General features: G+C 56.1%; 88 protein-coding genes (2 of these 88 cut by a window edge). 49 read left to right on the top strand and 39 right to left on the bottom strand.

The features are described from left to right. Window positions 1-1,071 carry the 3' portion of a methyl-accepting chemotaxis protein gene (locus tag FAZ14_RS00980; protein WP_153507905.1) on the top strand. It extends 945 nt beyond the left edge of the window, so only the last 1,071 of its 2,016 coding nucleotides appear in the window; the start codon falls outside the window, past its left edge; the stop codon is at window positions 1,069-1,071. 222 nt (window positions 1,072-1,293) lie between these two features. Here the strand turns inward: FAZ14_RS00980 and FAZ14_RS00975 are convergent, their stop codons facing one another. From FAZ14_RS00975 to yebS, 4 genes are all read right to left on the bottom strand, one after another. Further along, window positions 1,294-1,485: a YdfD/YebW family protein gene (locus tag FAZ14_RS00975; protein WP_012769560.1), complete on the bottom strand. Its 192-nt coding sequence runs from the start codon at window positions 1,483-1,485 to the stop codon at window positions 1,294-1,296. A gap of 109 nt (window positions 1,486-1,594) precedes the next feature. Next, window positions 1,595-3,043 (bottom strand): 16S rRNA (cytosine(1407)-C(5))-methyltransferase RsmF, encoded by a 1,449-nt coding sequence (rsmF, locus tag FAZ14_RS00970; RefSeq protein WP_153507904.1) that lies wholly within the window; start codon window positions 3,041-3,043, stop codon window positions 1,595-1,597. Between the two features lie 108 nt (window positions 3,044-3,151). After that, window positions 3,152-5,782 (bottom strand): PqiB family protein, encoded by a 2,631-nt coding sequence (locus FAZ14_RS00965; RefSeq protein WP_153507903.1) that lies wholly within the window; start codon window positions 5,780-5,782, stop codon window positions 3,152-3,154. Between the two features lie 15 nt (window positions 5,783-5,797). After that, window positions 5,798-7,078 (bottom strand): membrane integrity lipid transport subunit YebS, encoded by a 1,281-nt coding sequence (gene yebS, locus FAZ14_RS00960; protein ID WP_029456456.1) that lies wholly within the window; start codon window positions 7,076-7,078, stop codon window positions 5,798-5,800. 302 nt (window positions 7,079-7,380) lie between these two features. On the opposite strand from yebS, the gene FAZ14_RS00955 reads away from it, so the two are divergent. The 3 genes from FAZ14_RS00955 (at window position 7,381) to prc (ending at window position 10,744) form a co-directional block, all read left to right on the top strand. Then, window positions 7,381-7,887 (top strand): GAF domain-containing protein, encoded by a 507-nt coding sequence (locus tag FAZ14_RS00955; protein WP_038926296.1) that lies wholly within the window; start codon window positions 7,381-7,383, stop codon window positions 7,885-7,887. 84 nt (window positions 7,888-7,971) lie between these two features. Further along, window positions 7,972-8,703 (top strand): RNA chaperone ProQ, encoded by a 732-nt coding sequence (gene proQ, locus FAZ14_RS00950; protein WP_016942379.1) that lies wholly within the window; start codon window positions 7,972-7,974, stop codon window positions 8,701-8,703. 19 nt (window positions 8,704-8,722) lie between these two features. Beyond that, entirely contained in the window at window positions 8,723-10,744 is a 2,022-nt protein-coding gene (gene prc, locus FAZ14_RS00945) for a carboxy terminal-processing peptidase (protein WP_016942378.1), read from the top strand. Window positions 10,745-10,890: 146 nt separating this feature from the next. On the opposite strand, the gene FAZ14_RS00940 is transcribed toward prc, so the two are convergent. From FAZ14_RS00940 to narX, 4 genes are all read right to left on the bottom strand, one after another. Next, on the bottom strand, window positions 10,891-11,946 hold the full coding sequence (locus FAZ14_RS00940) for a DUF481 domain-containing protein (protein ID WP_016942377.1): 1,056 nt from the start codon (window positions 11,944-11,946) through the stop codon (window positions 10,891-10,893). A gap of 228 nt (window positions 11,947-12,174) precedes the next feature. Beyond that, window positions 12,175-13,455 carry an acyltransferase family protein gene (locus tag FAZ14_RS00935; RefSeq protein WP_153507902.1) on the bottom strand — a complete coding sequence of 427 codons (1,281 nt, stop codon included), beginning with the start codon at window positions 13,453-13,455 and terminating at the stop codon, window positions 12,175-12,177. A 273-nt stretch (window positions 13,456-13,728) separates the two neighbouring features. Then, a complete protein-coding gene (narL, locus tag FAZ14_RS00930) occupies window positions 13,729-14,376 on the bottom strand; it encodes a two-component system response regulator NarL (protein WP_012884498.1) in 648 nt (215 codons plus the stop codon). Next, window positions 14,369-16,177, bottom strand: a complete 1,809-nt coding sequence (gene narX / locus FAZ14_RS00925; RefSeq protein ID WP_016942375.1) for a nitrate/nitrite two-component system sensor histidine kinase NarX — start codon at window positions 16,175-16,177, stop codon at window positions 14,369-14,371. Before narX ends, narL begins: the two co-directional genes overlap by 8 nt. Window positions 16,178-16,596: 419 nt before the next feature. Here narX and FAZ14_RS00920 point away from each other — a divergent pair, with 419 nt between their 5' ends. Together FAZ14_RS00920 and FAZ14_RS00915 are read left to right on the top strand one after the other, a co-directional pair. Beyond that, a complete protein-coding gene (locus tag FAZ14_RS00920; protein WP_016942374.1) occupies window positions 16,597-17,988 on the top strand; it encodes a NarK family nitrate/nitrite MFS transporter in 1,392 nt (463 codons plus the stop codon). Window positions 17,989-18,235: 247 nt separating this feature from the next. Then, window positions 18,236-18,841 carry a TetR/AcrR family transcriptional regulator gene (locus FAZ14_RS00915; protein WP_029456454.1) on the top strand — a complete coding sequence of 202 codons (606 nt, stop codon included), beginning with the start codon at window positions 18,236-18,238 and terminating at the stop codon, window positions 18,839-18,841. Between the two features lie 114 nt (window positions 18,842-18,955). On the opposite strand, the gene FAZ14_RS00910 is transcribed toward FAZ14_RS00915, so the two are convergent. Continuing rightward, window positions 18,956-20,956 (bottom strand): oxidoreductase, encoded by a 2,001-nt coding sequence (locus FAZ14_RS00910; protein ID WP_016942372.1) that lies wholly within the window; start codon window positions 20,954-20,956, stop codon window positions 18,956-18,958. Window positions 20,957-21,514: 558 nt separating this feature from the next. Between FAZ14_RS00910 and FAZ14_RS00905 the strand changes: the two genes are divergently transcribed. The 5 genes from FAZ14_RS00905 (at window position 21,515) to yiaY (ending at window position 29,814) form a co-directional block, all read left to right on the top strand. After that, window positions 21,515-25,285 carry a nitrate reductase subunit alpha gene (locus tag FAZ14_RS00905; RefSeq protein ID WP_016942371.1) on the top strand — a complete coding sequence of 1,257 codons (3,771 nt, stop codon included), beginning with the start codon at window positions 21,515-21,517 and terminating at the stop codon, window positions 25,283-25,285. Next, window positions 25,285-26,844, top strand: coding sequence for a nitrate reductase subunit beta (narH, locus tag FAZ14_RS00900; protein WP_153507901.1), 1,560 nt, complete (start codon window positions 25,285-25,287; stop codon window positions 26,842-26,844). The genes FAZ14_RS00905 and narH overlap by 1 nt, the downstream gene beginning before the upstream one ends. Further along, window positions 26,841-27,560, top strand: a complete 720-nt coding sequence (gene narJ, locus FAZ14_RS00895) for a nitrate reductase molybdenum cofactor assembly chaperone (protein ID WP_153507900.1) — start codon at window positions 26,841-26,843, stop codon at window positions 27,558-27,560. Before narH ends, narJ begins: the two co-directional genes overlap by 4 nt. Further along, window positions 27,560-28,237: a respiratory nitrate reductase subunit gamma gene (narI, locus tag FAZ14_RS00890; RefSeq protein ID WP_016942368.1), complete on the top strand. Its 678-nt coding sequence runs from the start codon at window positions 27,560-27,562 to the stop codon at window positions 28,235-28,237. Before narJ ends, narI begins: the two co-directional genes overlap by 1 nt. A 428-nt stretch (window positions 28,238-28,665) precedes the next feature. Further along, the gene (yiaY, locus tag FAZ14_RS00885; RefSeq protein WP_016942367.1) at window positions 28,666-29,814 is read left to right on the top strand and encodes an L-threonine dehydrogenase; all 1,149 of its coding nucleotides are present in this window, start codon (window positions 28,666-28,668) and stop codon (window positions 29,812-29,814) included. A 425-nt stretch (window positions 29,815-30,239) separates the two neighbouring features. Here the strand turns inward: yiaY and FAZ14_RS00880 are convergent, their stop codons facing one another. Continuing rightward, window positions 30,240-30,698 carry a winged helix-turn-helix transcriptional regulator gene (locus tag FAZ14_RS00880; RefSeq protein WP_153507899.1) on the bottom strand — a complete coding sequence of 153 codons (459 nt, stop codon included), beginning with the start codon at window positions 30,696-30,698 and terminating at the stop codon, window positions 30,240-30,242. Between the two features lie 61 nt (window positions 30,699-30,759). Between FAZ14_RS00880 and FAZ14_RS00875 the strand changes: the two genes are divergently transcribed. The 3 genes from FAZ14_RS00875 (at window position 30,760) to FAZ14_RS00865 (ending at window position 32,925) form a co-directional block, all read left to right on the top strand. Beyond that, the gene (locus tag FAZ14_RS00875) at window positions 30,760-30,996 is read left to right on the top strand and encodes a tautomerase family protein (RefSeq protein WP_016942365.1); all 237 of its coding nucleotides are present in this window, start codon (window positions 30,760-30,762) and stop codon (window positions 30,994-30,996) included. Between the two features lie 329 nt (window positions 30,997-31,325). Further along, complete coding sequence (locus tag FAZ14_RS00870) at window positions 31,326-31,808, top strand: glutathione peroxidase (RefSeq protein WP_016942364.1); 483 nt, start codon at window positions 31,326-31,328, stop codon at window positions 31,806-31,808. Between the two features lie 76 nt (window positions 31,809-31,884). Further along, on the top strand, window positions 31,885-32,925 hold the full coding sequence (locus FAZ14_RS00865) for a LacI family DNA-binding transcriptional regulator (RefSeq protein WP_153507898.1): 1,041 nt from the start codon (window positions 31,885-31,887) through the stop codon (window positions 32,923-32,925). Between the two features lie 24 nt (window positions 32,926-32,949). On the opposite strand, the gene FAZ14_RS00860 is transcribed toward FAZ14_RS00865, so the two are convergent. Genes FAZ14_RS00860 through bglB form a run of 3 tightly spaced genes read right to left on the bottom strand, consistent with a single transcriptional unit; the run spans window position 32,950 to window position 37,928 of the window. After that, complete coding sequence (locus FAZ14_RS00860) at window positions 32,950-34,296, bottom strand: MFS transporter (RefSeq protein ID WP_153507897.1); 1,347 nt, start codon at window positions 34,294-34,296, stop codon at window positions 32,950-32,952. A 36-nt stretch (window positions 34,297-34,332) separates the two neighbouring features. Next, window positions 34,333-36,816 carry a PA14 domain-containing protein gene (locus FAZ14_RS00855; RefSeq protein ID WP_153507896.1) on the bottom strand — a complete coding sequence of 828 codons (2,484 nt, stop codon included), beginning with the start codon at window positions 36,814-36,816 and terminating at the stop codon, window positions 34,333-34,335. Between the two features lie 35 nt (window positions 36,817-36,851). Next, window positions 36,852-37,928 carry a beta-galactosidase BglB gene (gene bglB, locus FAZ14_RS00850; protein ID WP_153507895.1) on the bottom strand — a complete coding sequence of 359 codons (1,077 nt, stop codon included), beginning with the start codon at window positions 37,926-37,928 and terminating at the stop codon, window positions 36,852-36,854. A gap of 369 nt (window positions 37,929-38,297) precedes the next feature. Here bglB and FAZ14_RS00845 point away from each other — a divergent pair, with 369 nt between their 5' ends. Beyond that, a complete protein-coding gene (locus tag FAZ14_RS00845) occupies window positions 38,298-38,921 on the top strand; it encodes a glutathione S-transferase family protein (RefSeq protein ID WP_016942359.1) in 624 nt (207 codons plus the stop codon). A 142-nt stretch (window positions 38,922-39,063) separates the two neighbouring features. On the opposite strand, the gene FAZ14_RS00840 is transcribed toward FAZ14_RS00845, so the two are convergent. The 5 genes from FAZ14_RS00840 to pdxR form a co-directional block, all read right to left on the bottom strand. After that, the gene (locus FAZ14_RS00840; RefSeq protein WP_038926253.1) at window positions 39,064-40,095 is read right to left on the bottom strand and encodes a methionine synthase; all 1,032 of its coding nucleotides are present in this window, start codon (window positions 40,093-40,095) and stop codon (window positions 39,064-39,066) included. A gap of 27 nt (window positions 40,096-40,122) precedes the next feature. Next, a complete protein-coding gene (locus FAZ14_RS00835) occupies window positions 40,123-41,100 on the bottom strand; it encodes a DUF1852 domain-containing protein (RefSeq protein WP_153507894.1) in 978 nt (325 codons plus the stop codon). 443 nt (window positions 41,101-41,543) lie between these two features. Beyond that, complete coding sequence (gene pptA, locus FAZ14_RS00830; protein WP_012884527.1) at window positions 41,544-41,774, bottom strand: tautomerase PptA; 231 nt, start codon at window positions 41,772-41,774, stop codon at window positions 41,544-41,546. A 295-nt stretch (window positions 41,775-42,069) separates the two neighbouring features. Next, window positions 42,070-43,164, bottom strand: a complete 1,095-nt coding sequence (locus tag FAZ14_RS00825; protein ID WP_016942357.1) for an ABC transporter ATP-binding protein — start codon at window positions 43,162-43,164, stop codon at window positions 42,070-42,072. Window positions 43,165-43,552: 388 nt separating this feature from the next. Then, complete coding sequence (pdxR, locus tag FAZ14_RS00820; RefSeq protein WP_016942356.1) at window positions 43,553-45,040, bottom strand: MocR-like pyridoxine biosynthesis transcription factor PdxR; 1,488 nt, start codon at window positions 45,038-45,040, stop codon at window positions 43,553-43,555. A gap of 125 nt (window positions 45,041-45,165) precedes the next feature. Between pdxR and FAZ14_RS00815 the strand changes: the two genes are divergently transcribed. From FAZ14_RS00815 to FAZ14_RS00795, 5 genes are all read left to right on the top strand, one after another. Beyond that, entirely contained in the window at window positions 45,166-46,431 is a 1,266-nt protein-coding gene (locus FAZ14_RS00815) for a 4-aminobutyrate--2-oxoglutarate transaminase (protein ID WP_153507893.1), read from the top strand. A 21-nt stretch (window positions 46,432-46,452) separates the two neighbouring features. Continuing rightward, a complete protein-coding gene (locus FAZ14_RS00810) occupies window positions 46,453-47,913 on the top strand; it encodes an NAD-dependent succinate-semialdehyde dehydrogenase (protein ID WP_038926257.1) in 1,461 nt (486 codons plus the stop codon). Between the two features lie 322 nt (window positions 47,914-48,235). Further along, window positions 48,236-49,267: an ABC transporter substrate-binding protein gene (locus tag FAZ14_RS00805; protein WP_153507892.1), complete on the top strand. Its 1,032-nt coding sequence runs from the start codon at window positions 48,236-48,238 to the stop codon at window positions 49,265-49,267. A 34-nt stretch (window positions 49,268-49,301) separates the two neighbouring features. Further along, window positions 49,302-50,573, top strand: a complete 1,272-nt coding sequence (locus FAZ14_RS00800; protein ID WP_038926258.1) for an ABC transporter permease — start codon at window positions 49,302-49,304, stop codon at window positions 50,571-50,573. A gap of 33 nt (window positions 50,574-50,606) precedes the next feature. Further along, complete coding sequence (locus FAZ14_RS00795) at window positions 50,607-51,425, top strand: ABC transporter permease (RefSeq protein WP_029456449.1); 819 nt, start codon at window positions 50,607-50,609, stop codon at window positions 51,423-51,425. A gap of 115 nt (window positions 51,426-51,540) precedes the next feature. On the opposite strand, the gene FAZ14_RS00790 is transcribed toward FAZ14_RS00795, so the two are convergent. Continuing rightward, entirely contained in the window at window positions 51,541-52,320 is a 780-nt protein-coding gene (locus FAZ14_RS00790) for a DeoR/GlpR family DNA-binding transcription regulator (protein WP_153507891.1), read from the bottom strand. A gap of 313 nt (window positions 52,321-52,633) precedes the next feature. Between FAZ14_RS00790 and FAZ14_RS00785 the strand changes: the two genes are divergently transcribed. Next, window positions 52,634-53,812: an MFS transporter gene (locus FAZ14_RS00785; RefSeq protein ID WP_153507890.1), complete on the top strand. Its 1,179-nt coding sequence runs from the start codon at window positions 52,634-52,636 to the stop codon at window positions 53,810-53,812. Window positions 53,813-53,910: 98 nt separating this feature from the next. Here the strand turns inward: FAZ14_RS00785 and FAZ14_RS00780 are convergent, their stop codons facing one another. From FAZ14_RS00780 to sctW, 14 genes are all read right to left on the bottom strand, one after another. Then, on the bottom strand, window positions 53,911-55,866 hold the full coding sequence (locus tag FAZ14_RS00780) for a methyl-accepting chemotaxis protein (RefSeq protein WP_038926260.1): 1,956 nt from the start codon (window positions 55,864-55,866) through the stop codon (window positions 53,911-53,913). Window positions 55,867-56,439: 573 nt separating this feature from the next. Further along, the gene (locus FAZ14_RS00775; RefSeq protein WP_038926261.1) at window positions 56,440-58,413 is read right to left on the bottom strand and encodes a methyl-accepting chemotaxis protein; all 1,974 of its coding nucleotides are present in this window, start codon (window positions 58,411-58,413) and stop codon (window positions 56,440-56,442) included. A gap of 657 nt (window positions 58,414-59,070) precedes the next feature. Further along, a complete protein-coding gene (gene sbmA / locus FAZ14_RS00770) occupies window positions 59,071-60,300 on the bottom strand; it encodes a peptide antibiotic transporter SbmA (protein ID WP_016942345.1) in 1,230 nt (409 codons plus the stop codon). 171 nt (window positions 60,301-60,471) lie between these two features. Beyond that, the gene (gene sctU / locus FAZ14_RS00765) at window positions 60,472-61,551 is read right to left on the bottom strand and encodes a type III secretion system export apparatus subunit SctU (protein ID WP_153507889.1); all 1,080 of its coding nucleotides are present in this window, start codon (window positions 61,549-61,551) and stop codon (window positions 60,472-60,474) included. Window positions 61,552-61,587: 36 nt separating this feature from the next. Further along, entirely contained in the window at window positions 61,588-62,391 is an 804-nt protein-coding gene (sctT, locus tag FAZ14_RS00760) for a type III secretion system export apparatus subunit SctT (protein WP_038926263.1), read from the bottom strand. A 7-nt stretch (window positions 62,392-62,398) separates the two neighbouring features. Continuing rightward, entirely contained in the window at window positions 62,399-62,659 is a 261-nt protein-coding gene (sctS, locus tag FAZ14_RS00755) for a type III secretion system export apparatus subunit SctS (RefSeq protein ID WP_016942342.1), read from the bottom strand. A gap of 7 nt (window positions 62,660-62,666) precedes the next feature. Beyond that, entirely contained in the window at window positions 62,667-63,320 is a 654-nt protein-coding gene (gene sctR / locus FAZ14_RS00750) for a type III secretion system export apparatus subunit SctR (RefSeq protein ID WP_016942341.1), read from the bottom strand. After that, window positions 63,317-64,501, bottom strand: coding sequence for a type III secretion system cytoplasmic ring protein SctQ (gene sctQ / locus FAZ14_RS00745; RefSeq protein WP_153507888.1), 1,185 nt, complete (start codon window positions 64,499-64,501; stop codon window positions 63,317-63,319). Before sctQ ends, sctR begins: the two co-directional genes overlap by 4 nt. Then, window positions 64,498-65,049 (bottom strand): type III secretion system HrpP C-terminal domain-containing protein, encoded by a 552-nt coding sequence (locus tag FAZ14_RS00740; protein WP_153507887.1) that lies wholly within the window; start codon window positions 65,047-65,049, stop codon window positions 64,498-64,500. The genes sctQ and FAZ14_RS00740 overlap by 4 nt, the downstream gene beginning before the upstream one ends. Next, complete coding sequence (locus tag FAZ14_RS00735) at window positions 65,046-65,525, bottom strand: type III secretion protein (protein WP_080646409.1); 480 nt, start codon at window positions 65,523-65,525, stop codon at window positions 65,046-65,048. Before FAZ14_RS00735 ends, FAZ14_RS00740 begins: the two co-directional genes overlap by 4 nt. Next, the gene (gene sctN, locus FAZ14_RS00730; RefSeq protein ID WP_153507886.1) at window positions 65,512-66,894 is read right to left on the bottom strand and encodes a type III secretion system ATPase SctN; all 1,383 of its coding nucleotides are present in this window, start codon (window positions 66,892-66,894) and stop codon (window positions 65,512-65,514) included. The genes FAZ14_RS00735 and sctN overlap by 14 nt, the downstream gene beginning before the upstream one ends. Beyond that, a complete protein-coding gene (gene sctD, locus FAZ14_RS00725; RefSeq protein WP_153507885.1) occupies window positions 66,894-67,886 on the bottom strand; it encodes a type III secretion system inner membrane ring subunit SctD in 993 nt (330 codons plus the stop codon). Before sctD ends, sctN begins: the two co-directional genes overlap by 1 nt. Window positions 67,887-67,896: 10 nt before the next feature. Then, window positions 67,897-69,999, bottom strand: coding sequence for a type III secretion system export apparatus subunit SctV (gene sctV, locus FAZ14_RS00720; protein ID WP_153507884.1), 2,103 nt, complete (start codon window positions 69,997-69,999; stop codon window positions 67,897-67,899). A 3-nt stretch (window positions 70,000-70,002) separates the two neighbouring features. Further along, complete coding sequence (gene sctW, locus FAZ14_RS00715) at window positions 70,003-71,157, bottom strand: type III secretion system gatekeeper subunit SctW (protein ID WP_153507883.1); 1,155 nt, start codon at window positions 71,155-71,157, stop codon at window positions 70,003-70,005. A 323-nt stretch (window positions 71,158-71,480) separates the two neighbouring features. On the opposite strand from sctW, the gene FAZ14_RS00710 reads away from it, so the two are divergent. The 19 genes from FAZ14_RS00710 (at window position 71,481) to FAZ14_RS00615 (ending at window position 100,720) form a co-directional block, all read left to right on the top strand. After that, window positions 71,481-72,035 carry an RNA polymerase sigma factor gene (locus FAZ14_RS00710; protein ID WP_016942333.1) on the top strand — a complete coding sequence of 185 codons (555 nt, stop codon included), beginning with the start codon at window positions 71,481-71,483 and terminating at the stop codon, window positions 72,033-72,035. 250 nt (window positions 72,036-72,285) lie between these two features. Beyond that, window positions 72,286-73,752, top strand: coding sequence for a PAS domain-containing sensor histidine kinase (locus FAZ14_RS00705; RefSeq protein WP_153507882.1), 1,467 nt, complete (start codon window positions 72,286-72,288; stop codon window positions 73,750-73,752). Between the two features lie 32 nt (window positions 73,753-73,784). After that, window positions 73,785-74,426, top strand: coding sequence for a response regulator (locus tag FAZ14_RS00700; protein WP_153507881.1), 642 nt, complete (start codon window positions 73,785-73,787; stop codon window positions 74,424-74,426). Window positions 74,427-74,803: 377 nt separating this feature from the next. After that, on the top strand, window positions 74,804-75,781 hold the full coding sequence (locus FAZ14_RS00695) for a sigma 54-interacting transcriptional regulator (RefSeq protein WP_153507880.1): 978 nt from the start codon (window positions 74,804-74,806) through the stop codon (window positions 75,779-75,781). A gap of 215 nt (window positions 75,782-75,996) precedes the next feature. Beyond that, on the top strand, window positions 75,997-76,200 hold the full coding sequence (locus FAZ14_RS00690; RefSeq protein ID WP_016942330.1) for a type III secretion system major pilin HrpA: 204 nt from the start codon (window positions 75,997-75,999) through the stop codon (window positions 76,198-76,200). A gap of 374 nt (window positions 76,201-76,574) precedes the next feature. After that, complete coding sequence (locus FAZ14_RS00685) at window positions 76,575-76,940, top strand: EscI/YscI/HrpB family type III secretion system inner rod protein (protein ID WP_153507879.1); 366 nt, start codon at window positions 76,575-76,577, stop codon at window positions 76,938-76,940. A gap of 53 nt (window positions 76,941-76,993) precedes the next feature. Next, the gene (sctJ, locus tag FAZ14_RS00680; protein ID WP_153507878.1) at window positions 76,994-77,797 is read left to right on the top strand and encodes a type III secretion system inner membrane ring lipoprotein SctJ; all 804 of its coding nucleotides are present in this window, start codon (window positions 76,994-76,996) and stop codon (window positions 77,795-77,797) included. Beyond that, the gene (locus FAZ14_RS00675; RefSeq protein ID WP_235914424.1) at window positions 77,778-78,374 is read left to right on the top strand and encodes a serine kinase; all 597 of its coding nucleotides are present in this window, start codon (window positions 77,778-77,780) and stop codon (window positions 78,372-78,374) included. Before sctJ ends, FAZ14_RS00675 begins: the two co-directional genes overlap by 20 nt. A 68-nt stretch (window positions 78,375-78,442) precedes the next feature. Further along, window positions 78,443-79,051 (top strand): type III secretion system stator protein SctL, encoded by a 609-nt coding sequence (gene sctL / locus FAZ14_RS00670; RefSeq protein WP_038926276.1) that lies wholly within the window; start codon window positions 78,443-78,445, stop codon window positions 79,049-79,051. A 441-nt stretch (window positions 79,052-79,492) separates the two neighbouring features. Then, window positions 79,493-80,542, top strand: a complete 1,050-nt coding sequence (locus tag FAZ14_RS00665) for a hypothetical protein (protein WP_016942325.1) — start codon at window positions 79,493-79,495, stop codon at window positions 80,540-80,542. A 249-nt stretch (window positions 80,543-80,791) separates the two neighbouring features. Further along, window positions 80,792-81,019, top strand: a complete 228-nt coding sequence (locus tag FAZ14_RS00660; RefSeq protein WP_016942324.1) for a type III secretion protein HrpF — start codon at window positions 80,792-80,794, stop codon at window positions 81,017-81,019. Then, window positions 81,006-81,440 (top strand): type III secretion system chaperone, encoded by a 435-nt coding sequence (locus FAZ14_RS00655; RefSeq protein ID WP_153507877.1) that lies wholly within the window; start codon window positions 81,006-81,008, stop codon window positions 81,438-81,440. Before FAZ14_RS00660 ends, FAZ14_RS00655 begins: the two co-directional genes overlap by 14 nt. Then, complete coding sequence (sctC, locus tag FAZ14_RS00650; RefSeq protein WP_153507876.1) at window positions 81,433-83,505, top strand: type III secretion system outer membrane ring subunit SctC; 2,073 nt, start codon at window positions 81,433-81,435, stop codon at window positions 83,503-83,505. The genes FAZ14_RS00655 and sctC overlap by 8 nt, the downstream gene beginning before the upstream one ends. 33 nt (window positions 83,506-83,538) lie before the next feature. Further along, entirely contained in the window at window positions 83,539-83,730 is a 192-nt protein-coding gene (gene hrpT / locus FAZ14_RS00645; RefSeq protein WP_080646411.1) for an HrpT family type III secretion system protein, read from the top strand. Next, window positions 83,727-84,128 (top strand): HrpV family type III secretion system protein, encoded by a 402-nt coding sequence (gene hrpV / locus FAZ14_RS00640; protein WP_038926279.1) that lies wholly within the window; start codon window positions 83,727-83,729, stop codon window positions 84,126-84,128. Before hrpT ends, hrpV begins: the two co-directional genes overlap by 4 nt. Before the next feature lie 159 nt (window positions 84,129-84,287). Beyond that, on the top strand, window positions 84,288-85,262 hold the full coding sequence (gene hrpN / locus FAZ14_RS00635) for a harpin HrpN (RefSeq protein WP_016942319.1): 975 nt from the start codon (window positions 84,288-84,290) through the stop codon (window positions 85,260-85,262). A gap of 362 nt (window positions 85,263-85,624) precedes the next feature. Next, complete coding sequence (locus FAZ14_RS00630) at window positions 85,625-87,301, top strand: ShlB/FhaC/HecB family hemolysin secretion/activation protein (RefSeq protein ID WP_153507875.1); 1,677 nt, start codon at window positions 85,625-85,627, stop codon at window positions 87,299-87,301. 118 nt (window positions 87,302-87,419) lie between these two features. Continuing rightward, window positions 87,420-100,082, top strand: a complete 12,663-nt coding sequence (locus tag FAZ14_RS00625) for a hemagglutinin repeat-containing protein (protein ID WP_206670621.1) — start codon at window positions 87,420-87,422, stop codon at window positions 100,080-100,082. Window positions 100,083-100,084: 2 nt separating this feature from the next. Next, complete coding sequence (locus FAZ14_RS00615; RefSeq protein ID WP_206670619.1) at window positions 100,085-100,720, top strand: SMI1/KNR4 family protein; 636 nt, start codon at window positions 100,085-100,087, stop codon at window positions 100,718-100,720. A 71-nt stretch (window positions 100,721-100,791) separates the two neighbouring features. Here FAZ14_RS00615 and FAZ14_RS00610 read toward each other — a convergent pair whose 3' ends face one another. Further along, window positions 100,792-101,016 carry a SymE family type I addiction module toxin gene (locus FAZ14_RS00610; protein ID WP_153507874.1) on the bottom strand — a complete coding sequence of 75 codons (225 nt, stop codon included), beginning with the start codon at window positions 101,014-101,016 and terminating at the stop codon, window positions 100,792-100,794. 83 nt (window positions 101,017-101,099) lie between these two features. Next, window positions 101,100-101,534, bottom strand: coding sequence for a helix-turn-helix domain-containing protein (locus FAZ14_RS00605; RefSeq protein WP_235914423.1), 435 nt, complete (start codon window positions 101,532-101,534; stop codon window positions 101,100-101,102). Window positions 101,535-101,648: 114 nt separating this feature from the next. Here FAZ14_RS00605 and FAZ14_RS00600 point away from each other — a divergent pair, with 114 nt between their 5' ends. Together FAZ14_RS00600 and xerC (FAZ14_RS00595) are read left to right on the top strand one after the other, a co-directional pair. After that, window positions 101,649-104,900, top strand: a complete 3,252-nt coding sequence (locus FAZ14_RS00600) for a CHC2 zinc finger domain-containing protein (protein WP_153507873.1) — start codon at window positions 101,649-101,651, stop codon at window positions 104,898-104,900. Beyond that, window positions 104,893-106,002, top strand: a complete 1,110-nt coding sequence (gene xerC, locus FAZ14_RS00595; RefSeq protein WP_153507872.1) for a site-specific tyrosine recombinase XerC — start codon at window positions 104,893-104,895, stop codon at window positions 106,000-106,002. The genes FAZ14_RS00600 and xerC (FAZ14_RS00595) overlap by 8 nt, the downstream gene beginning before the upstream one ends. 61 nt (window positions 106,003-106,063) lie before the next feature. Here the strand turns inward: xerC (FAZ14_RS00595) and FAZ14_RS00590 are convergent, their stop codons facing one another. Beyond that, window positions 106,064-106,246, bottom strand: coding sequence for a hypothetical protein (locus tag FAZ14_RS00590; protein WP_153507871.1), 183 nt, complete (start codon window positions 106,244-106,246; stop codon window positions 106,064-106,066). 397 nt (window positions 106,247-106,643) lie between these two features. Here FAZ14_RS00590 and FAZ14_RS00585 point away from each other — a divergent pair, with 397 nt between their 5' ends. From FAZ14_RS00585 to FAZ14_RS00575, 3 genes are read left to right on the top strand one after another with little or no spacing between them, the layout of a single operon-like run. Continuing rightward, window positions 106,644-106,856 (top strand): hypothetical protein, encoded by a 213-nt coding sequence (locus FAZ14_RS00585; RefSeq protein ID WP_153507870.1) that lies wholly within the window; start codon window positions 106,644-106,646, stop codon window positions 106,854-106,856. A gap of 22 nt (window positions 106,857-106,878) precedes the next feature. Then, the gene (locus FAZ14_RS20230) at window positions 106,879-107,652 is read left to right on the top strand and encodes a NucA/NucB deoxyribonuclease domain-containing protein (protein ID WP_206670620.1); all 774 of its coding nucleotides are present in this window, start codon (window positions 106,879-106,881) and stop codon (window positions 107,650-107,652) included. 2 nt (window positions 107,653-107,654) lie between these two features. Continuing rightward, complete coding sequence (locus FAZ14_RS00575; protein ID WP_206670619.1) at window positions 107,655-108,290, top strand: SMI1/KNR4 family protein; 636 nt, start codon at window positions 107,655-107,657, stop codon at window positions 108,288-108,290. Window positions 108,291-108,361: 71 nt separating this feature from the next. On the opposite strand, the gene FAZ14_RS00570 is transcribed toward FAZ14_RS00575, so the two are convergent. Continuing rightward, window positions 108,362-108,586 carry a SymE family type I addiction module toxin gene (locus FAZ14_RS00570; RefSeq protein WP_153507874.1) on the bottom strand — a complete coding sequence of 75 codons (225 nt, stop codon included), beginning with the start codon at window positions 108,584-108,586 and terminating at the stop codon, window positions 108,362-108,364. 83 nt (window positions 108,587-108,669) lie between these two features. Beyond that, window positions 108,670-109,104 (bottom strand): helix-turn-helix domain-containing protein, encoded by a 435-nt coding sequence (locus FAZ14_RS00565; RefSeq protein ID WP_235914423.1) that lies wholly within the window; start codon window positions 109,102-109,104, stop codon window positions 108,670-108,672. Between the two features lie 114 nt (window positions 109,105-109,218). On the opposite strand from FAZ14_RS00565, the gene FAZ14_RS00560 reads away from it, so the two are divergent. Further along, on the top strand, window positions 109,219-112,470 hold the full coding sequence (locus FAZ14_RS00560) for a CHC2 zinc finger domain-containing protein (protein WP_153507873.1): 3,252 nt from the start codon (window positions 109,219-109,221) through the stop codon (window positions 112,468-112,470). After that, window positions 112,463-113,572 (top strand): site-specific tyrosine recombinase XerC, encoded by a 1,110-nt coding sequence (xerC, locus tag FAZ14_RS00555; RefSeq protein WP_153507872.1) that lies wholly within the window; start codon window positions 112,463-112,465, stop codon window positions 113,570-113,572. The genes FAZ14_RS00560 and xerC (FAZ14_RS00555) overlap by 8 nt, the downstream gene beginning before the upstream one ends. Window positions 113,573-113,633: 61 nt before the next feature. Here the strand turns inward: xerC (FAZ14_RS00555) and FAZ14_RS00550 are convergent, their stop codons facing one another. Next, window positions 113,634-113,816, bottom strand: a complete 183-nt coding sequence (locus tag FAZ14_RS00550; protein ID WP_153507871.1) for a hypothetical protein — start codon at window positions 113,814-113,816, stop codon at window positions 113,634-113,636. A gap of 397 nt (window positions 113,817-114,213) precedes the next feature. Here FAZ14_RS00550 and FAZ14_RS00545 point away from each other — a divergent pair, with 397 nt between their 5' ends. After that, the gene (locus FAZ14_RS00545) at window positions 114,214-114,426 is read left to right on the top strand and encodes a hypothetical protein (RefSeq protein ID WP_153507870.1); all 213 of its coding nucleotides are present in this window, start codon (window positions 114,214-114,216) and stop codon (window positions 114,424-114,426) included. Between the two features lie 22 nt (window positions 114,427-114,448). Beyond that, a protein-coding gene (locus FAZ14_RS00540; RefSeq protein WP_153507869.1) for a DUF6862 domain-containing protein crosses the window boundary here: on the top strand, window positions 114,449-115,343 show its 5' portion. It continues 107 nt past the right edge of the window; only the first 895 of its 1,002 coding nucleotides appear in the window; it begins with the start codon at window positions 114,449-114,451; its stop codon lies off the right edge, out of view.

Raw genomic sequence — 115,343 nt, 5'->3', positions numbered from 1 at the left:
CAGGGGTTGTCGGTGGCTGAACGCATCGCTGAGGGTGATCTCTCGTCATCAGTCAGTTCTTCACGCCGTGATGAGCTAGGCATGCTGATTACCGCCATGGCGAACATGAATGACAAATTACGCACCATGATTCGGGATATTCGCGAAGGGGTCGGAAATGTAGCGTCAGCCTCGGCGGAGATCGCGGCCGGTAATTCAGACTTGTCGTCCCGCACGGAGCAGCAGTCGGCTGCCGTCGTGGAAACTGCCGCCAGTATGGAACAGCTGACCTCAACGGTAAAACAGAACTCTGAAAATGCGCATCACGCCTCACAACTGGCCTCAGAAGCCTCACAAAATGCCATCAAAGGCGGTGAGATAGTCAGTAACGTGGTAAAAACCATGAACGATATTTCAAGTAGTTCTAAGCGCATTTCCGAAATTACTTCGGTTATCAATAGTATTGCGTTCCAGACCAATATTCTGGCGCTGAATGCGGCGGTTGAGGCGGCAAGAGCGGGCGAACAAGGGCGTGGTTTTGCTGTCGTCGCCAGCGAAGTGCGTAATCTGGCTCAGCGTAGTTCACAGGCAGCAAAAGAAATTGAAGGGCTGATTCAGGAGTCGGTATCGCGGGTGAATACTGGCTCAGAGCTGGTGGATGATGCAGGAAAAACCATGCAGGATATCGTTCGCTCTATCACCCATGTGTTTGACATCATGGGCGAAATTGCCTCAGCATCCGATGAGCAAAGTCGCGGGATTAGCCAAATCGCTCAGGCAGTGACTGAGCTGGATAGCACCACGCAGCAAAATGCCGCGCTGGTGGAAGAGTCGTCCTCGGCGGCTAATGCGCTGGAAGAACAGTCACAGTTGCTGATGCAGGCGGTATCGGCGTTTCATTTAGGTGACGATTCCCATACGCACCACCATACCCATACTTCCGGTGCTGCAGCCAGTCATCAGGCGCTATTGCTGGGTAAACCGTCGTCCGGCAAATCGAGTCAGTCAGGGCGTAAACACACTGCGAAGACGGATCAGTCGTCTGGTAGTGCTAAACACCATTCTGACAAAGATGAGTGGGTGAAGTTTTGATAAGTGAGTGAAAGTCTGTCCATAACAGTCGGTCTTTATTACACCAGTTTGGGCAATGTCGTTACCGTTATGACATTGCCCTTTTTTATGTGTTGCCGTTTATTGGGGACGTATTTTGAACATGTGCTTATTGAATTGTGTGTCGAGTGAGTCAATAACAGTTATGGCGCGTGCTGCCTGAGTTGCCGTTTATAACTGCAAAACACAGGACGACGTGGGGGATTAACGGTCACGGTATTCGTGGGCCGGTTTCCAGTACCCGCTGCGAAAATCGTCAATCGGAAAGCAGCCGCCATTACGGATTTGTTGCTCCTCCATGGCGCTCAGACACTGTGGTTCATTGATATAGGTTCCCGCGACCAGACTCTCGCAGTTACCCCCCAGGTAACAGACAAAGATCACCAGTGCGAACATAGATTCCTCAACAGGTTACTACGCCTTGATTGTGAGTGTAGATGAAAAATGCCGATCGGGAACGCCGCAAGCGGCGACCCGGTCAAAGATTAATCGATGAAATTGAAGATTAATCGATAGCAAGCACAAGATTGGCACCATCGCGAACCAGATCGCGAGGCAGGGTGTTTTTCAGCCGCTGGCCAACACGTTTGCTGAGCCCTAGCGGGGTCTGCTGCCAGGTCAATAATATGTCGTCATGGTCGATGAAAGCGGGAGGGTAAATGTCTTTTCCCCGGAACCAGTCCACGGCCTGCTCGGCAGTAAGCACGAAGGCGTTCGGGCTCTGCGGGTCGCCCAGCGCCACAATGGCTTCATGCTGCCAGCGATACCCTTTGGCAAAACGCTCCGCCAATTTGATGCCGATACGGGAGAAGCGCATTTTACCCAGCATGGGTTGCAGTGCGGTTGGAAACAACCAGATCTCATCGTCTCGCTGCCACAGTTGTAACTGTTGATCTGACCATCGCAAACCCAAACGTCGGGCGCTTTGGCAAATCAGTTGTGCGTCTTTGTTGCTGAGCGGCGTAAATGGCAGCTTGCCCGCTTTGTAATCCGGCGGTGCCAGCGGCGGTACGCTCGCAGTTTTACGCAAGCGTGCCACAAAAAAACCTTCGCTGTCATAAATCTGTGGGAAGACGTGCAGAAACCCCTCGTCCGTCAGAGCCTGATGCGCTTGTGGGAATAGGTCTTTTAGCGACTCGATTTCACACGCGCCGGGGAATTGTTGCATTAACCAATGGCACACCTGCTGGTTTTCCTGATGATTCAGGGTACAGGTGGAGTAAATCAGCACGCCGCCCGGCTTCAATGCATGGAAGGCGCTGAGTATCAGGTCGCGTTGAGTGGCGGCGATATCAGCGATGCTTTCCAGCGACCAGTGACTCATGGCAGCAGGATCTTTCCTGACCACGCCTTCGCCAGAGCAAGGGGCATCCAGCAGGATAGCGTCAAAGGTTTCCGGCAAGGCGCTGCCGAAGACCCGGCCATCAAAGTGTGTCAGCGTGGTATTGCTCACGCCACAACGATGCAGGTTGGCGTGCAAAACCTTCACCCGGCTGGCGGAGTATTCGTTGGCGACAATCAGTCCCTGATTGTTGAGATGGGCGGCAATCTGCGTGGTTTTAGAACCGGGGGCGGCGGCCATATCCAACACCCGCTCTGGGGTATCATGCTCCATGAACAGCGCACTGACTGGCAGCATCGAACTGGCTTCCTGGATGTAAAACAGGCCGCTCAGGTGTTCGAGCGCATTACCCAGCCGCATGGCTTCTTCATCCGCGTTGAGCAGCCAAAACCCGTCGTGACACCAGGGTACTGCTTCCATTTCCCAACCGTAGGGGGCAACCAGTGTAAGAAAATCAGGCACGCTGATTTTCAATGTGTTGACGCGGATACTACGGCGTAATGGCCGCTGGCAGGCATCGATGAAGTCATCCATGCTCAGGTGCGCAGGCATGATGGCTTGCATGGCGGTCAGAAAATCGGGGGTGAGGGAAGCAGGAATAGGTTTAGCCACAGCAGCGTTTCCGTTACAACAACAATCAAAGTGTGAATCTTACCATATCCCAGTGATGGGAAGTGATGGCGGCTCACTGCTTCAGATGCGGTGAGCCGCCGCCTGTGCTTATCGTTCCGGCAGGGCGGTTCCCCAGTCGCGCCAGCCACTGGGTTCTTCGCTATGCAACAGGAAGTGTTTACCGGCCTGTGCTGTCGGTGCCAGTGGTGTGGTGGGTGGTGTGGCAAAGGCGATACCACCGCGAATGAATTGCTGGAACGTACCGCTTTTGATAACACCGCCGGTCAGGCCAAATTGCAGGTTATAGCCGGAAGCCAGCCAGAATACCGAGTTATCGCGTACCAGATGGGCATGGCGTTTACTGATACGCAGCGCGACAGAGACCCGATCGGACAAGGTGCCGAGTGACAGGCCGGTCACCGTGCCGACCTCAATACCGCGAAACAGCACCGGGGTACCAATCTGTAGCGATCCAGCCTCGGCGGTATCAACGCTGATATTTAGCCCGTCCTGATAGCGTGAGTCGGAAATCGTGGCTTTTTGCAGTTCAAAACTGCGGGTAACGGCACCATTGCCTGGCTCGACGTTGATATAGGGCTGGATCAGCGTTTCCAGGTGATTAACCCCAGCGGCGGAGATTTCGGGTGTCACCACCGAAAAACGGGTACCCGCACGGGCAAAATGGCGAACGTATTCCGGGTATAGCACCGCCTGTACTCGCACTTCGTCGCGCTGCTCTGACAGCTTGAGTGACTCCAGTTGGCCGATGTCGATGCCAAGATAGCGGATTGGCATACCGGCGGAGAGCTTGCTGGCATCGTAGGTGCGCAATGTGATTCGGCTGCCAATAGCTCTGGCGGCGGTTTCATTGCTGTACAACGGCCGCTTGCCGCCTTGCACATCGGCAGCGCCGTCCACATTGTCAAAACTGATCGCCCCTTTCAGCGCCCGGCTGAGTGGGGAAGCCTGCACCGTCAGCCCTGCGCCGTTTAGTTGTACGCGCGCGCCGCCCTCGGCCCAGAATACGCTGTTATCGGTGAGCAGTTTGCGGTATTCCGGCCGAATATAAACATCGATTTCGAAGGTGTCGGCTTTGGGGCGAATACGGGTAATTTCACCGACCTGAAATTTGCGATACAGCACGACGGAGCCGTCCTGAATATCCGGCAGGCTGTCGGCCAATAACGTCAGCGTGGTGGGGGGCGTTGTCCCCTGAATACCGGCAGCGGCTTTTTCCCGATCGCTGTAGAGCGGGTAACGTGATTGTGGCTCACCGGTCGAGCCAGGCAACACGGTGACACCGCCATTCAGCCACTCTTGCGCGCTGGCACCCAGCATCTGTACGCCATCCAGCCCGAGTTTGACATTGACCCGGCTACTGGCGACAAATTGACTGTCTTTATGCAGCAGGTGACGGTATTGGTGGTCGATAACGGCGGTAAAACTCACACCGTTATCGGTCAGCGTGCGTTGAACAATGCGACCAATTTGCACACCGTGCAACATGATCGGCTGGCCGCTGTCGATACCATAACTCTGGTTGGCCGTTAATTCGACGTTAAGCGCACCGGGCTGTTGTAACTGCTGTTGTGTCACGTCAGCCACGGTAAAGTGTTGCTTCGGTTCGCCCTCGCCGGGGATGAGCGTCAGTGTTGTCCCCCCTAACAGGCTGGGCAGGTTGAGATCACTGAGCGATAAACGCGGTGCGGCCAGCTCAATGCGGGTGTTGTCTCGCATCAGCGGCACCACGGACGGGTCGACAATTAATTCACCGGTGACGCGCTGGTTAGCTTCCAGGGTGAGCCGTTGCAGTGTCCCCACCTCCAGCCCTTGATACAGCAGGGGAGTGTGACCGGCTTGCAGTTTATCGCCAGAAGGCAAATCCAACGTTATCGACACGCCACGCTGGCTGTGTGCCAGATCCGGATACAAATCATAAATTTGGTCCGCAGAGGCAGGCTCGCTCTGTTCGGGCGAGTCAAAGGCGATAGCACCGTTAACCAATGCCGATAGATTTTGCATTTCAACGGTCGCCCCGCTGAAACTGACATCGGCTTTTAGCCCGGAAACGTTCCAAAAGCGGCTGTTCTTTTTCACCAACCCGGTGAAACGGCGGTCGATCAATACGTCAATCGTTACACCACGGTGATCGGCATTAACGCTGTAGTCGTAGACTTTCCCAACCGGAATCTTACGGAAATAGACTAGCGAACCGGCATTGAGTGACCCCAGGTCGTCAGCATGCAGGTGCACCAGCAATTCGCCACTGTTAGCGCGATATTTCGGCTGATTATCTTGTGCGGTGAAGTGTGTCGTCGGGTCACCACGGCCCGGTAACATGCCGATATAGTTACCGCCAACCAGTGCATCCAGCCCCGATACTCCGGCCAGTGAGGCTTTGGGCGTCACCAGCCAGAACTGGGTACCGCTGCGTAGCGCATCCTTCATGTCGTTACGGATGCTGGCGACGACCTGAATCGTGCGCAAATCATCGCTGAGTTTTATGTTGCGCACAGTACCCACTGCCACCCCTTGATAGCGCACCGGGGTGCGGCCGGGAACGATGCCGTCCGCCGAGACGAAATCAATCGTTACCGTCGCACCACGCTCCTGCTGGTTGGTGTAAAGCAACCAGCCGGCAATCAGCAAGGCGACAACGGGCAGCAGCCAGAAAGGCGACAAGCGATGTCGGGATTTGATGCGGGCTTCAGCGGCGGGCATCGGCGTTGAGTTCGACATTGTTATCCTATTAATTTAGTCGTTATCCCATATCAGTCGACTATCCAGCCACTCGACAGACAATATGGTCAAGATAACGGCAGCGCCAAAATAAAGCGCCGCAGGTCCCATGGTAAAAGCAAGCAATGGGTCGCGGTTAACCAGCGACATGGTCAGGGCGATGACGAACAGGTCGAGCATCGACCAACGCCCAATCCAGGACATCAGGCGCAGCAGACGCATACGGAGCATGCGGCCGGTTTTCATCCGAAAATGGATGCTGACCAGCAGAAATGTGGTGATGATAACCTTACTGAACGGCACCAGAATACTGGCGATAAAAACTACCAGCGCCACCGGGACATTCCCGGTTGCCAGCGACATAATGCCGGAAAAAATGGTGTCCTCGCGGCGAACGCCGTTGACATAAATGATTGAGATCGGCATCAAATTGGCAGGCAACAGCAGAATAACGGCGGAAATCAACGCCGACCAGGATTTTTGCAGGCTATAGGGACGGCGCGGCGTGAGCGGCACATGGCAACGACGGCAACGGCCTTGATGGTCAGGCTGTGCAGTAAAATGACAGGACAGGCAGACCAGCGCCTCTGCTGGGGCTGGGTTGGCACGCTGTTGATCACGTTGTGGGTCTCGTTGTGGATGTAGGTCTCGTTGTGGATAGTAGCGCTGCCAGAGTTGCTCAGCATTAAGGTGAATCAGCGTCAACAGGCTCAGCGCCATCAGCACCAGAAACGCCAGCAACCCATTGCCGGGCAGGACCTCGGAAAATTCACGCACTTTAATCGACGCGACCGCCAGACCAACCAGATACACGTCCAGCATGACCCACTCTTTGAGGCGTTTGAACAGCAACAAGACCGGGCGCAGGTTCATACCGACGCGTGGAGCGAAAAACAGATACAACAGGGCGAAGACCAGGGTGAGTGGTGCACCGATAGTACAAAATGCCACGATACTGGCGGTGACCGGGTGGCCCTGGCGTGTCATCTGCCAGATACCTTCCAGCAAGCTGGCATTGATGGACACACCCAGCAGGCGAATGTTGAGCAGCGGCTCGGTATAGGCAAACGGCATCAGGACCAGCATGGCGATGGCCATTGACACCAGCCGTGAGATAGACCAATCGCGGCCGCTGGCAAGGTGTGCCGCACAGCGCGGGCAGTGGCCGTGTTGATGGCGTTTGAGCCGGGGCAACATGAAGGGCTGGTCGCATTGTGGGCAACGCTGAAAGCGACGCGGCGCGGCAGGCGGCGAATCGGCCGATTCAATAGGCGCAGCGGCATTATAAATTTTCATATTTCCTGCGGGCAGGTTAACAGGACAGGTATTATCATAGTGTAACTGAATGATGGATGACACAAAATCACTGCTACTCTTGTCAGGTTATATGGTGACGTCATCAGACGGCATCCTGCATGTATTTACCGATGTCGGGCGCGGTATAACGCACGATAACTGCTGCTTTATGAGCGCCCCGTGCGGTGAAGGTTGGGCTGACAAGAGAAATCCTGTAGCATCCCGACGCGAGAGTTTATGTAATCTACTGCGGACATCAGCCGCCAGGTGGTCCGTAAAGACAATTTCTGCCTATGCAAATGATGAAAAAAGAACAATTCTACAATGAACTGGAACGTGACCTGACCGCACTGATTGCCGGTGAAGATCGCTTCCTCACGATATTATCGAACAGCAGTGCGTTACTATTTGAACGATTGGATGGTGTGAATTGGGCCGGCTTTTATTTGCTGGAAGGCGACACGCTGTTTCTGGGGCCGTTTCAAGGGCGTCCGGCTTGTGTGCGCATTCCAGCAGGAAAAGGGGTCTGTGGTCGAGCTATTGCGGAAAACCATGTTCAACGGGTTGGCGATGTCCATGCGTTCCCCGGTCATATCGCCTGCGATGCCTCCAGTAATGCTGAAATCGTGTTGCCACTGACGGTAGATGGTCAATTGATTGGTGTGCTGGATATTGACAGCACAATCCATGAGCGCTTTGACGCCGAAGACGAAGCTGGTTTACTGGCTATCGCTGCGGTGTTATGCCGCCAATTGTCACAGAGCGATCTGCTATCTTTCATCAATTCTCTTATGTTGCGACAAGGATAACGTAGCAATTGCCGATGGCGTCATTATAATGACGCCTGTTCATGCCTGCGCTGGTTGGCAAACCCGTTGTAATCAGGAAATTTCATGGAAAATCAACCTAAGTTGAACAGTAGTAAAGAAGTGATCGCCTATCTGGCAGAGCGTTTTCCGCTTTGTTTCACGCTTGAAGGCGAAGCGCGTCCGTTAAAGATTGGTATTTTTCAGGATCTGGTCGAACGCGTGTCCGAATCTGAACACGTTAGCAAGACGCAGTTGCGCTCTGCGCTTCGTCTTTATACGTCAAGCTGGCGTTATCTGTATGGCGTTAAACTCGGCGCTCAACGCGTTGACCTTGACGGTAACCCGTGCGGCGAGCTTGAGCAGCAGCATGTGGAGCATGCCCGCAAGCAACTGGAAGAGGCTAAGGCCCGTGTCCAGGCTCAGCGTGCCGAGCAACAGGCGAAGAAACGCGAGTCCGGTGAAGCTGAACCTTCCCGTACGCGTCCGTCTGCCGGCAAGAGTGCCCCGCGTCGTGAACGTGATGCCGCTGGTGCCGCGCCGCGCAAACCGCGCCCGTCTTCTCCTCGCGCCACACAGACCGCTTCTCCGTCATCCGATAAATCCCAACCTCGTCAGCCTAAAGCAGCCCGTGCGGTAACACCGGAACGGCAGGCAGTGACGGATATTTCCAGCTTGCAAATCGGCCAGGAAATCAAGGTCAGGGCTGGCAAAAACGCCATGGATGCCACTGTGCTGGAGATCGCTAAAGATGGGGTCAGGGTACAACTGGCTTCTGGTCTGGCGATGATCGTACGCGCAGAACATTTGCAGTTCTGATACGGAGGCCAACCAGGGCATGAACAAATTTGTTAAAGCAGTCGCATTAACCTGGCTTTTGCTGTCCGGGGGCAGTTTTGCCAGTGAGAACATCACCCGCGCAGACCAAATTCCTCAACTGCAGCCAGAAGCGCAGCATTCTACCGTCAGTGAGCGCGTGGCATCGCGCTTTCTACGTTCCCACTATCGCCAGTTCATGCTGGATGCGCAATTTTCCGGCAAGATCTTCGACCGTTATCTCAACATGCTGGATTACAGCCATAACGTGTTGTTGGCTTCAGACGTGGCGCAGTTTGCCGGTCAGAAAGGTGAGTTAGGGGAAAATCTGAAGAATGGCAAGCTCAGCCTGCCATACGCCATGTATAACCTGGCTCAGAAGCGCCGTTTCGAGCGTTATCAGTATGCGCTGACGCTGCTGGAAAAGCCGATTAACCTCAACGGCAACGATTTTATCGACCTTGATCGCGCTAAAGCGCCCTGGCCGCAAAGCGTAGACGAACTCAACGCACTGTGGGATGCCAAGGTCAAATATGACTGGCTGAGCCTGAAACTGACCGGCAAAACCGATGCGGAAATCAAGGAAACCTTGACCAAACGCTATCAGTTTGCGATTCGCCGTCTGGTCCAGAGCAATAGCGAAGATGTGTTCCAGATCATTATGAATGCCTTCGCGCGGGAAATCGATCCGCACACCAGTTATTTGTCTCCACGCAACACCGAACAGTTCAACACTGAAATGAGCTTGTCGCTCGAAGGTATTGGTGCGGTGCTGCAGATGGATGAAGATTACACCGTCATCAATTCGATGGTGCCGGGTGGTCCGGCGGCGAAAAGCAAACGCATTAGCGTTGGCGACCGTATCGTAGGCGTAGGACAAGCGGGCAAGCCGATGGTGGATGTGATTGGCTGGCGGCTTGATGACGTCGTCGCGCTGATCAAAGGGCCGAAAGGTAGCAAGGTGCGTCTGGAAGTGTTGCCAGCAGGCAAGGGTACCAAAACGCAAACCATCACGCTGACCCGTGAGCGTATCCGCCTGGAAGACCGTGCGGTGAAAATGTCCATCAAAGATGTCGGCAAAGACAAAGTTGGTGTGCTGGACATCCCCGGTTTCTATGTCGGACTGACGGATGACGTGAAAGTACAGTTGCAAAAACTGGAAAAAGAGCACGTCAGCAGCATCGTTATCGACCTGCGTGGCAACGGCGGTGGGGCGTTAACCGAAGCGGTCGGCCTGTCGGGGCTATTCATTCCTACCGGGCCAGTGGTGCAGGTGCGCGACAATAACGGCAAGGTCCGTGAAGATAGCGACACAGATGACACTATCTATTACAAAGGCCCGCTGGTGGTGCTGGTTGATCGGTTTAGCGCCTCGGCGTCAGAGATTTTTGCTGCCGCGATGCAGGATTACGGCCGTGCGCTGATTGTGGGTGAACCTACCTTCGGTAAGGGTACGGTGCAGCAATACCGTTCTCTTAATCGTATTTACGACCAGATGTTGCGCCCTGAGTGGCCCGCGCTGGGTTCGGTGCAGTACACCATTCAGAAGTTCTATCGCATTAACGGCGGCAGTACCCAGCGTAAAGGGGTAACACCTGATATCGTGATGCCGACTGGCAACGAGGCGGTGGATACCGGCGAGAAGTTTGAAGATAATGCCTTGCCGTGGGATAGCATCAAACCGGCCAGTTATACCGTGATGGGTGACATGAAACCGTTGTTGCCGTGGCTGATTGAACAGCACAATGCCCGTATCACCAAGGATCCTGAATTCCAGTATATCCAGCAGGATGTGGTGCGTTACCAGGAGATGAAAGGGAAGCGTAATCACGTGTCGTTGAACCTGGCGCAGCGCCAGAAAGAAAACAACGAAGACGAGACGATGCGTCTGCAACGCATCAATGATCGACTGAAACGTCAGGGCAAACCGCCGTTGAAATCGCTGGATGACTTGCCGAAGGATTATCAGGATCCGGATGCATATCTGAATGAAACCGTCCAGATTGCGGAAGACCTGTCTAAACAGGAATCGAAGTCACAGTAAGGGTGTGATGCTACGGTGAGTCAAAACAAAAAGCCCGGTTTAAGGAAACCGGGCTTTTTTTATCGCCGCATGTTACGGCACTCAACAATTCCACGGTGCTTAACAGAGGGTTCCTGCGATACTCGCAGGAACCAGCGTGCGATAAATTACCAGCCGACGCCCAGACCCAGTGAGTACAGGGTGTCATTGACGTTACCTTGTACGCTTTCGGTACGGTTGCGGGAGACTTTCATACTGACGGATGACCAGTCGGTAACTTTGAAGCGCAGACCTGCACCAGCTTTGAAATAAAGCGGGGTGGTGCTGTCAAACGAACGACCCACTTCACCATCGCTGAACAGCTCGGTGCGTTTACCGAACAGGAAACGATCGTAATTCCACTTCAGGCCACCAGAGTAGAAATTATCTTTATTATCATTCTGATAAATGAATGTCTGGGAGTTCAGCAGCGTTGTAATCGAGAACGCACCCAGATCGTTATCCCAGAACTGGTAACCAGGACCGGTACCCACCGAGCGGTTGATCTTGATATTTTCTACCCAGTCGCGTTTGTATTCATAGCGACCCTGCCAGAACCAGTGCTCGTCGATGAATTTATCCAGCGCGTATTCACCGTCGGCGTTTTTGGTGCTTTCCACATTGTCTTCTTTGGTCATGTGGTAGCTGGCATTCAGGTTGTGACGCCATGTGCCGTGGCGCAGGCGCGTGCTCAACGTTGCATCACGGTTGTCGGTTTCAGTGGAGCTTTTCTTGTGGGCCAGGCTGACATCGATATTGCCTTTCCAGGAGAAATCCTCCACCCAACGGTGTGGAACAACCATTGAGTTGATATCGGACAACGGCAGCGTTTCCTGCCCGGCGCTGACTTGTTGTCCGTCTACGCTGGCGGGTTGCGCCACGATAGCACGTGTACTGTCAGAGGCTTTGATAGACGGGTAAAGCACGCCTTTTTCGTAACGCTGCCCCTGAATCACCATGCCGTGGTCGGTCTGGAAGGTCTTAACTTTGTCCCAGGTCACCGACAGGGTATCGGCGTAATCGGTTTTGATGAATAGCTTGCCGCTATCCAGCAGCGTAATCTGGCCGCTGATCTTGTCACCGTTGGTTAGCCAGACGGTGTCCGCATGGCTGGTGGAAATGCCTGCAGCGCTGAGCGCAACGAACAGACCCAGCGGCGAAAGTGCATGTTTGGAATATGTCATGATGTCAGATAAAACAGTGGATGACTAAAAGTGAAAGACGCCGTTCAAACGGCTTGCCGATGTATCGATATACCGGTTACTTCCCGGCGAGGCAACATTAACAGGAATCGTGCCGCGCCTCTAGGTATAAGTGACCCATAATTAGAATGGAAATTGTTATAAACCGTGTGATTAATGATTTACGGCTATAACGGTGATGGAGATCACATCACCGTTAAGCCGCTGTCATCAGGCTGCGCTGCGGGAAGGTTGGAAGCGGCGAGTGAGGAAGCGTTCGGTCAGCGACTGCTTCATGCGGGTCACGACCTGTTCCTGGAATATCACGCACAAGGTAACGGTTGTGAGCAGGAATACCCCGTAGCCAGTCATGGAGACGTCCACGCGTCCTGCTGCATCGATGCACGCCTGCCAGTCGGTAAAGCATTGCAACGGATTGCCGCGTAATAACTGTTCTAAGGTTCGGAACAGATTAAACAGCGGCACGTGCAGGGCGAAAATCGACAGTGATGCGCCACCCAGGCGGGTTGCCCAGGTTTTCAGCGTCTCGCTGCCTGGTTCTCGGGCATGAGCACACAAACAGACCAAGGCAACCTGTGCCGGTAACAGCAGGCCGTTGTGCAACAGGAAATACCAGTAGTGCTCGCCATGCGTAAATAACCAGGTCGCGATGATGAAGCTCAGAGCGATAAATACGCCCAGCGCTTTACGTTGGGTCGAACCTTGCATCCAGGTCAACGCCGCTATCTTACCGTCCCGATATTGACGGAAAATGGCGTAACCCACTATCCCGGCTAAAAATTCCGGCAGTCGGAGTAGTGGATTGCGTTGCAGCAAACCGGTATACGGCACGCCATATAATTGATGCCAGATAACCCATACCGGCGGTAGCAGGTATAACAGGAACAGGGCCACCAGCCACAAACGCGGGTAACGACTGCCCAACAGCCGTGGAGCCAGTAACGGGAACAATAAATAGAAAAAGAACAACGTCGAGACCGACCACAACGGCGCGTTGAAGGTCAAAAAATAGGGGTTCCACGCCTGTAACATCAGCAGTTGCAGCAGTCCATTCACAGCCAACTGCACGTTATCCATGTAGTGGCGCAGGGTTTCCGGGGCGACACCAGGGTCGTTACTGTCGTAGATGACGAAGCGGGCGCTGGCGACTTGCCCATCGGGGGGGATAGCCAGCCAGTGCATCAGGCTGACCACCACAATGGAGGACACCAGACCGATAATATGGATTGGGTAGAGGTTAAACAGCCGCTTAGCCAGAAAATGCCGGGCGGGTTCACGCAACTGGCCTTCACGCAGGTAAACGTGCGTCAGCAGAAAGCCAGACAACACAAAGAATGTGCTGGTGGCGAAGAATCCCATGCTGGTCAATTCGTTGAGAAAGGGGATCTTGTCACGCTGCGGATAGATATGTACGGTGTGGTAAACCATCACATAGCATCCAAGCAAAAATCGGAGCCATTCAAGTCCAATAAATCGTTCTCTGACTTTCATTCTCTTTTTCCTCCGGTTAAGCCTGGCTAAAGCGCAATGAAACGCCGAACGAGGTGAGTCTAGGAAATGAATATGGGGAAATATCTAGGAAAATGGCGATAAAGTACTAAAAATTATGAACGGCGGTTACTCTATCAGTCGTATTGCAAGTAAACGTATAGAAATGTAGATGGGTGTATTTTACTGTAATTTTTAACATCAAGACGTAAAACGCAACATCATCGAGCGGTGATGGTGGATAACAGGATAACAGGCGGCACAAGCCGCCGTTGGTTAGAAAATCTTCTCTTGTACTACCCAGACTGCTGCTTCTACGCGTGAGCGCAGCTTCATTTTTTTCAACAGGTGTTTGACGTGTACTTTTACCGTACTTTCGGTAATCGTCAACTTGCGGGCGATCACTTTGTTGGGCAACCCTTGGGCTATTAGCTTCAGAATGTCTTTTTCCCGCGGGGTCAATTGCTGGATATCACGGGTATCCGTGCTGCGTGTCTCGCGCAGGCTGGCCGCCAGAACCGGTGTCAGGGTATCACTGAGTACCATTTTCCCTGCCGCTGCCTGATGAAGCGCGACCAGCAAGTCCTCCGGTTCCATATCTTTTAGCAAATAGCCATCGGCTCCGCTTTTAAAGGCGCTGATCACGTCTTCCTCATGGTTCGACACGGTAAATACCACGATGCGCCCGGATAACGAGGTTTCCCGCAGGCGGGCCAGCGTTTCCAGCCCGTTCATGCCCGGCATATTCAAATCCAGCAAGATCAGGTCCGGGTCGAGCTGTTCTGCCAGCGTCACACCCTGTTCCCCCTCACTGGCCTCACCGACCACACACAGGTCTGGCGCCATACTGAGTAGCTGTTTGACGCCATTGCGTAGCATCGGATGGTCATCAATAAGCAGTACGGTAGAGGCGTCATTAGTCATGGTTTTCTCCTGATAATACGGGGGGCTGGCGAGAGTCGGCCTGAAAACGGACATACACTTCCGTGCCGCCGGAAACAAGACGTTGAACAGTACAGTCGCCGTGAAGGCTTCGGGCGCGGTCGCGCATGATGATAAGACCATAGTGGTTGGTACGACGGTTGTCATCACTGATGCCGATGCCGTTATCACGCACACGCAGCTCGATATACCCTTGCTGTTGACTCAGGGTAATGCTGGTTGCCGTCGCCTGCGCATGTTTATAGGTGTTACTCAGTGCTTCACGCACGATCTGCAACAGGTGGATCCCTTGGTGGGCAGAGACGGCCTGCGGTGGCAGTTGGTAGTTCAGTACGATGTCATAGCCGAGCCGTTGATTGAACTCCTCCACGGTGGAGCGTAATGCCGCCAGCAGGCCGGATTCTGACAGCTTCAAACGGAAAGTGGTCAGTAATTCACGTAACTGCCGGTAAGCGGTATTGATTTCATCGCGCATGGCGTCCAACTGCTGTTGTATTTCTGGTGTCAATGCGGTGTGCTGCATTTGCAGGCAACTAACCTGAATCTTCAGACAAGAGAGCGACTGGGCAATCGAGTCGTGTAACTCCCGGGCGATGGTGGCGCGTTCTTCCATCAGCATCAGTTGTTGTTGATGGCTGGATTGCCGTTCAAGCGCCAGTGTGCTGGTTAGCTGCTCCAACAATGTATTGAGCAACTGGTGTTGGTCGGGGGTCAGGTGTTGGTGAACCGGCAGTCGTGCCAATACCACACCGTAGTGACCGAGCTTATCATGCAGATTCCAGCTTACCGGTTTGCCTTCATACGTCATCCGGGTTGAAAAGTGCGCACAGCGCTGACAGGCGCCGTCCGGGCAGGTGTCAGGGTTGGGAATGACGGTCAGGCTGGAAGGCGTGACATGTGCCTGATGGTTATCTTCATACAACTGTAACTGAATGCCGGTCAGCGGCATCAACGCGCTGAGTTCATCCAGCACGGGCAGCAAGCGGCTACACAGCGGCGCATTGGTATGCAAGCGGCGACTGGAACGATAAAGAAACGCCAGTGTGTCGTTTTTTTGTTGTAAATCAGCGGTCTTTTCCACTACACGCTGTTCCAGGTCACGGTACATCGCCGACAATTCATCCGACATGTTGTTTAGCGCTTGCGCCAGCGTGCTCATTTCATCCTGACCGTGCGGGGTCACCCGCTGGTGAAATTCACCCTGACCGATGGCTTGAGCCATCGACAGCAACTTGCGCCAGGGGGTCAGCAACCGGTGACGCAGATAGAAAATGGTGAGCACCAACAGCGACAGCATGATGACGATAAACATGCGCTGTACCAGCGTCACCAGCCGCAGGTGCGCTTCTGTCTTCTGGTCGATAGCCAGTACCAGCGCGTCCAGATGGTGGACAAAATCCGCGACGGCGTCGGCAGCATCCGCCGGACGTTCTGCCTGACGTAGACTTGGTTTCAATTGATCGGCCCAGTAGCGTTGCAGCGTGGTGAATTGCTCGCTTAGCCCCTCGCGTATGACTGCCTGACGCAGATCGTTGTCGTTTTCATCACGTTCCAGCTCTTGCAGATAATGGTCGCTGCCCGCGCTAAGCGGCACCATCGACAATAACCGGTAACTTTGCATGCGCAGAGAACCGGCTTTATTGATGGCGTGTGCGTTGCCCTGAATGCTTTGTGACATCCAGCTTGATATCGCCATACCAGCAATACCCAGCAGGCCAAGCAGTAGCATGGACAACGCCACCTGATTGACCAGTGAGAGTGGAAGCCGAAAGCGTCTTAACATGAGGGAAACCGCCTGTGACGAAAGTGGAAACACATGTGTATGCTAAAGAATAGACTGCGGGTCAGACAGGTTACCTTGATTCCGACCGGTGCCGGTTAGCTATTGTGGATTCAGTGTGGAAATCCATTCATGCCACACCACGGCATTTTTTCTTATTTCCAGAAGTAACCCTATACCCACAAAGGGTTACTCCACAATTTCCATTGGTAGGTAGTGGTGAGTACCGTGACGGAGTTAATGGTCATAACATGATGAAACGACACCATTAACTGGTCATGGCGACTTACCTATTTGGGAGAGGGTGTTAAATCAGCGCATTTTTTTACCCAACAAGCTGTTGATGTATATCAAGTTTGCTTCGGTCATACCCTCTAATGTGGCGCGTAGTGATAGGGGTATTTTTCTGACCGAGGCTTGTTATGACGCAGTCAACCATTACGCCAGGTGCTTCACGGCAGACTGTTATCCGGGAATGGCGCCCGGAGGATGTACAGTTCTGGCAAAAACAGGGGCGTGGTATCGCGCAACGTAACCTGTGGATTTCCATTCCTTGTCTGTTGTTGGCTTTCTGTGTCTGGATGTTGTTCAGCACAGTGGCTGTCAATTTGAACAAAGTCGGTTTCCATTTCAGTACCGATGAACTGTTTATGCTGACGGCATTACCATCGGTATCCGGGGCATTATTGCGGGTACCGTATTCATTTATTATTCCGCTGGCAGGCGGACGCCGCTGGACCACCTTCAGTACGCTGATTCTGGTGATTCCGTGTGTGTGGCTGGGGTTTGCCGTGCAGGATCCACAGACACCGTACAACGTATTTATCATTATTTCGCTGTTGTGTGGATTCGCTGGCGCTAACTTTGCTTCCAGCATGGCGAATATCAGCTTCTTTTTCCCGAAAGCACAGCAGGGTGGTGCGCTGGGGTTAAATGGCGGGTTTGGCAATCTGGGCGTTAGCGTGATGCAGCTACTGGTGCCGGTGGTGATCTTTCTGCCAGTACTGAGTTTCACGGGTAAAGGTATCGTTCAGCCGGATGGCAGCCAGGTCTGGCTGCAGAATGCACCTTGGGTATGGGTACCGTTGTTGCTTATCGCTTCGGCGGCGGCCTGGTTCGGTATGAATGATCTTTCCACCGCCAGAGCGTCACTGCGTCAGCAGTTGCCGGTACTGAAACGCGCACACCTGTGGATCTTAAGCGTACTGTATCTGTCGGCGTTCGGCTCGTTTATCGGTTTTTCTGCCGGTTTCGCTATGTTGTCGAAAACCCAGTTTCCGGATGTGGTAGTCCTGCATTACGCCTTTTTCGGGCCGTTGCTTGGTGCGCTGGCGCGTCCGGTGGGTGGCATGCTGTCGGACCGCTTCGGTGGTGTGCGGGTGACACTGATTAATTTTGTGTTGATGGCTATCCTGTCACTGCTGCTGTTCACCGCATTGCCGGGTCAGAATCAGCCGGGCTCCTTCCTGATGTTCTTCGGCATTTTCATGCTGTTGTTTTTGACAGCCGGGCTGGGAAGTGGCTCCACCTTCCAGATGATCGCGGTGATCTTCCGTGGTATGACGATGGAAAGGGTCACGGCCGCAGGTGGTGATACTGAGGAAGCGCAGCGTAGTGCTGTGACCGATACCGCCGCGGCGTTAGGGTTTATCTCCGCTATCGGTGCTATCGGCGGCTTTTTCATTCCGAAAGCGTTTGGAACATCGCTGGCGCTGACCGGTTCACCTGCCGGTGCCATGAAGGTGTTTGTGGTGTTCTATGTTGCCTGTGTGTTGATCACCTGGCTGTGTTACGGGCGCAAAACGCGCGCCTGAGTTCTGATGTGTGTGACGTGCCAGGGTGTGCCTGGCGCGTCGGCACAGGCAAAGAGGCCTGAGCTATCCTACCCCATAAATTCCCATACCTCATGAATTGCCGTGTCCAAATGAATTACCGCTCCCGAATATAGTGCCGATGGCTGATGAGTGGTATAACGCTGGTCGGGAATGTGCGCCGGTTTTTCGGCGGCGGACGGGATGCCTGGCTGCTACTTCCCTGTGATGCCAATGATTTGGGATACCTATGACAACAGAAAAATTAACGACACGGCAGTTAAGAAACCTGGCGACGCGAAAGAAACTCTATGAGAGTACGCTCAGGTTAATGGAAGATATGGCAATTGACGATATCACCATCAGCCATATCTGTACCGATGCGGGTGTTTCGGTCGGGTCTTTTTACCGGCATTTTAAAACCAAAACCGACATCTTCGTCGAAATGTATGAGCAGGCAGACACCTATTTCCTGGATAAATACCATTCTCAGTATCTTGCCGCGACAACACGGGAACGGATTCTGGAGTTCTTCGACACATATTCTCAGTATCAGCTAAAGATCGGTTTGCAAACGGTAAAGCAGCTTTATACCTGCAATAATAAGCTGTTTATTATGAGAGGCCGGAATATGCAGAAGATGTTACAGCGCATCATTGAAAATGGTCAGGAGAACGGGGATATCGATAATACGGATTCTGCCGAAAATATTACGCAGTATCTTTTTATTTCGGCACGAGGATTGATTTATAACTGGTGCCTGCATGATGGCGGTTTTGATTTGCGGGAAGGGATGCGCAATTATATGAATAGATTGCTGGTATCAATCCAGTGTCCGCATCCAGGTAACACGTGATGTTGCAGCAGTCCTGCGATTCGAGGATGTTGCGATAAAAAGATTCGCCTGTTTCCATGGTGATACCCGATCAACGAAAACAGGCGAGAGCATGACTTATCGCCGGTGCGGTGATTAGATGTTTTTGGCTACCTCATAGGCATCCCAAATCGCGTACATGATATTTTGCACCTGCTTGGCATCGCCCAAGAGATAGGTTTCTGGCAATTCATTGCGTACTGACTCGTATAATGTTTTTTGCGAATGATAGCCGATGGCTAATATTGCAGAGTCAGCGGCCAGCACGGTTTCTTCATTGGCTGCGTTTTTCAAAATAAAGCCCGTATCCGTTGCCCCGGAAACTACGGTATCTGTTAACAGCCGAATGTTTTTAAACGCTACCAGATCCCGCAGCATGTCTTCATTGGCATGGCATAGCGGGCCACCGATGGTCAGAATATCACCCTGCATTTCGACCAGTGTTACCTGTTTGCCCTGATTGACCAACCAGAGCGCGGTTTCGCAGCCGACCAGTCCGCCACCAATAATAATGGTGTGATTGCCGGGGGCTTTCTTACCGAGCAATACCTCTTCTGCGGTATAGACGTTATGGGCTGAGCCAATGGAGAAGGTACGAGGTGAGGAGCCGGTGGCGAAAATAACCGCGTCGGCATCACTGTTTAACAGCATCTCCTGCGTCACTGTGCTGGAAAAATGAACGTCGACGTTTAAGTCTTGCAGGGTGTCCTGATACCAGGTAGCCAGCAGATGATCATCTTCTTTGAAGTCCGGGACACCGCCGGGAATCAGGTTGCCGCCAAGGCGGTTCGCTTTCTCGTGCAGAACCACACGGTGCCCGCGTAGCGCCGCAACGCGAGCAGCTTCGCAGCCTGCCGGGCCGCCGCCGACGATCAAGACTTTCTTGGATTGATCCGCTTTGCCGATGGCATAGTCTTTTTCCCGTCCACAGGCTGGATTGACGGCGCAGGAGATGGCCGCGAATTTAGCCAGGCGCCCCATACACCCTTCCTGACAGGATAAACAGGGGCGAACCTTATGAAATTTCCCAGCTTTGATTTTATTGGGAATTTCTGCATCGGCCAGCAAAGGGCGACCTAAAGCTATCATATCCGTCTGGCCACTGAGGATGGCATTGCTGGCCCGGTCAGGATCTTCCATCCGGCCAGCGGTGATGACCGGCACAGTAAGAATGCGTTTTAGAATTTCGTTATAAGGCAGGTACAAGCCTTTGTCCTGATACATCGGCGGGTGCGCCCAATACCAGGAGTCATAGGAACCCACGTCACCATTGAAGGCGTCATATCCGGCTTCTTCCAGGATTCTGGCCGCCTCGATACCTTCTTCAATATCGCGTCCCTGCTCGGCGAAGGTTTCTCCTGGCAAGCCGCCTTGTCGCCAGTCTTTGATAAAGCTCTTGATACTATAGCGCAGTGATACCGGGTAATCCTGCCCGCATTCGGCCTTGATAGCCTGAACAATTTCGATGGCAAATCGCAGGCGGTTTCTCAGGCTGCCGCCGTATTCATCTGTGCGTTGGTTGAAGAAGGAAATGGCGAACTGATCCAGCAAGTATCCTTCGTGTACCGCGTGTATTTCGATACCGTCAAACCCGGCCTTTTGCGCAATGGCGGCCGACTCCGCAAATTTTCTGACATACGTGTGAATTTCCTCTCTGGTCAGTTCCCGGCAGGTGACGTCGGGCAACCAGCGATGAGGAATGGGCGACGGGGCAACGGCGGTGCGGCCGACGATAGCGGGAATACTGACGCGGCCAAATCCGGCAGAGAGCTGTAAAAAGATTTTGGCATCGTAGGCATGGATTCGCTCGGTCATCATTTTGGCGGTTTTGATGAAATTGAGCGGATTTAACGTCGGGCAGGGCATGGAGGGCAGGGCGCATTTTTCAATATCGTTTTCCACCATGGTCACGCCTGTCATGATAAGGCCGGTTCCCCCTCTGGCGCGCTCAATATAGTACTCCGCGCCTCGCTCGTTAAAACACCCGTCAGCGTCACACAAGCCACCAGGTCCCATCGGTGCCATGACGAATCGGTTCTTGATCTCCAGTTTTCCAATATTAAACGGCTCAAATAGGATTTTATGGTTCGGGTTCATGATAGGAACTCCCTGGTTTTGGCATAAGGGTGAATCGCTGAATTTTAACAAAGTGAATATATTCACTGAATGTGTTCATTATAATGTTTTTATCCTTATAAAATGTGATGGAAATTAAGGTTTGTGCGCCATGGATCAATCTATTCAGCCGGGTGAACGCTTCCATTCGCCGTGCCATCGGTTGGGGGCCTGTGCTGATGATGTCGTTGCGTATCGCCTTTTCCCCTGCAGGCAGCGCTGCTCTACCTCTAAAGAGTCCTTAACGGAAATTACCTGCCCCCCCTTTCATGAGGAAGGGTCTAATTGTGTTTTTATTCAATTAATTAGAGGGGTTTTTTGCATTAATCCTTTAGTGGTATTTCCCCCGCTGGGAGGGCGTAAACACCAGATGGAGCTTGATCACTGTCAATTCTGCCTCAGAGTCGGCTGGCTAAGCTGCGGTCCATAGTGAGCAAAGCATCAGGCTGTTTTCCCGATAATGCCGTGCGAAGTCGGTGGTCAGCCTGACCCTTTTCCATAACGACAGGGACCTTCAGGTTCCGCAGCAGGAGAGTCCGGATGAGCAAATTTCTTGACCGGTTACGCTATTTCAAACAGGTGGCCGAACCGTTTTCCGGTGATCACGGCCAGACACTGAATACCAACCGTGACTGGGAGGATGGCTACCGTAGCCGCTGGCAACATGACAAAGTGGTGCGTTCGACGCATGGCGTCAACTGTACCGGCTCATGTAGCTGGAAAATTTACGTCAAAAACGGGCTGGTCACCTGGGAGACGCAACAAACCGATTACCCTCGCACCCGGCCTGATCTGCCGAACCATGAACCGCGCGGCTGCCCACGCGGTGCCAGTTATTCCTGGTATCTCTATAGCGCCAACCGCCTGAAATACCCGATGATGCGTAAGCGCCTGATGAAGCTGTGGCGTGAAGCGCGTCGTCACCATGCTGACCCGGTAGATGCCTGGGCGTCGATTGTTGGCGATGCGAATAAAACGAAAGAATACAAGCAAGTCCGTGGTCGTGGTGGTTTTGTCCGTGCCGACTGGCAGGAAGTGAATGAGCTGATTGCTGCCGCTAACGTGTATACCGCCAAAACCTTTGGCCCGGACCGGGTGATTGGCTTTTCGCCGATCCCGGCGATGTCGATGGTGTCTTACGCCGCCGGTGCCCGTTACCTGTCACTGATGGGTGGGGTGTGCCTGAGTTTCTACGACTGGTATTGCGACCTGCCGCCCGCCTCACCGCAGACCTGGGGCGAGCAAACCGACGTGCCGGAATCGGCCGACTGGTATAACTCGTCGTACATTATTGCCTGGGGTTCCAACGTACCGCAGACCCGTACTCCTGATGCGCATTTCTTTGCTGAAGTCCGTTACAAAGGCACCAAAACGGTTGCCATTACCCCGGATTATGCCGAAATCGCCAAACTGTGTGATCAGTGGCTGAACCCGAAACAAGGTACCGACAGCGCGCTGGCGCTGGCAATGGGCCACGTGATCCTCAACGAGTTCCATCTCAAGCAACCGCGTCAATATTTCACTGACTATGTGCGCCGCTATACCGACATGCCGATGTTGGTATTGCTGGAACCGCGTGCCGATGGCAGCTACGCCGCCGGGCGTTTATTGCGAGCCGCCGACCTGGTGGGGAATCTGGGCCAGCAAAACAACCCGGAATGGAAAACCATCGCGATTGATGAAACCACGGGCGAGCTGGTAGCGCCGCAGGGTTCTATCGGCTATCGCTGGGGTGAGCAAGGCAAATGGAACCTGGAACAGCGCGAAGGGGGTTCCCAGCGTGATGTTAACCTGCAACTGAGCTTGCTGGGCCACCATGACGAGGTGGTGTCCGTCGGCTTCCCGTATTTTGGCGGTGCCACCAGTGAACACTTTGCCAGCGTCGCGCTCGATGAAGTGCTGCTGCATCAACTGCCGGTAAAACGCCTGACGCTGGCTGACGGTCAGGAAGGGCTGGTGACCAGCGTCTTTGATCTGACGCTGGCTAATTACGGTGTGGATCGTGGCTTGGATGACGCACAGTGCGCCAGTGATTACGATCAGGTCAAAGCCTATACCCCGGCGTGGGCCGAGCAGATTACCGGCGTATCACGGCAGAACATCATCCGCATCGCACGTGAGTTTGCCGACAACGCCGACAAAACCCACGGACGCTCGATGATCATCGTCGGTGCCGGTATGAACCACTGGTATCACCTCGACATGAACTACCGAGGGATCATCAACATGCTGATCTTCTGCGGTTGTGTCGGGCAGAGCGGCGGCGGCTGGGCACACTATGTCGGCCAGGAGAAACTGCGCCCGCAAACCGGCTGGTTGCCGCTGGCGTTCGGTCTGGACTGGCAGCGTCCGCCACGTCACATGAACAGCACCTCGTTCTTCTATAACCATTCCAGCCAGTGGCGCTATGAAACCGTTGCACCGCAGGAATTGTTGTCGCCGCTGGCAGACTCATCACGCTTTAGTGGCAGTTTGATTGATTTTAACGTGCGTGCTGAGCGCATGGGCTGGTTGCCTTCCGCACCACAACTGGGTGCCAACCCGCTGCGTATCGCCGAACAGGCTGCCGCCGCCGGTATGTCACCGCAGGATTTCACCATAGCGGAACTGAAAGCCGGTCGTCTGCGTTTTGCCGCTGAGCAGCCGGACAGCCCGCAAAACTTCCCGCGTAACCTGTTTATCTGGCGTTCCAACTTGCTGGGCTCTTCCGGTAAGGGCCATGAGTACATGCTGAAGTATCTGCTGGGTACCGAGCACGGTATTCAGGGACAGGACCTGGGCGAGCAGGGGGCGGTCACACCGGAAGAAGTGGAATGGCGCGCACAAGGTGGTGAAGGCAAGCTGGATCTGGTCGTGACGCTGGATTTCCGTATGTCCAGTACCTGCCTCTATTCCGACATCGTGTTGCCGACCGCCACCTGGTATGAAAAAGACGACATGAACACCTCGGATATGCATCCGTTCATTCATCCGTTGTCTGCCGCGGTCGACCCGGCCTGGGAGTCGAAAACCGACTGGGAAATCTATAAAGGGCTGGCAAAAACCTTCTCTCGCGTGTGTCAGGGTCACCTTGGGGTCGAAACCGATGTGGTCACGTTGCCGATTCAGCACGACTCCGCCGCCGAACTGGCGCAGCCGCTGGGTGTGAAAGACTGGAAAAAAGGCGAATGTGACCTGATACCGGGTAAAACCGCACCGCACATTATGACCGTGGAACGCGATTACCCGAACCTGTATGCCCGCTTTACCTCACTCGGCCCGCTGCTGGATAAGCTCGGCAACGGCGGTAAAGGTATTAGCTGGAATACGCAACATGAAGTGGACCTCCTCAAGCGCCTGAACCGGGTGCAGGAGGAGGGCGCGGCGGCAGGTCGCCCGAGAATCGACAGTGCCATTGATGCGGCTGAAGTGATTCTGTCGCTGGCACCGGAAACCAACGGTCAGGTGGCGGTGAAAGCCTGGGATGCGTTGGGTAAGGTCACCGGGCGTGATCACACCCATCTGGCGCACCCGAAAGAGGATGAGAAAATTCGTTTTCGGGATATTCAGGCACAGCCACGCAAGATCATCTCCAGCCCAACCTGGTCTGGCCTTGAAGACGAGCATGTGTCTTACAACGCCTGTTACACCAACGTGCATGAGCTGATTCCGTGGCGCACTATCTCCGGTCGCCAGCAACTGTATCAGGATCATGAGTGGATGCGTGCCTTCGGTGAAAGCCTGTTGGTTTACCGTCCGCCGGTAGATACCCGTGCCGCTCAGCCGTTGTTGAACAAGAAACCGAACGGTAACCCGGAGAAGGCGCTCAACTTCCTGACGCCGCATCAGAAATGGGGGATTCACTCTACCTATAGTGAAAACCTGTTGATGCTGACACTCAGCCGTGGTGGTCCGATCGTCTGGCTGAGCGAGGATGATGCCCGCGAGCTGAACATCGTCGATAACGACTGGATAGAAGTATTTAACGCTAACGGTGCGCTGACGGCCCGTGCGGTGGTAAGCCAGCGTGTTCCGGCAGGGATGACCATGATGTACCACGCGCAGGAGCGACTGGTGCACCTGCCGGGTTCTGAAATCACCGGCCAGCGCGGCGGTATCCATAACTCCGTGACGCGTGTTTGCCCGAAACCAACCCATATGATTGGCGGCTATGCCCAACTGGCGTACGGCTTTAACTACTACGGCACTGTCGGTTCTAACCGCGATGAATTCGTGGTGGTGCGTAAGATGAACCGTATCGACTGGCTGGATGAGGACAGCCATGACGACCTGTCTTCCCATGTGCAACCTCATCTGCAGGAGAAAGCCTGATGAAAATTCGTTCACAAGTCGGCATGGTGCTGAATCTGGATAAATGCATTGGCTGCCACACCTGTTCGGTGACCTGTAAAAACGTCTGGACCAGCCGCGAAGGGGTGGAATACGCCTGGTTCAACAACGTGGAAACCAAACCCGGCACCGGTTATCCCCATGCCTGGGAAGATCAGGAAAAATGGAAGGGCGGCTGGATTCGTAAGATCAACGGTCGACTGGAACCGCGCATGGGTAACCGTGTGGGGGTGTTGTCGAAGATTTTCGCCAACCCGGATGTTCCAGCGCTGGATGACTACTACGAGCCGTTTGACTACGACTACGCACACCTGCAACGTGCCGGCGAAAGTCGGCATCAGCCAGTGGCACGTCCGCGTTCGCTGATAACCGGCCAGCGCATGGAGAAGATCGAAAACGGTCCGAACTGGGAAGATGATCTGGGTGGTGAGTTCAGCAAACGCTCGCAGGACAAGAACTTCGACGACATGCAGAAAGACATGTACGGACAGTTCGAAAACACTTTCATGATGTACTTGCCGCGACTGTGCGAACACTGCCTGAATCCGGCGTGCGTCGCCACCTGTCCGAGTGGAGCGATTTACAAGCGCGCGGAAGACGGCATTGTGCTGATCGATCAGGATAAATGCCGTGGCTGGCGCATGTGCCTGACTGGCTGCCCGTACAAGAAAATCTACTTCAACTGGAAGAGCGGCAAATCAGAAAAATGTATTTTCTGTTATCCGCGTATTGAATCCGGCATGCCGACGCTGTGCTCGGAAACCTGCGTGGGGCGTATCCGCTATCTGGGTGTCCTGCTCTACGATGCCGACCGCATCGAACAGGCGGCCTCCACGGAGAATGAAACCGATCTGTACAGCCGTCAGTTAGACATTTTCCTCGACCCGAACGACCCCGAGGTGATTGCTCAGGCACAACGTGACGGCATTCCGCTCAGCGTGATTGAAGCCGCACAACAGTCGCCGGTGTACAAACTGGCGGTGGAATGGCAACTGGCGCTGCCGCTGCACCCGGAATACCGCACACTGCCGATGGTGTGGTACGTGCCGCCGTTGTCACCGATTCAGGCAGCAGCCGATGCGGGTAACCTGGCGCACAGCGGTGTCCTGCCGGACGTCGAAAGCCTGCGTATCCCGGTGCAGTATCTGGCGAACCTGCTGACAGCAGGCGATACCCGTCCGGTGCTGCGGGCATTGCGGCGCATGCTGGCGATGCGTCACTTCAAGCGTGCGCAGACCGTCGAGCAGGTCACCGATACCAGCGCGCTGGAGCAGGTGGGGCTGACGCCATCGCAGGCCGAAGAGATGTACCGCTATCTGGCGATCGCCAACTATGAAGATCGCTTTGTGGTGCCGTCCAGCCATCGTGAACTGGCGCGTGAAGCCTTCCCGGAAGCGCATGGCTGTGGCTTCAGCTTCGGCGACGGCTGCCACGGCAGCGATTCCTCGTTCAACCTGTTTAACAGCCGCCGCATTGACGCTATCGACGTCACCAGCAAAACCCAGAACATGAGCCGGCGGATGCAGGAGAACAAGTCATGATCAGTCTTCGTGTTATCGCCCGGCTGCTGGAGTACCCGGATGCGGAGCTGTGGCAACAGCGTCAGGACATGCTGGAGGCGCTGGAGCAGGCTGACGAGCTGCCGCTGCGCCAAAGCGCGCAGTTGTTGCAGTTCATCGGCGACTTTTATCAGGGCGACCTGCTGGACCGACAGGCGCGCTACAGCGAGCTGTTTGATCGCGGTCGTGCGCTGTCATTGCTGCTGTTTGAACACGTCCATGGCGAATCGCGTGAGCGTGGTCAGGCGATGGTGGACTTGCTGACGCAATACCGTGAGGTCGGCCTGGCGCTGGACTGCCGTGAACTGCCGGATTTCCTGCCGCTGTATCTGGAGTATTTGACGTTGCGTGAACCGCAGGCCGCGCGTGATGGACTGCGTGATATCGCGCCGATCCTGACGCTGCTGGCGGAGCGCTTACGCCAGCGCGACAGTGACTATGCCCTGTTGCTGGAGTTGTTACTGACGCTGGCGGCGTGCGAGCCGTCAAGCGACGCGGTGGCGGAGAAAGTGGCGCAAGAAGCACGCGACGACACGCCACTGGCGCTGGATGCCGTATGGGAGGAGGAGCAGGCCCGCTTTTTGGCCGACGCGGGCTGCGCCCCGGCGCAACAAACTCGTCATCAGCGTCGGTTCGCCGACGCGGTGGCACCGCACTACCTGAACCTTGACGCTTCACCGGTCAAAGGAGATTGCTGATGCATTACCTCAATCTGTTTTTATTCGATATCTATCCTTACATCGCCGGTGCGGTTTTCCTGGCAGGCAGCTGGCTGCGTTATGACTATGGTCAGTACAGCTGGCGTGCTGGCTCCAGTCAGATGCTGGATAAAAAAGGCATGCGGCTGGCATCTAACCTGTTCCACATCGGCATTCTGGGCGTACTGGGCGGCCATTTTGTGGGCATGATGACGCCACACTGGATGTACGAATCTTTCCTGCCGTTGGACGTAAAACAGAAAATGGCGATGTTCGGTGGCGGTGCTTGCGGTCTGTTGACGCTGGTTGGCGGTATCTTGTTGTTAAGACGTCGGCTGACTAACCCGCGTGTCCGCGCCACCTCCACCACCGGTGATATTCTGATCCTGACATTGCTGGTGATTCAGGCGGCGTTGGGGTTGTTGACCATCCCGTTTTCCGCGCAGCACATGGACGGCAGCGAGATGATGAAGCTGGTGAACTGGGCGCAGGCCGTCGTCACTTTCCGGGGTGGTGCCTCAGCCTATCTGGATGATGTGGCCTTCATTTTCCGGGTACACCTGGTATTGGGGATGACGCTGTTCCTGCTGTTCCCATTCTGCCGTCTGGTACATATCTGGAGCGCGCCGATTGAGTATCTGACCCGCCGTTATCAACTGGTCAGAAACCGCCACTAATTCATTCCTTTCTCCCCACCACAACGCCGTCTGATGACGGTGTTGTCTGTGTGGGGCATATCCGTTCGTTTTTCTTGCCTTTTGCTCTTTTTATCATCAGCAGAATTTCTGCTATGGTACCATCGTTCGACGCGCCCTTATTATCCCCACAGGCCCGACACCCACGTCATTTCCTATGTAAATGAATTGTGACGCAAGCACTGCCTCATCCGGTGTGGCGGGTTATATCATCGGCAATATAATTTCATCACATGAAATGGTTATTTACTAAAATAACAGTTGGTTACCAGTTGATATAAAAGAAAAGAAAGATTTCTCACTTCGTGTGTAAAGAGTGTTAGAAATTTGCTCTGGGTCAATTTTACTGAAAAATGTCAATGCTAGGATGAATCCGGGTTAAAACTCTGTAATAAAATGGATGGTGAACTATGAGCAGCGCATTTTACATTCCAGCCCTAAATCTGATGGGCGAAGGTGCATTAGAGGAAGCGGCAAGGCAGATTCAGTTGCAGGGTTTCAAACACGCGTTAATCGTCACCGACGGCGTGCTGAACAAAATTGGTGTTGCGGCTTCCGTGCAGCAACTGCTGAAGAAATATCAGGTCGACAGTGCTATCTATGACGGTGTGCAGCCGAACCCGACTGTGGCCAACGTGGATGCCGGCCTGAAAATTCTCAAAGCGAACAACAGCGATTGCGTTGTTTCGCTGGGTGGTGGATCTTCTCATGACTGTGCCAAAGGGATTGCCCTGCTGGCGTCCAATGGCGGCGAAATTGCGGACTATGAAGGCGTGGATGTCTCTGCCAAACCGCAGCTGCCGCTTATCGGCATCAACACCACGGCGGGAACGGCCTCTGAAATGACCCGTTTCTGCATTATCACCGATGAAGCGCGCCACGTGAAAATGGCGATTGTGGATAAGAACGTGACGCCGGTGATGTCCGTCAACGATCCGGTACTGATGGTCGGCATGCCTGCATCGTTGACTGCCGCCACCGGGATGGACGCATTGACCCATGCTATCGAAGCCTATGTGTCGACCGCTGCCAACCCGATTACTGACGCCGTCGCAATCAAAGCGATGGAACTGATTCGTGACCACCTGCGTGATGCCGTGAAAGACGGTAAAAACATGGTCGCGCGTGAACAGATGGCCTATGCTCAGTTCATGGCAGGCATGGCATTCAATAACGCGTCACTGGGTTATGTGCATGCAATGGCGCACCAACTGGGCGGTTTCTACAACCTGCCGCACGGGGTGTGCAACGCGGTACTGCTGCCGCACGTTGAGCGTTATAACGCCACCGTTGCTGCACCGCGCCTGAAAGACGTTGCCGTCGCACTGGGAGTGGATGTCGCCGGTCTGAGCGACCAGCAGGCAGCGGAAGCGGCTATCCAGGCCATCAGCCAGATGGCGCGTGACGTCGGCATTCCGGCAGGCCTGAAAGACCTGGGTGTGAAAGAAGAAGACTTCAACATCCTGGCCGATAACGCGCTGAAAGATGCCTGCGGTCTGACCAACCCGAAAAAAGCCACTCACGCGGAAATCGTCGAGATCTTTGCCGCCGCATTCTAATGTGATGTGAGTGTCGATATTGAAAAGCCCCTGACCTGATGGTTGGGGGCTTTTTTTTATAACGCGCTATCATCGGGATGATAGGGGGGTTATTAATGGGGTATGTTTACGGGATTGTTATTTATTTCTGGTTGCTATTATTATCTAAATAATTATTGCGGTCAGCTAAGTGCCAGGAGCGGACATTGCTATCATCAGCTTGTGTTGATTTACGGGGAACAGGTCACCCACATTGCAGTTATTCACCTCTGTTGCTAAACCTTTCCATTCAGATCAAGGCGCAAACGCATTAATTTAATGGACTCTTCATAGCTCAGAGCAGCCCCTCAGTCTGAGTGGCTTATCTGCACGGTCTCAGAAGCGGACATTACATGTAGGCATTTAATGAGCGAACGAAACCAGCGAGAATAACGTTAGTAGGCACATTAACGTTTGAACGCCACTATCTTGAGATTTTTAGCATCAACGATATTCCCCCTTGTTGATACAAATGCACTGTGCACTACGTCCCCCGTGCTTTTATCAACTAAGGAAATATGTGGCTCATCATGCAATATATTTTTATGACCCCATTCCATTAGGGAAAAAAGAAGCGGTGCCAGCGATCGGCTTTTGGGGGTGAGAACATATTCATAGCGTTCACGTGTACCTTCTTCCTGATAGGGGATTTTGCAAAGGAGACCGAGTTCAGTCATTTTTTTTAATCGGTTTGCCAATGTCTGCTTCGTGATTTTTGTATGTGCGCGTATCGTTTCAAAGCGACTAACCCCGTAAAAAGCCTCCCTTAGAATCAACAAAATCCATTGATCTCCAAGTAGTTCTGCTGCTGCAGCAAGCCCGCAAAGTTCAGGTGACAGGTACGGTAAGGAATTATCTTTTGACATGTGTACATTTGCCCTCTAACCTGAGTATGATTTTAATACCCAGCTAGTTAAGGAGAATACAATGCCCTTCGTCAATGTGCAAACCATTAAAGGGATTTTGAGCCCGGAGCAAAAAAGTGAACTTCTACGTCGTATGACTGACCTTATTGTTGACATTGAGGGGAAAGGCGATCCTGAGTTTCGGCGTTCGGTATGGATTCGAATTGACGAGCATGACCCAGAGCAGTGGAGTCTTGGGGGAATACAACCCACATCTGAAATGATTGCTGCAAAATTTGCATCACCGCAGCGGTCATGATTCGGTTGTAGTTACTTACATTTAGCCCTGAGTAATCGGCGGACAATACGCATGTCCGCTCTGACAGTCTGGTGATGACACGCTATTTGGTTTCGTACCCCAACGCGCTCAATGAACTTCATAGTGTGTTAATCAGGGAGAGCAGGGCAAAGGTCGCCGGTTTGTTGTTCTTTTCGTTCGACTTTGCAAAGATGTATCGCACACGATTCCAGACCTGCCTGGCCATCAGGAACAGGCTCTACTCGCCACGGCCCATGCCCCATGCCCCAACAGGAACGCGCTACGTGGCAATGTCGACGTCGAACTGGCTCTGCTTTGAGGATTCCGATATGACTACCTTTCATCAATTTACCGCCACCAGTCTGGGCGGCCAACTGATCTCGATGGCCGACTACGCTGGTAAGGTGGTTCTGGTCGTTAATACCGCCAGCCATTGTGGCTTTACACCACAATACGGTGGTCTTGAAGCGCTCTACCAGAAATATGCCGCTCAGGGTTTGGTGGTGCTGGGTTTCCCCTGTAACCAGTTCGGTAAACAGGAACCCGGCAACGCCGACGACATCGCGCAGACTTGTCACATTAACTATGGCGTGAGTTTCCCGATGTTCGAGAAAGTAGAGGTCAACGGAACCGCCGCGCATCCGGTGTTTCGTTATCTGAAAAACGAATTGCCCGGCGTGCTGGGTGGGCGGATCAAATGGAACTTCACTAAGTTCCTGATCGGTCGCGACGGTAAACCGCTCAAGCGTTTTGCACCGTTCACCACCCCAGAGAAAATAGAAGCCACAATCCTTGCTGCACTTGAAAGCTAAGTGTTTCGGTAATTCGAACCGTTCAATCTAAAAAAGTCTTTGGGATTACGCTGAGCGAGGGCAGAAAGGATGGGATATGAGTAAACCAGATAATAAGGAAGAGCGCGACGCTGGATATCGCCGGGTACGGCTGGAGGATATTGCCACCCGTTGCCGAACTTCGCTCAGTACGGTGTCACGAGCGCTGTCGGGTGAAAAAGGGGTTAGTCACGAACTGCGTATGCGGATTCAGGAGGTGGCGCGTGCTATGCGTTATACCCCTGCTCAGGAACTGGGCGGCGCGCGAATCGTTCTGGCTATTTCGCAGGTAGCGATGCTGGATTATAACCGCTACCAGTTTAGCTGGTACGTGTTGCAAGGATTAAAGGAGCGAGCGAAGGTGCTGGGCGTTGATCTGATTACCCATCCGCTCAACGATAATAACAATGGTGCTTTGCAGGCGTTGCTGGAAGAACCTGATGTGGGTGGGGTATTGGCACTGACGGTGGATGACGGCGTCTTTCTGAATACGTTGGTGAACCTGAAAAAACCGGCGGTCTTAGTGAATACGGAAGACCCGTTGATGCGGTTGTCCAGCGTGCTTCCCTGTAATCGTTCGGCGACGCGCATGGCCTGCGAATATCTGCTGGATCGCGGGCATCGCGACATTCTGTTTTTAACCCATCCCGGCCGACGGACGATTGAACAACGGGAGGACGGCTGGCGTGAAGCAATGCGCTGTCGCCAACTGGTGTGCGACAACTCGCGCGTCTTGACGGTAAGCGACTGGTTGCCAGAGCTGGCGGAGCAGGCGGTGATTGCGCGCCTGGGCGACAATCCGGGTGAGTGCACAGCGATACTGTGTGCCAATGATTCGTTGGCGCTCGGCGCGATTAATGGCGTACGGGCCTTGGGACTGCGCGTGCCGGAAGATATTTCGGTGATCGGTATGAATAATCTGCCGCAGGCCGATTTTGCGACACCGCCATTAACCACCGTTCATCTTCCAGTACAGGAAATTGGCACCCTGGCGCTAGAGCTGTTGCAGGACATGATTGCGGGTAGTGTTGAGACGCCAAGGCGTATTGAGCTGGCGTGCTCCATGGTAGAACGTCAATCGGTGGCCCGCATCGAGTGATGCGGCCACCGGAAAGAAAGCGGGTTAATCAAAACTAGCACGTTCCATTTTCGGCACGAGCAGGAGATACATAACCGCCCATGCCAGTAGGTAAGCGACGGAGCTGATGGCGAAAAGAGCCCAGTAGTTACCTGATGCATCGAGAACGGCACCAATGACAGTAGAGAAGATGACGCTGCCGATCATCCCAAACGTGCTGCCAATCCCCACGACTGAACCGACGGCAGCGCTTGGGAACAGGTCCGATACCGAGGTCAGAATGTTGGCGGACCAGCCCTGGTGAGCCGCTGCGGCCAAACCAACCAGCGCCACGGCAGCCCACAGATTTTCAACCTGAGTGGCGGCGAAAATCGGCAAAACAAGGCAGGCGCAGATAAGCATCGTGATTTTACGCGCGCTGGCGGTACTGAAGCCTTTGCTCATCAGTTTACCGGGTAACCAGCCAGCCCCCAGGCTGCCAACGATGGCGAAGAGATAAATCACGATAAGCGGCAAGCCTAAGCCTTTCATGTCGATACCGCGTGATTCATGCAGCCATTTCGGTAGCCAGAACAGGAAGAACCACCAAATTGGGTCGGTCAACATTTTACCTAATGCCACGGCCCACAGTTGGCGATAACCCAACAGACGCGACCATTTAATGGCGGAAACATTCACGATCTCTTCTTTATCCTGGGCAATCCAGGCTTGCTCTTCCGCACTGGTTTTCGCCTTCACCGGACCAAAGGCGAGGAACCAGGGGATCAGCCACAGAAAGCCAACCGCACCCAAAATTAAGAACGCGCCTTGCCAGCCATAATGTATCGCAATGAGTGGAATCAGTGCCGGAGAGATCACCACGCCGATATTCACCGCAACCCCAAGAATGCCGGTCGCCAGTGTGCGCTCCTTTTTGGGATGCCACTCGGCAATCACTTTCATCGCGGCCGGGAAGTTAGCCGATTCACCAAGCCCGAGCAGTACGCGTACCACCGCAAAGCCGATGACTGAACCGGCGACAGCATGCAGCATTGCCGCGGTGCTCCAAACGACCATCGCCACGGCATAACTAATTTTGGTCCCCAGTTTGTCGATAATTCGCCCACATACCAGCGTGCCGACACCGTAAGCCACGGTAAAAGCATTGACCAGCCAGCTGTATTCCATCTCCGTCCAGCCGATATCTTTTTGCAGCATAGGTGCCAGCAGGCCGAGGATCTGACGGTCCATATAGTTAACTGTCGTAGCAAATACCAGCATGGAACACACTACCCAGCGATAGTTGCGTTGCGGTTTAGCCCCTTCGAGTGCGGAATTGTGCAGACTGCTCGGATTAACATGACCAGAGGTACGCCCTGAAGGTGCTGACTGTTTGTCGATTTGTGTATCCATTATTATTTTCCTTGCCCGGTCTGTGTCGGGTGTTGGCTACAGAGGAAGTTCACAGCTACTGCCAATGACGCTCCACTGCTGAGGGTCAAGCGTGCGGCCTTCGGCGCTCACTCGCCCGTCAGCCAGGAAACACACTGTGCCGTACAGCGGATCGTTCACTGCTATGCTGCCGTCGTCGTGTTGAGTCATTGCCAGGGAGCTAAAGCGTGTGAGAAAGGTGTCCAGACTGCTATCGACACGGTCGTTGATGCGAACCAGCCAACAGGTTTGCTGCCCGTTAAGGCGAATTTCACAGTCTCGGGTTGGGCCTGTACTCACCGTTTCAAACGCCTGGTTTCCCATCAGCAGCGCCATTCCGTCACCGCTGCGTACGGCTGCGTACTGGTTGTTGATAGCGACCTCATCAAACTGGCTTTGCGGCAGCCACGCGTGGGTAAAGGACGGTTGGCCCTCATGCAAATTGAAAATCAGCACAGCCAATCCTCGATATTGCTGAACGCGGGGGAGCGTGCCGCATCCACCCCAGTAGGAGGGGCGACCGAAGCCACCGTGCAAGGTCTCTCCCGGATGATTGATCCAGATCTGCGCTTCGGGTTGGCTGCCAAGGCGTAAATGGAAAGGTGTTTCCTGATAACCCCACTCGCCCCAGCGGTAGCCCGCTATCGACCCCATTGCCGCATGGCGGTTTTTGTAGTGATACAGTCGGGCAATTCGGTTAGCACCTTGCGCGAAACACCACTCGGCAGCGCTCTCTTTTTGCCAGGCAGCAACGTCAGCGAGCTCACTTGGCGGGTTGAGCAGACCATCACGCAGCAGAAGTGCTAATTGCGGCAGTGCATGGAAGCGACAGCCGTAGTTGCCTTTTCCCCAGAGCAAACGCGAAATGGCCGCAAGTTCCAGAGAGCGTCCGGCGCGTAGGGTATGTTCGTACGAACGTCCCTGCGAGGCGGTCAGAAAGCCGTGATGGGCTGAACGGGCAATCTGCGTGAGCAGGCGCTCTATGGCTGCAATCGCGCGTTTGCTTATCTGCGCGTCGCCTGACAGCGCCGCGAGTGCGGTTAATCCTTTCAGATCGATGGGGAAATAGGGCGCAGAGTTCCATTCGGCCATTTCGCATTGTTCAAAATGGTCCAGCCATGTGATGACGCGCGCTTTACCTGCCGCCGCCTGCTCACGTCCGCTACGTCCGGAGCGAGTGAAAATAGCCTCTGGGAAGAGATTGCCCGCCAGTAGCGCCGCCGTGTGGAACAACAGGGCGTGATTTTCAGAGAAGTACCATTGGACATCGTTGCCCGGTTCATCCATCCAGTATCGAAAGCGCAGAATGGCGTCATCAATACGCCCACGTACTGCCGGATCGATCTCATCGCCCCACACTGTGCGGCACCACAACAGCGGAACAAGGGTAAAGTCTGCGCAATCATGACAGTCGAGTACGGACGGCAAAACGCCATCAAGCATCTGCTGGGTTTGCTCATCGTTAAGGCCGCAGGCCAGACGCGCGAGAGCTTTGACGCTGCTGTATTCACCCTCATGAGCGACCACACTTAGCGCTTCAGCAATCCGCGCTTCTTGTGTTTGTGGAATATCCTTCTGCCGGTCGGCGTGGCAGATTTCAACCCCCAGGGTGCGGCTAATCTGGAACCCTTCGCGTTGCAGTGTTATGTGGAAATTGCGAAAGTCCGCCGGGATTTCTTCGCTTTCAGCGATAGCGACCAGCGACTCACCGGCGGTCAGTTGGGTGTGAAATGCTACGGGTTTATCGAGAGAGATGAAATCGCCCAGGACGTTGACGTGTAACCTATAGTCTGTCGAGGAAGGCTGCGGGAATACCAGGCGAATGGTGCCACGGTTATACACCGGATGCTCAAAGGAAACGCCGTCCAACAGCTGTTCCATCTCTTTGACTTGTATGTCAGACAGGGGGGGGGCCAGCGCAATGTGTAGCGGCTCGCCAGCGAGGTAGTCGAGTTCGAAAAAGAAACGAATATCACGTTCGGCTAAATCATCGAACCAGATCTCAAGCTCGTTTTTTCCGGCATGCAGTGACAGGCTGAATTCACGCTGGCTTTCCAGATTGCGCTGGTAATCAGCCATCCAGAGTACTTCTTCACCATTGAGCTTTAGCACCGCGCCGCCACAGGTTGTCAGGCGAAAACGATATTCACCTGCCTGCGGGCAATCGAGCAGCGTTCTGGCCCAGGCACCAACGCGGGTTGGACGGAACCAAAAACCGGACAGATCGACTCTGTCTGAGGCGAAAGGGAACCACCAACGAGAATAGTCTGCGCTTGCAAACGGTTGTGGCTTTTTCTCGGAAAAGTGCTGGCGAAAAATATCACGGCACGGGTAAGTATGCGGAATGAAGTTCTTATGTTTGCTTAAAAAGAAAAACGGATCCATTTCGCCTGCCATCGGTAAATCCACCGTGTCATAGCGTAAACTTGAAATATCGGATAGCTGCCAGTAACGCACAGCATTACCTGCCGTTAAATTAAAATTACTATATTCAATAGCCATTATTTTCTCCAAAAGAGAACGATTCAGTTTTATTTTTAATTAACGAAATGCAAACCTTCACTCAGGCATAATATTGCCAGTGACTGTCCATACCCAGTAGGTTGTAATGGAATGTCTTTATAAAATTGCAGTGTTCGCCCCATGCGAGTGCCATAAGAAACGTTATGCACAGTCCCCTTGGCATCAATATTATCCTGAACAATTGCCAGCGCTTTTAAACCCGCCTGTTGCCACCGTTCATCGCCAATTCCCATTCGTACGCCTTTTAATAAGCCATAGCCAAAACCCGCAGTGGCGGAAATTTCGGTATAGGAGTCAGGATGGTCGAGCAAGGTGTGCCATGCGCCGTTATCTGCCTGTAAGTCAATCAGCGTATTGACCTGCTTTTTCAGACACTCGATCAGGTACTCGCGCACGCCCGTGTCCACATCGGCAAGGTCCAGTAACTCGAGGATGCCAACAGTAATCCACGCATTGCCACGCGCCCAACGGGCATTGGCAAAGTTGCTGTTCTCGACAAAGCTCCAGCCGTGGTACCACAAACCGGTTTGGGGATCATTGAGGTAGCGTGCATGCAGCAAGAACTGACGCACCGCTTCATCAACCAGTTCTTTGCGCCCGGATACCGTACCGTAGTGCGCCAGGAACAGCACGACCATGAACAGCGTATCGTCCCAGAGCTCCATCTCATTAATGCCGTCGGAAACCACATGCTGGAAGCCCTGTTCTGGTGTACGCGGGAGTTCGGTCATCACGCGGGTTGCCCAGTTATCTAACACCTGCTGATAATGAGGCTGCCGGTGATGAGACCAGAAAAGCGATAAGGGAAGCATCGGTGCGGTGGTATTCACGTTCAGGCCCGGCAGCCCTTTATCAATATTTTTCTGAAACCAGTTATCGATAATTTGATAAAGGTCATTCGATTTATTATTCTCCCATAAACGCACCAGTCCAAATAGCCCAACGCCCTGTGGCCATTCCCAGCTGGCAAATGAAATATAATCTCCGATGCTGCCGTCAAGATTGGGTTCATTAAATCGTCCATTATCTTTTAATTCAGTGAATCCACTTAAAAGTAAGTCGATATTTTTATTCAGAGTGCGTTTTTCCATTTTTATTCTCATTCAGCGCGTGATGATTATTTCAATAATGATTAAATCACTATGTATTTAATATGCGCAATACGAAAAAATTTTGCGTTCATATTTTGTGAGCTTTGGCAATATTTAATTCGACTTCGTTTTTTTATTTTTCACATCGTAATAACGGGAACTATTGATAAAACAAGAGGTTGCTGGAACGGTGTTTCATTTTTAGAGTTGGGTTGCGAAAATTTTTTGCGTAGTTATCAACCGCTGTGATTGATGATGTCGTTGTCCACGATGCGCCGTAGTCGACAGTGCTCTGTTGCCAGTAGCAACAAGGTATGAAGTTGGTGTAGTGTTTTTAGACGATTAATCACGCGGAAGGGCCTTCGAAGCATGCTGAAAATATTGGGTAAAACGACATCAATAAATGTGCGTAAAGTGCTTTGGACCTGCGAAGAAGTGGGGCTGGATTATGTTCAGGAAGATTACGGTAGCGGATTTGCCTCGACGCAAACCGATGCCTTTCGCGCCATGAACCCGAACGCGATGGTGCCCGTGTTGATTGACGATGAGTTCGTGCTGTGGGAATCGAATTCGATTTGCCGCTATCTGGCGCGTAAAGCCGGGCGCGATGACTTACTCCCCAATGAGCCGCAAGCGTGTGCCAACGTCGAGCACTGGATGGATTGGCAGGCGACCGAGTTTAATAACGCCTGGCGTTATGTCTTCCCCGCTCTGGCGCGCAAGAATCCAGCCTATAACGATCAAAAGGCGATTGCCGAAGGCATTAACGCGTGGAACCACTGTATTGGTATTCTGGAACAACAACTCCAGCGCACCGGTGCATGGGCGGCTGGTGAGACGTTTACGCTGGCGGATGTGGTGCTTGGGTTGTCGGTGAATCGCTGGAAAATGACACCGTTTGCCCATCCCGACGTGCCTGCTATTGACGCGTGGTTTATGCGCTTGAATCAGCGCCCGGCATTTTTGCGTCATGGCAATAATGGTATGGTCTAAAAAATCGGGCTGACGGCACCAGATAAATTCGCCGCTTTTTATCCGTCATCACGTAATGATTAATATGACGCAGTCCGTGTCTGGCGATTGAGCTGAGCGCCAGACACGGACTGCGTTTTTCATGATCGACAATCCAACGGTGTTATTTAGCCAGGATCTCTCTGCGCACGATATCTGCGCCTGCACTTAATGCATTGAGTTTGCCGGTGGCGACCCGACGAGATAAGGGAGCCATGCCACAGTTGGTAGAAGGGTAGAGCTTATCGGCATCCACAAACTGAAGTGCTTTTCGTAGCGTATCGGCGACTTCCTCTGGTGTTTCAATGGTATTGGTTGCCACATCAATGGCGCCTACCATGACTTTTTTACCGCGAATCAGTTCCAGCAGATCCATAGGAACACGCGAGTTATGGCATTCCAGTGAGATGATATCGATATTGGATGTTTGCAATTTCGGAAACGCTTCTTCATATTGCCGCCATTCTGACCCTAGCGTTTTTTTCCAGTCGGTATTGGCCTTAATGCCATAGCCATAGCAAATATGTACAGCCGTTTCACATTTCAGCCCTTCAATGGCTTTTTCTAACGTGGCGATCCCCCAGTCATTCACCTCATCAAAGAAAACATTAAATGCTGGTTCATCAAACTGGATAATATCGACACCTGCGGCCTCTAATTCTTTCGCTTCCTGATTGAGTATTTTGGCAAATTCCCAGGCGAGCTTTTCGCGGCTTTTGTAGTGGTTATCATAGAGTGTATCAATCATCGTCATCGGCCCTGGCAACGCCCATTTAATGGGTTGCCGGGTGAGTTGACGTAAGAATTTGGCATCTTCAACAAAAACGGGTTTTTGGCGCGCCACCGCACCGACAACTGTTGGTACGCTTGCATCATAGCGATTACGAATTTTAACGACCTCACGTTTTTCAAAATCCACACCGCTCAGGTGCTCAATAAACGTGGTGACAAAGTGTTGGCGTGTTTGTTCGCCATCGCTGACAATATCAATACCCGCACGCAGCTGATCAAACAGCGACAAACTCAAGGCGTCTTTTTTCCCTTCAATCAACTCTTCGTTCTGTAATTTCCAGGGAGACCACAGTTTCTCAGGCTCTGCGAGCCAGGAGGGCTTGGGTAAACTGCCCGCAGTCGAGGTGGGTAGCAATGTTTTCATAGCAGGTGACCTTATATTTTTGGTGAATTAACGCGCGTAATGGGTAGACCATTGCTCAAGAAGATGCTTGTACGGCTTGATGAAGTGCTCTTCCGCAAATTTCCCTTGCTTAATCGCTAACTGGCTGCGCTCTTCCCGATCATAAACAATCTTTGTTAATGAATGATCCTGGTTATTCAGGTTGGGTTGATAGTATTGCCCCGCGGCAGAGTTAGCATTGTAAATCTCAGGTCGGTAAATTTTTTGGAAAGTCTCCATCGTGCTGATGGTACTGATAAGCTCAAGATCAGTATAATCACTCAGTAAGTCACCAGAAAAATAAAAGGCCAAAGGTGCAACACTATGTTGCGGCATAAAGTAGCGAACCTGTAATCCCATTTTTTCGAAATACTGTTCGGTTAAAGAAGAACCATTCGGCTGGTATTCGATACCCAAAACAGGATGCTGGTTTCCAGTGCGATGATAGATATCTTTACTGGAAACACTTAAGCATATTACAGGCGATTTTTTAAAATTATCTTTGTATTCCTGTGAGTTGACGAAATGCTTAAATATATTTCCATGTAAATCGCCAAAGTTATCTGGAATGCTAAATTCGGAGTGGTTGTTGTTATGTTCTAACAACAACACACTAAAATCATAGTCTCGCACATAAGAAGAGAAGTTATTGCCTACAATACCGTCAATTCGTTGATTTGTTTTTTTATCAATAATGTTTGTTTTCAATATTTCAATGGCCGGGAAGGTGCCGTCATTATTGGCAATATGCAGATCAACAGAAATGATTTCAAGTTCGACAGAATAACGATCACCTTTGGGGTTATCCCAATACGCCAATGTGTTGAAGCGATTATCAATCATCACTAATGTGTTGCGTAAGTTCTCCTGACGGCTCGTTCCCCTGGCCAAATTCGCAAAGTTGGTAGTGATGCGCGTGTTTTCGGAGGGGTTATAGTTCTCATCGAAGCAACTGCTCTTAATCGTAAATGTAAAATTTTTAGTCATCGCGCTCTTTTATCCTGTTGCCTGATATGAAAACCCGGTTAATGCATTGTTCTGGAATGACTTTACTTTATCATTCGGTGGTCTTCATGTTGCTAATACGTTAATTCAGCATATTTTATGCCAGAGTTGCTGGGTGAGTGAAAGAGACTTAATTTCATTACAACATGAGCCATATTCATGGTCAGGCATACGGTCAGGTCAGGGAGGGGGCAGGTGGCCCAACCTCACAAGATTCACCATAGGAATCAATACGTTACTGAGTGGGCTGATGCCAATGCTAAAAGAGGTAGACGCCGTGGTGGCGAACGACAGACGGGTTGACTGGTATAACAAGGCCCATCATGAGCCTTGTTCTTGATGGGATAACACGAATTTCTGCACAGCACCCGGTGAGCACCGCGTCTCATCATTGAGCACCAACAACGTGCTGCATGTGTTGACGATTACATCGAATAGCCCGGTTTTTTGGTGAGGTTATCCAGTTCCGGACCGATTTCGATATCGTAAACGGTGTCTTTCCAGCGATCTGGTGTGACTTCGGTTAACGCCACCGAGATAGACTTGTCTTCCGCGTTCAGGTACTTCTTGAGCAGGTCGCTGATATCGTTTGCCAAATCCTGTTTGACGGTTTCCGGCAGATTGCGGGGAAAATACTTGATGGCAACATGTGGCATGGCTAAGACGCTCCGTGTGTGAAAGTGGGTATAGGGCAGGGTGGTTAGCACTGAAACACTCACCGCCTGTGGCGTGGTCATCTTGGCATGGTTTTGGGCAGACGACTATCTACATCAAAGACAACTATCTACATCAAAGACGACTATCTGCTCAAAGACGACGGTTTACTTAACGAAGATGATTTACCCAACGAAGGCGCGCTACCCAAACGGAAACCGGCTGGATTAACTGAACGGCCTACATTAACGGTTCGGCGTTGATCGATGGCGAGATCCGCGCCGAACCGTGGCGTATTTACTGCATGACGACCACATCCAGTGCGCGCAGGTGCTCCGGCAACCAGGATAAGTGGATTTCACTGCCAATTTGCCAGTTCGGGTTAACGTCGCTGGCGGGCAGTTTCACCATAAATTGTGGCTGCCCGGCCACCTCGGTCATCATGCGAACGTGATCGCCAAGATAGATAAATTGCTGGATATGGGCGCGAACCTGCTGGGCACCATCTGGCAGGACGCTGGCGTTAACTTTTACCCGCTCCGGGCGGATGCACAGATGGATTTTTTTACCCGGTGAACTGGGGCGCACTTTCAGCGCGCGCAGGACGGTACCGTCATCCAGTTTAGCCTGATAATAATCGCCGTCGCCACCGCATTGGGTGGCAATCAGCGTATTGTTTTCGCCGATAAATTGCGCCACGAAGGTATTTTGTGGGTGTTCGTAGATATCACTCGGGCTGTCCATCTGTTGGATGATGCCGTCATTGAATACTGCCACCCGGTCTGACATGGTCATCGCTTCGCTCTGATCGTGGGTGACGTACACCACGGTCAGTTCTAATGCCCGGTGCAGTTCCTTGATTTCCAGTTGCATATGCTCGCGAAGTTGCTTGTCCAGCGCGCCCAAGGGTTCATCCATCAGCACCAACCGGGGTTCAAACACCAGCGCTCTGGCCAGCGCCACGCGCTGCTGCTGGCCGCCTGACATCTGTGCCGGGTAGCGGTCAGCCAGATTAGCCAGCTTGACGCGGTCCAGTACGCGGTCCACTTTCTCTTTGATGTCGCTGCGGTTCAGGCGGCGAATGGACAACGGAAACGCCAGGTTCTCCGCCACCGTCATATGCGGGAACAAGGCATAGTTTTGAAATACCATGCCGATGCCGCGCTGATGGGGGGGCAGGTTGTGCAATGGGGTGTCACGCAGCAGGATTTCACCCTGCGTGGGCGTTTCAAACCCGGCCAGCATCATCAGACTGGTGGTTTTACCGGAGCCGGACGGGCCCAGCATGGTCAGGAATTCACCTTCCTGAATATCCAGATTCAGGTTTTTGACCACCAGACGATCGCCATCGTAGGTTTTTTGAATATTTTTGAAGCTGACGTAGGTTTTCATTCTTCCCTTCTCTCACGTGTCGTAGCTCGATGCTGATAATGACTTATGCATAAGTCATGCCTGATACTTAATTGAGAAACTATTTTTATTGGTTTGGAATAAAAAAGAGGCGTCAGATGTTCAGCTGGTTACCGTGATGAACACGGGTGTCCGGCTATGTACCTAGTACGTTAACAGTGCATACTGCACACCATTAACAATAGCGCAACAAACAGAATGCCTGAACAGTATGGTGCATTGTTTGCTGAGATTGCATCAAAATGGTGATTTTTTGTTAAACAAAAGCACCAGCATTGTGCAGTGGTGCGAACCAAAACGTGAGGTTGGATGAGGGCTACGCCACCAATTGGGGCGGGTGGCGAGCAGGGAGCGCGGGGCTATCGGGGCCTTAGCTGAGCTGCGTTTCCAGCGCGCGTAAACAGCGAAGAATCACGTCAAATGCCTGTACCATTTCAGCTTCATCGACACCGGCGTAACCGAGCAACAGCCCGCGCTGATGCGTTGGGTGCAGGTAGTAACTGGAAAGCGGTTTCACCATCACGCCGTGTTGCAGAATACGGGCGGCCAGCACCACATCATCGATGGGGTCGGGCAAGCGCAGAATCAGGTGTAGCCCGGCGTTACTGTTATAGCCGAGGTAGTCATCCCCCAAATGCTGCACAATCAATTCGCTCAGCAGCGCGCGACGGCGGGCGTACAACAGGCGCATACGCCGGATGTGAGCGGCGTAGTGCCCTTCACTGATGAACTGACTTAGCGTCAGTTGCGTCAGCAGGTGCCCGCCACGGTACAGCTCGGCGTGCGCTATTTTCAGTTCTCGCGCCAGTTGTGGTGGCAGCACCATGTAACTGACTCGCAGTCCCGGATAGAGTGTTTTGCTGAAGGTGCCGATGTAGATAACCGGAGGTTGCGTCTGTAGCCCTTGCAAGGCCGGAATCGGGCTGCCGGAAAAGCGGAATTCGCTATCGTAATCGTCTTCAATCACCCAACTGTTGTGCTCCTGCGCCAATGCCAGCAACCGCTGGCGACGGGCCAGGCTCATCACCGCCCCTAACGGGTACTGGTGTGATGGCGTAACGCAAATCAATCGGGGCACCGAGTGCGGCGAGACATCGTCCGGCGGCACCATGCCTTGCTCATCCACCGCGACTGGCGCGACACGTAGGCCATTGATGGTCAACACATTGCGCATGCCCCAATAGCAGGGGTCTTCAATCCATGCCAAATCACCCGGGTTGCACAGCATTTTGGCCAGCAGGTCCATCGCCTGATGGGTCCCTTCGGTGATCAGGATTTGTTCCGGCGTACAGGTCACCGAACGCGCCACCCGCAGGTAGTCCACCAGCGCCTGTTGCAGTTCCGGGCAACCGCCGATCGGCGAATAAGAGAGCTGTTCCGGCTTCAGACGGCGGGACAGGCGGGTCTGCAACCGCCGCCATAGGTCATGCGGAAAGCTGGCGATATCCGGAACGCCCGGCATAAACGCGCCCCACTGGCGAGCCGATGCACCGGCGTACCCCAGCAGATGCATACCCCGTCGGGAAATTTCCTGTACGGCCGGGCGCAGTGGCGACAACGTATCGTCGCGCATATCCGGCGTATGGGTGTCTGGCAACTGTTCGGTGACGTAACTGCCGCTGCCGGTACGGGTTTCGATATAACCTTCCGCCAGCAGTTGTTCAAAGGCGGCGATCACCGTATTGCGCGATAGCGATAACTGCTGCGCCAGGTCGCGTGACGAGGGTAAACGCCGTCCCGGCGCGATATCGCCGGAAAGAATTGCCAGGCGGATGGTGTCGTACAGCCGCTTGTTAAGGGTGCCTTCCAACTGGCGTTCCAGCCCCTGCAGCAGCAAATCGGTCAGTAGTGAGCGCAAAGTGGATCCTTTAAATATTAAAAACTGGCTCTGGATTATAGGGCCATACAGGAGATAAATAACAACATCGTAACGTCAATCGTCAACCCTTATTGGGTGGTGTGTTCATCGAATCGGAGCGGAAAATGAGTAACAGCGAATTGAATCAACGTCGTTTGGCCGCCACGCCGCGTGGCGTGGGTGTGATGTGTGATTTCTATGCCGACAAGGCGGAGAATGCCACCCTGTGGGATGTTGAAGGGCGCGAGTATATTGATTTTGCGGCCGGGATTGCGGTACTGAACACCGGCCACCGTCACCCTAAACTGCTGGCGGCGGTACGTGAGCAACTGGAAAAATTCACCCACACCGCCTATCAAATCGTGCCTTACGGCAGCTATGTGGCACTGGCTGAGCGTCTGAATGCACTGGCACCGATCGCTGGCCCGGCCAAAACGGCTTTCTTCACCACCGGGGCCGAGGCGGTTGAAAACGCAGTGAAAATTGCTCGTGCTTACACCAAGCGCCCTGGTGTGATTGCCTTTGGTGCGGCGTTCCACGGCCGTACGCTGCTGACCCTGACGCTAACCGGTAAAGTGGCTCCGTATTCCACCGGTTTCGGCCCATTCCCAGGGTCCATTTTCCATGCGCTGTACCCGAATGCCCAACACGGCGTTACGGTAGAACAGGCGCTGGAGAGCATTGATCGCATTCTGCATACCGATATCGGTGCTGATCAGGTCGCGGCCATTCTGCTGGAGCCGGTACAAGGCGAAGGGGGATTCAATGTGGCACCGCCAGAATTCATCCACGGTGTGCGCCAGTTGTGTGACAAATACGGCATGTTGCTGATTGCCGATGAAGTACAGAGCGGCTTTGCCCGTACCGGCAAGGTGTTCGCGATGGAGTATTACGACGATAAAGCGGACCTGATCACCATGGCGAAAAGCCTGGGCGGCGGCTTCCCGATTTCCGGCGTGGTAGGGCGTGCCGAGGTGATGGATGCACCGGGCCCCGGCGGGCTGGGTGGTACCTATGCGGGTAACCCGCTGGCGGTGGCCTCGGCGCTTGCTGTGCTGGATGTGATTGAAGAGGAACAACTGTGCCAGCGTGCTCAACGCCTTGGCGCTACACTGGTTGAAGCGCTGGAGCAGGCGAAAACTGCTAACCCGGCGATCGCCGATATCCGTGCCCGTGGCTCGATGGTGGCGGTGGAGTTTAATGACCCGCAAACCGGCAAACCGAGCGCGGAAATCACCAAAAAATACCAGCAAGCGGCGCTGGAACAAGGGCTGCTGTTACTGACCTGTGGTACGCATGGCAACGTGATCCGTTTTCTGTATCCGCTGACCATTCCGGATGCCCAGTTCAGTAAAGCACTGTCTATTCTGGCCCAGGTTCTGGCGAAGTGAGATGTGAGCGAAAAGGTAGCTATGCAACTAAAAAATAAAGCGTTATTCCGCCAGCAATGTCTGATTGGCGACGAGTGGCAAGATAGCCATAACGGCGCTCGCCTGAGCGTGAACAACCCGGCGACCGGCGATGAACTGGGCAGCATTCCGCTGGTGACGGCGCAGCAGACTCAGCTGGCGATTGCGCAGGCCGAGCAGGCGCTGGTGGCGTGGCGTCAGCGTACCGGTAAAGAGCGTGCGGCACTGATGCAGGCATGGGCGCAATTGATTCGTGAGCATCAGGACGATTTGGCGGCAATCCTCACCGCTGAACAGGGGAAACCGCTGGCGGAAGCCCGTGGGGAAATCGCTTACGCCAACTCGTTTATCGACTGGTTTGCCGAAGAGGCAAAGCGGGTGGAAGGCAGTGTGTTGCAGTCACCGCAGGCCAGTCAACGCCTGCTGGTGATTAAGCAGGGCATCGGTGTATGCGCGGCGATCACGCCGTGGAACTTCCCGGCGGCGATGATTACCCGTAAAGCGGCACCTGCACTGGCGGCCGGGTGCACCATGATAGTCAAACCGGCGGAGCAGACACCGTTCACCGCACTGGCGCTGGCGGAGCTGGCGCTACAGGCAGGCATTCCTGCGGGTGTGTTGCAGGTGGTGACTGGCGAAGCTGCCTCGGTGGGTAAAGTGCTGTGTGATAGCCCGATCGTGCGCAAGCTGAGCTTTACCGGGTCTACCGAAGTTGGCCGCATTTTGATGGCACAAAGTGCGCCGACGGTGAAAAAACTGTCGCTGGAACTGGGCGGCAACGCGCCGTTCATCGTGTTTGACGACGCCGATCTGGAACTGGCGATAAAAGGCATTCTGGCGTCCAAGTTCCGCAATAGCGGCCAGACCTGTGTTTGCGCCAACCGCATTTATGTTCAGCGGGGTATCTACCCGGCACTGGCTGCACGGCTGGTGGAGGAAGTGGAAAAACTGAACGTGGGCGAGGGGACGCAACCCGGCGTGACGCAAGGCCCGCTGATTGATCAGGACGCAGTTGGCAAGGTCGAGTCGCATATTAGCGATGCCCTGGCCAAAGGGGCGACGTTGCTGACCGGCGGTTCACGCCATGCGCTGGGCGGCACGTTCTTTACGCCGACGGTGATAGGTGGCGTAACGCGCGAGATGCGGTTTGCGCGAGAGGAAACATTCGGGCCGGTGGCACCGTTGTTCCCGTTTGACGATGAGGCACAGGTGGTGGCGATGGCGAACGATACCGAGTTTGGCCTGGCGGCCTACGTCTATACCCGTGACGCTATCCGACAGTGGCGTGTGCCGGAAGCGCTGGAGTACGGCATGGTCGGCATTAATACCGGTCTCATTTCTAACGAAGTCGCCCCGTTTGGCGGGGTAAAACAGTCGGGGTTGGGCCGTGAAGGTTCACGCTTCGGCATTGAGGAATACCTGGAGATGAAATATCTCTGTGTTGACCTTACCCCATCAGCCTGACGACGGATGCAGTTGGATGAACAAGGATGTTCATGTCAGGAACGGCCGGGCCAGTCTGGTGCAGCCTGTTAATCGGTTGCACCATAACAAGGCAAGTCAACCACCGGCTGTCGCAGTCAAAAACAGGCTATCAGATTAAAAATAACACCAGTACTGTGCAGATTGCACAGCGTAAGACTTCCACGGCTCCATCCGGCGGTTTTTAATCCAGTCGATAGAAACTGGCATGAAAACTGCTATACAGAATGATGTCATACATCAAAAAAATTAAGGGTTTTCCCCTTATAGACATACGTTGACTACTCTCTTTAGGAGCCAGACCATGTTGAAAAAATTTGCACTATCCGCTCTGCTCGTTGCCATGGCCTCCCAGAGCTGGGCTGATAATCTGACCGTGATTTCCTTTGGCGGCACCAATAAAGATGCACAGGATAAGGCGTTTTATAAGCCGTTCCAGGCCGCGGGCAAAGGCACGATCGAAGCCGGTGAATACAATGGTGAAATGGCTCGTATCCGCGCAATGGTGCAGACAGGGCAGGTTGGCTGGGATGTGGTGGAAGTGGAAGGTCCGGAACTGCTGCGTGGATGTAACGAGGGACTGTTTGAACCGCTGGACTGGCAAAAGCTGGGTCATCAGGCCGATTTCGTTAAAGGGGCCATCTCTGAATGCGGTGCCGGGATTTTTGTCTGGTCCACGGTGCTGACTTACAACGCCAATAAATTACAGCAGGCCCCCAAAAGCTGGGCTGACTTCTGGGATGTGAAAAACTTCCCCGGCAAGCGCGCGCTGCGCAAGAGCGCCAAGTTCACGCTGGAAATCGCGTTGTTGGCCGATGGCGTGAAACGTGAAGATGTCTACAAAGTGCTGGCGACCCCGGCGGGTGTCGATCGCGCGTTCAAGAAACTCGATCAGATCAAATCCAATATTCAGTGGTGGGAGTCCGGTGCACAACCGTTGCAGTGGCTGGTGGCCGGGGATGTGGTCATGACCTCAGCCTACAATGGCCGCGTGGCCGTGGCGCAGAAAGAAAAACCGGGCATCAATATCGCCTGGAAAGACGGTCTGTACGATTTGGATAGCTGGGCGATTGTAAAAGGCTCCAAGCATAAAGCGCTGGCTGAACAGTTTATCGCGTTCGCCAACCAGCCGGAAAACCAGAAGGTGTTTGCTGAAAACATCGCTTATGGGCCGACCAACAGCAAAACCACCGCGTTACTGAGCCCGTCCATCAGCAACAACCTGCCAACCGCCCCGGATAACCTGGCGCAATCGGTACAGGTCGATACCGAATTCTGGATTGATCACGGCGAAGAGCTGGAACAGCGCTTCAACGCCTGGGCTGCCCAGAAGTAATCCTGAACCGGTATTGAACAAGGAGAGCACGCTTATGTCCCAGAGTGAGATGTTGAAGGCTGAACCGCCAGTCGGTAATCAGGAAGGTCGCACCAGTCTCAAACAGCAACTGCGTCAGGCGCAGGCCCGCTATCAGAAACGGTCGCTGTTGCTGATAGCACCCCTATTCCTGTTTATTCTGGTCAGTTTTCTGTTCCCGATACTGTCGATTCTGGGCAAAAGCGTGTCCAACCCGGACTTGCGTGTCAGTATGCCGATGACGGTAGAGGCGATGCGGAACTGGCCCGGCAAAGCGGTGCCGGATGAAAGTGTGTTTCGCGCGCTGGTGAGCGATCTGCGTAATGCTCGCAATACCGGGCAGGTCGCCACGATCACCAAGCGGCTGGGGTACGAAGACAGCCAGTACCGCACGCTGATTACCCGTACCCTGCGTAAACTGCCGTCGGATGAACAGTCGGGGCTGCGTGAGCAACTGATCGCCGAGCAACCGATGTGGGGTGAGCTCAACACCTGGAAAACCATTGAGCGAGCGTCGAGTCCGTTTACCAGCTATTACCTGCTGGCGGTGTTTGACCATAAGGTCGACCCACAAACTGATAAGGTGGTGGCACAACCGGCAGATCAGGCGTTGTATGTCGATGTGCTGATGCGCACGTTGCTGATGGCTGGTGTCGTTACGTTGCTGTGTGTGGCATTGGGGTATCCACTGGCTTACTGGCTGGCGAAACAGCCGGATAACCGCGCTAATTTATTGATGATTCTGGTGTTGCTGCCGTTCTGGACCTCACTGATTGTGCGAACCGCCAGTTGGATCGTGTTGCTGCAATCCGGCGGGCTGATCAACCGTTCGCTGATAGGTCTGGGTATTATTGATGAGCCGCTGGTACTGGTGTTCAACCGTGTCGGTGTCTATATCTCGATGACGCATATCCTGTTGCCGTTTTTTGTGTTGCCGCTGTATGCGGTGATGAAAGGTATTTCGCCTAACTATGTTCGGGCGGCGATTTCGCTGGGGGCGCATCCGTTTCTGGCGTTCTGGCGGGTGTATGTGCCGCAGACTTACGCCGGGGTGACGGCCGGTGCGTTGCTGGTGTTCATGATGGCGATTGGCTACTACATTACGCCAGCGCTGCTTGGCGGGCCTGGCGACCAGATGCTCAGTTATTTCGTGGCGTTTTTCACCAATACCACCATGAACTGGGGAATGGCGGCCGCGTTGGGGACGCAACTGTTGGTGATCGTGGTACTGCTGTATGTGGTGTATATCCGTGTTACCCGCACCGACGCCGAAGCGGCGGCGCGTTAAAAGAAGGAGCAAGCGATGAAACCGATGAAGGAAATGAGACAACAGGGATCGCAGCTGTTGCGGGTGTGGAATGGCTTCTTCAATTTTTATGGCGCGGCGATGTTGCTGTTTCTGATCGTGCCGGTGCTGGTGATTGTGCCGCTGTCGTTTAATGCCGGGTCGTTCCTCAGTTACCCGTTGGCTGGATTTTCCCTGCGTTGGTATCGGGAGTTTTTCCATTCCAGCGAATGGCTCGGTGCGTTGGGCAACAGCCTGCTGATCGCGCCGCTGGCGACGATACTGGCAACCGTATTGGGCGTGCTGGCGTCGGTGGGACTGGTTCGCGGCGAGTTTCGCGGCAAGTCGTTGGTGATGGCGGTACTGATTTCACCAATGATTGCCCCGGTGGTGATCGTGGCCGTCGGGATGTTCTTCTTCTTCGCCAAGCTGTCACTGCTCAATAGCTACATCGGGCTGGTGCTGGCGCATGCGGTGTTGGGGGTACCATTTGTGGTGATTACCGTCACCGCGGTGCTGAAAAATTACGACCAGAACCTGACTCGTGCTGCCGCCAGCCTGGGGGCACCGCCGTTGCTGGCGTTTCGTCGGGTAACCCTGCCGCTGATAGCCCCTGGCGTTTTCTCCGGCGCACTGTTTGCGTTCGCCACCTCGTTTGATGAGGTGATTGTGACGCTGTTTCTCGCTAGTCCGCGTCAGCGTACATTGCCATTGCAGATGTTCGCCGGGATCCGTGAGAACCTTGACCCGACTATCGCCGCCGCAGCGACGATGATGGTGGCGGCCGCGCTGGTGCTGTTGGTGGTGATGGAAGTGCTGCGTCGTCGTTCGGAGAAATTGCGCGGCGGGCATTGATTCCGACCGTGGATACTGACGGTAGCGTACAACGCTATTTATCTCTGTTATGCGCCCTTGCCTGAACTGGCAAGGGCGCTGCTTTTTGGCCTGTGGGGTCAGGAAAGGCGCGGGGTTAGCTCTCTTTAGCAAACCGTATAGTCATTTTTTTGTCGTGAAAAGGCGCGAGTTTATCGGGTGCGATAGTCGCTTCCACTACCAGCGTGGCGATGTCTTCGCAGGGGATGACATGGTAACGGGCGATGGCCGGGAGTTTGTCCGAGGTCATCGCCACCACAACCTCGTTGCTCTTGCCCACCGCCGCGTGCTTGAACCCGGCGTCTTCATAGTCAAACACCGTTAGCCCTTCGCTGGCATCCAGTGCGCAACCGCCCAGAAAACAGAGATCGAAATAGATATTCTCCAGCTGTTTTTGCGGTGTGATACCCAATGCGCCGCCGGTGCGGGGTTGTACTCGCCCACCGAGCATAATCACCTCGGCGTGGGAGGATTTCATCATTTCCAGCGCGATAGCGGGCGAATTGGTGACGACAGTGACGGGCAACGTAGGCGCGATCGCCCGGGCGATCGCGAGGTTGGTCGAGCCCGAATCGATAAATACGCACTGATTCGCCTGAATCAACGCAGCGCAGGATTGCCCCAGCCGGTCTTTCGCGTCGCTGTCGGCAGTGGCCCGGGTAATAAAATGCCCGTCAGCCGGTGCCAGGCTGACCGCGCCGCCATATACCCGCTTGCATATACCTTCTCGCGCCAGTTCCTGCAAATCACGCCGGATGGTGTGTTCCGATACCTGTAATTCTTGCGACAGTAACGTACAAACCACCCGACCTTCCTTCGCTAATCGATCTCGGATCAGCGATTGTCGTTGTTCAGGAAAGGATGCATAATCGAGCATAACCAAGCCTTATAATTAATTTAATCAAGCATAACGAGCAAAATTAATCACTGGGACGCCGAATTGTCAATCAAGAATTGTCAATCAAATAGTGGTGATGTGCAGCCTATCGAAAGAGGTGAGTACCATGAGTCAGTCATTACCCGATATCGCATTCTTCCATCGTCTGGCTGACGCCGCCAGTCAGCAAACCTTGCCACGCTTACACGAAGATGTGCTACGGATCCTGAATGGGTAACGCCGAACACGTTAACAGACCGCATACGCCGATGCGGTCATTGGTCTATTTCTTTCTCATGAGACGATATCGTTTATGCAACCGTTGACGGATTCCCAGACGCTTTCACCTTCAGCTGCACCGTTGTTTGATGAACCGGGACGGCGCGAGCAACGTGCGACGCGCGTGATGTTTTTTTTAGCCGGGTTTGGTACGTCGGTTTGGGCGGCGCTGGTGCCGTTCGCCCGGCTCAATACCGCCGTGGATGACGGTATGCTCGGTCTGTTGTTGCTGTGTCTGGGAGGCGGCGCGCTGGTGGCGATGCCGGTAACCGGTATGCTGACCACGCGCTTTGGCTGCCGTAAGGTGATTTCGCTGGCGGTATTGCTGTTCTGCCTGATCTTGCCGTGGCTGGCGGTGATCCCGAGTGCGGCGCTACTGGCGCTGGCATTGCTGATATTCGGTATTGGGGTTGGTACCACCGATTGTGCGATGAACGTACAGGCGATTTTGGTGGAGAAAGCCTCAGGTAAAGCCATGATGTCCGGGTTTCATGGGTTTTACAGCATTGGTGGTATCGTCGGTGCCGGGGCGATGAGCGGCATGATGTCGCTGGGGCTGTCGCCGCTGGTGGCGAGCCTGATCAGTGTGGTGGTGATGGTGCTGTTATTGCTGACGCATCTGGCCGGTTTGCTGAGGTACGCCAATCCGCCGGAAGGCCCGGCGTTTGCTGTTCCCCGCGGTACGGTACTGGTGCTGGGGTTGATCTGCTTTGCCGTGTTCCTGACCGAAGGCGCGGTGCTGGACTGGAGCGCGGTATTTCTGACCGAATACCGCGGCATGCCGGATGCGCAAGGTGCGCTCGGTTTTGCGTGTTTTGCCGCCACCATGACGCTCGGACGTCTGACCGGCGATCGGGTGGTCACCCGACTGGGTGCACAACCAGTGGTGATGCTGGGGGCCACGCTGGCGGTCTCCGGGTTGATGCTGGCGGTGTGGATTCCGTTCTGGTCGGTTGCGTTGCTCGGTTATGCGCTGATCGGGTTGGGGTGTTCCAATATTGTGCCGGTTATGTTTTCAGCCATCGGGCGTCAGACCAGCATGCCACAGGCGGCGGCGGTACCTGCGGTCACCACGCTGGGTTACCTGGGAATATTAGCTGGGCCAGCAAGTATCGGGTTTATTGCGCATCACAGCAGTTTGTCAGCCGCGTTTTTAGTGGTGGCGACCCTGCTGGCACTGGTTGGGCTGAGTGCCAAAGCGGTGAAGGTCTAAAGATATCGATGCGGGGCGTTGCGCGCATTGGCCCTAAAGTACGAGCAGTAGTAAAATAAGGCGGGCGTTGCCCGCCATGGTGAGACGGATGCTATCGGTCAGAAGGATTCCCACTCATTTTTTGTCGCAGCCGGGTGAGACCCGGCTGTTGCAGTGGCCAGCATCAACGGTTTTTTCGCGCGGAGGGTGCCGGGAGCCTGTCGGGTAAAGCGGTGGGCGTCACTATCACCGAGGCGGAAAATCGACACCGCCTGTTCCAGTGCCTGAGCCTGCTCTTCCAGTGAGTTAGCTGCCGCAGACGATTGCTCCACCAGCGCGGCGTTTTGCTGGGTGGTGGCGTCCATTTCGGCGACGGCGCTTGAGATCTGGTTAATCCCTCGGCTCTGCTCATCAGACGCAGAAGCAATTTCGCCCATAATGTCATGAACATGGGAGATAGAACGGATGATTTCATCCATCGTCTTACCGGCGCTTTCCACCTGGGTGGAACCGGTATTGACCCGGGTGACTGACTCGTTGATCAGGGTTTCGATCTCTTTAGCGGCCTGGGCGCTGCGCTGGGCCAGACTGCGCACTTCGCCTGCCACCACAGCAAAACCACGGCCTTGCTCACCGGCACGCGCGGCTTCCACCGCGGCATTCAGCGCCAGAATATTGGTCTGGAAGGCGATACCGTTGATAACCGAGGTGATTTCGGAAATACGCCGGGAACTGGTGGCGATTTCATTCATGGTACTGACGACGTTGGTGACAATTTCACCGCCTTTAGTGGCGTTATTGGCGGCATCGGCAGACAGTTGTGAGGCGTGATGCGCATTATCGGCGTTCTGTTTCACCGTGGAGGTTAACTGCTCCATGCTGGCGGCGGTTTCCACGACGGCGGCAGACTGCTGCTCGGTTCGTGAAGAGAGGTCAGTATTACCGGCCGCGATTTCCGATGCGGCCGATGCCACATTGTTTACGCCTTCACGGATGATTCCTATCATGTCGCGCAGTTTATGGTTCATCTGGTTCATTGCCGTCATCAATTGGCCCAACTCGTCGCGCCGGTTGACGGTAATGGTGGCGGTCAGGTCGCCCTGGGCAATCTGTTCGGCCATCGACAGGCTTTGACGCAATGGTTGAGTAATCAGTAAGGTGAGGCGCCAGGCCAACAACACACCAATAGCGATAATCGCCAGGCCGATAACCCACTGCTCGTATTGGGACTGGCGGGTAATGTTATCCACCTTGCTTAATTGCGCTTCATAAAGCTGTGTCGTTGCCTGATTCAGCACCTGCGCGATATCCGTCATACGTTGAGAGGCCGTTTTTTCCTCCTGATATGCGGTCATATAAAGGCTGATATCTCTGTCGTAGGTGGAAAACAGCTGCCAGGCTTGATTGAGCCACGCCTGTTGTTCTGCATCGTACTTTGGCAGAGCCTGCGTGAGGGTATACTGTGCGGTGTCCAGTGCCTTGCGAAGGGTGGCTTCATGCTCACCAGAAGGGGTTAGTGTCAGCTCATGTGCAGTGTCTTTAATGTCAGACAGCGCCTCATGGATGTATAGGAACTCCAGTCTCAATTCCAGTGGCAACATGGCGCTGTCGAATTGTCTGCGTAGGGTATCCACAGCATTACCGATGGCATTCTGCGATAACTTTTGGCCGACAGCATCCCGCTTTTGGCTGGCGGTGATCAGGTTTCCCCGTGACGCATTATATTCGTTGCTGGCCTGGATCATTTTATCCAGCAAAGTACGGGTATCCGCATCCCATTTCAGTGTTTCTGCCGTGTTCAGCAATTGCGTTACTTTATTCAGCAATTCACTGTTTTTATTTAAGGCAGCATAATCGTGGGTATATTGAAAACGCAGCCGTTCCAGTTTTGCATCTTCCAGGTAACTATTGATACTATTACTGATAATCGATTTTTGTGAGTAGGCGTCAATATTACGGAAACCGTTTACGCCAGACAGCATAATAATAACGGCCATCAACAATATTAATCCGAACCCCAGAGCCAGCTTTACGCCGACCTTGAGATTGTTATAAGCACCAAAAACAGTATTCATTGGTCCTTCCTTTCTTGATTTGCCAGAGAAATGATGAGGAAAAAACCGATTTGAATAATTCAATAATTAACGCTTCAGTACCGCAGTGCTGACGCTGTGTTTTATTATTATGGTTACGCTAATCTGTAATCGTTACTGTGAGTGAGCGGCTCTGTAAGCGGACGATTACGGCCCGAGACGCATGGCTTATGCATCTCACAGGGGAAGGTAATGTAATAACTACACTTTCATAACATAGTATTAGAAAGTGATTTTATCAATGTATCACTGAAAAATGAGATATCGATTAGCAATGGCTGATGCCTCATCCATTTTTTTGATACTTTCAAATGGGATAGCCAAAAAGTAATCATGGGCGTGACAATACGCAGTGATAATCTTTACGTCGCGTTGTTGGTGGAGGAATACTCGCGCTCAACATACGCTGCTGAAAAATCAATGGGCGATACAAGGCAGGGGAAAAAGCAGAATCTAAACACAGCATGGCGGTTCATTGCCATGCTGTGCAGTATGTACCAACAATCGTTGTGATCAGACGTAGTAGAAATTAACCGACACCGTTATCAAAACGGATTAGAACGACTCCCAGTCATCTTTGGTTGAGGTTGATGAAGGTTTCACCGTAGCAGACGCTTTGGTAGTTGATTTCCCCAACATGAATGGCGTTTTGGTACTGGTCGTGTTGCGTTGTCTTGCTGGTGATACCGTAGCATTGTCATGGCTGGTCCGGAAAAACGACACTGCGTGCTCCAGCACCTGAGCCTGCTCTTCCAGTGAATTGGCTGCGGCGGAAGATTGCTCCACCAGCGCGGCGTTTTGCTGGGTGGTGGCATCCATTTCGGCGACGGCGGTAGAGATCTGGTTGATGCCACGGCTCTGTTCATCAGAGGCGGAGGCAATCTCATCCATGATGTCATGCACATGGGAGATGGAACGGATGATCTCATCCATTGTCTTACCGGCGTTTTCCACCTGGGTGGAACCGGTATTGACCCGGGTGACCGACTCGTTGATCAGCGTTTCGATCTCTTTAGCGGCCTGCGCGCTACGCTGGGCCAGACTACGCACTTCGCCTGCCACCACAGCAAAACCACGGCCTTGCTCACCGGCACGCGCGGCTTCCACGGCGGCGTTTAGTGCCAGAATATTGGTCTGGAAGGCAATGCCGTTGATAACCGAGGTGATGTCGGAAATACGCCGGGAACTGACGGCGATTTCATTCATGGTGCTGACCACGTTAGTGACGATTTCGCCGCCGCGGGTCGCATTAGCGGAGGCATCGGCAGCCAGTTGTGAAGCGTGATGCGCGTTATCGGCGTTCTGTTTCACCGTGGAGGTTAACTGCTCCATGCTGGCGGCGGTTTCCACCACGGCGGCAGACTGCTGCTCAGTACGTGAGGAGAGATCAGTGTTACCGGCCGCGATTTCCGACGCGGCCGACGCCACGTTGCTCACGCCTTCACGAATGCTTCCTATCATCTCACGCAGTTTATGGTTCATCTCCGCCATTGCAGACATCAGCATTCCCAGTTCATCGCGGCGAACAACGGTGATGGAAGCCGTCAGGTCGCCCTGGGCAATCCGTTCAGCTATCGACAGACTCTGGTGCAGGGGACGGGTAATCTGCAACGTGATACGCCAGGCCATCAGGACCCCGATAGCGATAATCACCAGACTGGTCAACAACAATTGCCACTGTGAACTGGCAGTGGTATTGCTGACCAGTGCTAACTGAGCGGCATATAAATCGTTGGAGGCGTTATCCAGAATGACTGCTGCATCGCTCATGGTGTTGGTAGCGGCGCTTTCATTACGGAAAGCAGCCATGTACTCGTCAACGTAGCCGTTATAGGCGGAAAAGAAACGCCAGGCCTGATTCAACCAGCCTTGCTGTTCCGTACTGAATTTCGGCAGGCTTTGAGTGAGTGCGGCCTGTGCGCTGCTAAGGGCTTTACGCAGGTTGGATTCTGTTTGTGCGGAAGGGGTTAGCAGCAACTCATGTGCCATATCGCGGATATCTGCTAGCTGTTCGTACAGCGTGATAAACTCCAGCTGTAATTCCGGTGTCTGCGTACTCGCACTGAATTGGGTGCGTAGTGTACTCAGTATACTGGCGCTGCTGTCCTGGTTAAGTTTTTGCGCCACGGCATCACGTTGCTTGCTGGCGTTGATCAGCGCTTCTCGTCTTGGGAGATAGACGTTGTAGGCGGTATTGAGTTGATCCAGCAGCTTACGTGCATCAGGACGCCAGGTGAGCTGGTTGGCCTGCTTCAGTGACTCGCCGACTTTTGCCATCAGGGTGCCCACTTTCTCTATTGAGCTGTAGTCATGGGTATATTGGAAATTGAGGCGGGCGCGTCTGGCATCGTTCAGGTTATTATTAATGTCATTACTGATAATGGATTTGTTGACATAGGCGTCAATATTACGAAAACCATTAACTCCGGATAGCATGATAAAGGCGGACATAACTAAAATGAGTCCAAACCCTATTGCCAGTTTAGTACCAACCTTCAGATTGTTATAGGTATGCATAATTGTATTCATCAAGGTTTCCTACAGAGCTAAATATGTTGACAATACAGATCAACAGAGAGTGACCATCTGTTAACGTCCGTGTTTTTCATAAAGTACAGAGATGGGTTTCTTTCGCGAGGAGAAAAACGTGTGAATCTTATCACATTTTTTAGAATTATAAATGCTTGCTAACATAATGAAATCAGAGGTTGTTTGTGTTTCTTATTCCAGTTTTGTTTTTTTCTACCGGTATTCTGTTTGCGGGCTGTCAAATATTTTCGTGTACTAGTTAGATGATGTATCCGTCGTGGTTTTATCTGCTCTCTTTTTCAAAAAATTATTTTTAAATAGCCTGACTAAGTCATATTTTTTCATTTTGTTGTTGGTCGAGAAAATAATGTGATTCTTCCGATAAAGAAAAAAATAATCAGGGGGAGGGCAGTCACTCTCATTTTGACGAATGAAGGGTATACACTCCGAATAATTCGGAACTGATAATGTGCGCTATACAGTCCACTATATATGCGCTATCTCTCGCTATCGGCGGTAAGTGGGATTGGGCATGCGCATTCAGGTATGACGGAGAAGGGGATTCGCAGGATAAAGGCGCAGAATAAAGGCTGTGGTGAGAGAGCCCCGATGCTGTGCTGCCTGGCCGACTGGCTACACAGAACCGGGGCGCGGTTATCAGACGCCGGATGTGGCATCCGCCGCGTCGGTAACTATCGGCACATCCTTAATCACCGATTCGAAACTACGCAGACGTTTATAAATCGACATTAACTCGACGATGGTGGTCCACGAGTTAATCAGGTACTGGAATGAGCTACGCACCTGATCGAACACGTTGGTTATCTGGTTCATCAGACCGAGCGTCAGACTACCTGCGACGATCGACGGCAGCAGCATGATAATGCCGAACACATTGTCGGTTTGCAGATAGAGCACCCGTGCAATATTGAAATAGGTGTAGTGGAAATAGAGGCGGAAATAGTTTTTTCGCACGTTGGTGAACAGCTGCTTTACCGTCGGTGGCGTGGCACGGGTAGCGTCGTCTTCACCATAGACCAGCTCTTTACGGTAGGCGGCTTCCACACGCTGGTTGTTAAATTCCAGCCCCGGCAGTTTGATGCCGATAAACGCCAGCAAGCCTGTCCCTGCCAGTGACCAGACAATCGCTGCAATCACCAGGCCGTAAGGTACTTCACCAATCAACGGCAAGGTTTTGACATGGGATGAGAGGCTGACCAGCACTGGTAAAAAGGCTATCAACGTCATCAATGATTTCACCAGGTTGACACCCAGGCTTTCCACGGTGGAGGCAAAGCGCATGGTGTCTTCCTGAATACGCTGGGCCGCCCCTTCAATGTGGCGTAAGGACTGCCAGTGCGAAGCGTAATAATCATTCATCGCGGTACGCCAGCGAAAGACATAATGGCTGACGAAAAAAAGATTCATCACGCCTACGGTGACGGCCGTTAGCGCAATACCCAGGAAAATCAGCAACTCTTTGTAAAATGCCTGAATCGTCACCGCATTAGGGGCACTGAGCGCTTTTTGGATCAGGTCATAAAAAGGGCCATACCAGTCGTTTACCGCCACCCCGATCTCCACCGAAAAGTAGGTAACGAAAATAATCAGTGAGGTTCCCAGAATAGACCAGCGTTGCCAGGGGTGGGGACGTAATAGCGCCCAGGCTCCTGCGAAAAGGCAGACGCACAGCAGGTAATACCCGTAAAACCACAAAAAGGCAGGCGACCAAAACCGGGCGGCCCCGTGCGGCAACGGCTCGCTGATGTGCAGCAGGCTGTCACCCAGCGGGCGTCCCCAGCCGTACCAGATGATGACGGCCACCAGCGACCAGATCAGTGCAGAAGAGAAAAACCACTTAGGGTTGGGAAAAAACGACTTGAACATAAGCGCACTTTGTATCCATAACAGGAGAATAATTGCCGTAATAGCAAATATTTAACCTAAGTGCAGGATTATATTGAAACGATTTTTGACGGTGATGGCTTTTTCTTTACTCAGTAAGGTCGCATGAGTGTATTGATAGGGTATTGGCGGTCATTATGACACGTTGTATTGCTAATCCAGCTCAATGATTTCCTGCTGACTCAGGTCATTATCCAACTGGCGTAATACCCGATAGACCTGTGCAACTGACTGTAACGTATGGCGTGGAATGTAGTGACCTTCAGGGATCCGATACAGGGTTCGCGCCAGCCAGATAAAGCGGATCACCGGCACATTAGCGTGCTGCGCGCGGGCGATGAGCGCTTTGGCCTGTTCGTCTTCCCCCTTGAGTAGAATGCGCGGTAATGGCGTTTTGCCGGGGCGATAGCACAGCGCTACCGCATAGTGTGTTGGGTTAACCAGCAGCAGGTCAGCATCCTCGATGCTGGGTTTGGCGCGAGGGCTGGCCGGTTCGTTGAGGATTTCCTGTGCTACCGATTTGCGATGCCCCTTCATGTGGGGGTCGCCTTCCGAATTTTTGAACTCGTTACGAATATCTTCATGACTCATGCGTTGCTGCTTGAGGAAGTAGTATTTTTGCAAACCGAAGTCGAGTATCGCCAGCGCCAGCAGTGAAGACAAGGTGGTGCGCGCCACACTTTTCAGTACACTCTCCACGCCTTTCCAGAAGGCGGTCAGGTCGCCATAGGCTAACTCCACCAGCCATTCCAACTGCGGTATGACGACGAGCCAGAACACCAGCCCGATGGTGGTTGCCTTTAGGATTGTGGTCAGTATGTCGGTGAGCTTGCGCATCGTGAACATTTGCTTGATTTGATTGACCGGGTTGAGGCGGTTGAAATCGATTTTTAGCGCGTCTACGGCGAACAGCGGGCCGTACTGGATCCAACCGCCGACAATACGCATCAGCAGCGCCACACTGATGGTTAACAGGCAGAAGGTGCCCAGCAGTGATAACGCTTCGCTGAACACTTCATTGGCGGAATGGCTGAACGGGTCAGACAGACGGCTCAGCGGCAATTGCATTAATGCCTGTAGTTTGCTCATGCCGTTATCGGTCAGTGCCAGAATCATCTCCAGTAGTGCAACGCTAATCAGTAGTTTGGGAACATCCTGACTTTGACCGACTTCCCCTTTTTTGCGTGCATCCTGCAATTTCTTGGGGGTGGGTTTTTCGGTTTTTTCGCTCATCCCGGCACCTTAGTGGTTAATTGTTGTATGCAGCGCTCAGGGCGATGCCTGAAAGAACAGCGGAAACAGGTGTTTCAGGTCGGCCAGCGCCTTGAGTCGGCCTTCACCGAGAAACTGCAATACCGGCATGTAGAGCACGAAGAAGGCCATTCCGGCCAGGCATTTGGCCGGGGCGGACAGCACGTAGACCTGTAATTGCGGGCTGTAAAGACTGAGAATGGCGATGCTGAATTCCAGCAACAGTAACAACGCCACCAGCGGACCGGCATACACGATCATGTGTTGGAAGGTGTCGTTGAGCAGACCGAGATAGGTGTGAAAACCCAGCTCCGATAACGGCGGCAGAAAATCCAATGCTGGCCATAGCCGGTAACTGTCCCACAGTAATTGCGTGAAGCCGGAAAACCCGATGGTGATGATCAGCAGCAGGGTAAACAGCTCTTTCATCATGTGGCCGAGCGGGGTGGCATCGCTACCCAGCGCTGGGTTGAGCTGGCCGCCGGTCAGTGCGCCGCGCTGGTTATCGAACAGCGCGCCAACAGATTCAAACAGCCAGAACGGCATGGCCAGCACCACCCCCAACAACAGTCCAATGACCAGCTCTTTGAGCAACAGCGCGGGTAACATGGGCCAGGTTATCGTGGTGGTTAACATGTGTTGCTGGATAGCAGCGGCCGGGACTAGCGCGATGGCAAGGGCCACCGCGTTGCGCAGCATGCCTTTGATGACGGTGAAAGAGAACAACGGCACCAGAAACAGGCATGGATACAACCGGGCTACGCCGAGCGTCAGTGCGTAAATAAAGTCATAAAGAGACTGGAGGGTGGCAAGAGAGAGCATCGTCACCTCAGGCCCGGATCTGTTCGATCATATTAAAAGCCATGACCGCCAGTTGGATTAACTCAACGCCTATCCAGCGACCGGTCATGGCTAACACCAACCCCACCGCCACCAGTTTGACGGCAAAAGGCAACGTTTGGTCCTGCAACTGCATCACTGCCTGTAGCAGTGAAATCAGTACACCGACCACGACTGCGACCAGCAACGGCGGCGCAGACAGCATCACCACCAACACCATCGCCTGTCGGAACAGCGTGAGCGTTTCCATGATGACCTCACAGGTAACTGTAGAACAGACCGTCTAGCAGACGTGTCCAGCCGTTAACCAGCACGAACAGCAATAGCTTGAGCGGGAGCGAAAGGGTGGTCGGCGCGACCATCTGCATCCCCAGTGCCAACAGGACATTAGAGACAATCAGGTCGATAACGATGAACGGGATATAAATCAGAAAACCGATTTTAAACCCGGCTTGTAGCTCTGAAAGCACATAAGCGGGCAGGATTAACAGGATGTTCTGGGTGGTTATTTTCTCCGACATCGCCGCAGGCCACATGCGCAGGCTGTTTTCATGCAGATGGGTGAGGATATCCGGGTCGCTGTTGCGCGACATGAACCGCTGTAACGGTTCGATGCCGCGGGTCACGCTGCTTTCCAGTGCATCAAGGCTGCTAACGTCCACCGGTGCGTCCTGAAACCGCTGTTTGATGTCGCTGAATACCGGTGCCATCACGAACAGTGTGGCCGCGAGTGCCACACCATATAACGCCATGTTGGGCGGCACTTGTTGCACCCCGATGGCGTTGCGGGTGAGCATCAGTACCATCGATATTTTCAGAAAACAGGTGCAGACGATCATCATCAGCGGAATCAGTGACAGCGAGCCGAGAAACAGGGCAAACATCACCGGGTCGAAATTGCCTGAGGTCATCGCAATGACTCCGTGGCGATCTCCCTGCCAGCAATCGGCCCTCGGGTGATTTGCAACCCCAGTCGACCGTCTACATTCACCAGCTCTCCCTGTGCCAGTGGTTGCTCGCCGTGATACAGCGTGGCTTCGCCGGGGATGGCCTGTTGCAGGGTTAACACGGTACCGGGGGCGAGTTGCTGCAAATCCTGCAGTGTCAGCGTCAGGTAGCCGCAGCGGACTGTCAGTGCCAGCGCGAGCGGGGGCAGAGGATAACCTGGCAGCGGTTCACCAGAGGGCAACGTACTCTCGGCACAGGGTAATGTTTCCTGCACGTTGCTGTTATCCGGCAGGGTATTGCCGTAAGAAGCGGTATCGTCAAACGGTGTTGGGTCACCAAAGGGCGTTGTGTCGCCAGGAAATGTGGTCACGGGGCATTCCTCCAGTTCTGTCACGGCAAACCAATAAGGGGCGAGTGCGTCCATCCTGAGTTGCCCGGCTAACCGCCGGTCGGCCAGCGTAATGCTGCCGTCGCCTTGCGGTGAGAAGTACTGTCTATGTGGACAGATCACGTCGCCCGGTTCCAGACTCGCTAATTGTTTCTGTGACAACGTCACGTCTGCCAGTATTAATGGCAGGCGTATCGCCAGGTGAGTGGGCAAAGCCGAGTACGGTGCGTACCACCCCGGCCGAGATAGCCAGCGTTGCACCGTATGGCATGCGGTTCGTAACCGACTGCGAAGGCGAAAATCGCCCAGTATCACCTCGAGCCACAAGGTTAATTCGGCTGATGTGTTATCACCTGAGTGCGTATTGTCATCTGATGCTGCTACAGAATCAGGTTGCGCAGGTAACAACGGCTGAATTTCACCGAACAGCTCGCGCAATGCCGGGCTGAGCGCCTGATTGTAGTGCGTCCAGTAGCGGGCCACCGTGTCACTGCTGTCATGCTCGCCGGGTAGCAGTGCCGGGCAGGCGGAGAGCAGTGACAGCAACGGGGCGGCATTGTCCAGCCATAACGTGCCGTCGTGGCAACGCCAGCCGCTTTCCACTCCGACTGCGGGCGCGTCGTGTGCTAACTGTATGCGCAGTTCCCCCGGTTGCCCCTCCAGCGTGAAGGCGAAACGGTGTGCGCTCGCCAGTTGGCGGGATAGCGCTGCCTGTGACTGGCTGATGCGCCGTAGTGTTTGTGCCAGTGGGGTCATAGGTCGTCATCCTCCCGGCTGTCGAATTGCAGGCGTACCGGTGCGTGCAGCGTCCTTGCCAGTGAACGGCGGCACGCGTCACGCTGGTTCTTCAACAGTTCATAGGTGGTTTTGCCAAAACGCAGCGACACATCCCAGCCGTGAGCGGGGAGCGCCACCATACGTACGTCTACGCTACCTAACTGCGGTAACTGCACACTGAACGACAGTGGTTCGCTACGGTGTAACGACGGGATGTCGGCCAGCGAGGACGCCAGGGCTGACCAGCCCGCAGGCATGACGGGTGTTGTTTGCACCGGGGTATCCTGGAAGGACGTCGGCGTAAGCGCGGGATACAGCGCCAGCGATGGGCCAAACGGCAGCCAGCTGATATCGGGCTGTGCGCCGTCTGGCCCCGAGAGGCGGGCGAACGGCTCCCCACACGCGTCATCGCCAGCACCATAGCTATAGCCTGACACATAACCGGACAGATCCGGTTGTGGATGGTGCGATAACGGTGACGGTCCAGAGGGCGAAACCTCGGGTGGGATGGGCCGGGAAGGGGTCATATCGCCTCCTGATAGGTGGTTAACAGAAATTCGAGCTTCTCGACGGCTTTCTGGCACAGGCGTGCAGTTTCCCTGGCCTGCCTGACGTGTTGCTGTTGGCTCAGGTAGTGTTGTTGCCAGTCGGTACACAGCAGCACCTGTGCCTGAATCTGGCGGATGTGTTGTTGTTCCTGCTCCAGCTGGTTTTTCAGGGTTTCCAGCGTTTGGGTTTTGCCCAGAGCGTCACGCAGAAAGGTGTCGCGCTGTTGCTGCCATGCGGCCTGCAACTGCGCCAGTTGTGCTTGTTGGGCGCGCAACGCGGCCTCGGTTTGCCTGAGCGCCAGCTCGGCCTGACGCAACTGGCGTTCGGCACGGCTAAGGCGCTGGCGGCGGATCGGCAATAACGGCGTCAGTACCGCGTGTAGCTCCTGCACACGGCTGTCTGGCTGTTCTTCTTCCATTACGCTGACGGATTTCATGGTGTCAGACCTCGGCATACTGACTCACCCCGGCAAGTTGCCTCTGGATGTCGTCAAAGGATTGTGGTTCACGCATCGCCTGTTGCAGAAAGCGGTTGATGTCGTCATTGGCGTTGACGGCCGCGTCGGTGAGCGCATCGTGTCCCGGCTGGTATTCACCAAGGCGGATCAGCATTTCTACCTGTTGGTAAGCCGCCATCAGTCGGCGTACGGCGTTGGCATTGCGGGTATGTTCTGTGTCGACAACATTGCTCATGGTGCGGCTCAGGCTCATCAGAATGTCGATAGCCGGGTAGTGGTTGCGTTCAGCCAGACGACGCGACAGCACGATGTGACCGTCAATCAGCGAGCGGACTTCGTCGGCGACCGGGTCATTCATGGAGTCCTGTTCGATCAGCACTGAGTAAAGCGCGGTGATCGCCCCCTGACGGGTTTGCCCGGCACGTTCGACCAGCCGGGGCAGCAGGGTATAGACCGAAGGCGGTAACCCGCCGCGCCCCTGCGGTTCGCCGAGCGCCAGGCCGATTTCCCGCTGGGCGCGGGCAAAGCGGGTTAATGAGTCGATAATCAACAGCACGTGTTTACCTGCGGCGCGAAAGGCTTCGGCGATGGCGGTTGCGGTAAACGCCGCGCGAGCGCGCTCCATGCTGCTGCGATCGGAGGTCGAGCAGACCAGCACGGTGCGGCTTCGTAACTGCTCATCCAGCTCATGGTCGAGAAACTCGCGCAGTTCGCGGCCACGCTCGCCGATTAAACCGAATACGATGGCATCACAAGGCGTATTACGCGCCAGCTCTGCCAGCAAGGTGGTTTTACCGCAGCCTGCACCGGCGAATATCCCCACACGCTGGCCACAGCCGATAGTCAGCAGACCGTCGATGGCGCGCAGGCCGGTCGGGAGTGGTGAGGCAATGCGTGGGCGTTCGGTCGGCGGTGGGGCATCGCCGATTACCGGTATCGGCGGGCTTTCGCTAAGTGAGCCAGGCTCTACGAATGCGCTGTGGCTGCCGTGTTCCAGCGGCCTGCCGAAGCCGTCGAGCACACTGCCCAACAGGGCTTCGGATACCTGTACGCAATGCGGCTGGTACAACGGCGTGACGATAGCGCCCTGAGCGATACCGTCCAGCGCACCCAGTGCCGACAGAAAGGTGTTTTTCGGGCTGAAGCCGACAATTTCCGCCAGCACCTGGGAGTGGTCGTGACGTTCGATCAGGCACAAATCGCCGATGCGGGCGTCAGGCAGGCTGGATTCCAGCAAAATACCGCTGATGCCGATGATTTGCCCCTGCCGCGTCACCGGTGAATAGGCCGCCAGTTGGCGTTGCTGCTGTTGCAGCCAGTGGGTGAGCGCGGGATAGCGGGTATCGATGGTGTCCTGCGTCGTCATTACCAGTTCACCTTGATCTGCTGCTTGCCGCGAAATTCGATCTGGCTGTCGTTGATGCTGACCAGCCGCAGGTTATCCACCTCGTCGCCGACGAACAGGCGTCGACCATCTGCGGTGACGATGTTGGCTTTCGGACCGCTGGTGACTTGCACAATCTGGAACGGTAGCGCGTCGGTTTTCTCCGTCGTGCGGTTTTCAATCTGTAAGGCGGTGACGTAGCGTTGGTGGAATTGCGCCAGCATCCGTGCCAGTCGGGTGTGTTGCGCGGGTAAGAGCGCTCCGCTTAGCACGATGCGGTTGTTGTCCTGACTGAGGGTGACCAGTCGCTCCAGTTCGCGATCGGTGAGCATGGTGTGCAGCGTGCTGTTTAACTGTGGCAGCGTGCCAACGGGCAAACGGTTATCCTGCGGTGATGGCGCAGGCGGCATCGCCGCCGTTTCCTGTAGCATCCAACTGCCGACGATCATAAACAGTAATACGCCCAGTAGCAGGTAACTGAATTTCGCCCACAGCGGCAGACGGCGTTTTTCCCGGTGTGCGGTGGCCGCTTCCGGCAGGGAAGGCTGGCGCGTATCTGCGGTGATGTCGGTATCCACCGCGGGCATGTCAGCATGCATGTCAGCGTTGCCAACGTCGATGGCCGCACGGCCGTGGCCTGATGTGTCTTGTGACGGTGTGGCTGAAGTGTCGTCCTGCCACGGAGTGTCGGCGCTGACTACACATAACCAGATAGCGCCGACGGCGAACGGTGTGCCGGGCGGCAACTGCAGCGACTGTTCTACGGTGTGGCCTTCGCTATTGCTGACAGGGCCATCCAATACGCAGATCTGCCAGCCGCCGGGGGCGGTTTCCAGCAGGCAGTGTTGCTCGCGGATCCCGGGATCGTAGAGCACCATGTCGGCTTCATCGGCCGAGCCTATACGCCATGAGGTTCCGCTCAGCGGCAGCGCGGCCCCACGGTGCAATCCGGTCAGAACTCGTAGTTCAAACATGTTGCGTTTCCTATGCGTTAAAAGGGTCAGTCCTGTCCAGCAGGTCGATACGACCGGCAACGTTGATGGACAGGTGCGATTCCAGTTCGGTGAATGACAGCACAGGGACGTGATGAAACTCGTCCTGTAACAGAATGCGCAGCGGACTGCGCAGGTCCTGCGCGACCAGAATCAGGGCTGATGACGGCAGCATCGGCGGGAATGCGCGTCGCAACTGGCCGAGCAGGGTGGCGGCGTACTCCTGGTTTAGCGCGAAGAAGGTGTCGTTTTGCGTCTGGCGCAACGCATCACGCAGCAGCTCTTCGGTTTCCGGTGTCAGCAACCAAACAGTAAGGCTGTCGTCCTGACTGTACTGGTGGCAAATCTGCGCTTTCAGTTCCAGACGCACATAGTCGGTCAGGGCGTTGATATCGCGCTCATGCTGGCCGATATCGATCAGCGCTTCGGCAATCGGCCGCACTGAGCGTAGTGGCACCCGTTCCGACGCCAGCCGTTGCAGCACACTGGCAAAGCGTGACAGCGGCATGATGCGTTGCAGCTCCTGCGCCAGTTCCGGTTGTTCGCTCTCCAGCCAGGCGAGGATCGATTTGGTTTCCTGTAGCCCGATAAACTGCGCGCCGCTGCGATGCATCGCATTCTCCATGCGCGTCAGGATCAGCGCTTCCGCGCTCCAGGGGCTCAGTTGTGGCTGTTGCAGCATCGGGTGGTCCGGCGTCATCCACAGCAGGTGCTGTTCATCGCGGGCAGGCAAGCCGGGTATCATGCCGTCGTCCGGGGCGTCTTGCGGTAGTTGTTCCCGTGAAACGGCCAGTAACGGCACGCCGAAGCTGGCCCGCAACTGCGGAATTTCATAGACACAGAAGCGGAATTCATCTTCCGGTATGGCAGGAGTGAACTCGATATCGAACGAGGGCAGGGTAAAACCAAAGTGGTACACCAGCTGGTTGCGCAGACGTCGTATGTTTTGCACCAAAACAGCGGCAGCCGCGGCGCTTTGCCATACCGTGTGAAACTGCAGCAGGTAGGCGCGGGTGGGGTTGAAACGCCGCAGGTCCTGATAACCGTTCTGGTCGGCAGGCAGGTTGTCGTTTGCCAGTAACGCATCCTGCAGGCCGTTTTGTTTGGCACGCCAGAGCTGGAATAACCCGCTGCCGAGCGAAACCAGACTGATCATCAGAAAAACCAGTGTTGGCATCCCCGGCAGCAGGGCGAAACCCAGCATGCCGACCGAGGAGATAATCCAGGCTTTGGGCTGGCTGGTTAGCTGTTCGGCAATTTCCCGACCAATATTGTTGTCCGTTTGCTGGCCGTCGGCTGAAACACGGGTGATGATCATCCCGGCGGTCAGGGAAATCAGCAACGCCGGGATCTGGGCAATCAACCCGTCGCCGATGGTCAACACCGAGTAGATATGCATGGCGTCACTGGCGGCCATGCCGTTTTGCAGTACGCCGATGGCGAAGCCACCAATCATGTTGATAAACACGATCACCAGACTGGCGATGGCATCCCCTTTCACAAACTTCATCGCGCCGTCCATCGCGCCGAACAGTTGGCTCTCTTTGGCGAGGTTTTCCCGGCGCTGGCGAGCCTGTTGCGAGTCAATCAGCCCGGCACGCAGGTCACTGTCGATGGACATTTGTTTACCGGGCATGGCATCCAGCGTAAAACGCGCGGCGACTTCCGCCACCCGCTCCGACCCTTTGGTAATGACCAGAAAATTCACCACCGTCAGGATCAGGAAGATCACCAGTCCGACCGCCAGGTTGCCGCCCACCACAAAGTTACCGAATGCCTCCACCACGTGACCCGCATCCTGTTGCAGCAGGATCTGCCGGGTGGTGGAGATGGACAACGCCAGCCGAAACATGGTGGTCAGCAGCAGTACCGCCGGGAACGTGGAAAACGCCAACGGTTTGGGCAGGTACATCGCCAGCACAATCAGCAGCGATGAAATACAGATATTGAACGCGATCAGCACGTCGATAAGATCGGTCGGCAGCGGGATGATCATCATGAACACAATCGCCATGACGATCACCGCACCCACTACCTCGGAGCGCTGCATCGCGCTCATGGCAAAACGGTTAAGCCATACGATCAACACAGCCATCGGTTACCCCTTAGCCTGGGTTCGGTCGTTCTGTTGCTGTTTTTCGTATTGGGCGACGTCGCCAATCAGACCACGAATCAGTTGCAGGGCGGTGAGCCGGTTTTTGGCATCGCGCCACAGCGGGTGTGGCAGGTCGTTGACCAGCGGCAGCAAGCCGTTGAAAAACAGCAACTGGCGTTGCCTGTCTTGCCCGGCGACTTCACGGCCCAGATTGTGCAGATCGCGGGCATACGCCCCGTTGCCGCTCAGGCCGATTAATCGTCGCGTCAGCGCTACCGCGTTCAGTGTGCATTCCGGCATCCGCGATGCCAGCCTTGCCAGTAGTGACTGGCTAGCCGACAGCGTATGGCTGAGTTGGCGTGAGTCGTTCAGGTTGCTGAGCATCCGGCTCAGCACCGGTTTTGAGATGGAGGGCGCCAGCGAGGCAATATCCGCCGCCAGCGCTCGCTGGAGGGTGCGCAACCCGACCGCGAAATGCTGAGCGTCAAAACGTTCCAGCAGAGCATCCAACAGGGCGGCGGGAGATTGTTGGTGGACAATGCGCTGGTAGTAAAGCTCACGCAGCGCTTGCTTCTGGTTTGGATCGGTACTGAACAGGGAGATAGCGGCGGCGGTGTTCAGACCGGCCCGCACTTCCGGCCCTTTCTCTTGTTGCAACTGCGTCAGGCTCTGGCTGGCTGCCTGCGTGAGCGCGGCGTCCTGCTGCTGTTGTGCCTGACTTAACACATGGCGCAGCACGATATCGCTGCGCGCCGCATCGCCGCCGGCCGCTTGCAAAATAGCATCGACCGTCGGTGGTACAGACTGCTGCAACAGCGCCTGCATCTGACGAATTTGCTGGTCAAGCGTCGGGTGTTTCGGGTTTTCCAGTAACTGAAACAGCTCTGTCAGTTTTTCGATACGTTCGATATTGGCCAGCATGCGGCTTTGCGGCTGGCTGATTTGCCGACGGCTAAGCGCTTTGCTTTTGCGTTCAACCTGCTCGCCAAAACTGGCCGTGACTTCTTCCATCGCATCGTTCAGCGCTTTGTCGTGCGACGGGTGGGCCTCGCTGGCTTTGGCCGGTGAACCGACCGGTGCCTGGTCGTCGATATCGTTGTCGTTGATGGATGTGCTGCTGGTCGTGAGCACAGAAGAAACGTTGTTGAGTGAAATCATGGTCCTGTCCTGCCTGAAGCGGCCTCAGCGTTAGCGGTGTGCTGTTATGTGGCTGGATCTGGAGGTGGGTTCCCGTTAAATGATGCAAGTCAACAATAACAAGTAACAATGAGTTATTATTTATTTTTGAAATTATTTAATTGGTTTGCTCTGCAAGAGTTTGCAATTCGGACCGAATTTCATGGGCAATAACTGGCGTAAAACATCACGTAGAGAAAAAATAAATTATTATATAACAGGTGGTTAAGTAGTTTTCATGGGCTGGCACGCGCCTTGCTCTCCCGGATGCGCCAATCAGGGCACAACGATGGAGAGTAAATGAAATGGAAACGACTGCACTGAAACAATTGGATGTGTGTCAGGTTCATACCCCTGCCAATACCGTGGACTGGGAGCAGGTTTTCCGCCTGCATGGCAAGCGACTGCAAAATTTCATTCGTAAGCGTGTATCGAACCGTGAGGATGTGGAAGATTTACAACAGATGACCTATCTGGAAGTGTTGAAAAACCGTGAGAAATTCGCCGGTGCTTCACGTCCGGAGACCTGGGTTTTCGGCATCGCTTTGAATCTGGTGCGTAATCACTTCAAGCAGTCGCGTTATCGCATCGTCGATATCAGCGACGAGGTTCTGGAGGCTATGGAAGTGATGTCAACGGATATCGATCCCAGCCGTATTACCGAGAGTGATCACGCACTGGATCGCGCGCTTGCTGCCAGTGCGCACTTGCCGGAGGACACACGCAAGATGTTAGTGATGCTGCTGGATGCCGATATCAGCTATCAGGATATTGCCACTCAGCTCAACATTCCCATTGGTACTGTTCGTTCGCGTCTTTCCCGCGCCAGAGGATATCTGCGCCAGGCCGTTGATGCATAAGCCCAGCCCCTGCGTGGTACACCCGCGCTGGGGATGACTTATATTGCCATGTTCAGGAGGGCGTCTCCCTGGAGTCGGGAGATGAAGGAACCTGTCAGTCAGCATCAGGTTGTCGCCGCCACGTAGTGTGATGGTGCCGCCTAACAGGGTCGCAGGTCTTCTCACCTGAAGGTGATGCCTGCGGCTTTCCTTTCGCTGCCGACGCCTGTAAGCGCGCGTCGGCAGGCTTAGCGCTAGCAAGGAGATGGCAATGTTATATACCCCGACTTCCCGGCAACCCCAACATCCGGACGACGTACCGCCGCTGGAGCTGGTGGATTTTGCCTTTAGCCGTATCAAGGATGCCATTTATATCGTCAACGATAGGGAGCGGTTTTGTTACGTCAATGACGAGGCCTGTCGCATGCTGGGCTACAGTAGCCTCGATTTTCGCCGCATGCAGATACACAACATCGATCTGAGCTGGAGAAAAGAAGAGGCGAATCGCCACTGGTGCGATCCGCGCTGCTGGAAGCGCGGGCTGACGTTTGAAACCCAGCATAAAACCCGCTCAGGGATGGTGTTGCCGGTAGAGGTCAGCGTAAATCATTTTCTCCATAAAGGACGACAGTACAGTATGTGTGTAGTCAGAGATATTCGTGAGCGTAAACAGAACGAGCAACTGGCCTATGCGCGTGAGCAGGAATTTCAGGCGCTGGTGGAGAATTCACCGGATCTGATTACGCGGTTTGATCCCGAGCTTAACTGCCAGTATGCCAACCCGGCTACGCTGGCCCACCTGCGTTTTACCGCCGAGCAGTTACGTGGCCGCAGGATGACGGATTTACTGCCGAATGCCCGCTGCGCACAGCGAATTTTGCAACTGGTGAAGCAGGTGGTGGATACGCACAGCAGCGTTGAGGGTGAACTGGAAGAGGACATTGGTGTTACCACCACACGCCATCGGGTTATCCATCACATCCGGTGTGTGCCGGAGTTTGACCAGAACGGTCGGCTGACCTCGATTCTGACGGTCGGGCGCGACATCACCGCCATACGCTACGCCGAAAAAAAGCTCGAGAACTCTCACATGCAATTACGGTTGCTGGCGCGCCAGAGGGAGATTTCCCGTGAAGAGGAGCGCAAGCATATCGCCAGAGAGATCCATGATGAACTGGGGCAACACCTGACCTCCATGCGCATGAGCCTGTCGCTGATGCGCATGCAGTTTGCCCGCGATAATCCGCATATGCTGACACAATTACAGAATTTAATGGCATTGTCTGATAAGACCATCCAGGTGGTGCGACATGTCGCGACCCGGCTTCGCCCCAACGTGCTGGATATGGGCTTAACGCCAGCACTGGAGTGGCTGCGTGACGATTTTATTCGTCAGTATCGCTGCCCCTGTTTGTTGCATGCCCCCGAACCGGAAGTGCTGCTCAACGATGAGTACGCGACCGCGGCGTTCCGGGTAGTACAGGAGTCGCTCACCAACATTGCACGCCACGCCCAGGCGACACAGGTGGTGATTTCGCTGGAAAATCGCGACGGCATGATTGTGCTCAGCGTGCGCGATAACGGTAAAGGATTTGACGCTCAAACCTGTAAACCGAATGCTTTCGGCCTGATGAGTATGAAAGAACGAGGCCGGATGCTGGGAGGTGAAGTGACGATAGACAGCCAGCTGGGAGTCGGTACGCTGGTTCGATTAACGTTTCCGCAGGATACCGCGTAACACAGATTTCTCTAAAGAGGACGAAAACGCGAATGGATAGACTAATAAAACTGATGATCGCCGACGATCATGTGATTATGCGCGAAGGGTTAAAACAGATCTTTGCATTAGATGAGCGTCTGGAAGTGGTGGCAGAGGCGGGAACCGGTTCACAGGTGCTCTCGCAGCTACGGGAATGTCAGGTGGATTTGCTGCTGCTGGATATGTGTATGCCAGGGATTTGCGGTGAAGAACTGATTATTCGCATTGTGGCGCAGTATCCGCGTTTGCCGATTCTGGTATTGAGCATGTACAGCGAGCCGCAAATCGCGCGGCGGGTACTGAAGAGCGGGGCGCTGGGCTATATCACGAAAGATAAAGACCCGGAGGCGTTATTATCGGCGATTCGCCGGGTTGCGCAGGGCGCGCGCTATATTGACCACAGCATCGCCGAGCAAATCGTGTTTGCGGATTGTCAGGCCCAAGGCGATGGGCGTCATGACCTGTTGACCACGCGAGAGCATCAGATCATGGTCATGCTGGCGCAAGGGCTGGGGGTGAATGCGATTGCCGATATGCTGGCTATCAGCAATAAAACCGTCAGTACCCATAAATCACGATTAATGGAGAAGATGCAGTTCACCACCAATGCGGATATTGTGAAATACGCATTGAACCAGCGTTTAATCGTCTGACGCTACTGTGCTGTTTAGCCCCCGTGTTTGTCGCGACGAGACGTTGTGATGGCTGAGGGGGCATTCCTGCCCGCAATTTTCGTAACATGCTGATTACACTCGTTTCTGGTGTCAGACTATTCCTACTTCGTACACTGAAATCCCTACCTTAACTTCAGCGGTTGGCTGATGGCTTGTTTTGCTGCCGACGGTAATGTGTGCGCATACCATTAATAAGCTGTTAAGGCGGTCAGATTTATCGCTGTTAATCGTTAGCACATCGTCAAGATGACGAGACGGTCGTCAGATAAGCAGGATGTCGTTACCCACGTAACGGCCTGACAGGGATATGACCTGGCAGCGCGATAACGGAATACAGGAAAAATACAGGAGTAGTCATGACGATAAGGAATAGCAATGAATTCGAGCAGTCACTTCATTGTGTCTCCCACGAGTCTTTATTAACCCCCCCTGTGGAAGATATGCACGGTCCACTCTCTTCACTCATCCACACTATCGCCCCTCTCCATGTTGATATCGTACTGGAAGGCGAAACCGGCACTGGCAAAGATACGCTGGCGCGCCGTATTCACCAGCTTTCCGGTTGCCCCGGCCCGCTGGTGGCGGTGAATTGCGCCGCCGTCCCCGAAACACTGGCGGAAAGCGAATTGTTTGGCGTGGTATCCGGCGCGTATACCGGTGCCAGCCGCTCGCGTGCCGGGTATCTGGAAATTGCAGACAAAGGCATTCTGTTTCTGGATGAAATCGACAGTATGCCGTTGACGCTACAGGCGAAAATGCTGCGGGTACTGGAAAGCCGCGGTATCGAACGGCTGGGCAGCACCCAGTTCAAACCGGTGAACATGCGGGTGATTGTTGCCACACAAACGCCATTGCAAATACTGGTGGAAAAAGGGCGTTTCCGCCGTGACCTTTACTTCCGGCTGGATACGGTAAAAATTCAGTTGCCGACGTTACGTTCGCGCACGGAGATTATCCTGCCGCTGTTTCAGCGTTTTTTGCACGACGCGGCCGCGCGGCTGAAACGGCCAGTACCCGGTGTGTCAGCCATGATGCAGGAACAACTGTTGATGCATGACTGGCCGGGCAATATCCGGGAACTGAAAGCCGCCGCAGAACGCTGGGTGCTGGGGCTTTCACCGGTGCCGGTCGCCGCGAATGCTGAGAAGGCGGGGAGTGACACGCCGCTGACTTCACTGAAGGTACGGTTGCGCCGCATTGAGCGTTTCCTGATTCAGGAGGCGTTGCAGCGTAACGATCACTGTATCGATAACGTCGTCAATGAACTGGGTATCCCCAAACGTACGCTCTATCACCGCATCAAATTGCTGAATGTCGCCGCACGCGGACTGTAGTGCGAATTACAGCGCGAACCGTAGCGCCGATAGCCGCGTCATTGTTATTTATCAGGTTCGATCCTGTTATCACCACCAGGGGAAAAAAAGTGAATCTCTTTTGGAACTCCCTTTTACTTCCTCCTACTTAACTTATGAACACGATGACTGTGTCTGTCGCCGGGTTACTGGCGAAATTTACTTTATCAATCAATTGTTAACTGGAGATATCTATCATGATGGGACTGTCTAACGCTGCTGCGATGACCAGTATGAAATACCTGGACGCTACCGCTGCTCAAACCACATTGGTGACCTCTGCCGCCCAGGCGCAGACCATGAAAACTAACGCTATGTCATCCATCACGGATATGCAGATGGACTCTGCCACCAAAGCCATGAACTCCGGGCAGAAAGCGGCCAAAGCCATTCAGTTCTGATGTTGTGTAGGTAGTCGATTTCCGGGGGGAGCGTTCCCCCGGTTTTTTGTCACTATACCCGTCATACTTCAAGTTGCAGGTGTGTTGGCTGCGTTCATTCACCCGAATCACTTACCTAAGTAAGCTCATCGGGATGAAATGAGAGACATCCTGTCTCTCACCAGAGGCCAGCCGTTGGCTGGTCAAATTCGTTTCCAACGAATTTGTCACTCACTTGCCGCGTTACAAGGCTCTAACGAGCCTTGCCCTAAAGGGCCAACGCGTAGCGTTGTTCAACACGCGAGCGTGTTGTCCTGCAACTCGAATTATTTAGGGTATAAACGGTCATCAAAAAAGCATTCACCAAAAAACATCCATCAAAGAGGAACGGACTCATGATGAAAGTGACTCGCGTCAATGCGCCTCAGAGCGTTGTTAATGGCAATGCGCCGAGTGGTCTGAATACCCCTGCGCAAGCGGATGTGAATTGGTTTAGCTCCGCTATCGAACCCACCGCCCCGGCAACACCGAGCGCCGACAACAAAGCCTGGCTAGGGGCGCTGGCGGAGAAATCCGACAAGCTGGAAAACCTGCTGCAAAAGGCCGAGCGCCAGGTCGGTAAAAGCATCACCGGTAATAACCCGAAAGATGTGATGGATGCGACCCGGACGTTGTCGTCGTTTTATCTGGAAAGTCTGCTCAACGCTAAGGTGGTAGCGAAAAGCGTTCAGAGCCTGGAAAAACTGACCAACCTGCAATAATCGCGAATAACCCTGAGTGAATCCATGATCAACCCATAATCAATGGCACTATGATGAGTCAATCCATCCTGCACCGATTCCTGACCCTGCTACTGGCGATGCTGATTGCCGGTTGTGGTGATCGCGTGGAACTCCATCGCGGTCTTTCTGAAAACGATGCCAATGAAGTGATTGCTGCGTTAGGGGGCTATCACATCGGGGCGGAAAAGCGCCCGGATAAAGCGGGTGTCAGTATTCTTATTGATGTTAAGGACATGGAGCGAGCCGTCAACATTCTCAATGCCGCCGGATTACCCCGTCAGGCCCGCACTAATCTGGGTCAGGTATTTCAGAAGACCGGCGTGATTTCCACACCGCTGGAAGAGCGCGCTCGTTACATTTATGCCTTGTCTCAGGAAGTGGAATCCACACTCACGCAAATTGACGGCGTGCTGGTAGCGCGGGTTCATGTTGTGCTGCCTGAACGTATTGCACCGGGGGAACCCATTCAACCGGCGTCCGCCGCTGTGTTTATCAAATACCGGCCAGAGCTGGAGCCGGACGGCATTGAGCCGCGCATTCGCCGTATGGTAGCCAGCAGTATTCCGGGGCTGGCCGGTAAGAGCGAAAAAGACCTGGCTATCGTGTTTGTACCCGCAGAACCGTACAAAGATCATATTCCAACCGTATCACTGGGGCCGTTTCAACTGATGCCGCAGACCATGACGCAATTACAGTGGCTGGCCGGTTTACTGGCGTTGGCGCTGGCGGGAGTACTGGGCTGGCGTTTCGGTAAGCCCTGGTGGTCACAACGTATAGCCAACAGACAACAGGCGCAACCGGACGTGAGGGCGGAGCATGAACAGCATGCCCGATGAGAGCGACGTCCTGCGCTGGAACCAGTGGTGGTGCTATGGCTGCTTACAACAGGCAGACCCAAGTTGGTTCGATGCCTCGCGCTTTGACGAGAGCGATATGGCGCTGGCGTCGGTGCACCATACCGCCATACGTCATCGTCTCGGGCTGGTGGAAGCCTATCCTCCTGAGCCGCAAAACGCGTTGTTGCAACTGGGGCAACTGGCACCGCCAGCACGTCATCAGGTTCTGGTGCTGATAGCTGCGGTCTGCCGTGAAACGTCCGGTGAATTACCGGATGCACTGGCCGTCTGGTGCCGACGGTTGGCGAAAGCACTGCGCCCCGGCTTGTGGTTGCCCGCATCGCTGACGTTTTCGCAACACCGGGAGCAGGATGCATTGGTGATATTACGCCACCGCTTTCCTGCACCCTGTTGGAGCCGCTTACCACTGTTGTACCCACGTAGCTGGGGTGAGCGCCCGCAAGAGCCGTTGTCTAAGAACTTACCTGCCAGCCGTATCGCCAGTTTGTGTGACGCGATTATCTGGAAAGTCGTGACAGAGCAGGCATACGGCTTAGGTAGTTTCATTTTAAAATAGTTTACTATATAAACTATTTGACGGTACGTTATCAATCGTGAGTCTCATCACTATCAGGGAGAGGGAGTATGTTGACCAGACGCTGTTTAAAACTGGTGGCAGGCACCGATATGCAGGATGCAGAGGTGATCCGAATTGGGCAATTGCAGCAGCACCAGCATGGGCTAACGGTGATAGACCAGGCCCGGCAACAGGCGCACGTGTTATTGGATGAAGCCCGCCAGCAGGCGCGGGAGTCTGTTGCACAGGCGACCATTCAGGCTGAGCGGCAATTCTGGCAGCAGGCGGATGAGATATTACGTGGCTGGCAGCAGGAGCGTGAGCAGATGGAAAGCTGGCTGGTATCGCAGTGCAATCACGTGCTGAGTGATGCGATGCAGCACATCCTCAATACAGTCCCTGACGCTGAGCGTTATCCGGCGTTGTTGCGCCAGTTATTGCGTACTCAGGGCGGGGAAGGACGCGGCACACTGTATTGTCACCCTGACCGTCAGGCCGATGTGTCCGCCTGGCTGACCGAACACAGCCATCTGGGCTGGAAGCTCAGCAACGATGAGGCGCTGACGCAGGATACCCTGAAACTGATTACCGCGCAGGGCGTCATGACCCTGAGTTGGCAGCAGGCGGTAGAACGCCTGTTGCCGCAAGGCCCGACGGCCACGTTAAACGGCGTGTGATGACGAGCCCCGGGGCAAACCGCAATACGTCGTTACTCTGACTCATAATACTACGGATAATCCCAGCCAGTGACAGTTATGTCACCGGCTGTCTGTATTTTCATACGTCATGAGAAGTACTGGAAGGCGACCGTCAGGTGACGCATTGGTTGTCTTACACTGTAGCCGGTCTGTCTGACCACCACACAACCCCGGCAGCGTTCACCGGCGCACCTCATCTTGTAATCTGCATTCGTTCGGTTCTGCCAGTCCTCTGAGAGGGTATTTGGACGACTGGCGCTTTGCCTGAACCGTTATCGCAATGGACGCGGTATCGCCGGTTCTACACCATCGTTGCGGCCTGAATTTCCGTTGTTATCACACAGCCCGCAGGCGCGTGCCGCGCTACATTGCCCAATGAAGATGCATAAATCTAATCGATTAACAACCAAGAGGTTACCTATGGATAAAGTACTAATCTGGTTCTGCGGCACGGGCACTACGAAACAGGATTTTCTTGCCAACGTTGAAATCAGCGGTTTTAGCGCCGTCGTCGCTATCGACGGCATCGGCACTGCCGCCATGTTGACCAAAACGCAGGCATTGGCCAAACGCGCCAGTTGGGGCGGTAGTGTTGTAGATATGTTCCAGGCATTGGGCGTACGTTATGATCAAGTTCAGGGGTATGATGACCGTGCCGGTGTGGTAACGCTGGATAGCCTGTTCCCGCTGGTGGATTACCTTAAGACGCTGAAGGAATACCAACTGGTGGTCGGCGGGCACAGCCGGGGCGCGGCGGTGGGCTTAACCGAGTTTTTGGCCGAGCTATATCACCTGGCGGTGCAAAATCAGGAGCCTGGCGTTTGGGCGAACGCGAAAACGATTCGGTTGGTGGTGGTCGACCCGGTGCAGGGGCAGCAGAGTACGGATAAAGACACCAACGCCTTTAACGCGATTCTGAAGGATAAAACCCTGGCGCAGATCCTGGCTGAACTGGAAAGCAAATGGTTCGGCGGGCGAGAGGTGTTCGATACCATCGTCTACAGCGCGCGGTATGATGCCCGCTCCAGCTTTGCCTTTGATTACCGCTGGTATCATTTCATCACCGAACAAATGGGCAAACAGGCCGGTCCTGCCAAACGTGCGAAACTGGTGATGGCGGGTTTCCGCCACTCGGCACCGGTCAGCAAAGGAGACGAAATCTCCGCGTTGTATCAGGGCAAAGGCGTCGCGCCGATTGCGTTTTTACAGCAACTGGTGTCGTTCGACCCTAACTGGGAACAATCGGCTCGCCTGCTAAGCCAGATTGAAAACGCTTATCTTGACCAGCTTGTGGCTGGTGTGAAAACGGATTTGATCACCCAACTGGACAAGCAGACCAGCCTGCTGTCCTACGGCATTACCGGTCTTATCGGCGGCAAATCGTTGCAGAAAACACTGTCGACGAATAACCCACAGAAACCAGAATACCGCCGTTTCTACCGTTATCAGTACGGGGCGACGACGTTTTAACGCGTCTGGCCCCATAGCTGTCTGTTAGCGTAACAGGCCGATGCCATCAGGCACGGCCTGTTTGTTTTTATGTGACGGATAATCTTACGCCGTTCCCTTCCTGTATGACGTCATGTTTGCGCACCTCTTTTGTTACCCGATGGAACCACGCCGCTTCGCCGTCCACACAACAGCAGATAAACCATGTCGGTTTAACCAACAGACTTGTTCGACTCAACACACCCGTTCAACTCACAGGAGCACGCAATCATGTCTTTGTCTTCACCTGTTCAGCGTCGGTTGGACAGCGCATTTGTCGATGCGCAGTCCCGGCTTGATGAGATGGCGCAAACCATTTCGGAGGGAGAGGTCAGCCCGGCGGATACCTATGCGTTCTATGAGGCCAGCATGGACTACTCAAACGCCAACTGGGCCGCCGGACAGATGCTGAGCGTCAAGCACGGCCTGGCGAAGGCCATCATCAATGATTTCAACTGAGTTACCCGGCGTGATTGAGCGTTGGCTCAACAGCACGGCAGGGCAACTGACGCTGCATATTGATGACGGCCCGGTGGTGTTGACGCGCTATCACGACGGTGTGGGATGTGCAGCCATGGTGACCTTGCCAGTCAAGGTGGATGACCGGTTGCTGCACAAGGCGCTGCGTTATTCGTCTGCCGCCGTGTTGCGTTTGGGGATGGATGCCGCCGCGCTCTGCTGGTCTGGCGCAGACGCGCAATTATGGTTACTGATGCGACACGAACCGGATGACCCCGTCCGATTGTGCTGCACACTGGAAGCGCTGGTTAATCAGCGGGATGTCTGGCAAAGCCTGCTGGCCCCGCTTGCCAGACCGGCATCGTCGCCGCCGCTGAATCTGAAAACACTGGCTTTTTTGCAAGGAGATCAGCATGCGTAACGCGCTGTATGCACTGTTATTCAACCTCTATCGTTTGTTTTGCTGGTCGCTGGTATTGATGGGGATGTTGCCCGGCGCTCACGCGGCGACGCCATCTGACTGGAACAAAGGCGCTTATGCCTATTCCGCCGAACAAACCCCACTATCCGCGGTATTACAGGATTTCGCCAACAGTCATGGCGTCGATTTGAGGGTCGGCAACATTGAGGACGTCAACATTGATGCCAAAATCCGTGCCGACAACGCCACCGCGTTTCTGGACAGGCTGGCGCTGGAGCACCGTTTTCAATGGTTCGTCTACAACAATGTGTTGTACGTCAGTCCACAGGATGAGCAGACATCGGTACGCATTGAAGTCTCGCCGGATGCGGCCCCCGACATGAAGCAGGCACTGACCGGTATTGGCTTGCTGGACACGCGTTTTGGCTGGGGGGAACTGCCCGAGGAAGGCGTGGTGCTGGTCACCGGCCCCGCGGAGTACGTCAGCCTGATCCGCAATTTCAGCCAGCAACGCGAAACCAAAGACGATCGCCGCAAGGTGATGATGTTTCCGCTGCGATATGCCTCGGTATCCGATCGTACCATCCAGTACCGTGACCAGCGTTTGGTGATCCCCGGCGTGGCGACCATGTTAAATGAGCTGATGGATGGCAACCGCAGCGCCCCAGCGGGGGCATCCGGTGCTGTTAGTGGTATGGGCAGTGAGGGTGGGATGGCGCAGGCCAACGGGGCCGGTGGGCAGGATGCCAGCCAGGCCATTGAACGTAATGCTCGCGCCATGTTGGCCCGACTGGCGAGCCGCTCCAGCAGCGGTGAGGCGGCCAGTTCCCGTAAAAAAGATCAACTTAATGGCAAGGTATCGGCAGACGTGCGTAACAACGCGCTCCTGATTCGTGACGACGAAAAACGGCGGGAGGAGTACCAGCAACTGATCGACAAGATCGATGTGCCACAAAATCTGGTCAACATTGATGCGATCATTTTGGATGTCGATCGCACGGCGCTGTCAAGGCTGGAGGCCAACTGGCAGGGGAAACTGGGTGCGGTGACCGGCGGCGCTAACCTGATGTCAGGCTCCAGCACACTCTTTGTCAGCGATTTCAAACGGTTTTTCGCCGATATTCAGGCGCTGGAAGGTGAGGGTACCGCGTCGATTGTGGCTAATCCGTCGGTACTGACGCTGGAAAACCAACCCGCGGTGATCGATTTCAGCCGTACCGCCTTTATTACGGCCACCGGCGAGCGGGTGGCGAATGTACAACCGGTGACGGCGGGCACCAGCCTGCAGGTCACGCCACGTGTCGTCGGTCGTGGCAGCCTGAGTAGCATTCAACTGGTGATCGACATTGAAGACGGTCAGGTGGAAACCAATACTGAAGGCACCGCCTCCGGCGTGAAACGCGGCACGGTCAGTACGCAGGCGCTGATTGGCGAAAACCGGGCGCTGGTGCTGGGTGGGTTTCATGTCGAGGAAAGTGGTGAGCGTGATAAACGTGTGCCGTTGCTGGGCGACATTCCCTGGCTTGGCAAGCTGTTCACCTCCCGCCAGCACGAAGTTTCTCGCCGCGAACGGTTGTTTATTCTGACTCCGCATCTGATTGGCGACCAGAACGACCCTACCCGGTTTGTGTCGGCGGATAACCGTCGTCAGTTGAATGACGCCATGGGGCGCGTAGCGCAGCGTAACAGTAAAACCGACCTGTTCGGCATGGTGGAGAATGCCATGCGCGATCTGGCCAGCGGCCAGACGCCAGCCGGGTTCACCAGTGAGACTCATGGGCCGCGTTTGTCGGACATATGCCGCACGTCACCGTCGTTGAGTTATCAGAATAACCGCCACCAGTGGTACAGCAATGTGTCTTTCAGCCTGACGGTAGGCGTGGTGAAAAATACCGGCACGCGTCCCCTGCGTTTTGATGAAGCCAACTGTGCCAGTAACCGTACGCTGGCGGTCGCCGCCTGGCCGAAAACCACGCTGGCCCCCGGCGAATCTACCGAGGTGTATCTGGCGCTGCTTCCGGCCAAAAACACGCAACCTGCGCGTGCGTCACTCATTACCCCCTGACGGTTCACACCATTCATAGCGTGAGGAAGAAAAATGATGCGTTATCAAACCCTACTGCTGCTGTGCGCGGCGCTGATGCTGAACGCTTGTGCTACCCGCACGCCAACCAGCGCTTGTACATCTGTGAACTGCCGTCCGGATCCTGATGGCCGACAGATGGTTATCTGGTGGCAGACGGACATGCGACCCGGCGCGGCCGATTTTACTCTGGTGAGCGTGCCATGACCGATAGCATCAGGATGGTTGATGCCATGATGGCGTTTATGGCCGCGATTACCCGGCATCAGGCGGCGCGCTGGTCGCTGCAATCCGGTGTCGAGCTGGTGTTTCAGCTCGCTGATCATGGCTATGAACTCATGTTGCAGATTCACCCCGGGAAACACTATCCCGGTTTGTATCGCCGCCTGCTTGAGCGCCGTTATCAGCAAGCAGCGGAGTATGACGGATGCCACCTGTGCCTGAACGGCAGCGACGTACTGATCCTCTGGTGGCCGTTGCCACCGGCGTCTGACTCCTATGCACAACGGGTTGAACAGCTGTTTGCCTTGGCTGAGCTGACATTACCGCCGGTTGCGGCAACGCGGGCGCAAAAAGAGCGCAACGTGCCGCGATTTGTGCGGTAACTGCCGCTTTTTTAGGTCAGACCGGTGAATAGGGGGAACCGTTTCACTGCCCGTGTCACTCAGTAACCAGTATCCATCATGATGCCCACATCGGGAGCGGCGTAGGCATCCGTTGCAGGTACTGTTGCGAATATCTGACATGAATGAGGAAACGAGATTATGCAAATTACGATCAAAGCACACATCGGCGGCGATTTGGGTGTCGCCGGGCCGGGACTGGGGTCACAAGGCTTAAAAGGCCTGAATAGCGCGACGTCATCATTGGGTTCCCGTATGGACAAGCTGAGCAGCACTATCGATAAGCTGACTTCTGCGATGACCGCGATGATGTTTGCCAGTGTTATGGCGCAGGCGTTAGGGGCGAAACAAGGCGCTGGCGGCGGACAGGGGGCTGGCAACGCCACGTCGGCATCGGGCAGTGACCCGTTGTCCGACATGTTCCAGAAGATATTGAATACGCTTTTGGGCAGCAGTACGGCTAACGGCATGATGAAGCAGGGCGATCAGAAGTCTTTGCTAAACGGTAACCAGATGACACCGGATAACATGGATGCATTCAGTAAAGGGATGGGGAATGCGTTGTCCTCCATTCTGGGTAATGGTTTAGGCCAGGCGATGGGCGGCGTCTCCGGGCTATCGCTGGGGGCTGGCGGTTTGCAAGGGCTGAGTGGCGCAGGCGCATTCAACCAACTGGGCAATGCTATCGGTATGGGCCTGGGGCAGAATGCGGCACTCAATGCCCTGAGCAATGTCAGCACCCATGTAGATGGCAATAACCGGCATTTTGTGGATAAGGAAGATCGTGGACTGGCAAAAGAAGTCGGCCAGTTTATGGATCAATATCCGGAAATTTTTGGTAAACCGCAGTATCAGAAAGACAACTGGAGTTCAGCAAAAACAGACGACAAATCCTGGGCGAAAGCGCTGAGTAAACCGGATGATGACGGCATGACCGGTGCCAGCATGGATAAATTCCGTCAGGCGCTGGGGATGATTAAAAGCGCGGTAGCGGGTGATACCGGGAATACCAACCTGAATCTGCGGGGGGCCGGCGGTGCATCACTGGGCATTGATGCTGGCGTCGTCGGTGACAAGATAGCCAACATGGCGTTAGGTAAGCTGGCGAACGCCTGATAACGTGCCATGAATATCAGGCAATGACGGTCGGGGAGAGGCGAGGAAACTCGTCTCTTCTGCTGTAGAACAAAGACAGGCTGAGTGCGTTTTCATTCGGATTCTGTTTCCTATTTATAGATTTCGTTTCCTTTAATTCATCAACGTACCAACAATATTGTGATTCTTATCGATGTTATGGGTTCTTTTTAGAACTCATTGTCATAAAAAAACATTAAATTAAATAAAATCAATATGTTAATTTTGTGGTGGTGGTGTTTTGCAGCAACTAAATTGTAATTTTTTGTATTGTTTTAGAAATAAATGCACATTATTATTTAGAAGATCTTTACCTTCTGTTTCTATTTACATGGATGTGCATCATGCCTGTCAGTCTCAGGAAAGCTGACCTGATCGTGAGCTTTTTCTTTATCGGTTATTCTGTTTCCGCGCTCTGCGCACCGCTGAATCCGGCGGAGCGAAATGAAATCCAGCAACATCAGTCGGACGTGATTGAACAGTCCCGCCAACAGCGGGAAGCCCTCCAGCAGTTAAGCAACATCGTGCAGGCGCCGCTAAAAGCGGATAACACGCCGCAAGGCCCCTGTTTTACCCTGCATGAAATCCGCTTTAATCACAGTACGTTACTGAGTCCACGTGATCAGGCCACCCTGACCGCTGGCTACCTCAATCGTTGCAACAACCTTGAGCACATCAACCAACTGGTGCATGACGTCAGCAACTGGTATATCCAGCGCGGCTATATCACCAGCCGGGCATTTTTGAGTGAACAGGATTTGTCAGGGGGTGTGCTGCAACTGGAGATTCTGGAAGGGCGGCTGGAAAAAATCACCATCAACAAACAAACGGAACGGATGACCCGTACCGCGTTTCCGGCACGGGAAGGAGAGATCCTGAATCTGCGCGATATCGAACAAGGTATGGAGCAGATGAACCGTATGCCCTCTCAACAGGTCACGATTGAGATCCTGCCGGGCAGCAAACCGGGATATTCGGTGGTCAATCTGAACCGCGAAGCTCACCTGCCGTTTAGCGGTGGCATTACCTTTGATAACAGCGGCCAAAAAAGCACCGGTGAAGAGCAACTCAATGGTAGCCTGACATTAGATAACCTGTTCGGCTTTGCCGACCAGTGGTTTATCAGCGGCGGCCACAGCAGCCGCTTTGCCACCAGCCACGATGCCGAAAGCCTGCAAGCAGGCTTCTCCATACCCTATGGTTACTGGAATCTGGGTTACAGTTATTCCCAAAGTCGTTATCGCAATACCTTCATCAACCGCGATTTCCCCTGGCGCTCTACCGGTGACAGCGATACCCACCGGCTGTCGTTGTCGCGTGTGGTGTTCCGCAACGGCACGATGAAAACCGCACTGACTGGTGCGCTCAGTCAGCGAACCGGTAACAACTATCTGAACGGGGCACAGTTGCCGTCCAGCAGTCGCACGCTGAGCAGTGTGTCGCTAGGGGTCAACCACAGCCAGAAGCTGTGGGGCGGCCTGGCGACGGTTAACCCAACCTATAACCGCGGTGTCCGCTGGCTTGGTGCAGAAACCGATACCGACAAAAGCGCCGATGCGCCGCGAGCCGAGTTCAATAAATGGACGCTGTCAGCCAGCTACTATCACCCGGTTACCGACAGTATCACCTACCTCGGCAGTCTGTACGGACAATATTCGGCCCGGGCGCTGTACGGTAGTGAACAGCTGACACTGGGTGGGGAGTCGTCCATCCGCGGGTTCCGTGAACAGTACACTGCCGGTAACCGGGGTGCGTACTGGCGTAATGAGCTGAACTGGCAGACGTGGCAGTTGCCGGTCATGGGCACGGTCACCCTCATGGCGGCCATCGACGGGGGGCACCTCTACAACCATAAACAGGATGACGCGACAGCGGCCTCGTTATGGGGGGGCGCCGTTGGGGTCACCGTGGCCAACCGCTGGCTCAGCCAGCAGGTGACGATGGGGTGGCCGATATCCTACCCGGCATGGCTGCAACCCGACACCCTGGTAGTGGGGTATCGGATCGGGGTGTCGTTCTGACACACACAATATCGTTATGTTATTAAAAAATAGTGATTTTATTTCACTACGTTAAACCCATTTTCCTGTGCCGGCACGGTATGGGGTTTTTATACAGCACAGAGTCAGGAGTTCAGGGATGAAAGCGGTGAAGTCGTCGCAGCGAGTCATGGTGTGGTGTCTGGTGTGGCTGACCGGGCTGCAGCCGCTGCTGCCCGCCTGGGCGGCCGGCGTGACAGTGGCGTCGGGCAATACCTCACTGGAGGCGGCAGGAAACGGCGTACCAGTGGTGAACATCGCCACACCGAATGCGGCCGGGCTGTCGCACAACCGCTATAACGACTTCAATGTGGATAACCGCGGACTCATCCTCAACAACGGCACCGCCCAACTGACGCAGAGTCAACTGGGCGGCCTGCTGCAGAACAACCCCAACCTGAACGGCCGCGCCGCCTCGGCCATCATCAACGAAGTGGTGTCGCCCAACCGCAGCCATCTGGCGGGCTACCTGGAGGTGGCCGGTCAGGCGGCCAGCGTGATGGTCGCGAACCCCTACGGCATCACCTGTAGCGGCTGTGGCTTTATCAACACCCCGCGCATCACGCTGACCACTGGCACCCCGCAGCTTGACGCGGCGGGCGGGCTGAGCGGTCTGGACGTGCGTGGTGGTGACATTCTGGTTGACGGGGCGGGGCTGGACGCCAGCCAGAGTGACTATTTTGCGCTGATAGCGCGCACGGCAAATCTGCAAGCCGGGCTGAACGCACGTGACGCGCAGGTGGTGCTGGGGGCGAACCGGGTGGGGAGCGACGGGCGGATAACGCCGCAGGCGGGAAGCGGGGCCACGCCGGTGCTGGCACTGGACACCGGGGCGCTCGGGGGCATGTACGCCAACCGTATCAGTCTGGTGTCGACGGAGCAGGGTGTCGGGGTGAACACCGCCGGACTGAGCGCACGTCAGGGGGACATCCAGCTGTCGGCGACTGGCCGGTTGCAGGTCGGCAGCGCGATAGCGCAGGGGAACATCACGGCGCAGGGCGGCACGCTGGTGGTCTCGGGCGACCAGCAGGCGCAGGGCGCGGTGGCGCTGCGGGGCGAGCAGGGCATCACGCTGGGGACCAGCCGGACACAGGCCGGTCAGGGGCTGACGCTGTCGAGTGACGGGCGCATCAGCGCCGACCGCGCCCGGCTGAGCGCGGGCGTGAGTGACAGCGGCACGGTACAGCCGGGGTACGGTCTGACGCTGTCGGGCGCGGCGCTGGCGCTGGGGCAAAGCCAGCTGGCGGGTGACCGGCTCAGCCTGAGCAGTACGGGCGCGGTGAGCCAGTTGGCGGGCGGAGCCTGGCAGGCGGGCAGCGGCCTGACGCTGCAGGGTGACGCGCTGTCACTGGACGGCGATGCGGGGGCGCAGACGCTGACGGTCAGTGGCGGCAGCCTGAGTGGCGCGGGGCGCTGGCAGTCGACGGGTGACCTGTCACTGGGCGGGCTGAGCGCGGCGCAATGGGACGGCACCCTGCTGGCCGGTGGTACGCTGTCGCTGGACACGGGCAGACTGAGCAATCGGGGCACCCTGGCGGGCGGGCAGGTCCAACTGACGACGTCGGTGCTGGACAACCGGGGCACGGTGAGCGGGCGTCAGGTCAGACTGCAGGCGGGGCAACTTGCTAACAGCGGGACACTGTCGGCGGACGAAGTACTGTCGATACAGGCACAGACCGGGCTGGATAACAGCGGCTCATTGCTGTCAGGCGGTGGGCTGACGATAGCCGCCGGGCAGACGGTCAACCGGGGCGTGCTGTCGGGGGGCACGGTGACGCTGAGCGGTGATTCGCTGTGGAACGGCGGCGTACTTCAGGGGCGACAGTCGCTCGGGGTGAATGCCCTGACGGGGTTCAGCCAGACGGCAGACGGCGCGCTGACCAGCGGCGGGACGGTCACGCTGTCATCGGCGGCGCTAGACACGGCCGGTGCGTTATCGGCGCAGGGGCTGCAACTGCACACCGGGCCGTGGCGCAATCAGGGCACGGTGAACCTGGGCGGCGACGGGCAACTGACGCTGGAGGTACTGGATAACAGCGGCCTCCTGCTGTCGTCCGGTGCCTGGGACATCACGGGCGGGCGGCTGGCTAACCGCGGTACGCTGCAGGGCAGCGGGCTGACACTGCGGGGTGACACGCTGGACAATCAGGGGGCGCTGACCGGCACGACACAGACGGTACTGCGACTGGGCGGGGGGGTGGCTAACCGCGGGACCGTGAGCGGCAACCGCCTGGCCGTGACCACCTCGACGCTCGACAACAGCGGCACGCTGCTGGGGGTGGACGCGCTGACGCTGACGGCGGACGGGGCGCTGACCAATGGCGGGACCGGCAGACTGATGACACAGGGCACGGCGGCCGTGACGGCGACCGGCGTGGACAACGACGGTGACTGGCAGGCGGGCAGCCTGCAGCTGACAGCAGACCGCCTGCGTAACGGCGGGCGGATACAGAGCGACGGCGGACTCACGGTGGCGCTGTCGCCCTCGGGCCAGCTTGTCAACAGCGGGACGCTGGCTGCGAACGGTGAGGCCGGTCTGTCACTGGGGGAGCTGGATAACCGGGGGACGCTGTCGGTACGGGGCGGGCTGACGGTCGCCGGGGCGGCGTTGCATAACGCGGGGCAGATGGCGGCACAGGGCGCACTGACACTGAAGCTGACCGGGGCGTACGACGGTGCGGGTGACCTGTACAGCGATGGTGCACTGACGCTGACAGGGACGACGGTCAGCAATGGCGGCGGCCACTGGCAGGGCAGCACGCTGGCCATGACCGGCCAGCAGCTGGACAACCGCGGCAGCCTGACCGGGGTGCAGTCACTGACGGTGACCCTGCCCGGTGCGCTGACCAATACCGGGCGGCTGGACGGGCAGCGACTGGACCTGACGGCGGCGACGCTCGACAACAGCGGCACACTGCTGGGGGTGGACGCGCTGACGCTGGCGATTACCGGGACGGCGCGCAATCAGGCCGGGGGGCGGTGGCTGAGTCAGGGGGATGGTCGCCTGACGGCCACCGCGCTGGACAATCAGGGAAGCTGGCAGAGCGGGCGTATTGATGTTACGGCAGGCCAAGTGCGTAACGCCGGGCAACTGCTGGGGCTCTCCGCCCTGACGCTGACGGCAGACGGGGCGCTGATCAATACGGCGACGGGCAGACTGCTGACGCAGGGGGCGGCGGTGCTGACGGCCACGACGGTGGATAACGACGGCGGGTGGCAGGCGGGGAGCCTGCTACTGACGGCAGACAGCCTGCGTAACGGCGGGCGTATCGTCAGTGACGGTGGGATGCGTATCACGCTGCCGGCCACAGACGACGCACCCCGGCTGGCCGCACAGCGGCTGGCGCAGGATGTGCAGGCTGCCGGTCAGGGGACGCTGAGCAACAGCGGTACGCTGGCCGCCGGGGGCGACAGCCGGATCAGCGGTCGCCGGGTGGAGAATCAGGGAATGCTGGCCGGCGGGGACCTGACGCTGACCGCCCGTGACGTTATCAACAGCGGACGGCTGGAAAGTCGCACCCTGCAACTGACCGGCGGGCAACTGGACAACGGTGGTACGCTGCTGGCGGAGCAGGGCGGTGACCTGCGGCTGAGCGGCGGGCTGACGGTGGGGGCTAACGGACGGCTGCTCAGCAACGGCGACTGGCAGGTGCAGGCTGGAGCGGTGCTGAATCAGGGAGGGTGGCAGGGGCACAGCCTGACCCTGAATGCCGCATCGCTGTCGAACGACGGGACGCTGCTGGCGACGGACGGCGTGACGCTGTCGCTGCAGCAGGACTATACCGGTGGCGCAGGCAGCCGGGTGCAGGGTAACGGGGCGGTGACGCTGACGGCGCAGACGGTCACGCAGCAGGGCGAGATGGGTGGCGACCGGCTGCAACTTGGCACCGGGGCGCTGACCAACGGCGGGCGGCTGGTGGGGCTGTCACACCTGGATGTCACCAGCCGGGGGCAACTGACCAACACTGCGGACGGAGCGCTGCTGGGTAATGGGGTCGCCACAGTGAGCGCACAGGCGCTGACCAACGCCGGACGACTGGAAGGACAGCGACTGGACCTGACGGCGGCGACGCTCGACAACAGCGGCACGCTGCTGGGGGTGGACGCGCTGACGCTGGCGATTACCGGGACGGCGCGCAATCAGGCCGGGGGGCGGTGGCTGAGTCAGGGGGATGGTCGCCTGACAGCCACCGCGCTGGACAATCAGGGAAGCTGGCAGAGCGGGCGTATTGATGTTACGGCAGGCCGAGTGCGTAACGCCGGGCAACTGCTGGGGCTCTCCGCCCTGACGCTGACGGCAGACGGGGCGCTGATCAATACGGCGACGGGCAGACTGCTGACGCAGGGGGCGGCGGTGCTGACGGCCACGACGGTGGATAACGACGGCGGGTGGCAGGCGGGGAGCCTGCTACTGACGGCAGACAGCCTGCGTAACGGCGGGCGTATCGTCAGTGACGGTGGGATGCGTATCACGCTGCCGGCCACAGACGACGCACCCCGGCTGGCCGCACAGCGGCTGGCGCAGGATGTGCAGGCTGCCGGTCAGGGGACGCTGAGCAACAGCGGTACGCTGGCCGCCGGGGGCGACAGCCGGATCAGCGGTCGCCGGGTGGAGAATCAGGGAATGCTGGCCGGCGGGGACCTGACGCTGACCGCCCGTGACGTTATCAACAGCGGACGGCTGGAAAGTCGCACCCTGCAACTGACCGGCGGGCAACTGGACAACGGTGGTACGCTGCTGGCGGAGCAGGGCGGTGACCTGCGGCTGAGCGGCGGGCTGACGGTGGGGGCTAACGGACGGCTGCTCAGCAACGGCGACTGGCAGGTGCAGGCTGGAGCGGTGCTGAATCAGGGAGGGTGGCAGGGGCACAGCCTGACCCTGAATGCCGCATCGCTGTCGAACGACGGGACGCTGCTGGCGACGGACGGCGTGACGCTGTCGCTGCAGCAGGACTATACCGGTGGCGCAGGCAGCCGGGTGCAGGGTAACGGGGCGGTGACGCTGACGGCGCAGACGGTCACGCAGCAGGGCGAGATGGGTGGCGACCGGCTGCAACTTGGCACCGGGGCGCTGACCAACGGCGGGCGGCTGGTGGGGCTGTCACACCTGGATGTCACCAGCCGGGGGCAACTGACCAACACTGCGGACGGAGCGCTGCTGGGTAATGGGGTCGCCACAGTGAGCGCACAGGCGCTGAACAACGCCGGTGCACTGCAGGGCGATGCGCTGACGCTGCAGGCCGGCACGGTGGACAACCGCGGGCGCATTCAGGGCACGACGGCCCTGACGCTGGACGGAGTGTCGCGCTATACCAGCACCGACAGCAGCCAACTGCTGAGCGGCGGCACGGCCATGCTGGCCATCGATAACACCGACAACGCCGGGCTGTGGCAGGCGGGCGACCTGCGCCTGCGCGGGACGTCGCTGACCAGCCGGGGGCAGATAAGCGGGCTGAACAGTCTGACGGTTGACGCAGCCAGCCTGAGCAATAGCGGGCAGTTGACCACCCAGGGGCTGGCGACACTGCGCGGCCAGCAGTTTGACAACGGCGGCACGCTGACCGCGCTGGGCGGTTTTAACGCACAATTCCGTGACAATGTCACTAATCGGGCTGGTGGACAATTGCTGAGCGGCGGCAGCGGCCAGCTTGCCACCGGCACCCTGCGCAATCAGGGGCTGTGGCAGTCGGCGCGACTGTCACTGAACGCGGAGACGCTGGATAATCAGGGCACGCTGCTGGGGCTGGATGACGGCACTCTGCAACTGACGGGGGCGTATCAGGGCAGCGTGAACAGCCGGGTGCTGGGCAACGGGGCGTTCAGCCTGAATGCGGCGACGATAGACACGGCCGGGCAGTGGCAGGCACGGGACGTCACCCTGCGGGGCGGACGCCTGTACAACCAGGGCACGATAACCGGCAGCGGACAGCTGAGCGCCGTGCTGGATAACGCACTGGAGAACAGTGCCGGAGCGACGCTGGCGGGCGGCACGGTCTCGCTGGGCGGGGCGACGGTGAGCAACGCCGGGCAGGTGGAAGGGCGTAACGGGCTGACGGTACAGGGTGGCAGCCTGCTGAGCAACCTGAGCGGCGGCCAGCTGCTGTCGGGCGGCGCACTGACGCTGAACACGACACACCTGACCAATGCGGGCTGGGTACAGGGCGCGGACCTGATGCTGACCACCACGCAACTGGACAACACCGGCACGCTGCAGGCGCAGGGCGGGCTGACGCTGCACCTGCCGCAGTGGAGCAACCGCGGGACGGTACAGGCCGGGCAACTGGCCATCACCACCGACGGGCAACTGGACAATCAGGGGACGCTGCTGGGGCTGACGCGGCTGGCATTGCAGGCGGCGGGTATCACCAACGGTGACGGGGCGCGGCTCTACAGTGCGGGGGACCTGTTCCTGCGCACCGGGCAACTGGCGCAGAACGGTCAACTGGTGGCGCTGGGCAACCTGCAGGCGGATATCGGCAACCCGTTCACCTTTACCCGCACGCTGGCCGCCGGCGGGCAGTTGACGCTGAACGTGAACGGCGACCTGGTACAGGCGGGGACGCTGCAGGGCAACGGGGTGACGGTTAGCAGTACCGGCACGCTGACACAGCAGGGGCGCATCGTCGCGGGCACTGGCACCAGCACCCTGTCGGCGGCAGCCATCAACCAGACGGCGAGCGGCAGCATTCAGGGCGGCGGGCCGCTGAGTCTGCGGGCTGATGGCAGCATCACCAACCGGGGCTTTGTCGGCACCGCGGCGGACCTGCTGCTGCAGGCGGGCGGGCTGATAGACAACAGCAGCCTGCTGTACGGCGGCGGCAACCTGTGGCTGCTGTCGGACGCACTGGTCAACCGGTTCGGCAACATTCTGGCGGGAAACAGCCTGTGGATACAGCGTGACGCGGCGGGGAATGCCAGCAGCAGCGTGCTGAACAGCTCAGGCACCATTGAAACGCAGCGCGGGGATATCACGGTGCGCACCGGGACGCTGACCAACCAGCGCGAAGGGCTGACGGTGACGGAGAGCAGCAGTTCAGTGGCGGATATGCCGTCATGGGCGGGGGGGAATGAAGCGCAGATCCCGATTGGTTATTTTAATAACCCTGAAGATTATACCATCACGAAAGATGTGAGTATCAATGATAATGGCGGAACAAATGGCTGCGGATGCTCTAAAGTAACAACTTATTCCTACGCGCTCACAGAAAAAGTAATTAACGGCATTATTTCTGTACCCGTCTACCAGAGCAGTGTGAATGTAACTGCAAATGGTGGAGAAGCAAGATTTATATCAGGTAGCGATATACTGATTAGCTCTGGTTCTCTAAATAATCAAGCATCACTTATCGGTGCGGGGCGCAATATTTTATTGTCTGGTAGCGAGTTGAATAACAGCTCCTATCAGTCAGGAAGTTCGAAAAGAATTCTTTATTATAAATTTGATATAAAGAATAGGAAGTTCTCTAATGGAGCTAGTGATCCTGGAAGGTTATCACAGTACTTCCCCTTCATCTTAGTCCAAGATGACGGTACCGAATACACCCCCGGCCAGTCCTACAACGCCACCATTCAGGCGGGCGGGGCGATAACCGCCAATTTCTCGCAGAACATCAGTAACACCGGTTTACAACCGGGTAGCGGCGGTTTTATCCCGGCGATAGCCACACCGACGCTGTCGGGCGTGACGGCGCTCACCCCGGCAGGGGCGCAGGCCGGGCTGGGGCTAAGTGCCGGTGGGGCATCGCCCGTCAGCGGCAGTGCCCTGTCGGGCGCGGGTGCGGCGGTGGCGCTGTCCGGTCAGAGCGGTGGTCTCGGTGCCGGTTACCGCCCGGTCACCCGTGATGGCACGGTGGCCGTCGGCAGCGCCCTGTCGGGTGCGGCGGTGGCCTTGTCCGGTCAGGCTGGTGATCCCGGTGCCGGTTACAGTCCGGTCAGCCGTGACAGCGCGGCCGCTTCCGGCAGCACCGTGACGCCGGCGGGCATACCTGACCTGGGTACGGCGGGCCGTGTGGCGCTGGGTGCGCTGCCGCTGAGTGACCTGCGGGCGGTGCTGGCACAGGGGCTGGCCGCGGTGGCCGGCCCGTCGCTGAACGACTACCCGTTACCCACCAGTCAGAACGGGCTGTTTGTCGCCGACACCAGCAGCAACGGCCGCTACCTGATACGCAGCAACCCGCTGCTGAGCCAGCTCGGGCAGGTGGACAACAGCCTGTTTGGTGACCTGCGCGGGCTGCTGGGGCAAACACCAGGCACCCGCGTGCCGGTGGAGACCAGCCCGACGCTGACCGACCCGACGCAGTTCCTCGGTTCATCCTACCTGCTGGGCAAGCTGAATCTGGACGCGGAGCACGACTACCGTTTTCTGGGCGATGCAGCGTTTGACACCCGTTACATCAGCAATGCGATGCTGAGCCAGACCGGGCAGCGCTACCTCAATGGCGTAGGGTCGGACCTGGCGCAGATGCAGACGTTGATGGATAACGCGGCGGCGGAGAAAAGTCGGTTGAACCTGCAACTGGGGGTGAGCCTCAGTCCGGCGCAGGTGGCGGGGCTGAGCCACAGCATCGTGTGGTGGGAAAATATTACCGTCGACGGGCAAACCGTGCTGGCACCGAAGCTGTATCTGGCGCAGGCGGATAAAACCAACCTGTCAGGTAGCCGCATCGTGGCGAACAGCGTCAGCCTGAGTGCGGGCGGGGATATCGACAACCGGGGTAGCACGGTGACGGCGCTGAATGCGCTGGCTGTCACCAGCGGGGGGCAGGTCACCAACAGCGAGGGCGGGCTGCTGAACGCAGGGGGCGCACTGAATCTGGTGGCGCTGGGCAACCTGACCAACCGCAGCGCCACCATTCAGGGCAATACGGTGACGCTGGCAAGCGTCAGCGGGGATATCGTCAACACCACGACGACCAGCCAGTGGCATACACAGGCGAGGGATGGCCGGGGCGGCGGGTCGTTGACACGTACCGATATCGGCCAGACCGGGCTGATAACCGCGCAGGGCGGGCTGACCTTGCAGGCCGGGCACGATATCGCCCTGAACGGGGCGCAACTGAGCGCGGGTGGGCCACTGGCGCTGGCAGCAGGCAACGACCTCCGGCTGAATGCGCTGGGCACGGTGACGGACACGGTGAAACAGAGTGGCAGCGCCCGTAGCGAGCGACGCAGTCAGGGGCTGGTGCAGAGTGTGCTGGCCAGCGGGGGCGACCTGAGCCTGAGTGCCGGACGAGACCTGAATGGCACGGCGGCGCAGCTGAGCGCGACGGGCACCATGGCGCTGTCGGCGGGGCGTGATCTGACCCTGCTGGCCGCTGAGCAGGAGCAGTTCAGCTCGAACGCGTGGAACCGCCATCTGGACTGGCAGCAGACGGTGACGCAGCAGGGCACGGTGCTGAACGCGGGTGACGGGCTGAGCCTGCGGGCAGGGCGTGACCTGACGCTGCAAGGGGCACAGGCAGAAACGCGTGGGGCACTGACGGCACAGGCGGGCCGCGACCTGAATCTGCTGTCGGCAACGGAAAGCCAGCACAACTTTTTTGAAGAAACCACGGTGAAGAAAGGTTTCCTGTCCAGCACCACCACGCACACGTTGCGGGAGCGGGAACAGACCACGGAGAAAGGCACGCTGCTGTCGGCAGGCCGTGTGGCGCTGACGGCGGGACAGGATATCGGGGTACGCGGCTCGTCGGTGGCAGCGGACGGCGATGTGGCGCTGACAGCCGGGCACACTATCAACACGGCGGCCAGTGTGGAGACCTACCGGCAGTATGAGGAGGTCAGCCGCAAAAAGAGCGGGCTGTTCAGCGGGGGCGGCATCGGCTTTACCATTGGCAGTACGTCGCAGCGTCAGACGCTGGCAGCGGCGGGGACCACGGAAAGCCAGAGCGTGAGCACGCTGGGCAGCACCGGCGGGTCGGTGAGCCTGCGTGCCGGTCAGGACGTGAACCTGTCTGGCACCGATGTGATTGCGGCGCGGGACATTCAGGTGGTGGGCAATACGGTCACCATTGATCCGGGCTACGACAGCCATCGCCAGTCACAGAAGATGGAGCAGAAAACCGCCGGATTGACGGTGACGCTGTCTGGCGTGGTGGGCTCGGCGCTGAACAGTGCCGTGCAGGCGGTACAGGCAGTGCGTGAGCAGAGTGACAGCCGCCTGCAGGCGTTGCAGGGAATGAAAGCGGCGCTGTCAGGGTATCAGGCTTATCAGGGCACGCAGGTTGATACCAATAACAAAGGGGCGTCGTCGTTTGTTGGCATCAGCGTGTCGCTGGGGGCGCAGCGTGCCAGCAGCAGTCAAAGCAGTGAACAGTCACAGAGTTTTGCCTCGACGCTGAATGCGGGCCATGATATCAGCGTGGTGGCGCGCCAGGGCGATATCACTGCTGTTGGCAGCCAGTTAAAGGCCGCCAACAACGTAGACCTGAATGCGGCTCACGCGATTAATCTGTTATCGGCACGCAATACCGAGTCGTTGACCGGCAGCAACAGCAGCAGCGGAGGGAACATTGGTGTCAGTTTTGGGCTGAGTAACAGTGGGGCAGGATTCAGCGTCTTTGCCAACGTCAACGCGGCCAAAGGCCGCGAGATGGGCAGTGGCAACAGCTGGTCGGAAACCATGGTGGATGCGGGGCAGCGAGTCGGCCTGACCAGTGGTGGAGACACCCGTCTCATCGGCGCACAGGTCAGTGGTGATCGCATCGTGGCTGATGTGGGGGGCGATCTGCTGCTGGCCAGTCAGCGGGACAACAACCGCTATGATTCCAGGCAGACCAGTGTGTCGGCAGGCGGTAGCTTTACTTTTGGCACCTTCACGGGCAGCGGTTACCTGAGCGCCAGTCAGGATAAAATGCACAGCAGTTATGACAGTGTGCAGCAGCAGACCGGGCTGTTTGCGGGTCAGGGGGGCTACGACATCCACGTCGGCAACCACACCCAGCTGGACGGCGCGGTGATTGGTTCGACGGCCAGTGCAGATAAAAACCGGCTGGATACCGGCACGCTGGGCTGGCGCAATATCGACAATCAGGCGGTGTTTTCGGTGTCGCACAGCGGCATCGGGCTCAGTGCCAGCCCGTCACTGAGTCTGTCGGATATGATGAAATCCGCCGCGCTGACCGCGCCGTCGGCCCTGATGTCGATGGGGCGTGGCGGCAACGCCAGCAGTACCACTTATGCGGCGGTGAGCGACGGTGCGCTGATTATCCGTAATCAGGCCGGTCAGCAGCAGGACACTGCCACCCTGAGCCGGGATGTGGAGCACGCCAATAATGCGCTGAGTCCGATATTTGACAAGGAGAAGGAGCAGAAGCGCCTGCAGACGGCGCAGAGGGTCGGTGAACTGGGCTCACAGGTGATGGATGTCATCCGCACCGAAGGGGAAATTCGTGCGACGCGGGCGGCGGAAGGTCGGGTAGCGAAGCCAGATGAATCGACGCTAAAGACGGAAGAAGAGAAGGAAAAGGCGTGGGAGAGTTACCGTAAGGCGCTGACGGAGACGCCGGAATACAAGGCGGTGATGGCGTCTTATGGCACCGGCAGTGACCTGCAACGGGCGGCGCAGGCGGCGACGGCGGCCATTCAGTCGCTGGCCGGCGGCGGTAACCTGCAGCAGGCGCTGGCGGGAGCCTCGGCACCGTATCTGGCGCAACTGGTGAAAAGCGTCACGATGCCAGCGGACGAGCGTAAAGCCACGGCATCGGACATCGCGGCCAATGCGATGGGCCATGCACTGATGGGGGCGGTGGTAGCGCAACTGTCGGGCAAGGATGCGGTAGCGGGTGCCGTGGGCGCGGCAGGCGGTGAGCTGACTGCCCGGCTGCTGATCATGAAGGAGCTGTATGGAGGGCGTGACACCAGCGACCTGACGGAAGCGGAAAAACAATCGGTCAGCGCTCTGTCATCACTGGCTGCGGGTCTGGCATCGGGGATTGCATCTGGCAGCGTAGAGGGGGCTGCCACAGGTGCCCAGGCCGGGCGTAATGCGGTGGAGAATAACTCGTTAGCCGGAGATAACGCCCGTCAGTCAGTAAAAGAGAGTGCGGAATGGTGGAAGAAACAGATCCGCGACAAGCTTGGTGAAGGCACGACCTCTGCTACAGCAAACAGCATTATCAATGCGATAGTGGATAGCGGTGATTCGGCGATAGGGTCAGCGGACTATGTTGCCGATGCGGCAATGGCTCTAGCCTCCTGTGCTGCCGGGGACAGTTACTGTAATAAAGCGCTGAGTGACCTCTCAGGAAAGAATCAGGCAGTAGCCGACAGTGTATCGGCACTGATGAAGAGCGAAACCTGGTCAGCGGTAGCCGACACGATCAAACAGGCTTCTGGAGGCAATCAGGCGGCACTGGAAGCGACGGGTGGAATGCTGGCTGGTATTCTGCTGCCGGGTAAGAAGGCTCCTGCATTATCAGAGGCGTTGAAAGAGCCAAAGGTTGTTATCGTTGATAAAGCAAAATATCCAGAATCAGCCCGGCATATTGAAGATGCACAGCAGGCAGGGCATCCTACTGTACTTACGATTGATCGTGGTGGTGCATCAGAAAGGCGGAAAGAGTCTTTGAAAGATACCCCGACTGTTCCAGGGCTTGATCGTGATGAATATCCGCCTGCTATGTTTAAAGAAGGCGGTTCTGGAGCATCAGTTCGATTGATAACCCCTTCAGATAATCGTGGTGCCGGAGCATGTATAGGGGCACAGTGTCGAGGATTACCTGATGGTTCTTCTGTTATTATAAAGACAGAAAAGGAGAAGTAGATATGCAGCCTTTGGCAAAAAAATTATTGTCTATTTGCAGTGATAGCATCGCACCGGGAAAAGTAGATAGGGCGATATTGGCTGCGTATAAATCACCACTCGTTGATGAACTGATATCTTTGCTAAATTGCAAAAATGGTTTTTATTGTTTTGAATCAGCATTACATGTTTTTTCATGTGAAACAGTTGGTGATGATTTTGGAATTATTGATTGGAATAACAATGAGTTATGGATTGACTCTTATGATGATATGGCTAGGGATGCACTTTACTTCGCAGAAGATGTTTTTGGTGGTCAGTTCTGTATAAAAAGTGATGGAGTTTATTCCTTTGATCCTGAAACTGGAATGTTTGAGTGGCTGGCTAAAAGCATAAATGAATGGTGTGGTGTCGTACTGAATGAATATAAAGTTATTACAGGTTATTCCTTAGCCCATTTTTGGCAGAAAGCTCATGGCCCTATACCTTCAGGATATCGTTTAGTTCCTAAAATTCCCTTTGTTGCAGGAGGAGATTTTGATATCAATAATCTTTATGTTGATAAATCAGACAAAGCAATGAGGTCAAGAGCTAATATTGCATTGCAAATAAGAGACGTTCCTGATGGTGGAAGTATCCAATTAAATATTATTAATTAATAGATAACTATCCAGCTTATAAATAAACGACGATCCCGGCACTTGCGCCGGGATCTTTGTTTTTTTACCGGTCAGATCCTAAGTTCTGCTTCAATCACCAGCCGCCCGCGCTCCACGGTGACAATCACCGGCTGTCCGGTGTTAAAGCCGAGGTCTTCCAGCCAGCGGCCCTTCAGCGTGAGTTGCGGCGGCGGGTTGCCCTTCATGCCATTGGGGGCGTAACCGACGGTGTAATGCCGTTGGGGTTCTTTTACTTCAGTTGCGCGGGGTTCTGCCTTAGAATCGCGTCCAGCCATAGTAACTACCTCTTTAGTTGCCTGTGGTGAGCGGAGGTGATGAGGTGCGAACTCATCGCCTCCGCGTTAAAAATCCTGTCTTTTTAGCCGTCCAGTCCGTCCGTTCCTGCCTGTTGCGCCTGAGCAATCACGGCGTCGAGCATCTCCGACACCAGCTTCTGCCTGCTTCTGGGCAACTGGCCTATCACCTGAATCTGCTGCTCCAGCCGTGACGCCGGGCCGCGCTTGCGCGGTGGCGGGGTATGGCTGTCGCCCAGCAGGGCATCAAGAGAAACGGAAAGCTGTCTTGCCACGGCAGGCAGCGCTGAAATCTGTATCCGCCGCCGCCCGGACTCCCATGACTGAACAGCCTGCTGGGAAACGTTCAGTGCCTGCGCGAGCTGAACCTGAGTGAGTCCGGCGTCTTTACGCAGGGCGGTGATACGCTTGCCGAGTTCGGTCATAAAAATCTGTTCTTCACTACTGATAGATGCCGCCATCGTGGATGAACCCTGTGCTGGTAAAGTCCTGATGGCCATAATCTACCTCCTATTTTACATCTCACTGTTGTAAATACTACCCACTGAGGTATATGCTTGTCGAGTTATTTTTACTGAAACCCTATTGACAGGTTTTTGACAGGAGCAGCGGAAATGGGACGAATGACACCGGCAGAGCTGGAGCAACTGAAACGCGGGGTGTCGCTGCGGGCCGTGGCGCAGTCTCAGGGTCATACACTGAAAAAGCAGGGGGCGGACAGTTATGTCTGCCGGTGCCCGTTCCATCAGGAAAACACGCCGTCCTGCGTCATCACGCCGTCGAAAAACCTGTACCACTGCTTCGGCTGCGGGGCGTCGGGGTCGGTGCTGGACTGGCTGCAACACACCGAGCGGCTGACCTGGCCGCAAACCCTGTTGCGGCTGCGGGAACTGGCTGGCAATCCGTCTTTTTTAGCCGCCCCGGTGGTTCCGGCTTCGCCGTCTGCGGCGCGTACCAGACTCGCCGATCTGGATGATGACGGTCAGGCGCTGCTGAATCAGGTTATCGGCTTCTACCACCAGAGCCTGCTGGCGAACCCGGAAGCACAGCAGTGGCTGGTCAGTCGCGGGCTGGCTCATCCTGAACTGGTGAGCCACTTCCGGCTGGGGTTCGCCGGTCATCACGGTATCGGCGGCAGCGCGGGGCTGTTGCCGTCCTCGTCGAGTCAGGAAGGAAAGCGGCTGCGTGAGAAACTGGCCGGGCTGGGGGTGCTGCGCGCCACCACGAAGCAGGACCACTTCCGGGGCTGCGTGGTGATGCCGGTTATCGGCTGGGCGGAATCGGCGAGTGTGGCCCAGCGTGGCCGGGTGATGCAGTTGTACGGGCGTCGGGTACAGCCGGACCACAAAATCCTCAAAGGCTCGCCGAAGCACCTGTACCTGCCGTCGCCGCTGGCCGGGGTGTGGAACGAGGAAGCGCTGAAGGCGTCGTCCGACCTTATCCTGTGCGAATCGCTGATTGATGCGATGACGTTCTGGTGTGCCGGGTTCCGCAATGTCACCACGGCGTACGGGGCCAACGGCTTTACCGCTGACCATCTGGCCGCGTTGCAGTACCACGGCGTGAAGCGGGTGCAGATAGCCTATGACCGGGATGAGGCCGGCGACCGGGGCGCGGACAGCGTGGCGGCGGACCTGTTGGAAGCGGGTATCGAAGCATGGCGGGTGCGGTTCCCGCCGGGGCTGGATGCGAATGCGTATGCGCTGAAGAGCGGCAACCCGGAAAGCGCGTTAGGGCTGGCACTGGAGCAGGCGGCATGGATGGGTCAGGGCAGCGGGCCGGGGGTGGTGTTCTCCCGTGACATGCCATCCGGCGGGGACGATACCGCTTCTTCCTTAGCCGCCCCGGCGGGCGTACCGGCACCGACGGTGGCAGGCGAGTTAACCGCGTCCGGCGACCTGCTGCTGACTCACGGCCCACGGGTGTGGCGGGTGCGCGGCTGGCAGAAAAACACCGTACAGGACGTGATGAAGGTCAACGTGCAGGTGCGGGACGCGTCAACCGGCGCGCTGTATGTGGACTCGCTGGACCTGTACAGCTCGCGGCAGCGTCAGGGCTATGTGAGCGCGGCGGCGGCGGAACTGGGCTGTGAAGCGTCGGTCATCAAGCGCGAGTGCGGACGGGTGCTGCTGATGCTGGAGCAAAAGCAGGATGACGTGCGGCAGGCGGCGGAGCAGGCCGACAATGTGGCGTCGGTGACGGTGAGTGCGGAAGACGAGGCGGCGGCGCTGGAGCTACTGAAATCCCCCCATCTGGCTGAACGCATCATCAATGACCTCGCGGCCTGCGGGGTGGTGGGGGAAAGCACCAATCTGCTGACCGGGTATCTGGCGGCGACGTCGCGCAAGCTGGATAAACCGCTGGCCGTGCTGATACAGAGCAGTTCGGCGGCGGGGAAATCGTCGCTGATGGAGGCGGTGCTGGGGATGATGCCGGAGGAAGAGCGTATCCAGTACAGCGCGATGACCGGGCAGAGCCTGTATTACCTCGGTGAAACCTCGCTGCAACACAAGATACTGGCGATAGCCGAAGAAGAAGGGGTGCGGCAGGCCGCCTATGCCCTTAAGTTGCTCCAGTCGGACGGGGAACTGAAAATCGCGTCAACCGGCAAGAACGAGCAGAGCGGGGAACTGGTGACGCGGGAATACAAAGTGCAGGGGCCGGTGATGCTGATGCTGACCACCACGGCCAGCGACGTGGATGAAGAGCTGCTCAACCGCTGTCTGGTGTTGACGGTGAACGAATCGCGGGAGCAGACGCAGGCGATACACGCGATGCAGCGTCACGGGCAGACGCTGGCCGGGCTGCTTCAGTCTTCAGAAAAGCAGTACCTGACCCGGCTACACCAGAACGCGCAGCGGCTGCTGCGGCCGCTGAAGGTGGTCAATCCGTATGCCGACCGGCTGACGTTCCTGTCGGACAAGACCCGCACCCGGCGCGACCATATGAAGTACCTGACGTTAATCCAGGCCATCGCGCTGCTGCATCAGTACCAGCGTGAGGTGAAACGGGTGACGCACCGGGGCGCGGTTATCGAGTATATCGAGGTGGAAAAGAGCGATATCGCGCTGGCCAACCACCTGGCCCACGAAGTGCTGGGCCGGACGCTGGATGAAATGCCGCCGCAGACGAGGAAACTGTTGCTGCTGATACAGGCGATGGTGGGCGAACAGGCGCAGCGTCAGGGCTGCCAGCCGGGTGAAGTGCGGTTCACGCGGCGGGATATCCGGGCATGGACGAACTGGAGCGACAGCCAGCTCAAGAACCACTGTCTGCGGCTGGCTGAAATGGAATACCTGCTGCTGCACGGCGGCAGCCGGGGGCATCTGTTGCAGTATGAGCTGCTGTGGGACGGCAACACCGGCGATGACCCGCACCTGTGCGGGCTGCTGGAGGTGGACGAGCCTGAAGGCCGTGAACGCAAGTCTGGCCAGGAAGAAGAAAAGTCTGGCTTAAGTCTGCCCCAGGTTCGGGCCAGGTCTGACGTGGAAAACCCGGCGTCAGGCCAGACGGCGCAAGGGCTGACGGCGGAACCGGTCGGGGCTGAGTCAGATACAGTAATCAGGGGAAAAGGAAAATCGCCTGCCACGCCGCTGCCTGCGGTTGGCGTGGATACGCAGCGGTGGCAGGGCAGCGAACGCAAGTCTGCCCCGGTGGAAGAAAAGTCTGGCTTAAGTCTGCCTCAAGTCCGGGCCAGGTCTGGTGTGGAAAAACCGGCGTCGAGCCAGACGGCACAAGGGCTGACGGCGGACGTGGTCGGGGCCGGGTCAGACGCAGTAATCAGGGGAAAAGGAAAATCGCCTGCCGTGCCGCTGCCTGCGGTCGGCGATACGCCGGTTGAGAGCGCGGGGGTGACACATGGCTAACCGTAAACCCCGCGCCGATGCGCTGCTGACGGTGGATGAGGTCTACCGAAAGCCCATCGGCCCGGCCAGTGACCCGAAGAGCCTGTACGCGCTGCTGCTGCGGTTCGTGGCGTGGCGTCGGGAGCGGAACTGGTCAGAAACCACGCTGAAAACGCAAACCCATCATCAGTACCGGTTCATCCTGTGGGCGGCGGAGCGCGGGTTGCACTATGGCCGGGACATCACCTTACCGATACTGGAGCACTATCAGCGTCACCTGTACCAGTACCGCAAGCCGAACGGGGAGCCACTGAGCACCCGGACGCAGCGCAGCCAGCTGGGGCCACTGGTGGTGTGGTTCGGCTGGATGACGCGGCATCATCTGCTGCTGGCCGACCCGGCGTCGGGTCTGGTGTTGCCGCGGCTGGAAAAGCGGCTGCCGCGCCATATCCTGAGCGTGGCGGATGTGGAGCAGGTACTGGCGTTGCCGGACCTGACCACGCTGCAGGGCATCCGCGACCGGGCGCTGATGGAGCTGCTGTGGTCAACCGGAATACGGCGGGGTGAAGTGGCGGTGCTGGAGGTGTACAGCGTGGACGCGAGCCGCCATATCGTGACCATCGTACAGGGCAAGGGAAAGAAGGACCGGGTTATCCCGGTCGGGCAGCGGGCGCTGCGCTGGCTGACGTATTACCTGCAGGCGGTCAGGCCGCAACTGCTGGTGAATCCGCACTGCCCGGCGCTGTTCGTGGCCCTGGACGGTGTGGAAGGACTGACGCCGAACGGCATCACCAATCTGGTCAGTCACTACATCAAAGCATCGGGGATAGCGAAATGGGGAAGCTGCCACCTGTTCCGGCACGCGATGGCGACGCAGATGCTGGAGAACGGGGCGGACCTGCGGTGGATACAGGCGATGCTGGGCCACGCGAGCGTGGAAAGTACGCAAATCTACACCCAGGTCTCAATCCGGGCGTTGCAGGCGGTTCATGCGAGTACCCATCCGGCGGAGCGTGACCCTGAAGAGGAAACCGGGTTGCCGGCTGACCTGATGGCGGCAGAGCAGCCGGACACCCCGGAGGCAGACGACACGCCCGCGTTGCCGGACAGCCCCAAAAGTTAGCGTTCTCCGGGCGGGTCCGCCGGGAGCGGGTTCGGCAGACAGCCCGGCGGGCTGACTGCCGTCATGCCACGTCGCGGGCGGGGGTAAACGTCTGCCCGGCCAGCGTTGTGCGGCGGTGCGGCATGTGGCCAAGCTGCTGGCCGGTCAGCCGTTCAACATAATGCGGGGGATTATACGAAGCTCGCCGGGCAACGCCGCCGCTCCTTGCCGTCGCGTGGAGCGGCTCGTATCGTATAATCCGCATTATGTCTTGCGCCCCCGCCATCGGCATCGCGGGTGAGGCGCGGCGCGCAAGGCGGCGCCTTCCGCTGTCGGCGGCGGTGTTCCTTCTTCAGCACTCAGGTCAACCCCCAAACCCAACCCCCAGGAAGAAGTCGGCCCGTCGGGCCTCCGCTGAAGGGCTTCATGCCCACCCGCTGCATCTGTCCGTCACGGCTCGCAGTCGGTTCCCTCCTTGCTCGTTCCCGTGCCGGCCAGCCTTCGCCCCCGCCCCGGTGTGGCGTGGTCATGCAGGTGCGTCTTCTCCTTAACCGTCGGCGCGACAGAGCGCCGCAGGGCGTCGCTTGCGGACTCTGTGCCGTCCGCGCCGGCAGAACCCGCGCCGGGGCCACAGGCAAGCTGTGGCCCCGTCACGGGTTGCGATGAAACCCCAAACCGAACCCCCAACACCGGATGGCAGCGGCTGCCGCCGCTGCTATGATGCGTGTGTTGCAGGCAAAAGCCACGGCAGGGCGGTAGCGTGTCGGGGGCCAAAACCGCGTATCGGGGCTTGGGTGTCCGGGTATCGAAATGCATCAGGAAAAACCGGCTGTAACCGGCTGACGGCACAGGGAAAAGTGGTGTTCGTCGGCTGACTTCGCAACGGAAGAAGTTGTTGTGGAGAATAACTCGTTAGCCGGAGATAACGCCCGTCAGTCAGTAAAAGAGAGTGCGGAATGGTGGAAGAAACAGATCCGCGACAAGCTTGGTGAAGGCACGACCTCTGCTACAGCAAACAGCATTATCAATGCGATAGTGGATAGCGGTGATTCGGCGATAGGGTCAGCGGACTATGTTGCCGATGCGGCAATGGCTCTAGCCTCCTGTGCTGCCGGGGACAGTTACTGTAATAAAGCGCTGAGTGACCTCTCAGGAAAGAATCAGGCAGTAGCCGACAGTGTATCGGCACTGATGAAGAGCGAAACCTGGTCAGCGGTAGCCGACACGATCAAACAGGCTTCTGGAGGCAATCAGGCGGCACTGGAAGCGACGGGTGGAATGCTGGCTGGTATTCTGCTGCCGGGTAAGAAGGCTCCTGCATTATCAGAGGCGTTGAAAGAGCCAAAGGTTGTTATCGTTGATAAAGCAAAATATCCAGAATCAGCCCGGCATATTGAAGATGCACAGCAGGCAGGGCATCCTACTGTACTTACGATTGATCGTGGTGGTGCATCAGAAAGGCGGAAAGAGTCTTTGAAAGATACCCCGACTGTTCCAGGGCTTGATCGTGATGAATATCCGCCTGCTATGTTTAAAGAAGGCGGTTCTGGAGCATCAGTTCGATTGATAACCCCTTCAGATAATCGTGGTGCCGGAGCATGTATAGGGGCACAGTGTCGAGGATTACCTGATGGTTCTTCTGTTATTATAAAGACAGAAAAGGAGAAGTAGATATGCAGCCTTTGGCAAAAAAATTATTGTCTATTTGCAGTGATAGCATCGCACCGGGAAAAGTAGATAGGGCGATATTGGCTGCGTATAAATCACCACTCGTTGATGAACTGATATCTTTGCTAAATTGCAAAAATGGTTTTTATTGTTTTGAATCAGCATTACATGTTTTTTCATGTGAAACAGTTGGTGATGATTTTGGAATTATTGATTGGAATAACAATGAGTTATGGATTGACTCTTATGATGATATGGCTAGGGATGCACTTTACTTCGCAGAAGATGTTTTTGGTGGTCAGTTCTGTATAAAAAGTGATGGAGTTTATTCCTTTGATCCTGAAACTGGAATGTTTGAGTGGCTGGCTAAAAGCATAAATGAATGGTGTGGTGTCGTACTGAATGAATATAAAGTTATTACAGGTTATTCCTTAGCCCATTTTTGGCAGAAAGCTCATGGCCCTATACCTTCAGGATATCGTTTAGTTCCTAAAATTCCCTTTGTTGCAGGAGGAGATTTTGATATCAATAATCTTTATGTTGATAAATCAGACAAAGCAATGAGGTCAAGAGCTAATATTGCATTGCAAATAAGAGACGTTCCTGATGGTGGAAGTATCCAATTAAATATTATTAATTAATAGATAACTATCCAGCTTATAAATAAACGACGATCCCGGCACTTGCGCCGGGATCTTTGTTTTTTTACCGGTCAGATCCTAAGTTCTGCTTCAATCACCAGCCGCCCGCGCTCCACGGTGACAATCACCGGCTGTCCGGTGTTAAAGCCGAGGTCTTCCAGCCAGCGGCCCTTCAGCGTGAGTTGCGGCGGCGGGTTGCCCTTCATGCCATTGGGGGCGTAACCGACGGTGTAATGCCGTTGGGGTTCTTTTACTTCAGTTGCGCGGGGTTCTGCCTTAGAATCGCGTCCAGCCATAGTAACTACCTCTTTAGTTGCCTGTGGTGAGCGGAGGTGATGAGGTGCGAACTCATCGCCTCCGCGTTAAAAATCCTGTCTTTTTAGCCGTCCAGTCCGTCCGTTCCTGCCTGTTGCGCCTGAGCAATCACGGCGTCGAGCATCTCCGACACCAGCTTCTGCCTGCTTCTGGGCAACTGGCCTATCACCTGAATCTGCTGCTCCAGCCGTGACGCCGGGCCGCGCTTGCGCGGTGGCGGGGTATGGCTGTCGCCCAGCAGGGCATCAAGAGAAACGGAAAGCTGTCTTGCCACGGCAGGCAGCGCTGAAATCTGTATCCGCCGCCGCCCGGACTCCCATGACTGAACAGCCTGCTGGGAAACGTTCAGTGCCTGCGCGAGCTGAACCTGAGTGAGTCCGGCGTCTTTACGCAGGGCGGTGATACGCTTGCCGAGTTCGGTCATAAAAATCTGTTCTTCACTACTGATAGATGCCGCCATCGTGGATGAACCCTGTGCTGGTAAAGTCCTGATGGCCATAATCTACCTCCTATTTTACATCTCACTGTTGTAAATACTACCCACTGAGGTATATGCTTGTCGAGTTATTTTTACTGAAACCCTATTGACAGGTTTTTGACAGGAGCAGCGGAAATGGGACGAATGACACCGGCAGAGCTGGAGCAACTGAAACGCGGGGTGTCGCTGCGGGCCGTGGCGCAGTCTCAGGGTCATACACTGAAAAAGCAGGGGGCGGACAGTTATGTCTGCCGGTGCCCGTTCCATCAGGAAAACACGCCGTCCTGCGTCATCACGCCGTCGAAAAACCTGTACCACTGCTTCGGCTGCGGGGCGTCGGGGTCGGTGCTGGACTGGCTGCAACACACCGAGCGGCTGACCTGGCCGCAAACCCTGTTGCGGCTGCGGGAACTGGCTGGCAATCCGTCTTTTTTAGCCGCCCCGGTGGTTCCGGCTTCGCCGTCTGCGGCGCGTACCAGACTCGCCGATCTGGATGATGACGGTCAGGCGCTGCTGAATCAGGTTATCGGCTTCTACCACCAGAGCCTGCTGGCGAACCCGGAAGCACAGCAGTGGCTGGTCAGTCGCGGGCTGGCTCATCCTGAACTGGTGAGCCACTTCCGGCTGGGGTTCGCCGGTCATCACGGTATCGGCGGCAGCGCGGGGCTGTTGCCGTCCTCGTCGAGTCAGGAAGGAAAGCGGCTGCGTGAGAAACTGGCCGGGCTGGGGGTGCTGCGCGCCACCACGAAGCAGGACCACTTCCGGGGCTGCGTGGTGATGCCGGTTATCGGCTGGGCGGAATCGGCGAGTGTGGCCCAGCGTGGCCGGGTGATGCAGTTGTACGGGCGTCGGGTACAGCCGGACCACAAAATCCTCAAAGGCTCGCCGAAGCACCTGTACCTGCCGTCGCCGCTGGCCGGGGTGTGGAACGAGGAAGCGCTGAAGGCGTCGTCCGACCTTATCCTGTGCGAATCGCTGATTGATGCGATGACGTTCTGGTGTGCCGGGTTCCGCAATGTCACCACGGCGTACGGGGCCAACGGCTTTACCGCTGACCATCTGGCCGCGTTGCAGTACCACGGCGTGAAGCGGGTGCAGATAGCCTATGACCGGGATGAGGCCGGCGACCGGGGCGCGGACAGCGTGGCGGCGGACCTGTTGGAAGCGGGTATCGAAGCATGGCGGGTGCGGTTCCCGCCGGGGCTGGATGCGAATGCGTATGCGCTGAAGAGCGGCAACCCGGAAAGCGCGTTAGGGCTGGCACTGGAGCAGGCGGCATGGATGGGTCAGGGCAGCGGGCCGGGGGTGGTGTTCTCCCGTGACATGCCATCCGGCGGGGACGATACCGCTTCTTCCTTAGCCGCCCCGGCGGGCGTACCGGCACCGACGGTGGCAGGCGAGTTAACCGCGTCCGGCGACCTGCTGCTGACTCACGGCCCACGGGTGTGGCGGGTGCGCGGCTGGCAGAAAAACACCGTACAGGACGTGATGAAGGTCAACGTGCAGGTGCGGGACGCGTCAACCGGCGCGCTGTATGTGGACTCGCTGGACCTGTACAGCTCGCGGCAGCGTCAGGGCTATGTGAGCGCGGCGGCGGCGGAACTGGGCTGTGAAGCGTCGGTCATCAAGCGCGAGTGCGGACGGGTGCTGCTGATGCTGGAGCAAAAGCAGGATGACGTGCGGCAGGCGGCGGAGCAGGCCGACAATGTGGCGTCGGTGACGGTGAGTGCGGAAGACGAGGCGGCGGCGCTGGAGCTACTGAAATCCCCCCATCTGGCTGAACGCATCATCAATGACCTCGCGGCCTGCGGGGTGGTGGGGGAAAGCACCAATCTGCTGACCGGGTATCTGGCGGCGACGTCGCGCAAGCTGGATAAACCGCTGGCCGTGCTGATACAGAGCAGTTCGGCGGCGGGGAAATCGTCGCTGATGGAGGCGGTGCTGGGGATGATGCCGGAGGAAGAGCGTATCCAGTACAGCGCGATGACCGGGCAGAGCCTGTATTACCTCGGTGAAACCTCGCTGCAACACAAGATACTGGCGATAGCCGAAGAAGAAGGGGTGCGGCAGGCCGCCTATGCCCTTAAGTTGCTCCAGTCGGACGGGGAACTGAAAATCGCGTCAACCGGCAAGAACGAGCAGAGCGGGGAACTGGTGACGCGGGAATACAAAGTGCAGGGGCCGGTGATGCTGATGCTGACCACCACGGCCAGCGACGTGGATGAAGAGCTGCTCAACCGCTGTCTGGTGTTGACGGTGAACGAATCGCGGGAGCAGACGCAGGCGATACACGCGATGCAGCGTCACGGGCAGACGCTGGCCGGGCTGCTTCAGTCTTCAGAAAAGCAGTACCTGACCCGGCTACACCAGAACGCGCAGCGGCTGCTGCGGCCGCTGAAGGTGGTCAATCCGTATGCCGACCGGCTGACGTTCCTGTCGGACAAGACCCGCACCCGGCGCGACCATATGAAGTACCTGACGTTAATCCAGGCCATCGCGCTGCTGCATCAGTACCAGCGTGAGGTGAAACGGGTGACGCACCGGGGCGCGGTTATCGAGTATATCGAGGTGGAAAAGAGCGATATCGCGCTGGCCAACCACCTGGCCCACGAAGTGCTGGGCCGGACGCTGGATGAAATGCCGCCGCAGACGAGGAAACTGTTGCTGCTGATACAGGCGATGGTGGGCGAACAGGCGCAGCGTCAGGGCTGCCAGCCGGGTGAAGTGCGGTTCACGCGGCGGGATATCCGGGCATGGACGAACTGGAGCGACAGCCAGCTCAAGAACCACTGTCTGCGGCTGGCTGAAATGGAATACCTGCTGCTGCACGGCGGCAGCCGGGGGCATCTGTTGCAGTATGAGCTGCTGTGGGACGGCAACACCGGCGATGACCCGCACCTGTGCGGGCTGCTGGAGGTGGACGAGCCTGAAGGCCGTGAACGCAAGTCTGGCCAGGAAGAAGAAAAGTCTGGCTTAAGTCTGCCCCAGGTTCGGGCCAGGTCTGACGTGGAAAACCCGGCGTCAGGCCAGACGGCGCAAGGGCTGACGGCGGAACCGGTCGGGGCTGAGTCAGATACAGTAATCAGGGGAAAAGGAAAATCGCCTGCCACGCCGCTGCCTGCGGTTGGCGTGGATACGCAGCGGTGGCAGGGCAGCGAACGCAAGTCTGCCCCGGTGGAAGAAAAGTCTGGCTTAAGTCTGCCTCAAGTCCGGGCCAGGTCTGGTGTGGAAAAACCGGCGTCGAGCCAGACGGCACAAGGGCTGACGGCGGACGTGGTCGGGGCCGGGTCAGACGCAGTAATCAGGGGAAAAGGAAAATCGCCTGCCGTGCCGCTGCCTGCGGTCGGCGATACGCCGGTTGAGAGCGCGGGGGTGACACATGGCTAACCGTAAACCCCGCGCCGATGCGCTGCTGACGGTGGATGAGGTCTACCGAAAGCCCATCGGCCCGGCCAGTGACCCGAAGAGCCTGTACGCGCTGCTGCTGCGGTTCGTGGCGTGGCGTCGGGAGCGGAACTGGTCAGAAACCACGCTGAAAACGCAAACCCATCATCAGTACCGGTTCATCCTGTGGGCGGCGGAGCGCGGGTTGCACTATGGCCGGGACATCACCTTACCGATACTGGAGCACTATCAGCGTCACCTGTACCAGTACCGCAAGCCGAACGGGGAGCCACTGAGCACCCGGACGCAGCGCAGCCAGCTGGGGCCACTGGTGGTGTGGTTCGGCTGGATGACGCGGCATCATCTGCTGCTGGCCGACCCGGCGTCGGGTCTGGTGTTGCCGCGGCTGGAAAAGCGGCTGCCGCGCCATATCCTGAGCGTGGCGGATGTGGAGCAGGTACTGGCGTTGCCGGACCTGACCACGCTGCAGGGCATCCGCGACCGGGCGCTGATGGAGCTGCTGTGGTCAACCGGAATACGGCGGGGTGAAGTGGCGGTGCTGGAGGTGTACAGCGTGGACGCGAGCCGCCATATCGTGACCATCGTACAGGGCAAGGGAAAGAAGGACCGGGTTATCCCGGTCGGGCAGCGGGCGCTGCGCTGGCTGACGTATTACCTGCAGGCGGTCAGGCCGCAACTGCTGGTGAATCCGCACTGCCCGGCGCTGTTCGTGGCCCTGGACGGTGTGGAAGGACTGACGCCGAACGGCATCACCAATCTGGTCAGTCACTACATCAAAGCATCGGGGATAGCGAAATGGGGAAGCTGCCACCTGTTCCGGCACGCGATGGCGACGCAGATGCTGGAGAACGGGGCGGACCTGCGGTGGATACAGGCGATGCTGGGCCACGCGAGCGTGGAAAGTACGCAAATCTACACCCAGGTCTCAATCCGGGCGTTGCAGGCGGTTCATGCGAGTACCCATCCGGCGGAGCGTGACCCTGAAGAGGAAACCGGGTTGCCGGCTGACCTGATGGCGGCAGAGCAGCCGGACACCCCGGAGGCAGACGACACGCCCGCGTTGCCGGACAGCCCCAAAAGTTAGCGTTCTCCGGGCGGGTCCGCCGGGAGCGGGTTCGGCAGACAGCCCGGCGGGCTGACTGCCGTCATGCCACGTCGCGGGCGGGGGTAAACGTCTGCCCGGCCAGCGTTGTGCGGCGGTGCGGCATGTGGCCAAGCTGCTGGCCGGTCAGCCGTTCAACATAATGCGGGGGATTATACGAAGCTCGCCGGGCAACGCCGCCGCTCCTTGCCGTCGCGTGGAGCGGCTCGTATCGTATAATCCGCATTATGTCTTGCGCCCCCGCCATCGGCATCGCGGGTGAGGCGCGGCGCGCAAGGCGGCGCCTTCCGCTGTCGGCGGCGGTGTTCCTTCTTCAGCACTCAGGTCAACCCCCAAACCCAACCCCCAGGAAGAAGTCGGCCCGTCGGGCCTCCGCTGAAGGGCTTCATGCCCACCCGCTGCATCTGTCCGTCACGGCTCGCAGTCGGTTCCCTCCTTGCTCGTTCCCGTGCCGGCCAGCCTTCGCCCCCGCCCCGGTGTGGCGTGGTCATGCAGGTGCGTCTTCTCCTTAACCGTCGGCGCGACAGAGCGCCGCAGGGCGTCGCTTGCGGACTCTGTGCCGTCCGCGCCGGCAGAACCCGCGCCGGGGCCACAGGCAAGCTGTGGCCCCGTCACGGGTTGCGATGAAACCCCAAACCGAACCCCCAACACCGGATGGCAGCGGCTGCCGCCGCTGCTATGATGCGTGTGTTGCAGGCAAAAGCCACGGCAGGGCGGTAGCGTGTCGGGGGCCAAAACCGCGTATCGGGGCTTGGGTGTCCGGGTATCGAAATGCATCAGGAAAAACCGGCTGTAACCGGCTGACGGCACAGGGAAAAGTGGTGTTCGTCGGCTGACTTCGCAACGGAAGAAGTTGTTGTGGAGAATAACTATCTGAGTGCGACAGAAGCCGCAAAGAAAGCGGCTCTGGAGCGCAAGGAAAAAGCTGGAACACTGACGGCGGACGAAACCAAAGAACTGGCGGATACCCGCAAACTGGATAAAGACCGCGATCAGGCCATCCATGATATCTGTACGCAGGGCAACAAATCGGGTGGGGCTTGCTCGGCACTGGTGGCTCAGGCGCAGCAGGCGCTGAATACCTATGGCGGCAATGTTACCTATAACCTGATATTTAAAGACCTGTACCCGCAGGATGCGGCCAATGCGAGCGCGATACTGAAAGGGCTGGATGAAGGGAGTATCACCCGCGACGCGGCCATCACGGCCATCGCCAAAGCGACCGGAAAAGGCTGGGATGACGTGGCGTCGCAGTATGATTCCGTGATGCAGTTGCATGGGATGGTCAGTACGCTGGCCGGGTTTAAAGGTGTTGCGGCAGAAGCTGGTGAAGTATCGGTTGCTGGTAATGTAGCTAAAAAAGTGGAGCAAGGTGCTCCTGCAACTGCCGGTACGAAGATAGACAGTAAAGTAACATTAACTCAGAAAGACAGTTTACCTGATGCTGTTACGGCATCATTCAAAGATGGTAACTATCAGACGGTAATTACCAATGAACCCGTTTTAGTTTACAGAAAGTTTGGTGGTGGCTCAGATCAGGCGAAACTTGATGGTGGGTATGCTACAACTGAACAAAATGCCGGGCGTAATGAAACTGCTGTATATAAGAAATGGAGCACTTCACAGTTTGAAGCACAGATTGAAATCCCAGAAAATACAAAAATTAATATAGGTGTAGTTGGTGAACAGAAGCCAGGTAGTGAAAAACCGAAATATGATGGTGGGGCTGATCAAATTTTGATGCCAAGGAATT

Origin of the sequence: Dickeya oryzae, assembly GCF_009372235.1 — a bacterium.
GTDB lineage: Bacteria > Pseudomonadota > Gammaproteobacteria > Enterobacterales > Enterobacteriaceae > Dickeya > Dickeya oryzae.
The sequence above is the reverse complement of the archived record's forward strand: the minus strand, read 5'-3'. Positions and strand labels throughout refer to the sequence as shown.

What these genes read in the sequence shown, in the direction of transcription:
- FAZ14_RS00975 (WP_012769560.1), bottom strand. Translation starts at nt 1,485, where the DNA reads ATGTTCGCACTGGTGATCTTTGTCTGTTACCTGGGGGGTAACTGCGAG.
- FAZ14_RS00965 (WP_153507903.1), bottom strand. Translation starts at nt 5,782, where the DNA reads ATGTCGAACTCAACGCCGATGCCCGCCGCTGAAGCCCGCATCAAATCC.
- yebS (WP_029456456.1), bottom strand. Translation starts at nt 7,078, where the DNA reads ATGAAAATTTATAATGCCGCTGCGCCTATTGAATCGGCCGATTCGCCG.
- FAZ14_RS00955 (WP_038926296.1), top strand. Translation starts at nt 7,381, where the DNA reads ATGAAAAAAGAACAATTCTACAATGAACTGGAACGTGACCTGACCGCA.
- proQ (WP_016942379.1), top strand. Translation starts at nt 7,972, where the DNA reads ATGGAAAATCAACCTAAGTTGAACAGTAGTAAAGAAGTGATCGCCTAT.
- prc (WP_016942378.1), top strand. Translation starts at nt 8,723, where the DNA reads ATGAACAAATTTGTTAAAGCAGTCGCATTAACCTGGCTTTTGCTGTCC.
- FAZ14_RS00940 (WP_016942377.1), bottom strand. Translation starts at nt 11,946, where the DNA reads ATGACATATTCCAAACATGCACTTTCGCCGCTGGGTCTGTTCGTTGCG.
- FAZ14_RS00935 (WP_153507902.1), bottom strand. Translation starts at nt 13,455, where the DNA reads ATGAAAGTCAGAGAACGATTTATTGGACTTGAATGGCTCCGATTTTTG.
- narL (WP_012884498.1), bottom strand. Translation starts at nt 14,376, where the DNA reads ATGACTAATGACGCCTCTACCGTACTGCTTATTGATGACCATCCGATG.
- narX (WP_016942375.1), bottom strand. Translation starts at nt 16,177, where the DNA reads ATGTTAAGACGCTTTCGGCTTCCACTCTCACTGGTCAATCAGGTGGCG.
- FAZ14_RS00920 (WP_016942374.1), top strand. Translation starts at nt 16,597, where the DNA reads ATGACGCAGTCAACCATTACGCCAGGTGCTTCACGGCAGACTGTTATC.
- FAZ14_RS00915 (WP_029456454.1), top strand. Translation starts at nt 18,236, where the DNA reads ATGACAACAGAAAAATTAACGACACGGCAGTTAAGAAACCTGGCGACG.
- FAZ14_RS00910 (WP_016942372.1), bottom strand. Translation starts at nt 20,956, where the DNA reads ATGAACCCGAACCATAAAATCCTATTTGAGCCGTTTAATATTGGAAAA.
- FAZ14_RS00905 (WP_016942371.1), top strand. Translation starts at nt 21,515, where the DNA reads ATGAGCAAATTTCTTGACCGGTTACGCTATTTCAAACAGGTGGCCGAA.
- narH (WP_153507901.1), top strand. Translation starts at nt 25,285, where the DNA reads ATGAAAATTCGTTCACAAGTCGGCATGGTGCTGAATCTGGATAAATGC.
- narJ (WP_153507900.1), top strand. Translation starts at nt 26,841, where the DNA reads ATGATCAGTCTTCGTGTTATCGCCCGGCTGCTGGAGTACCCGGATGCG.
- narI (WP_016942368.1), top strand. Translation starts at nt 27,560, where the DNA reads ATGCATTACCTCAATCTGTTTTTATTCGATATCTATCCTTACATCGCC.
- yiaY (WP_016942367.1), top strand. Translation starts at nt 28,666, where the DNA reads ATGAGCAGCGCATTTTACATTCCAGCCCTAAATCTGATGGGCGAAGGT.
- FAZ14_RS00880 (WP_153507899.1), bottom strand. Translation starts at nt 30,698, where the DNA reads ATGTCAAAAGATAATTCCTTACCGTACCTGTCACCTGAACTTTGCGGG.
- FAZ14_RS00875 (WP_016942365.1), top strand. Translation starts at nt 30,760, where the DNA reads ATGCCCTTCGTCAATGTGCAAACCATTAAAGGGATTTTGAGCCCGGAG.
- FAZ14_RS00870 (WP_016942364.1), top strand. Translation starts at nt 31,326, where the DNA reads ATGACTACCTTTCATCAATTTACCGCCACCAGTCTGGGCGGCCAACTG.
- FAZ14_RS00865 (WP_153507898.1), top strand. Translation starts at nt 31,885, where the DNA reads ATGAGTAAACCAGATAATAAGGAAGAGCGCGACGCTGGATATCGCCGG.
- FAZ14_RS00860 (WP_153507897.1), bottom strand. Translation starts at nt 34,296, where the DNA reads ATGGATACACAAATCGACAAACAGTCAGCACCTTCAGGGCGTACCTCT.
- FAZ14_RS00855 (WP_153507896.1), bottom strand. Translation starts at nt 36,816, where the DNA reads ATGGCTATTGAATATAGTAATTTTAATTTAACGGCAGGTAATGCTGTG.
- bglB (WP_153507895.1), bottom strand. Translation starts at nt 37,928, where the DNA reads ATGGAAAAACGCACTCTGAATAAAAATATCGACTTACTTTTAAGTGGA.
- FAZ14_RS00845 (WP_016942359.1), top strand. Translation starts at nt 38,298, where the DNA reads ATGCTGAAAATATTGGGTAAAACGACATCAATAAATGTGCGTAAAGTG.
- FAZ14_RS00840 (WP_038926253.1), bottom strand. Translation starts at nt 40,095, where the DNA reads ATGAAAACATTGCTACCCACCTCGACTGCGGGCAGTTTACCCAAGCCC.
- FAZ14_RS00835 (WP_153507894.1), bottom strand. Translation starts at nt 41,100, where the DNA reads ATGACTAAAAATTTTACATTTACGATTAAGAGCAGTTGCTTCGATGAG.
- pptA (WP_012884527.1), bottom strand. Translation starts at nt 41,774, where the DNA reads ATGCCACATGTTGCCATCAAGTATTTTCCCCGCAATCTGCCGGAAACC.
- FAZ14_RS00825 (WP_016942357.1), bottom strand. Translation starts at nt 43,164, where the DNA reads ATGAAAACCTACGTCAGCTTCAAAAATATTCAAAAAACCTACGATGGC.
- FAZ14_RS00815 (WP_153507893.1), top strand. Translation starts at nt 45,166, where the DNA reads ATGAGTAACAGCGAATTGAATCAACGTCGTTTGGCCGCCACGCCGCGT.
- FAZ14_RS00810 (WP_038926257.1), top strand. Translation starts at nt 46,453, where the DNA reads ATGCAACTAAAAAATAAAGCGTTATTCCGCCAGCAATGTCTGATTGGC.
- FAZ14_RS00805 (WP_153507892.1), top strand. Translation starts at nt 48,236, where the DNA reads ATGTTGAAAAAATTTGCACTATCCGCTCTGCTCGTTGCCATGGCCTCC.
- FAZ14_RS00800 (WP_038926258.1), top strand. Translation starts at nt 49,302, where the DNA reads ATGTCCCAGAGTGAGATGTTGAAGGCTGAACCGCCAGTCGGTAATCAG.
- FAZ14_RS00795 (WP_029456449.1), top strand. Translation starts at nt 50,607, where the DNA reads ATGAGACAACAGGGATCGCAGCTGTTGCGGGTGTGGAATGGCTTCTTC.
- FAZ14_RS00790 (WP_153507891.1), bottom strand. Translation starts at nt 52,320, where the DNA reads ATGCTCGATTATGCATCCTTTCCTGAACAACGACAATCGCTGATCCGA.
- FAZ14_RS00785 (WP_153507890.1), top strand. Translation starts at nt 52,634, where the DNA reads ATGCAACCGTTGACGGATTCCCAGACGCTTTCACCTTCAGCTGCACCG.
- FAZ14_RS00780 (WP_038926260.1), bottom strand. Translation starts at nt 55,866, where the DNA reads ATGAATACTGTTTTTGGTGCTTATAACAATCTCAAGGTCGGCGTAAAG.
- FAZ14_RS00775 (WP_038926261.1), bottom strand. Translation starts at nt 58,413, where the DNA reads ATGAATACAATTATGCATACCTATAACAATCTGAAGGTTGGTACTAAA.
- sbmA (WP_016942345.1), bottom strand. Translation starts at nt 60,300, where the DNA reads ATGTTCAAGTCGTTTTTTCCCAACCCTAAGTGGTTTTTCTCTTCTGCA.
- sctU (WP_153507889.1), bottom strand. Translation starts at nt 61,551, where the DNA reads ATGAGCGAAAAAACCGAAAAACCCACCCCCAAGAAATTGCAGGATGCA.
- sctT (WP_038926263.1), bottom strand. Translation starts at nt 62,391, where the DNA reads ATGCTCTCTCTTGCCACCCTCCAGTCTCTTTATGACTTTATTTACGCA.
- sctS (WP_016942342.1), bottom strand. Translation starts at nt 62,659, where the DNA reads ATGGAAACGCTCACGCTGTTCCGACAGGCGATGGTGTTGGTGGTGATG.
- sctR (WP_016942341.1), bottom strand. Translation starts at nt 63,320, where the DNA reads ATGACCTCAGGCAATTTCGACCCGGTGATGTTTGCCCTGTTTCTCGGC.
- sctQ (WP_153507888.1), bottom strand. Translation starts at nt 64,501, where the DNA reads ATGACCCCACTGGCACAAACACTACGGCGCATCAGCCAGTCACAGGCA.
- FAZ14_RS00740 (WP_153507887.1), bottom strand. Translation starts at nt 65,049, where the DNA reads ATGACCCCTTCCCGGCCCATCCCACCCGAGGTTTCGCCCTCTGGACCG.
- FAZ14_RS00735 (WP_080646409.1), bottom strand. Translation starts at nt 65,525, where the DNA reads ATGCCGAGGTCTGACACCATGAAATCCGTCAGCGTAATGGAAGAAGAA.
- sctN (WP_153507886.1), bottom strand. Translation starts at nt 66,894, where the DNA reads ATGACGACGCAGGACACCATCGATACCCGCTATCCCGCGCTCACCCAC.
- sctD (WP_153507885.1), bottom strand. Translation starts at nt 67,886, where the DNA reads ATGTTTGAACTACGAGTTCTGACCGGATTGCACCGTGGGGCCGCGCTG.
- sctV (WP_153507884.1), bottom strand. Translation starts at nt 69,999, where the DNA reads ATGGCTGTGTTGATCGTATGGCTTAACCGTTTTGCCATGAGCGCGATG.
- sctW (WP_153507883.1), bottom strand. Translation starts at nt 71,157, where the DNA reads ATGATTTCACTCAACAACGTTTCTTCTGTGCTCACGACCAGCAGCACA.
- FAZ14_RS00710 (WP_016942333.1), top strand. Translation starts at nt 71,481, where the DNA reads ATGGAAACGACTGCACTGAAACAATTGGATGTGTGTCAGGTTCATACC.
- FAZ14_RS00705 (WP_153507882.1), top strand. Translation starts at nt 72,286, where the DNA reads ATGTTATATACCCCGACTTCCCGGCAACCCCAACATCCGGACGACGTA.
- FAZ14_RS00700 (WP_153507881.1), top strand. Translation starts at nt 73,785, where the DNA reads ATGGATAGACTAATAAAACTGATGATCGCCGACGATCATGTGATTATG.
- FAZ14_RS00695 (WP_153507880.1), top strand. Translation starts at nt 74,804, where the DNA reads ATGACGATAAGGAATAGCAATGAATTCGAGCAGTCACTTCATTGTGTC.
- FAZ14_RS00690 (WP_016942330.1), top strand. Translation starts at nt 75,997, where the DNA reads ATGATGGGACTGTCTAACGCTGCTGCGATGACCAGTATGAAATACCTG.
- FAZ14_RS00685 (WP_153507879.1), top strand. Translation starts at nt 76,575, where the DNA reads ATGATGAAAGTGACTCGCGTCAATGCGCCTCAGAGCGTTGTTAATGGC.
- sctJ (WP_153507878.1), top strand. Translation starts at nt 76,994, where the DNA reads ATGAGTCAATCCATCCTGCACCGATTCCTGACCCTGCTACTGGCGATG.
- FAZ14_RS00675 (WP_235914424.1), top strand. Translation starts at nt 77,778, where the DNA reads ATGAACAGCATGCCCGATGAGAGCGACGTCCTGCGCTGGAACCAGTGG.
- sctL (WP_038926276.1), top strand. Translation starts at nt 78,443, where the DNA reads ATGTTGACCAGACGCTGTTTAAAACTGGTGGCAGGCACCGATATGCAG.
- FAZ14_RS00665 (WP_016942325.1), top strand. Translation starts at nt 79,493, where the DNA reads ATGGATAAAGTACTAATCTGGTTCTGCGGCACGGGCACTACGAAACAG.
- FAZ14_RS00660 (WP_016942324.1), top strand. Translation starts at nt 80,792, where the DNA reads ATGTCTTTGTCTTCACCTGTTCAGCGTCGGTTGGACAGCGCATTTGTC.
- FAZ14_RS00655 (WP_153507877.1), top strand. Translation starts at nt 81,006, where the DNA reads ATGATTTCAACTGAGTTACCCGGCGTGATTGAGCGTTGGCTCAACAGC.
- sctC (WP_153507876.1), top strand. Translation starts at nt 81,433, where the DNA reads ATGCGTAACGCGCTGTATGCACTGTTATTCAACCTCTATCGTTTGTTT.
- hrpT (WP_080646411.1), top strand. Translation starts at nt 83,539, where the DNA reads ATGATGCGTTATCAAACCCTACTGCTGCTGTGCGCGGCGCTGATGCTG.
- hrpV (WP_038926279.1), top strand. Translation starts at nt 83,727, where the DNA reads ATGACCGATAGCATCAGGATGGTTGATGCCATGATGGCGTTTATGGCC.
- hrpN (WP_016942319.1), top strand. Translation starts at nt 84,288, where the DNA reads ATGCAAATTACGATCAAAGCACACATCGGCGGCGATTTGGGTGTCGCC.
- FAZ14_RS00630 (WP_153507875.1), top strand. Translation starts at nt 85,625, where the DNA reads ATGCCTGTCAGTCTCAGGAAAGCTGACCTGATCGTGAGCTTTTTCTTT.
- FAZ14_RS00625 (WP_206670621.1), top strand. Translation starts at nt 87,420, where the DNA reads ATGAAAGCGGTGAAGTCGTCGCAGCGAGTCATGGTGTGGTGTCTGGTG.
- FAZ14_RS00615 (WP_206670619.1), top strand. Translation starts at nt 100,085, where the DNA reads ATGCAGCCTTTGGCAAAAAAATTATTGTCTATTTGCAGTGATAGCATC.
- FAZ14_RS00610 (WP_153507874.1), bottom strand. Translation starts at nt 101,016, where the DNA reads ATGGCTGGACGCGATTCTAAGGCAGAACCCCGCGCAACTGAAGTAAAA.
- FAZ14_RS00605 (WP_235914423.1), bottom strand. Translation starts at nt 101,534, where the DNA reads ATGGCCATCAGGACTTTACCAGCACAGGGTTCATCCACGATGGCGGCA.
- FAZ14_RS00600 (WP_153507873.1), top strand. Translation starts at nt 101,649, where the DNA reads ATGGGACGAATGACACCGGCAGAGCTGGAGCAACTGAAACGCGGGGTG.
- xerC (WP_153507872.1), top strand. Translation starts at nt 104,893, where the DNA reads ATGGCTAACCGTAAACCCCGCGCCGATGCGCTGCTGACGGTGGATGAG.
- FAZ14_RS00590 (WP_153507871.1), bottom strand. Translation starts at nt 106,246, where the DNA reads ATGCGGATTATACGATACGAGCCGCTCCACGCGACGGCAAGGAGCGGC.
- FAZ14_RS00585 (WP_153507870.1), top strand. Translation starts at nt 106,644, where the DNA reads ATGAAACCCCAAACCGAACCCCCAACACCGGATGGCAGCGGCTGCCGC.
- FAZ14_RS00575 (WP_206670619.1), top strand. Translation starts at nt 107,655, where the DNA reads ATGCAGCCTTTGGCAAAAAAATTATTGTCTATTTGCAGTGATAGCATC.
- FAZ14_RS00570 (WP_153507874.1), bottom strand. Translation starts at nt 108,586, where the DNA reads ATGGCTGGACGCGATTCTAAGGCAGAACCCCGCGCAACTGAAGTAAAA.
- FAZ14_RS00565 (WP_235914423.1), bottom strand. Translation starts at nt 109,104, where the DNA reads ATGGCCATCAGGACTTTACCAGCACAGGGTTCATCCACGATGGCGGCA.
- FAZ14_RS00560 (WP_153507873.1), top strand. Translation starts at nt 109,219, where the DNA reads ATGGGACGAATGACACCGGCAGAGCTGGAGCAACTGAAACGCGGGGTG.
- xerC (WP_153507872.1), top strand. Translation starts at nt 112,463, where the DNA reads ATGGCTAACCGTAAACCCCGCGCCGATGCGCTGCTGACGGTGGATGAG.
- FAZ14_RS00550 (WP_153507871.1), bottom strand. Translation starts at nt 113,816, where the DNA reads ATGCGGATTATACGATACGAGCCGCTCCACGCGACGGCAAGGAGCGGC.
- FAZ14_RS00545 (WP_153507870.1), top strand. Translation starts at nt 114,214, where the DNA reads ATGAAACCCCAAACCGAACCCCCAACACCGGATGGCAGCGGCTGCCGC.